The sequence below is a fragment of the Microvirga flavescens genome (assembly GCF_003290125.1).
GTDB lineage: Bacteria > Pseudomonadota > Alphaproteobacteria > Rhizobiales > Beijerinckiaceae > Microvirga > Microvirga flavescens.
Genome location: NZ_QMKH01000001.1, coordinates 970,790 through 1,062,711, shown reverse-complemented (window position 1 = coordinate 1,062,711; position 91,922 = coordinate 970,790). Strand labels below are relative to the sequence as shown.

89 protein-coding genes, 2 tRNA genes and 1 rRNA gene (1 of these 92 cut by a window edge) are annotated in these 91,922 nt (G+C 61.3%); 44 read left to right on the top strand and 48 right to left on the bottom strand.

Features of this window, described 5'->3' with window-relative positions; genetic code table 11:
• Window positions 1–72, bottom strand: a 16S ribosomal RNA gene (locus DQW91_RS04800); the annotation flags it as partial.
• Between the two features lie 685 nt (window positions 73–757).
• Between DQW91_RS04800 and DQW91_RS04795 the strand changes: the two genes are divergently transcribed.
• Window positions 758–2,812, top strand: coding sequence for a M23 family metallopeptidase (locus DQW91_RS04795; RefSeq protein ID WP_112662359.1), 2,055 nt, complete (start codon window positions 758–760; stop codon window positions 2,810–2,812).
• A 16-nt stretch (window positions 2,813–2,828) separates the two neighbouring features.
• Window positions 2,829–3,746 carry an AEC family transporter gene (locus tag DQW91_RS04790; protein WP_112662358.1) on the top strand — a complete coding sequence of 306 codons (918 nt, stop codon included), beginning with the start codon at window positions 2,829–2,831 and terminating at the stop codon, window positions 3,744–3,746.
• A 51-nt stretch (window positions 3,747–3,797) separates the two neighbouring features.
• On the opposite strand, the gene gluQRS is transcribed toward DQW91_RS04790, so the two are convergent.
• The gene (gene gluQRS, locus DQW91_RS04785) at window positions 3,798–4,676 is read right to left on the bottom strand and encodes a tRNA glutamyl-Q(34) synthetase GluQRS (protein ID WP_112662476.1); all 879 of its coding nucleotides are present in this window, start codon (window positions 4,674–4,676) and stop codon (window positions 3,798–3,800) included.
• A gap of 110 nt (window positions 4,677–4,786) precedes the next feature.
• Here gluQRS and DQW91_RS04780 point away from each other — a divergent pair, with 110 nt between their 5' ends.
• Window positions 4,787–5,464 carry an alpha/beta hydrolase gene (locus DQW91_RS04780; RefSeq protein ID WP_112662357.1) on the top strand — a complete coding sequence of 226 codons (678 nt, stop codon included), beginning with the start codon at window positions 4,787–4,789 and terminating at the stop codon, window positions 5,462–5,464.
• 2 nt (window positions 5,465–5,466) lie between these two features.
• Here the strand turns inward: DQW91_RS04780 and DQW91_RS04775 are convergent, their stop codons facing one another.
• Together DQW91_RS04775 and DQW91_RS04770 are read right to left on the bottom strand one after the other, a co-directional pair.
• The gene (locus DQW91_RS04775; protein ID WP_112662356.1) at window positions 5,467–6,231 is read right to left on the bottom strand and encodes an HpcH/HpaI aldolase family protein; all 765 of its coding nucleotides are present in this window, start codon (window positions 6,229–6,231) and stop codon (window positions 5,467–5,469) included.
• Window positions 6,232–6,242: 11 nt separating this feature from the next.
• Window positions 6,243–6,566 carry a DUF1476 domain-containing protein gene (locus DQW91_RS04770; protein ID WP_112662355.1) on the bottom strand — a complete coding sequence of 108 codons (324 nt, stop codon included), beginning with the start codon at window positions 6,564–6,566 and terminating at the stop codon, window positions 6,243–6,245.
• Between the two features lie 231 nt (window positions 6,567–6,797).
• Here DQW91_RS04770 and purC point away from each other — a divergent pair, with 231 nt between their 5' ends.
• From purC to DQW91_RS04730, 8 genes are all read left to right on the top strand, one after another.
• The gene (gene purC / locus DQW91_RS04765; RefSeq protein WP_112662354.1) at window positions 6,798–7,592 is read left to right on the top strand and encodes a phosphoribosylaminoimidazolesuccinocarboxamide synthase; all 795 of its coding nucleotides are present in this window, start codon (window positions 6,798–6,800) and stop codon (window positions 7,590–7,592) included.
• Window positions 7,593–7,751: 159 nt separating this feature from the next.
• Entirely contained in the window at window positions 7,752–8,252 is a 501-nt protein-coding gene (locus DQW91_RS04760; protein WP_112662353.1) for a hypothetical protein, read from the top strand.
• 76 nt (window positions 8,253–8,328) lie between these two features.
• Window positions 8,329–8,568 (top strand): phosphoribosylformylglycinamidine synthase subunit PurS, encoded by a 240-nt coding sequence (purS, locus tag DQW91_RS04755; protein ID WP_112662352.1) that lies wholly within the window; start codon window positions 8,329–8,331, stop codon window positions 8,566–8,568.
• A gap of 78 nt (window positions 8,569–8,646) precedes the next feature.
• A complete protein-coding gene (gene purQ, locus DQW91_RS04750; protein ID WP_112662351.1) occupies window positions 8,647–9,345 on the top strand; it encodes a phosphoribosylformylglycinamidine synthase subunit PurQ in 699 nt (232 codons plus the stop codon).
• Between the two features lie 25 nt (window positions 9,346–9,370).
• Window positions 9,371–11,581, top strand: a complete 2,211-nt coding sequence (gene purL, locus DQW91_RS04745; protein WP_112662350.1) for a phosphoribosylformylglycinamidine synthase subunit PurL — start codon at window positions 9,371–9,373, stop codon at window positions 11,579–11,581.
• 18 nt (window positions 11,582–11,599) lie between these two features.
• On the top strand, window positions 11,600–11,839 hold the full coding sequence (locus DQW91_RS04740) for a BolA family protein (RefSeq protein WP_112662349.1): 240 nt from the start codon (window positions 11,600–11,602) through the stop codon (window positions 11,837–11,839).
• Between the two features lie 44 nt (window positions 11,840–11,883).
• Window positions 11,884–12,219: a Grx4 family monothiol glutaredoxin gene (grxD, locus tag DQW91_RS04735; protein WP_112662348.1), complete on the top strand. Its 336-nt coding sequence runs from the start codon at window positions 11,884–11,886 to the stop codon at window positions 12,217–12,219.
• Window positions 12,220–12,380: 161 nt separating this feature from the next.
• Window positions 12,381–12,710 (top strand): hypothetical protein, encoded by a 330-nt coding sequence (locus DQW91_RS04730; RefSeq protein WP_112662347.1) that lies wholly within the window; start codon window positions 12,381–12,383, stop codon window positions 12,708–12,710.
• Window positions 12,711–12,716: 6 nt separating this feature from the next.
• On the opposite strand, the gene tlpA is transcribed toward DQW91_RS04730, so the two are convergent.
• Window positions 12,717–13,397 carry a thiol:disulfide interchange protein TlpA gene (gene tlpA, locus DQW91_RS04725; RefSeq protein ID WP_425373360.1) on the bottom strand — a complete coding sequence of 227 codons (681 nt, stop codon included), beginning with the start codon at window positions 13,395–13,397 and terminating at the stop codon, window positions 12,717–12,719.
• 131 nt (window positions 13,398–13,528) lie between these two features.
• The gene (locus tag DQW91_RS04720; protein ID WP_112662346.1) at window positions 13,529–15,742 is read right to left on the bottom strand and encodes a calcium-binding protein; all 2,214 of its coding nucleotides are present in this window, start codon (window positions 15,740–15,742) and stop codon (window positions 13,529–13,531) included.
• Between the two features lie 167 nt (window positions 15,743–15,909).
• On the opposite strand from DQW91_RS04720, the gene DQW91_RS04715 reads away from it, so the two are divergent.
• Together DQW91_RS04715 and lysA are read left to right on the top strand one after the other, a co-directional pair.
• Entirely contained in the window at window positions 15,910–16,158 is a 249-nt protein-coding gene (locus tag DQW91_RS04715; protein WP_112662345.1) for a lipoprotein, read from the top strand.
• A 21-nt stretch (window positions 16,159–16,179) separates the two neighbouring features.
• Window positions 16,180–17,448, top strand: coding sequence for a diaminopimelate decarboxylase (gene lysA / locus DQW91_RS04710; protein ID WP_112662344.1), 1,269 nt, complete (start codon window positions 16,180–16,182; stop codon window positions 17,446–17,448).
• Window positions 17,449–17,521: 73 nt separating this feature from the next.
• Here lysA and DQW91_RS16545 read toward each other — a convergent pair whose 3' ends face one another.
• A complete protein-coding gene (locus DQW91_RS16545; RefSeq protein WP_157961342.1) occupies window positions 17,522–19,336 on the bottom strand; it encodes a calcium-binding protein in 1,815 nt (604 codons plus the stop codon).
• A gap of 299 nt (window positions 19,337–19,635) precedes the next feature.
• Here DQW91_RS16545 and DQW91_RS04700 point away from each other — a divergent pair, with 299 nt between their 5' ends.
• The 8 genes from DQW91_RS04700 to DQW91_RS04665 all read left to right on the top strand — a co-directional run bounded on the left by DQW91_RS04700 (window position 19,636) and on the right by DQW91_RS04665 (window position 27,358).
• Entirely contained in the window at window positions 19,636–22,143 is a 2,508-nt protein-coding gene (locus DQW91_RS04700) for a TIGR02302 family protein (protein WP_112662343.1), read from the top strand.
• Between the two features lie 77 nt (window positions 22,144–22,220).
• Window positions 22,221–22,412 (top strand): twin transmembrane helix small protein, encoded by a 192-nt coding sequence (locus DQW91_RS04695; RefSeq protein WP_112662342.1) that lies wholly within the window; start codon window positions 22,221–22,223, stop codon window positions 22,410–22,412.
• A gap of 122 nt (window positions 22,413–22,534) precedes the next feature.
• Window positions 22,535–23,146, top strand: coding sequence for an acyloxyacyl hydrolase (locus tag DQW91_RS04690; RefSeq protein WP_112662341.1), 612 nt, complete (start codon window positions 22,535–22,537; stop codon window positions 23,144–23,146).
• A 109-nt stretch (window positions 23,147–23,255) separates the two neighbouring features.
• Entirely contained in the window at window positions 23,256–23,831 is a 576-nt protein-coding gene (locus tag DQW91_RS04685) for a cob(I)yrinic acid a,c-diamide adenosyltransferase (RefSeq protein WP_112662340.1), read from the top strand.
• A gap of 8 nt (window positions 23,832–23,839) precedes the next feature.
• Window positions 23,840–24,547, top strand: coding sequence for a rhomboid family intramembrane serine protease (locus DQW91_RS04680; RefSeq protein WP_112662339.1), 708 nt, complete (start codon window positions 23,840–23,842; stop codon window positions 24,545–24,547).
• Between the two features lie 135 nt (window positions 24,548–24,682).
• Window positions 24,683–25,432, top strand: a complete 750-nt coding sequence (locus DQW91_RS04675; RefSeq protein WP_112662338.1) for an electron transfer flavoprotein subunit beta/FixA family protein — start codon at window positions 24,683–24,685, stop codon at window positions 25,430–25,432.
• A 15-nt stretch (window positions 25,433–25,447) separates the two neighbouring features.
• A complete protein-coding gene (locus tag DQW91_RS04670) occupies window positions 25,448–26,392 on the top strand; it encodes an electron transfer flavoprotein subunit alpha/FixB family protein (RefSeq protein WP_112662337.1) in 945 nt (314 codons plus the stop codon).
• 84 nt (window positions 26,393–26,476) lie between these two features.
• Complete coding sequence (locus DQW91_RS04665; RefSeq protein ID WP_112662336.1) at window positions 26,477–27,358, top strand: 3-hydroxybutyryl-CoA dehydrogenase; 882 nt, start codon at window positions 26,477–26,479, stop codon at window positions 27,356–27,358.
• 23 nt (window positions 27,359–27,381) lie between these two features.
• Here the strand turns inward: DQW91_RS04665 and DQW91_RS04660 are convergent, their stop codons facing one another.
• Window positions 27,382–28,218, bottom strand: coding sequence for a universal stress protein (locus DQW91_RS04660; RefSeq protein ID WP_112662335.1), 837 nt, complete (start codon window positions 28,216–28,218; stop codon window positions 27,382–27,384).
• A gap of 77 nt (window positions 28,219–28,295) precedes the next feature.
• Between DQW91_RS04660 and DQW91_RS04655 the strand changes: the two genes are divergently transcribed.
• Both DQW91_RS04655 and DQW91_RS04650 read left to right on the top strand, forming a co-directional pair.
• Complete coding sequence (locus tag DQW91_RS04655; protein ID WP_245410891.1) at window positions 28,296–29,333, top strand: TerC family protein; 1,038 nt, start codon at window positions 28,296–28,298, stop codon at window positions 29,331–29,333.
• Between the two features lie 98 nt (window positions 29,334–29,431).
• Window positions 29,432–30,418 carry a c-type cytochrome gene (locus tag DQW91_RS04650; RefSeq protein WP_112662334.1) on the top strand — a complete coding sequence of 329 codons (987 nt, stop codon included), beginning with the start codon at window positions 29,432–29,434 and terminating at the stop codon, window positions 30,416–30,418.
• A 6-nt stretch (window positions 30,419–30,424) separates the two neighbouring features.
• Here DQW91_RS04650 and DQW91_RS04645 read toward each other — a convergent pair whose 3' ends face one another.
• A complete protein-coding gene (locus DQW91_RS04645) occupies window positions 30,425–30,922 on the bottom strand; it encodes a DedA family protein (protein WP_112662472.1) in 498 nt (165 codons plus the stop codon).
• A gap of 202 nt (window positions 30,923–31,124) precedes the next feature.
• Between DQW91_RS04645 and DQW91_RS04640 the strand changes: the two genes are divergently transcribed.
• Window positions 31,125–31,694, top strand: a complete 570-nt coding sequence (locus DQW91_RS04640; RefSeq protein ID WP_112662333.1) for an HNH endonuclease — start codon at window positions 31,125–31,127, stop codon at window positions 31,692–31,694.
• Between the two features lie 43 nt (window positions 31,695–31,737).
• On the opposite strand, the gene DQW91_RS04635 is transcribed toward DQW91_RS04640, so the two are convergent.
• Window positions 31,738–32,223, bottom strand: coding sequence for a disulfide bond formation protein B (locus tag DQW91_RS04635; RefSeq protein ID WP_112662332.1), 486 nt, complete (start codon window positions 32,221–32,223; stop codon window positions 31,738–31,740).
• 125 nt (window positions 32,224–32,348) lie between these two features.
• Window positions 32,349–32,930 (bottom strand): YqaA family protein, encoded by a 582-nt coding sequence (locus tag DQW91_RS04630; protein WP_112662331.1) that lies wholly within the window; start codon window positions 32,928–32,930, stop codon window positions 32,349–32,351.
• A 135-nt stretch (window positions 32,931–33,065) separates the two neighbouring features.
• Here DQW91_RS04630 and DQW91_RS04625 point away from each other — a divergent pair.
• A tRNA-Leu gene (locus DQW91_RS04625) sits at window positions 33,066–33,150 on the top strand.
• A gap of 50 nt (window positions 33,151–33,200) precedes the next feature.
• Here the strand turns inward: DQW91_RS04625 and DQW91_RS04620 are convergent.
• A complete protein-coding gene (locus tag DQW91_RS04620) occupies window positions 33,201–34,028 on the bottom strand; it encodes a nickel-binding protein (RefSeq protein ID WP_112662330.1) in 828 nt (275 codons plus the stop codon).
• Window positions 34,029–34,103: 75 nt separating this feature from the next.
• On the opposite strand from DQW91_RS04620, the gene DQW91_RS04615 reads away from it, so the two are divergent.
• Both DQW91_RS04615 and DQW91_RS04610 read left to right on the top strand, forming a co-directional pair.
• Window positions 34,104–34,745, top strand: coding sequence for a hypothetical protein (locus tag DQW91_RS04615; protein ID WP_157961341.1), 642 nt, complete (start codon window positions 34,104–34,106; stop codon window positions 34,743–34,745).
• A 55-nt stretch (window positions 34,746–34,800) separates the two neighbouring features.
• Entirely contained in the window at window positions 34,801–35,094 is a 294-nt protein-coding gene (locus DQW91_RS04610) for a helix-turn-helix domain-containing protein (RefSeq protein WP_112662328.1), read from the top strand.
• Between the two features lie 3 nt (window positions 35,095–35,097).
• Here the strand turns inward: DQW91_RS04610 and DQW91_RS04605 are convergent, their stop codons facing one another.
• The 7 genes from DQW91_RS04605 to DQW91_RS04575 all read right to left on the bottom strand — a co-directional run bounded on the left by DQW91_RS04605 (window position 35,098) and on the right by DQW91_RS04575 (window position 41,450).
• On the bottom strand, window positions 35,098–35,634 hold the full coding sequence (locus DQW91_RS04605) for an RNA pyrophosphohydrolase (protein ID WP_112662327.1): 537 nt from the start codon (window positions 35,632–35,634) through the stop codon (window positions 35,098–35,100).
• 236 nt (window positions 35,635–35,870) lie between these two features.
• Window positions 35,871–37,217, bottom strand: coding sequence for a S41 family peptidase (locus tag DQW91_RS04600; RefSeq protein WP_112662326.1), 1,347 nt, complete (start codon window positions 37,215–37,217; stop codon window positions 35,871–35,873).
• Window positions 37,217–38,566, bottom strand: coding sequence for a murein hydrolase activator EnvC family protein (locus DQW91_RS04595; RefSeq protein WP_112662325.1), 1,350 nt, complete (start codon window positions 38,564–38,566; stop codon window positions 37,217–37,219). The genes DQW91_RS04600 and DQW91_RS04595 overlap by 1 nt, the downstream gene beginning before the upstream one ends.
• Before the next feature lie 3 nt (window positions 38,567–38,569).
• Window positions 38,570–39,064 carry a 23S rRNA (pseudouridine(1915)-N(3))-methyltransferase RlmH gene (gene rlmH / locus DQW91_RS04590; RefSeq protein ID WP_112662324.1) on the bottom strand — a complete coding sequence of 165 codons (495 nt, stop codon included), beginning with the start codon at window positions 39,062–39,064 and terminating at the stop codon, window positions 38,570–38,572.
• Window positions 39,065–39,082: 18 nt separating this feature from the next.
• The gene (gene rsfS / locus DQW91_RS04585) at window positions 39,083–39,514 is read right to left on the bottom strand and encodes a ribosome silencing factor (protein WP_425373374.1); all 432 of its coding nucleotides are present in this window, start codon (window positions 39,512–39,514) and stop codon (window positions 39,083–39,085) included.
• Window positions 39,515–39,549: 35 nt separating this feature from the next.
• Window positions 39,550–40,212, bottom strand: coding sequence for a nicotinate-nucleotide adenylyltransferase (locus tag DQW91_RS04580; RefSeq protein ID WP_112662322.1), 663 nt, complete (start codon window positions 40,210–40,212; stop codon window positions 39,550–39,552).
• Window positions 40,209–41,450, bottom strand: a complete 1,242-nt coding sequence (locus tag DQW91_RS04575; RefSeq protein ID WP_425373373.1) for a glutamate-5-semialdehyde dehydrogenase — start codon at window positions 41,448–41,450, stop codon at window positions 40,209–40,211. The genes DQW91_RS04580 and DQW91_RS04575 overlap by 4 nt, the downstream gene beginning before the upstream one ends.
• Before the next feature lie 112 nt (window positions 41,451–41,562).
• Between DQW91_RS04575 and DQW91_RS04570 the strand changes: the two genes are divergently transcribed.
• Window positions 41,563–42,351, top strand: a complete 789-nt coding sequence (locus DQW91_RS04570; protein WP_198411771.1) for a DUF72 domain-containing protein — start codon at window positions 41,563–41,565, stop codon at window positions 42,349–42,351.
• A 4-nt stretch (window positions 42,352–42,355) separates the two neighbouring features.
• Here DQW91_RS04570 and proB read toward each other — a convergent pair whose 3' ends face one another.
• The 5 genes from proB to rplU form a co-directional block, all read right to left on the bottom strand.
• A complete protein-coding gene (proB, locus tag DQW91_RS04565) occupies window positions 42,356–43,471 on the bottom strand; it encodes a glutamate 5-kinase (RefSeq protein ID WP_112662319.1) in 1,116 nt (371 codons plus the stop codon).
• On the bottom strand, window positions 43,468–44,502 hold the full coding sequence (gene obgE, locus DQW91_RS04560) for a GTPase ObgE (RefSeq protein WP_112662318.1): 1,035 nt from the start codon (window positions 44,500–44,502) through the stop codon (window positions 43,468–43,470). The genes proB and obgE overlap by 4 nt, the downstream gene beginning before the upstream one ends.
• An 89-nt stretch (window positions 44,503–44,591) precedes the next feature.
• Window positions 44,592–45,233, bottom strand: coding sequence for a GNAT family N-acetyltransferase (locus DQW91_RS04555; RefSeq protein ID WP_112662317.1), 642 nt, complete (start codon window positions 45,231–45,233; stop codon window positions 44,592–44,594).
• A 186-nt stretch (window positions 45,234–45,419) separates the two neighbouring features.
• On the bottom strand, window positions 45,420–45,686 hold the full coding sequence (gene rpmA / locus DQW91_RS04550; protein ID WP_112662316.1) for a 50S ribosomal protein L27: 267 nt from the start codon (window positions 45,684–45,686) through the stop codon (window positions 45,420–45,422).
• 35 nt (window positions 45,687–45,721) lie between these two features.
• Window positions 45,722–46,114 carry a 50S ribosomal protein L21 gene (rplU, locus tag DQW91_RS04545; protein ID WP_112662471.1) on the bottom strand — a complete coding sequence of 131 codons (393 nt, stop codon included), beginning with the start codon at window positions 46,112–46,114 and terminating at the stop codon, window positions 45,722–45,724.
• 285 nt (window positions 46,115–46,399) lie between these two features.
• Here rplU and DQW91_RS04540 point away from each other — a divergent pair.
• Together DQW91_RS04540 and DQW91_RS04535 are read left to right on the top strand one after the other, a co-directional pair.
• Window positions 46,400–46,489 (top strand) — tRNA-Ser (locus DQW91_RS04540).
• A 116-nt stretch (window positions 46,490–46,605) separates the two neighbouring features.
• The gene (locus DQW91_RS04535; protein WP_112662315.1) at window positions 46,606–46,902 is read left to right on the top strand and encodes a hypothetical protein; all 297 of its coding nucleotides are present in this window, start codon (window positions 46,606–46,608) and stop codon (window positions 46,900–46,902) included.
• Between the two features lie 318 nt (window positions 46,903–47,220).
• On the opposite strand, the gene DQW91_RS04530 is transcribed toward DQW91_RS04535, so the two are convergent.
• The 6 genes from DQW91_RS04530 to DQW91_RS04495 all read right to left on the bottom strand — a co-directional run bounded on the left by DQW91_RS04530 (window position 47,221) and on the right by DQW91_RS04495 (window position 59,557).
• Window positions 47,221–47,580: a hypothetical protein gene (locus DQW91_RS04530; protein WP_157961340.1), complete on the bottom strand. Its 360-nt coding sequence runs from the start codon at window positions 47,578–47,580 to the stop codon at window positions 47,221–47,223.
• Between the two features lie 488 nt (window positions 47,581–48,068).
• On the bottom strand, window positions 48,069–48,386 hold the full coding sequence (locus DQW91_RS04520) for a hypothetical protein (RefSeq protein ID WP_198411770.1): 318 nt from the start codon (window positions 48,384–48,386) through the stop codon (window positions 48,069–48,071).
• A gap of 527 nt (window positions 48,387–48,913) precedes the next feature.
• The gene (locus tag DQW91_RS04510) at window positions 48,914–54,874 is read right to left on the bottom strand and encodes a DUF3320 domain-containing protein (RefSeq protein WP_112662312.1); all 5,961 of its coding nucleotides are present in this window, start codon (window positions 54,872–54,874) and stop codon (window positions 48,914–48,916) included.
• Window positions 54,875–55,752: 878 nt separating this feature from the next.
• Window positions 55,753–57,957 (bottom strand): amylo-alpha-1,6-glucosidase, encoded by a 2,205-nt coding sequence (locus tag DQW91_RS04505; protein WP_112662311.1) that lies wholly within the window; start codon window positions 57,955–57,957, stop codon window positions 55,753–55,755.
• Complete coding sequence (locus tag DQW91_RS04500) at window positions 57,944–59,026, bottom strand: glycosyltransferase family 4 protein (RefSeq protein WP_112662310.1); 1,083 nt, start codon at window positions 59,024–59,026, stop codon at window positions 57,944–57,946. Before DQW91_RS04500 ends, DQW91_RS04505 begins: the two co-directional genes overlap by 14 nt.
• A gap of 378 nt (window positions 59,027–59,404) precedes the next feature.
• The gene (locus tag DQW91_RS04495; RefSeq protein ID WP_112662309.1) at window positions 59,405–59,557 is read right to left on the bottom strand and encodes a DUF3309 family protein; all 153 of its coding nucleotides are present in this window, start codon (window positions 59,555–59,557) and stop codon (window positions 59,405–59,407) included.
• A gap of 257 nt (window positions 59,558–59,814) precedes the next feature.
• Between DQW91_RS04495 and DQW91_RS04490 the strand changes: the two genes are divergently transcribed.
• From DQW91_RS04490 to DQW91_RS04475, 4 genes are all read left to right on the top strand, one after another.
• Complete coding sequence (locus DQW91_RS04490; RefSeq protein ID WP_198411769.1) at window positions 59,815–60,792, top strand: PhnA-like protein; 978 nt, start codon at window positions 59,815–59,817, stop codon at window positions 60,790–60,792.
• A 28-nt stretch (window positions 60,793–60,820) separates the two neighbouring features.
• Entirely contained in the window at window positions 60,821–61,099 is a 279-nt protein-coding gene (locus tag DQW91_RS17335; RefSeq protein WP_425373372.1) for an inorganic diphosphatase, read from the top strand.
• A 29-nt stretch (window positions 61,100–61,128) separates the two neighbouring features.
• A complete protein-coding gene (locus DQW91_RS04480; protein ID WP_112662307.1) occupies window positions 61,129–61,368 on the top strand; it encodes a hypothetical protein in 240 nt (79 codons plus the stop codon).
• 102 nt (window positions 61,369–61,470) lie between these two features.
• The gene (locus DQW91_RS04475) at window positions 61,471–62,091 is read left to right on the top strand and encodes an alpha/beta hydrolase (RefSeq protein ID WP_112662306.1); all 621 of its coding nucleotides are present in this window, start codon (window positions 61,471–61,473) and stop codon (window positions 62,089–62,091) included.
• Between the two features lie 22 nt (window positions 62,092–62,113).
• On the opposite strand, the gene DQW91_RS04470 is transcribed toward DQW91_RS04475, so the two are convergent.
• The 14 genes from DQW91_RS04470 to hmgA all read right to left on the bottom strand — a co-directional run bounded on the left by DQW91_RS04470 (window position 62,114) and on the right by hmgA (window position 80,347).
• The gene (locus tag DQW91_RS04470; RefSeq protein ID WP_198411768.1) at window positions 62,114–62,743 is read right to left on the bottom strand and encodes a helix-turn-helix domain-containing protein; all 630 of its coding nucleotides are present in this window, start codon (window positions 62,741–62,743) and stop codon (window positions 62,114–62,116) included.
• Between the two features lie 74 nt (window positions 62,744–62,817).
• Entirely contained in the window at window positions 62,818–63,795 is a 978-nt protein-coding gene (locus DQW91_RS04465) for a succinylglutamate desuccinylase/aspartoacylase family protein (protein WP_112662304.1), read from the bottom strand.
• 38 nt (window positions 63,796–63,833) lie between these two features.
• On the bottom strand, window positions 63,834–64,769 hold the full coding sequence (locus DQW91_RS04460) for a succinylglutamate desuccinylase/aspartoacylase family protein (RefSeq protein WP_245410907.1): 936 nt from the start codon (window positions 64,767–64,769) through the stop codon (window positions 63,834–63,836).
• Between the two features lie 47 nt (window positions 64,770–64,816).
• Complete coding sequence (locus DQW91_RS04455) at window positions 64,817–65,926, bottom strand: ABC transporter ATP-binding protein (RefSeq protein WP_112662302.1); 1,110 nt, start codon at window positions 65,924–65,926, stop codon at window positions 64,817–64,819.
• Window positions 65,923–66,975, bottom strand: a complete 1,053-nt coding sequence (locus DQW91_RS04450) for an ABC transporter ATP-binding protein (protein ID WP_112662301.1) — start codon at window positions 66,973–66,975, stop codon at window positions 65,923–65,925. The genes DQW91_RS04455 and DQW91_RS04450 overlap by 4 nt, the downstream gene beginning before the upstream one ends.
• 10 nt (window positions 66,976–66,985) lie before the next feature.
• Entirely contained in the window at window positions 66,986–67,870 is an 885-nt protein-coding gene (locus DQW91_RS04445) for an ABC transporter permease (RefSeq protein ID WP_112662300.1), read from the bottom strand.
• 19 nt (window positions 67,871–67,889) lie between these two features.
• Window positions 67,890–68,807, bottom strand: a complete 918-nt coding sequence (locus tag DQW91_RS04440) for an ABC transporter permease (RefSeq protein ID WP_112662299.1) — start codon at window positions 68,805–68,807, stop codon at window positions 67,890–67,892.
• A 77-nt stretch (window positions 68,808–68,884) separates the two neighbouring features.
• Complete coding sequence (locus tag DQW91_RS04435; protein ID WP_157961338.1) at window positions 68,885–70,351, bottom strand: ABC transporter substrate-binding protein; 1,467 nt, start codon at window positions 70,349–70,351, stop codon at window positions 68,885–68,887.
• Between the two features lie 174 nt (window positions 70,352–70,525).
• Window positions 70,526–72,616 (bottom strand): hydantoinase/oxoprolinase family protein, encoded by a 2,091-nt coding sequence (locus DQW91_RS04430; protein ID WP_198411766.1) that lies wholly within the window; start codon window positions 72,614–72,616, stop codon window positions 70,526–70,528.
• Window positions 72,617–72,648: 32 nt separating this feature from the next.
• Window positions 72,649–74,334, bottom strand: a complete 1,686-nt coding sequence (locus tag DQW91_RS04425) for a hydantoinase B/oxoprolinase family protein (protein WP_112662296.1) — start codon at window positions 74,332–74,334, stop codon at window positions 72,649–72,651.
• A gap of 292 nt (window positions 74,335–74,626) precedes the next feature.
• A complete protein-coding gene (locus DQW91_RS04420) occupies window positions 74,627–75,418 on the bottom strand; it encodes a cupin domain-containing protein (protein ID WP_112662295.1) in 792 nt (263 codons plus the stop codon).
• Window positions 75,419–75,507: 89 nt separating this feature from the next.
• On the bottom strand, window positions 75,508–76,524 hold the full coding sequence (locus DQW91_RS04415; RefSeq protein WP_157961337.1) for a dipeptidase: 1,017 nt from the start codon (window positions 76,522–76,524) through the stop codon (window positions 75,508–75,510).
• A 289-nt stretch (window positions 76,525–76,813) separates the two neighbouring features.
• Entirely contained in the window at window positions 76,814–78,346 is a 1,533-nt protein-coding gene (locus tag DQW91_RS04410) for an ABC transporter substrate-binding protein (protein ID WP_112662293.1), read from the bottom strand.
• Window positions 78,347–78,988: 642 nt separating this feature from the next.
• Window positions 78,989–80,347, bottom strand: a complete 1,359-nt coding sequence (gene hmgA / locus DQW91_RS04405) for a homogentisate 1,2-dioxygenase (RefSeq protein WP_112662470.1) — start codon at window positions 80,345–80,347, stop codon at window positions 78,989–78,991.
• A gap of 56 nt (window positions 80,348–80,403) precedes the next feature.
• On the opposite strand from hmgA, the gene DQW91_RS04400 reads away from it, so the two are divergent.
• From DQW91_RS04400 to DQW91_RS04370, 7 genes are all read left to right on the top strand, one after another.
• Window positions 80,404–80,844, top strand: coding sequence for a MarR family winged helix-turn-helix transcriptional regulator (locus tag DQW91_RS04400; protein WP_342633205.1), 441 nt, complete (start codon window positions 80,404–80,406; stop codon window positions 80,842–80,844).
• A gap of 54 nt (window positions 80,845–80,898) precedes the next feature.
• Window positions 80,899–81,300: a VOC family protein gene (locus DQW91_RS04395; RefSeq protein WP_112662292.1), complete on the top strand. Its 402-nt coding sequence runs from the start codon at window positions 80,899–80,901 to the stop codon at window positions 81,298–81,300.
• Window positions 81,301–81,456: 156 nt separating this feature from the next.
• Window positions 81,457–82,554: a branched-chain amino acid aminotransferase gene (locus DQW91_RS04390; RefSeq protein ID WP_112662468.1), complete on the top strand. Its 1,098-nt coding sequence runs from the start codon at window positions 81,457–81,459 to the stop codon at window positions 82,552–82,554.
• Window positions 82,555–82,652: 98 nt separating this feature from the next.
• Window positions 82,653–83,111, top strand: a complete 459-nt coding sequence (locus tag DQW91_RS04385) for a YbhB/YbcL family Raf kinase inhibitor-like protein (RefSeq protein ID WP_112662291.1) — start codon at window positions 82,653–82,655, stop codon at window positions 83,109–83,111.
• An 82-nt stretch (window positions 83,112–83,193) separates the two neighbouring features.
• Window positions 83,194–84,000 carry a DUF72 domain-containing protein gene (locus tag DQW91_RS04380; protein ID WP_112662290.1) on the top strand — a complete coding sequence of 269 codons (807 nt, stop codon included), beginning with the start codon at window positions 83,194–83,196 and terminating at the stop codon, window positions 83,998–84,000.
• A 154-nt stretch (window positions 84,001–84,154) separates the two neighbouring features.
• Window positions 84,155–84,559: a phasin family protein gene (locus DQW91_RS04375; protein ID WP_112662289.1), complete on the top strand. Its 405-nt coding sequence runs from the start codon at window positions 84,155–84,157 to the stop codon at window positions 84,557–84,559.
• Window positions 84,560–84,697: 138 nt separating this feature from the next.
• A complete protein-coding gene (locus DQW91_RS04370) occupies window positions 84,698–85,747 on the top strand; it encodes an Ldh family oxidoreductase (RefSeq protein ID WP_245410888.1) in 1,050 nt (349 codons plus the stop codon).
• A 43-nt stretch (window positions 85,748–85,790) separates the two neighbouring features.
• Here the strand turns inward: DQW91_RS04370 and DQW91_RS04365 are convergent, their stop codons facing one another.
• Window positions 85,791–87,554, bottom strand: a complete 1,764-nt coding sequence (locus DQW91_RS04365; protein WP_112662288.1) for a glycoside hydrolase family 113 — start codon at window positions 87,552–87,554, stop codon at window positions 85,791–85,793.
• A 176-nt stretch (window positions 87,555–87,730) separates the two neighbouring features.
• On the opposite strand from DQW91_RS04365, the gene DQW91_RS04360 reads away from it, so the two are divergent.
• Window positions 87,731–88,177, top strand: coding sequence for an OsmC family protein (locus DQW91_RS04360; protein ID WP_112662287.1), 447 nt, complete (start codon window positions 87,731–87,733; stop codon window positions 88,175–88,177).
• A gap of 6 nt (window positions 88,178–88,183) precedes the next feature.
• On the opposite strand, the gene DQW91_RS04355 is transcribed toward DQW91_RS04360, so the two are convergent.
• The 3 genes from DQW91_RS04355 to DQW91_RS04345 are packed head-to-tail and all read right to left on the bottom strand — an operon-like array spanning window position 88,184 to window position 90,716.
• Window positions 88,184–88,951: an ABC transporter ATP-binding protein gene (locus tag DQW91_RS04355; protein ID WP_112662286.1), complete on the bottom strand. Its 768-nt coding sequence runs from the start codon at window positions 88,949–88,951 to the stop codon at window positions 88,184–88,186.
• Window positions 88,939–89,682: an ABC transporter permease gene (locus tag DQW91_RS04350; RefSeq protein ID WP_112662285.1), complete on the bottom strand. Its 744-nt coding sequence runs from the start codon at window positions 89,680–89,682 to the stop codon at window positions 88,939–88,941. Before DQW91_RS04350 ends, DQW91_RS04355 begins: the two co-directional genes overlap by 13 nt.
• 8 nt (window positions 89,683–89,690) lie before the next feature.
• Window positions 89,691–90,716 (bottom strand): ABC transporter substrate-binding protein, encoded by a 1,026-nt coding sequence (locus DQW91_RS04345; protein ID WP_112662466.1) that lies wholly within the window; start codon window positions 90,714–90,716, stop codon window positions 89,691–89,693.
• Window positions 90,717–90,884: 168 nt separating this feature from the next.
• Between DQW91_RS04345 and DQW91_RS04340 the strand changes: the two genes are divergently transcribed.
• Window positions 90,885–91,352, top strand: coding sequence for an Lrp/AsnC family transcriptional regulator (locus tag DQW91_RS04340; RefSeq protein ID WP_112662284.1), 468 nt, complete (start codon window positions 90,885–90,887; stop codon window positions 91,350–91,352).
• 64 nt (window positions 91,353–91,416) lie between these two features.
• A protein-coding gene (locus DQW91_RS04335) for an MBL fold metallo-hydrolase RNA specificity domain-containing protein (protein WP_112662465.1) crosses the window boundary here: on the top strand, window positions 91,417–91,922 show its beginning. The gene runs 1,090 nt beyond the window's last position; 506 of the gene's 1,596 nt are visible here — the first part of the coding sequence; the start codon lies at window positions 91,417–91,419; its stop codon lies off the right edge, out of view.

Below are 91,922 nucleotides of genomic sequence, written 5' to 3'. Positions count from 1 at the left end.
GGGGCGTTCGACTTGCATGTGTTAAGCCTGCCGCCAGCGTTCGTTCTGAGCCAGGATCAAACTCTCAAGTTGAAGAATTTGATCTCGACTTTGTCACTACGTATTGACGGAGTCTACTTCCGGCGTTTCCGCCGATAGTGAGCTCCAAAACGTAAGACTGTCGAAGTCTTTCTCGATTGCCAAACTGACAATCCGCAAGGACCTCGCCGTCTACGTTTCTCTTTCTTTCTTCACTTGTCAAAGAGCAGGTGCCGGTGGACCAGACTTTCGTCCGGCTCGGCGATGGGCGGCGTTACTAACTGCACCATCCGATCTAGTCAACACCCTTTTCAGAAATTTTCTGAACCGGTTTTTCGACCCCCATCCGAAGATGAGTTCTTCAACAGAACAAGCTATCTTTCCCGACCGAGGTCGGGCGAAACAGCCCGGCATTTCTGAGAAGCGTTTGGCGCCGGTCGCGTCAGCGGCGGCGTCGATGGGCGGGTTATAGGTCGAACCCTTTTCACCTGTCAACGACCTTCATGAAGTTTTTTTGACTCAATCGGCGCTTTTTCCCCTCACCCGCGCGCTCCGCCTTGATCCACAAGACTTTCCCCGTATGCCTCACTCCGGTCACAGTCACGGTTGAAGCAGAGCCGGCCTGTGGAGAGCGAGCACTACCTTAAGGCCAGCTCTCCCTTTGGCCCCCTGCCCTGTGCGCGGCGCACTTATCCGTGCTAAAGCGCATCGCCTGAATGAAACATAGTCGCCTGAAGAGATGAGCCAAACGCCCCCCCACGATTCCAGCCGAGCAAGGCGTCGCAAGACGTCTGCGGCCAAGCATGCCGCGGCTGGCATCGACCTTGGGCACGAGCCGCCTCTGAACCCGACCGGCGGGGACGAGCCGGATATCGACCGGCGCGAGATCAACCTGCGCTGGCTCAGCGCCTCCATTCTCACTGGGGTGACCGGCGCGGTGCTGATCGGCGCCTCCATCCACATCGCGCTTGAAAGCGAGATGATGTTCGTCGCGCCGCCTGAGCGGGCGATCCTGAAATCCGCACGCGGCTCCAACACCGAAGATCGCACGGCCAACGTTGCCCGCAAGGCCGACAAGCTGATCCGCGCCGAGACCTCGACGGCGGCCAAGCAGAACTTCAAGGCGCCGATGACGATCCGTACCGGCGATCGCGAGGCGATCAAGGTCCGGCATTTCGTCCGCGTGGCGACCAACCTGGCCCTCACCACGGGCACCTACGCCACGGATATTCCGCCCTTCAATCCTTTGCGCCTCTTCGCCGAGGACAATGGCGACAAGAACAACGGGGATAGGAACGCCCTCGACGCCGCGCCAGCCGATGTGGCCGATGCCGATGTCTCGGTGCTGCGCTCCGACCTGACCATCATCCCCATCGAGGCCAGTGCTCCCACGTTGAACGATGACGACGTCATCGCGATTCTCGAGGAGGAGCGGCGGATGTCCTCGGACGCCCAGCGCCGCCCCACCGTGCCGATGCCCGCGCAGCAGATGTTGCTGCGCACCCTGCGTCAGCCGGACGGCCTCGGCGAGGCCTTAGGGTATGCGCGGATCGTCGACGCTCCGTTCAGCTCCATCGAAGTGCGCATGGTTCCCGAGAACGTCACGAACCTTACGAAGACCGAGGTCAAGACTTCGACCCCACTCGTCGAGGAACGGGAATTGTCCCTGAAGAAGGGCGAGACCCTCGAATCGAGCCTGCGCGCCTATGGTGCGAACCCGGACCAGATCGCGGCGATCAGCGCCGCGCTCGCGACGCGGGTGAAGGTCGCTGCCCTGCCCGAGGGCGAGCGCATCCGCATTCTCATCGCGCCAGGCCTCCGGCTCGGCGACACCCGCCAGATCGCCCGCGTGATCCTGATCGGCGAACGCGGCACGGAGGCCATCGCCGCCGCGAACGACCGGGGCCTGTTCGTCTCGGTCGCTCCCCCGCAGGACGAGACCCAGCCCCAGGTCGCGCAGCAGGAGGAGGACGACGAGGAAGACGATGGCCGCGGCGTGCGCCTCTATGAGAGCCTTTACGAAACCGCGCTGAAGAACGACCTGCCCCGGCAGACGGTGGACGAACTGGTGCGGATCTTCGGGTACGACGTCGATTTCCAGCGCCGCGTCTCCCCAGGCGACACGTTCGAGATCTTCTTTGGCACGGACGACGAAAACAGCAGCGCCACGCCGGAAGTGCTCTATGCCGCGCTGACAGTCGGCGGCGAAGCGAGACGGGTCTATCGCTACCAAGGCGATGACGGCATGGTCGATTTCTTCGACGAGGCCGGACGTTCCCTCAAGAAGTTCCTGCTGCGCAAACCTATCGCGGAGGGCATCCTGCGCTCCGGCTTCGGCACGCGCTTCCACCCGATTCTCGGCTACAGCCGCCCGCACACGGGCGTCGACTGGGCCAACAAGATCGGAACGCCGATCCTTTCCGCCGGTAACGGCACCGTCATCAAGGCCGGTTGGGAATCGGGCTATGGCCGCCGCGTCGAGGTTCAGCACGCCAACGGCTACGTGACCGCCTACAACCACATGTCAAACTTCGGCAAAGCCATCGCGCCGGGGGCGAAGGTGAAGCAGGGCCAGATCGTCGGCTACCTCGGCAATACCGGCCTTTCCACCGGGCCTCACCTGCACTACGAGGTCATCATCAACGGACACTTCGTCGATCCGATGAAGATCCGCCTGCCTCGCGGGCGTGAGCTCGAAGGGCGTGGCATGAACGAATTCAAGCGCCAGCGCGAGCAGATCGACGATCTTCTCGGCCGCGCCACCGCCACAACCAACGTTGCCCAACGAGGCTGACCGGTACCAGAAGCCCATGCTCGACTCCCTTGCGATCGTCCTGCCGATCTTCGGTCTGATCGGGATCGGCTATGTGGCGAGCCGCCTGGATTATGTCTCGCACCGGGTCGGCGACGGCCTGTCGGAATTCGTCTTCTCCCTCGCCCTGCCCTGCCTGATCTTCAAAACCCTCGTGACGGCGGAGATTCCGGCAGTCCAGCCGTGGGGCTACTGGATTTCCTACTTCGTCGGCGTCGCCGTCGTCTGGGGCATCGCGGCCATTATCGCCAAGCGCGTTTATGGCCTGGGCGGTATCTCGCAGGTGGTGGCGGGCTTTTCCGCAGGCCAGGCTAACACCGTGTTCGTCGGCGTGCCGATGATCCTCAAGGCCTATGGCAACGAGGGCGCCGTGCCGTTGTTTCTCCTGCTCGCCATCCACCTGCCGATCACGATGACATTGGCGACGGTGCTCGCGGAAGGCCGGGGCACCTCGCCGCTCAGGCTCATTCGCCGCCTGCTCACGCACCCCATTGTCGTCGGCATCCTGGCCGGAAGCGCCTTCCGGCCCGTCGCTTCTTTCGTGCCCGAACCGCTTTGGCATGTGGTGGATCTTCTCGGCAGCGCGGCCATCCCTTGCGCGCTCATTTCGATGGGAATCGCCCTGCGCCGCTACGGGCTGGGAACCGGATGGCAGCTTCCGACGATCATCGCCGGGCTGAAGGTGGTCGTTCATCCGCTGATCGTGCTCATCCTGACGACACGGGTCTTCAGCATGCCGCCGGCCTGGTCGGGCGTGGCGGTGCTGTTCGCCTGCTGCCCGTCCGGCATCAACGCCTATCTTTTCGCGGAACGCTACGACGAGGGCGTGCCCATCGCCTCGGCGGCGATCACGCTCTCCACGCTCTTCGCCATCGCGACGACTGTGATCTGGCTTCAGGTGCTCGGCGTCGGTTGAGCATTATTTGCCGCATGATCCGGGCGAACAACCGGTGTCCACTTCTTCTGATCATGCTCTGAACCCGAGGCGGGCACGAATCGCCTCGGCGGAGACGCCTTGCTCCCGCAATTCGGCGAGGGATTGCGATCCCCGGCTCTTGGCGAGCTTGTCCCCTGCCGGATCCTCCACCAGCCCGTGATGGTGGTAGAGCGGCGTCGGCAGGCCAAGGAGACGTCGCAGCAGGATATGGAGGTCGGTGGCGGCCTCGAGATCCTGCCCGCGCACCACATGGGTAACGCCCTGCAGCGCATCGTCCACGACGACCGACAGGTGATAGCTCGTCGGCGTTTCCTTGCGCACGATGATCGCATCGCCCCACCGTTCGGGATGCGCCGCGACCTGTTCCTCCCGGCCTTCGCCATCGAACCGGCGATAGAGGTGAGGGCCGGGGGCGAGGCTGAGAGCGGCCTGCATGTCGAGCCGCCAGGCGTGATCCTCTCCGGCGGCGATGCGCTCTTGAGCGTCCTCGGGGGCGCAGGCACGACAGTGGCGCGGATAGAGCGGCGCGCCGTCGGGATCGCGCGGCCACGGCTTTCCGCTCGCGGCCTCGTTTTGCGCCACGGCTTCGAGAATCGCCTTGCGGGAGCAGAAGCAGGGATAAAGCAGGCCCATCGCCCGCAGCTTGTCGGCGGCGGCGCGATAATCCTCGAAATGCTCGGACTGGCGACGCACCGGCTCCTCCCAGGTGAGGCCGAGCCAGGCGAGATCCTCATAGATCGCCTGCTCGAATTCCGGCCGACAGCGGGTGAGGTCGATGTCTTCGATCCTCAGGAGGAACCGCCCGCCGAAGCGCGCGGCGATGTCCTGGTTCAGCAAGGCCGAATAGGCGTGGCCGAGATGCAGCCGCCCGTTGGGGCTCGGCGCGAATCGAAAGACCGGGCGCGTCATGCCGAGCGGCTCCACTCCTCATTCGAGGCTTGACCGGAGAAGAACGGCGCGCTTGATCTGCGCGGGTCAGGGGCGCGCCGCGCCTTCCTTATATAAAGCAGGTTCTTCCCATGGTTGCGCTCGACGGCCCCCGCATCGCCCCGAAATCCGGACAAGCGAAGCAATTGGTGGTGTTCCTGCACGGACGCGGCGCGAACGGGGATGACCTGATCGAGCTTGGCTATCAATGGCAGGGCCTCCTGCCGGATGCCGCCTTCGCCGCGCCCGACGCGTCTCTCCCTTGCGAGGGTGCGCCGATGGGGCGGGAATGGTTTCCTCTCACCTTCCGCGATCCGACCGAGCTTTGGCGCGGCGTGCAGGAGGCGGCGCCTGCTCTCAACGCTTTTCTCGATGCCGAACTCGCACGCTACGGTCTCGACGATACGAAGCTTGCCCTCGTCGGCTTCAGCCAGGGCACGATGATGGCCCTGCATGTGGGCCTGCGACGTGCGACAGCCCCCGCCGGAATTCTCGGCTTTTCGGGGCTCCTGGTGCTCCAGGCGGACAAGGGACCGGAGAGTCTCAAGGAACAGGTGAAGACCAAGCCGCCGATTCTGCTCACGCATGGCGACCGGGACGAGATTTTGCCCATCGAGATGTTCTTCTTCTCGAAGGAAACCTTGGCCGCGGCGGAAATTCCCTGCCAATGGCATCTTTCCGCCGGGGTCGGCCACGGCATCGATGCGGGAGCCCTCCACCATGGCGGGCTCTTCCTCACCCAATCCTTCGGGCTGCCCTATCCGCAATAGAATCAGCCTCGCGCCGCCTTCAGGGCAGCCTCGGCGCCCATGCGGAGCAGCCCGGCATCGGTGCCGATGGAGATAAGGTGGAACCCTTTCCGGGCCCATTCGGCGGCCTTTTCGCCTGACGCGGCGTAGATGGCGGCGACCTTACCCGCCGCCTTTGTCCGGTTCAGCACATGGGCGATGGCTTCCTCCACCTCGCGCCCCTCGGGATCGAGGGCCGCACCGCCCGACAGGGCGATGGAAAGGTCCGACGGGCCGATGAACACTCCGTCGATGCCGGGCTCGGCCAAAATCTCATCCACCACGGCGAGGGCTTCGCGGGTTTCCACCATCGCGAGCGCGGAGGAGAGGCCGTTGGCCTTGCGGAAGTAATCGTCCGCCCCAAGGCCGGAGAAGGTGAGCGCGCCGTGCGGCCCCCAGCTGCGCGACCCGATGGGGGGATATTTCATGAAGCTCGCGAAGAGGCGGGCATCCTCGAGAGAGTTGATCATCGGCGCGATGACCCCCGCGACGCCCGCATCGAGAAAGCGCGAGGCGGTGGCGAAATCGCCGACCGGAATCCGCGCGATGGCGGGCTTTCCCGCCGCGACGATGCCCGGAATCGCCCGCACGGCGGCGGCGAAGTCGATCGCCCCGTGCTGCAGGTCGAGCACGATGGCGTCGAAGGCCTCTCGGGCGAGAACGGCCGAATTGCTCGGCTCAGGGAGACCGCACCACGCGGCAAACGCTGCGCGCCCGCTTCTGGCGCGCTCGGAAAGAAAGGAACTCATGGAAAACCGCCTTAACGCCCCGTCTTCATGTCTTCGATAGACTGAGCCATGAATTCCTGCAATTTCAGCCGCAGCTGGGATTCGTCGGCCGACTTGCCCGCAGCCTCGAGGTCACCCTTGACCTTGCGCAGCACGTCCCCGTCGCCCGCTTCCTCGAAATCGGCCAGAATCACGCTCTTGGCATAGGCGTCCGCCTCATCCCCGGTTTTGCCGAGCAGGCCTGCCACCCACAGACCCATGAGCCTGTTGCGCCGCGCGGTGGCCTTGAACCGCAATTCCTCATCGATGGCGAATTTCTTCTCGAAGGCCTCTTCGCGCTTGTCGAACTCGGTCATGAACTGCTCCTCCCTTTGTTGGTGCTTACCGCGATATAAGGGCGCGCCCCGCCTGCCGCCAAGGATGGGCCTTGAAAATAAACCCTGGCGACCTGATTTCAGCGGCATGAGCTTCACATGCCTGCGTTGTGCTTGTCCGAGGGATCGGATAGGTTGCGCTTCAAGCCGGAGGGCGGTCCGCCCGCCTCTCCTGCGAGCCGCGGATCTGCATGACTATCAGGGAGCCGCGGCATGGATTTCCTCAAACCACGGTACACGCTGATGAATCGCCGCCGTCGCATTTACGAAGGCAAGGCGAAGGTCCTCTATGAGGGACCGGAGCCGGGAACTCTCGTCCAGCACTTCAAGGATGACGCTACCGCCTTCAATGCCAAGAAACACGAAGTGATCGACGGCAAAGGCGTCCTGAACAACCGGATTTCGGAATTTGTCTTCCAGAATCTGAACGACATCGGCGTCCCGACCCACTTCATCCGCCGCCTCAACATGCGCGAGCAGCTGATCCGCGAGGTCGAGATCATCCCGCTCGAGGTCGTGGTTCGCAATGTGGCCGCCGGGTCGCTCTCGACCCGCCTCGGCATCGAGGAAGGCACGCAGCTCCCGCGCTCGATCATCGAATTCTATTACAAGAACGACGCCTTGAACGACCCGATGGTCTCGGAAGAGCACATCACCGCCTTCGGCTGGGCGACGCCGCAGGAGATCGACGACATCATGGCGCTCGCCATCCGCGTCAACGATTTCCTCTCCGGCCTCTTCCTTGGCGTCGGCATCCGTCTCGTCGACTTCAAGATGGAAACCGGCCGCCTGTGGGAAGGCGAGATGATGCGGATCGTCGTCGCCGACGAGATCTCCCCGGATTCCTGCCGCCTGTGGGACATCAAGTCCAAGGACAAGCTGGACAAGGACCGCTTCCGCCGCGACATGGGCGGCCTCGTGGAAGCCTACTCGGAAGTGGCCCGCCGCCTCGGCATCCTCTCCGAGAACGAGAACCCAGCCATGCCCGGCCCGCGCCTCGTGCAGTAAGGCGCTTCCCGCATCCCGAATCAATCAAGCCCGGCCCCGCGCCGGGCTTTTTCGTTAGAGCCACCCTTCACCTCTCCCCGGCGGGGAGAGGTCGAGCGAAGCGAGGGTGAGGGGCCCGGCCCCATCGACGACGGGCGAACTTTGCCGCATAGAAACGTCATGCCGGTTCTTCGCCTGTCCGCCCTTATCCTCCTGATCGCCTTGAGCGGCTGTTCCTACATCCCTCGCAACGTCGCCGGGGTGCCCGAACATGCGCCGTGGTTCTCTATTCCGCTCAAGCCCCTGATCGCCGAGGAGCGGGGCGAGCCGGAGGCGATTTCAGCCTGCGAGGAATGCGGCGCGGGAATGGTCGCGGGTGTCCTGCGCCTCCACGGAAAGGATGCGGACGAGGCCGAGGCGGCGTTGCGAAACCCACAAGCTCTCGCGAAAGCCCTTATCCGGCAAAAAGGAAAAGTGAAGGTCATCGCCTCAGCACGACGCCTTGAGGACGGCGCAAGCCGCGGCTTTGTGCTCTCGCTCGCCCGCGCTGATGCCGTAAAGCCACCGGTCTGGGGGGCGGCCCTTGCCCGCCGGGAGGGGGAGAGCTTGCACGTTTTCCTCGTCATCGGCCCCAGCGAGAGCGAGGTGGAAGCCGCCGTGCGTAGAATTGCCGGGGCCTGAGCGTCAGAATCATTGTCTCCGGCGGCCAATGCCTTTATGGCGTTGGCTGAAATCCCAACCGGCCCGGATCAGACCCATGAAAGCTCGCGTCACCGTCACCCTCAAGAACGGCGTTCTCGACCCGCAGGGCAAAGCCATCGAGGGAGCCCTGCAATCCCTCGGCGTCGACGGCATCGGCAGTGTGCGTCAGGGCAAGGTGTTCGACATCGAACTGAACACCACCGACAAGGCGAAGGCTGAAGCGTCGCTGAAGGCAGCCTGCGAAAAGCTTCTCGCGAATACGGTGATCGAGAACTACAAGATCGACCTGATCTGAACCGTCATGCCCGGACCCGATCCGGGCATCTTTGTTTCATGCGCCGAGAAGGCGCCATGACGAGAGAAGGATGAGCTTATGAAATCCGCTGTCATCGTCTTTCCCGGCACCAATCGCGACGGCGATGCGGTGCGCGCGCTCAAATCGGTGGGCTCGCAGGTCGAAAAAGTCTGGCACGCGGAAACGGCTCTGCCGTCCGGCACCGATCTCGTGGTGCTGGGTGGCGGCTTTTCTTATGGCGACTACTTGCGCTGCGGCGCGATTGCCGGGCGCGCGCCGATCATGGACGCGGTGCGCGCGCATGCGGCGCGCGGCGGCCTGGTGCTCGGTATCTGCAACGGATTTCAGATCCTATGCGAATCGGGGCTTCTTCCCGGCATCCTGATGCGCAACGCCAACCTGAAATTCATCTGCCACCGTCAGTTCCTGAAGGTGGAGCGCAACGACACCGCTTTCACGAAGGCCTACGCCAAGGGGCAGGCCATCGACGTCTGTGTTGCGCATGGCGAGGGCAACTACACCGCCGATGGCGAGACGCTGAAGCGGATCGAAGGCGAGGGACTCGTCGCCTTCCGCTACAGCGACGCGCACGGGCATGTGACGCCGGATGCGAACCGCAACGGTTCCATGAATTCCATCGCGGGCATCTATTCCGACAAGCTCAACGTGCTCGGCATGATGCCTCATCCGGAAAACCTGATCGAAGACCTGATAGGCGGCACCGACGGGCGCGGCCTGTTCGAGAGCCTGATGACGTTCACCGCGAAAGCGGCTTGATCCCTTTTCCAAACGCGAGACACCGATGATCCGCAACGACGTCGCCATCACCCCGGAACTCGTCAAGGAGCATGGCCTCAAGCCCGATGAATACGAGCGCTTCGTCGCTCTCATCGGCAGGACGCCGACGCTGACCGAGCTCGGCATCGTCTCGGCCATGTGGAACGAGCACTGCTCCTACAAATCCTCGCGCATCCATCTGCGCGGCCTGCCGACGAAAGCGCCGTGGGTCATTCAAGGACCGGGCGAGAACGCGGGCGTCATCGATATCGGCGACGGGCAGGCTTGCATCTTCAAGATGGAGAGCCACAACCACCCCTCCTACATCGAACCCTATCAGGGCGCGGCGACCGGCGTCGGCGGCATTCTGCGCGACGTGTTCACGATGGGCGCGCGGCCCATCGCGTCCCTGAACTTCCTGTGCTTCGGCGAGCCATCGCACCCGAAGACGCAGCACCTCGTGTCGGGCGTCGTTTCGGGCATTGGCGGCTACGGCAATTCCTTCGGCGTGCCGACGGTGGGCGGCAGCGTCAACTTCCATGCGCGCTACAACGGCAACATCCTCGTCAACGCGATGGCTGTCGGCCTCGCGCGCACGGATGAGATTTTCTACGCCACGGCCACCGGCGTCGGAAACCCGATCGTCTATCTCGGCTCCAAGACCGGCCGCGACGGCATCCACGGCGCGACGATGGCCTCCGCCGAGTTCGACGACGCATCGGAGGAAAAGCGCCCGACCGTGCAGGTGGGCGACCCCTTCGCGGAAAAGCTGCTGCTCGAAGCCTGCCTCGAACTCATGAAGTCCGGCGCGGTGATCGCGATTCAGGACATGGGCGCTGCGGGTCTCACCAGTTCCGCCGTCGAAATGGGCGCGAAGGGCAACCTCGGCATCGAGCTCGATCTCGACAAGGTGCCCTGCCGCGAAGAAGGTATGACCGCCTACGAGATGATGCTTTCCGAGAGCCAGGAGCGCATGCTCATGGTGCTCAAGCCCGGCATGGAAAAGCAGGCGGAAGCCATCTTCCACAAATGGGGCCTCGATTTCGCGATCATCGGCAAGACCACGGACACGCTTCGCTTCGTCATCAAGCACCAGGGCGAGGCGAAGGCCGATCTGCCGATCAAGGAACTCGGCGACGAAGCTCCGCTTTATGACCGCCCGCACGTGGCGAGCCCGAAGCAGCCCGTCATCGCGGCCGACAGCGTGAAGGCTCCCGTTTCCGACGTCGAGGCTCTGCTCAAGCTCGCCGGCTCGCCCGACCAGTGCTCGAAGCGCTGGGTGTGGGAGCAATACGACCACCTCATCCTCGGCAACACCGTGCAGGTGCCGGGGGGCGACGCCGCCATCGTGCGCATCGAGGACGGGCCGAAGGGCCTCGCGCTCACCACCGACGTCACGCCGCGCTATTGCGAGGCCGATCCTTTCGAGGGTGGCAAGCAGGCGGTGGCCGAAGCCTGGCGCAACATCACCGCCGTTGGCGGATTGCCCCTCGCCATCACCGACAACCTGAATTTCGCCAGCCCCGAGCGGCCTGAGGCAATGGGCCAGCTCGTCGGCTGCCTGAAAGGCATCGGCGAAGCCTGCCGCACCCTCGATTTCCCCGTCGTGTCGGGCAATGTCTCGCTCTACAATGAGACCAACGGCCAGGGCATTCTGCCGACGCCCGCCATTGGCGGCGTGGGTGTCGTTGCCGATGTCTCGGTGCACGCCAGCATCGCCCTGAAACGGGCCGAGGACGTGCTGATCCTGATCGGCGAGACGAACGGTTGGCTCGGCCAGTCGATTTATCTTCGCGACGTCTGCGGGCGCGAGGAAGGCGCTCCGCCACCGGTCGATCTCGCCGCCGAAAAGCGCAACGGCGATTTCGTGCGCCAGCTCATCCGCTCCGGCCAGGTCGACACCGTGCACGATTGCTCGGACGGCGGCATCGCGCTCGGCGTCGCTGAAATGACGATGGCACGCGGCATCGGCGCGATCATCGGCTATGCGCCGGACAACATTCCGCGCCACGCCTTCCTCTTCGGCGAGGATCAGGGCCGCTATGTGATCGCGGTCGATCCGGATGAGGCTGCCGATATTCTCTATGAAGCCACAGCCCTCGGCATTCCCGCCGTCACTCTGGGCCTCACGGGCGGCGATTCATTGATTCTGCCGGGCGAGCAGGCCATATCGGTGAAAGATCTGAAGGCGGCCCACGAGAACTGGCTGCCGAACTACATGGCCGGCAAGGCCTGAACGGGGAAAGAAGCGCACATGGCGATGGATGCAGGCGAAATCGAGAGCATGATCCGCGAGGCTCTCCCCGACGCGAAGATCGAGATCAAGGACCTGGCGGGCGACGGCAACCACTATGCCGCCACCGTCGTCTCCTCCGCCTTCGCGGGCAAGAACCGGGTGCAGCAGCATCAGATGGTCTATGCCGCGCTCAAGGGAAACATGGGCGGCGTGTTGCACGCTCTTGCGCTCACGACGCTGACGCCCGACAATCATTGACAGGAACCCCGGCGCCTTGACCGCCGGGATGAAGGAGACCTCTTATGACCGACGCCCGTCAGGTGATCGACAACGAAGTGAAGTCCAACGACGTCGTGCTCTTCATGAAGGGCACCCCCCAGTTCCCCATGTGTGGGTTCTCGGGCCAGGTGGTCCAGATCCTGGGCTATCTCGGCGTGTCCTATAAGGGCATCAACGTGCTTGAGGACGAGGGCATCCGCCAGAGCATCAAGGACTATTCCAACTGGCCAACGATTCCGCAGCTCTACGTGAAGGGCGAGTTCATCGGCGGCTGTGACATCACCCGCGAGATGTTCCAGACGGGCGAGCTGCAGCAGCTCTTCGCGGACAAGGGCATCGCGGTCAAGCAATCGGCCTGATCTGCAATTCCGATTTTCAGGATTTTTCAGGAACGGGGCGAGAGCCCTGTTTTTGTTTTTTTGTCGCATTCCGCAACACACCCGCCTTCCGCCACAATCGTCCTGTTCGAATGGGCGCAAAGACAAGCCCGATAGCGAGCGGATGACGGGGGTTTCCTGAAATGGATGACACTGGAACGAACATCCTTGCCTTCACGCATGGCAGGAAGAGAAACGCTTCGGCGCTCTCCGAAAACCTCATCGAAACCGTTTATGCGGCGGGCTCGATTGCCGTGCCCGCGGACGATCTGGCGACAAAGACGGCGGCCGTCATGCTGCAGGCTCTCGGCTTCATCGTCATCGACGCAGTCCGCACCGACGGCACTCTGCAGCATCTGAAGCGCGGCGAGACGCGCGAGGCTATGCAGAGGCCCTGGCGTCTTTCCAAGCCCGCCTTTTCAGGAGAGGCCGGCGTTCCCGACGCCGACGGAGCGTTCAAGAAGCTCGTCTAAGTCAGCCTAGGAACGCCCGAGGGCGGCGCGGATGAAGGCGAGCGCATCCGGCGAATGCCATTCGGCGGGCCCTTTCAGCAGCGCGATCTCGCAGCCCGAGCCATCCACCAGAACGGTCGTCGGCAGGCCGACGACGTGGCCCGACTTCTGCAGGGTCTGAAGCACCTTGCCCGACGGGTCGGCGTAATAGGCGAGGTTATGGATACCGTTTTCCTGCAACCACGCCTTCGGCTTGTCGGGATTGCGCGTGTCCACGTTGATGGCCACGACCTCGAAGTCGCCAGCCCCGAGTTCGGCCTGAAGCTTGTCGAGGGCGGGCATCTCCTCCCGGCAGGGCACGCACCAGGTCGCCCAGAGATTGACGAGAACCGCCTTGCCCTTGAAATCCGACAGCGCCTTCGGCTGGCCCGCCGCATCGGTGAAGGCGAGCGCAGGTGGTGTCTTGGACGTCTGCGGGATGGTGAGCGCCGCAAGGCTTCCCTTCGCGAGAGGGCGCACCCGCTCCAGCGCGGCCTCGGACGCGCGGCACTCCTGCGCTCCGGCGAGAAACGGGCGCGAGGGCAGACCGTAAAAAACGGCGGCTCCCAGGACGCACAGGCCGGCGAGACCGGCGATCCAGACGCCCCAACGGGGCTTTTTTTGCTCAATCGCGTTCGACATGCCGCCGATGTCGCGCGTTTCAGGCAAGACCTCAAGCCCCTAAAGCGGTCCGCCTCGTACACGACTTGGCGAGGAACCTCGGCCATCCCGCAGGCCAACAAAAAACCTCGCCGCTTGCGGCGGCGAGGTTATCGACTTCGATCGAGCAATGAGCCCACTCAGACGATGAAGAAATCCTTCTCGGAAATCGTGGTGAGCTTCTTCGGCAAAGTCGCGATCAGGATGGCGGCCTTCTTCCCCGTTCCGTCCTCGTCGTAATAGAGGTTGCCCTTCTTGACGTCGAAAATGATGCGGTCGCTTGCATCGTGCGCCTTGGTGCCGATCCAGAACGCGTCCTTCGAGAGCTGCAGCGGCTTCTTCTCGGTACCCTTCTTTCCGAGCTTGGTGAAGATCGCGTTCTCAAGCCAGATGCCGTCGTCCTTCACGTTGAAATCGGCAAGGGACTTCACATTGGCCTTCGACTTGTTCAGCGGCGCATCGAGAACAAAAATGTCCTTGCCTTTGCCACCCTTGAGAACGTCCTTCCCGAGGCCGCCATAGAGCTTGTCGTTGCCGTTACCTCCGACAATCTGGTTGGCGAGTTCGTTGCCGCGCAGCGTCAGCGCCGTCGATCCCTGGCCCGTGAGATTCTCCACATTCGCCGACAGCGTATAGCTCGTGATCGTGAGGATCGTATCGATGCCCGCCCCGAAATTCTCGGAGACGATATCGCCGGCATTGTCGACGGAATAAGTATCGTCGCCGAAGCCGCCAGCCATCAGATCCGCGCCGCCCTTGCCGTCGATGATGTTCGCCAGTTCGTTGCCGGTGATCGTGTTGGCGCCGGCGTTGCCTGTCAGCCGGACCGCTGCCGAACCGCTTTTCGCGGTCAAGGCTTCGATGTTGTCCTGGAGCGTGAAATCGAAGGACGCGACGACCGTATCATACCCCTCATTCGCCCGTTCGACGATCGTGTCGGCTGAATCGACCTCATAGGTGTCGTTGCCAAGACCGCCCTCGAGATGGTCCGCGCCGGCGCCGCCGTCGAGCCGGTCATCACCGAGCTCGCCATAGAGCGTGTCGTTTCCGGACTGTCCCAGGAGATAGTCGTTGCCCTTCTTGCCGGAGATGATGTCGTCATAAATGCTGCCGACGAGGTTGTTGTCGCCATCGGTGCCCGAGATCGGCCCGCCGAGGCGGTAATCGTAGATATGATAATAGATCTCGCCCGTATCTCCGGTGGGCTCGCCCTCCCCATCGAGGTTGGCATCGACCTGGTCCCAGGCCACGATGATGCGCCCGTCCAGCATCTTTACCAGGGCCGTGCCCGGGCGCTCGATCTTGTCGCCGCCGGTCGTGCTGGCGAGGAAGTCGTCCCCCCGCCGCGTCAGGTCGCCCTTGAATTCAGCGAGGTAGACATTTTCCTGCGTCTTTCCGCTATCAAGCACCTTCCTGCTGACATAGCTGACCAGGAAGCCGCCGTTGAGAGCGATGACGGAGGGTGCATATTCGTCGCCCTCCTCAATGCCGTTGACAAGGATGGCACCGCTCCCGGAGGGCGACCCGTCGGCATTGAAAACCATCGCCTTGATGCAGCTGCCGCTCGCATCGCCGCTCGTCTCCGTCCAGACGGCGACCAGCCGGCCGTCCTCGAGGGTCGTCAGGCTGACCTTGGAACCGCTTTTGATCCGGTTCGTCAGGGCGCTGTGACCGGGGGTCTCGTTCACGCCGGTCGCCGTATAGATCTTGTAATCGAGCGTGCTTCCCTCGTTGTAGAAAACGGCGAACTTGCCGCCGGGCAGCGCCAGCCCCATCGCATTGTCCCCCCCGCCAGCAGCGTGGAAGCCCGGCCTCGGCTCCCCGGTGGGACTGAAGACCCCCGCCACGACGGACCCCGCGCCAATATCCGTGTAGAAAACCACGAAGTCGCCGTTGCTTAAGGCGATAATCGAGGGATTGGAAAAATTGATCGAAGGGCCGGGAGTGGCAGAAGCGATGACGATTTCATCATCCACCCTTCCGTTTCGGTTCAGGTCGATGATGTTGCCGTTCGGATCGAAGATGCTGCCCCGAATGCTCGAAGAACCATCCGTGTTCTTTTGTTCCCAGGTCACGATGAAGTTGCCGTCGGCGAGCATCGTCACGGCCGGCTTGGTACGGACGGCGCCGGCATCTTCCTCCGGAACAGGGATCGTGATGGAGGCGGCATCCCTGCGGACACCGCCAGCATAGAAGAGCTGAACCTTGATCTGCGAGGTTCCCGAGCTTTCGTCAGCCCAGACGCCCACATACTCGCCCGTGAGGAGAGCCTGGATCTTCACGCCGATCTGCCTGCTGCCGGGAGCGTCCGGGTTGAAGGCCATCTCGTGGCCGTAGGGAATGGGAGTGCTCATAAGAATCCTCTGATGGGCTGAAGGGGGCTGCTTGCAAAAACGATATATTATCGCAAAGATCTTGCACCCCCTCCAAATGGAGAGCCCTCAAGATCGGGCCTGACATTTTCCCCCCTCGCCTCGCCCTTCGCTTCCCGCTATGGTGCGGCCACTTTCGGAGTGTCTTGATGTTGCCTGACCTGCCTTTTCTCCGCGTTGCCCTTATCGCGGGAGCCGTTGCCCTGACCCTGACTGCCTGCGGCCGCCGTGGTGCGCCCGAGGCTCCGCCGGACCCGTCCGCGCCGAAGGCTCAGCAGACCACCCAGGAAAGCGACGACGAAAGCGTGCTGCCCTCGCCCGTCGGCACGCCCAAACACAACCCCAAACGCGGCTACACGATTCCGAAATCGCAGTTCATTCTCGATCCGATCCTGTAATCGTCGCCGACGGCCCGTCTCATGCACCACTTTGCCTACCGGAACGGCGTCATGCACGCCGAGGATGTCGATGTTCGGCGGATCGCGCAGCAGATCGGCACGCCGTTCTACTGCTATTCCAGCGCCACGCTGGAGCGGCACTACCGTGTGCTGACGGAAGCGTTCGCCGATACGGACGCTCTTGTCTGCTACGCCATGAAGGCGAATTCCAACCAGGCTGTGCTGGCGACCCTCGCGCGCCTCGGGGCCGGCATGGACATCGTTTCGGAGGGCGAATTGCGCCGGGCCCTCGCCGCTGGCGTGCCGGGTGAGCGGATCGTGTTCTCCGGCGTCGGCAAGACGAAGTCGGAAATGGCTCTGGCGCTCGACAGCGGTATTCTGTGCTTCAACGTGGAATCGGAGCCCGAGCTCGAAGCTCTCTCCGAAGTCGCTCTTTCGAAAGGCGTGCGCGCGCCGGTCTCGATCCGCATCAACCCGGATGTGGACGCCAAGACGCACAAGAAGATCTCGACTGGAAAGTCAGAGAACAAGTTCGGCATTCCCATTGCCCGCGCCCGCGAGGTCTACGCCCACGCGGCGAGGCTGAAGGGACTGCAGGTCACCGGCGTCGACATGCACATCGGCAGCCAGATCACGGATCTTTCGCCCTTCGACAACGCAACGGCGCTTCTCGCGGAACTCGCGCGCGATCTGATGGCGGATGGTCACAAGCTCCATCACATCGATCTCGGCGGCGGCCTCGGCGTGCCTTACCGGGAAGACAACGAGCCCCCGCCGGATCCGCAGGCCTACGCGGACATCGTCAAGCGCCACACGCGCGGTCTCGGCCTGAAGCTCGTTTTCGAAATGGGCCGCCTCATCGCCGGCAACGCGGGCGTTCTCGTCACGCAGGTGATCTATGTGAAGGAAGGCGCGGACCGAACCTTCGTCATCGTCGACGCGGCGATGAACGATCTGATCCGCCCGACGCTCTATGACGCGCATCACGACATCAAGCCCGTCATCGAACCCGGCCGCAACGCGACCCACATCGTCGCCGATGTGGTCGGCCCCGTTTGCGAAACGGGCGATTACCTGGCGCTCGCGCGCGACATGCCCGCCGTGAAGGCCGGCGACCTCCTCGTCGTCATGACCGCCGGCGCGTATGGCGCCGTGCAGGCGACGACCTACAACACGCGCCGTCTTGTTCCGGAAGTTCTGGTGAAAGGTGGAGAGCACGCGGTGGTCAGGCCGCGCCAGACTTACGAGGAGCTGATCGGCCTCGATCGGTTGCCGGGCTGGCTCACCTGAGATTCAAGACGCCTCGCAATGGTGCTACAAAAAACCCCGGCAAATCCTTGCCGGGGTTTTTGCGTTCTCACACTCAGGCGAAGATGAGAAAGTCCTTGTAGGTTATCGTGCTGACCTTGACCTTCTCGAGGGTCGCGATCTCGACAGCGGCCTTCTTGCCCGTACCGTCAACGTCGTAAAGAACCTTGCCTTTCTTGGTGACGATGATGCGATCGTCCGCATCATGCGCCTTGTCGCCGATCCAGAAAGCGTTCTTCTTCAACGTGCCGACCTTGCCGACTTTGGTGAAGATGGTGCGCGAGAGGGCGATGGTATCGTCCTTCGCGTTGAAGTCCTTGATGACATCGACATTCAGCTTCTTGACCGGCCTGGTGTCGAACACGAACGTGTCCTTGCCCTTGCCGCCGGTGAGCACGTCGTTACCGGTGCCGCCGGAAATCCGGTTGGCGCCGGAATTACCGATGATCGTGTCGTTCATGTTGGCGCCGCCAAGCGTCAGCGGCGCGGTTCCAGCCGCCGCCTTGAGAATCTCGACTTGCGTGTCGTTGCCGAGGGACGCGCTGTAGCCGACGATGATCGTATCGCGGCCGCCGCCGGCGGTCTCAATGATCGCGTCACCCGGCGTCATGTAGAACACATCGTCGCCATTGCCACCGACCAATGTGTCCATGCCGTCGCCGCCGTCGAGCGTGTCGCTGCCGTCACCGCCGATGATCGAATCGTTGCCGCCAAGACCCATGAGATAGTCGTTGCCGGCCAGCCCATCCATGTCGTCGTCATTCTGCGTGCCGGCGTGCGTGTCGGCCCCACCCGTGCCCGTCCAGAGGGGAACCGGATTGAACACTTCGGTGAAGAACTTGGACCCTTCGTAAGGCGACGCGTATTCCCAAGCGACAGCGAAGGATCCACCGGCGAGCGGAACGATGGAGGCGTCCATCTGGTCGCCCGAGGTGTTCGCGCCGACCGATGTCAGACCGACCAGAGGCTGACCGTCCGCCGTGTAGGTCGCGGCATAGACGTTCTTGTCGCCGTAGGAATCGGTGGTGACGAGAAGCGCCAGAGTTCCATCCGATAGCTGCGAGATCTTCGTATCGAGAATCGTGCCGGCCGGTTTGGCGAAAGTGAGAACGCTGCCACTCTTACTATGGCTGGCGTCGAAGAACTGCGCGTTGATGACGGCGGTGCCCGCATTCACGTCCTGCCAGGTCACGACGAACTTTCCGCCGGCGAGAGCAGTGACCGCGTGGTGAACATTCGCATCGGTCGCCACGCGATCGATGATGGTGAACCCCAAAGCCGTTTCAACCTGAAGATCACCCGCAGCGTTCGCGTAGATCAGAACCTGCTCGTTGTTCGTCAGGATCGTCGATGCGTGATGCACATCGTCGGGAGAGAGCAGACCGTCGTCCACAGTTGTCGTGACTGTGTGATATCCATACCAGGCCTGATTGGGGGAGTCAGTCATCTCCCGCGTTCCCTGGTACACGATGGAATAACCGCCGTCGTCCAGGGCATAAACCTTGGGAGTTTTTTCGGAAATCAGGCCGGCCCAATCAACGGTCTCCACGGTGCCGCCTGTAAAGCTCGCGTCGAGAACAAGCTTCTTGATCTGTCCGCCCTGCATCCAGGTGACGATGGACTTGCCGGCATCGATTCCCTTCAGCGCGGCAACGCTGACGTCGCTGAAGGAGGCCGTCGCATCCGAGACAATCGTGAGCTGGCCGCCCTTCTTCGACCCGTCGGCATTGAAGACCTGGCCGTAGATGGCGCCTCCATCAGCAGGCGAGGTGGTGCTCCAAACTGCAAGATAAGTGCCGTCTGCCAGCTTGGTCATGCTGCCGTTGTCGGCGAACATGCTGAATGTCGCGCCCCTTGATAGCCTCGCCATGAAATCACCTTTGGAATGACAAGAAACGATATTACGTACCAAGTTGGATTTATTAATCCTCCTCCTCCTTCAGAGCAAGCGCAGGCCGGAGGACATGAACCTGCGGTTCTGAACAACTTCGCGCTCGCACACGGAACTTTCGGGAGCATTCAGCCATGTCTCCCGAGTGCCGCGTTGACAGAGATTTGATCGGCAGACTTTGCTCCCTCATCCGGGCCTTCCGTGTTAGCGTTGGTTCCGGAGGGCTGTTTTTTGGAGACGCGCCCCGCGGAAAGTCAGCGCGGCAGGAGTTGTACGGCATGACCGAAGGCCCAGGGCCGATCCCCGAGCAAGGTCATCTTCAAGAGCGGCTTGAAGGCCTTGTCCTGCGCGCACGCCTGGCCCTGTGGTGGGAAAAAGCCTGGCCCGCCCTGTGGCTGCCGCTCGCCGTGATCGGCGTCTTTCTCACCGTCTCCTGGCTCGGCCTGTGGTTTGAGGTGACGCCGCTCGTTCGCATGCTCGGCGTCGGGCTGTTCGGACTTGCGCTTCTCGCCTCGTTCTGGCGGCTGCTCCGATTGCATCGGGCGCGGCGGGCGGAGGCGCTTGACCGGCTCGACCGGGATTCCGGCCTGCCGCACGGCCCTGCGCGCGCCCTCGACGATCACCTTGCCACAGGAACGGACGATCCCGGAACGGCGGCTCTGTGGGAATTGCACCGCAAGCGCGCCGCGGCGGCGCTTGATCGCCTTCGTGTCGCCGCCCCCCGCCCCGACATGCCCCGGCGCGATCGCCTGGCTTTGCGCGCGGCGGGCCTTTTGACTGTTGCCGCCAGCGCCTTCGTCGCCGGGCCCGAGATCGGTGAGAGGCTGAAAGCCGCGTTCGACTGGCGCGCGCCCAGCCCGCGCAGCACCGCTTTCCGGGTCGATGGGTGGATCGACCCGCCGCTCTACACGCGCCTGCCGCCGCTGATGATCGACCTGTCGCAGGGCGAGCAACGCCTCCGCGCACCGGTGAGATCGACCATCGTCATTCGAATCGCGGGCGACGGCGAAGCCACCGTCAAACCCGAGCGCGGTCTCACCCCGCTGCCGGAAACCGCGACGAGGCGTCAGGATTTGCGCGAGCAGCGTTTCACGCTTGACGGCGGCGCCGAACTCTCCGTGAAAACGGGCTTTTCTCATGCGATGCGCCTCATCGTGGAAGCGGTGCCTGACAGCCCCCCGGAGATTGCCTTTACGGGACAGCCCGAGGTCAACGCCCGCGGCACGTTCACCCTCGCCTATAAGGGCAAGGATGATTACGGAATTTCTTCCATCGAAGGCCTTGTCGAAAAGGCGGACATAAAGGGCCGCTCGCTCGTGCCGGCTCCGCAGATCACCCTGTCGCTCCCGGCGCCGGATGGCACAGAAACCCGCTCCGTCGTCGATCTGACGGAGCACCCCTGGGCCGGCGCGCGCGTGAAGCTGAAGCTGCGCGTGAAGGATGATGCCGGCCAGGAAGCGACGAGCGAGGCCATCGAGTTCAGGCTGCCGCAGCGTGCCTTCAGCAATCCGCTCGCCAAGGCCCTGGTGGAGCAGCGCAGCCTGCTCGTTCTCGCGCCCGATGACCGCAGGCGGGTTCAGACCGCGCTCGATACCCTGTTGATCGCACCCGATGTCTACACGCCGCAATGGGGCGTCTTCATCGGCCTGCGCACCGCAGCACAACGTCTGCGACGGGCAAGGACCGATGCGGAACTGATCGACATCGCCGACTGGCTCTGGACGATGGCGGTACAGATCGAGGACGGCAATTTGAGCGAAGCGGAACGCGACCTTCGCGCCGCGCAGGACCAATTGCGCGAGGCCATCGAGCGCGGCGCGCCCGATGAGGAGATCAACCGCCTGACCCAGCAACTGCGTCAGGCGATGGATAAATTCCTGCGCGAGTTCGCCCAGCGCCTGCAGCAGCAGGATCCGAAAGCGCAGCAGAACCAGCGCGTGCCAGACCGCATCATCACGCAGAACGATCTCAACCGCATGCTGCGCCAGATGCAGGAGGCCATGCGGCGCGGCGACATGGCCGAGGCGCAGCGCCTGCTCGACCAGTTGCGCAACATTCTCGAAAACCTGCAGATGGTGCGGCCCGACAGCCGCATGACCGATCCCCTCGGGCGGGAAATGAACCAGGCCATGCGGAATCTGGAGGACATGGCGCGCGAGCAGCAGCAATTGCGCGACGACACTTTCCAGGGCGGGCAGAACCGTCGCATGCGCCAGGGAGAGCGCAACCGCCAGCAGCAGGGTCAGGAGAACGAGGACGGCGATCCGATGCAAGGGTTCTCGCAGCGCCAGCAGGCTCTGCGCGACAGGCTTCAGGATTTGCAGAACCGGATGCGCGGTCTTGGCATGGAACCCGAGGACGGCCTCGGCGATGCCGAACAGGCAATGCGGGACGCCGAGAGCGCGATGGGGCAGGGCCAGGACGGCGAGGCGGTGGAAGCCCAGGGCCGCGCCCTCGAAGGCCTGCGGCGCGGCATGCAGGGCATGGCGCAGCAGATGCAGCCGGGCCAGGGCAACGATCAGGGCAACGACCAGGCCGGCGATCAGGGCGAGGACGGCAACGGCAACCCGTCTGGCCGCCGATCCGGAGGGCAGGCGGACAATCTCGACCCGTTGGCACGCCCCTGGCGGGAACGGGGCGAGTCTCCTGACGGCAGGCCGATCCCGGGGCTCGGGCGCGGCGGTAACGCGGCGCGGATTCTGGACGAATTACGCCGTAAACTGGGCGACCCGAACCGGCCGCAGGAAGAGCTGAACTACTTCGAGCGTTTGCTGCGACGCAATTAACCTATATCGAAAGTTTTCGAACGGTGAGTCGCGTACCTTGCGCGCCCGCCCTGTCGCCTGCGTCCAAGGATCTCGCCATGAGCAGCTTCTCGAACATCCTCGTTTCCGTCGCTATCGCCAGCGTCGCCATCGTGCTGCTTCTGGGGCTTATCAACATGATGCGGGGCGGCAGCCCGAACCGCTCGCAGCAGCTCATGCGCCTGCGCATTCTCCTGCAATTCACAGCCATCGTGATCATCATGGCCGTGCTCTGGTGGCGTGCGGCCTAAAGGTCACGCTGACCTCATATTGACACGCTCCCGCCATCGTTCTTTAAAGGTGCCGCTTATGGATAACCGTTCCTTAACGTGAGCGGGTCCATGAATTCATTCTTTAACACCGAAGGGAAGCGATGCGCCCCAGCACGATCACAGGCCTGAGCCTTTTGATTGCGTTGGTCGGAGCGTCCGGTGCCGTTGCGGCAGATGCCAAGCGGACACAGGCGCCCCCGGCGGAGCCGACCGCCGTCATCGCCCCCACGTCGAGCTTCGTTTCCGAGTTGCGCTTCGGCCTTTCCGCCGAAGATCCTTGGGGACCGGAAGGTCGCAATACCTCCGCGAACCTGACCGGCGAAATCCTCTTCGCCAAGCCCTTCACGGCCTCCGATCTGTTCACGAGCTATTTCGTGCCGCGCCCGCATGTGGGCGGCAGCGTGAATTTCCAGGGCTATACCAACTTCGCCTATGCCGGCCTGACCTGGACGGTGGACATTACTCCCAGCTTCTTCGTGGAAGGCAGCCTGGGCGGCGCGGTCCATAATGGCGACCGCAACCACTTCTATACCCCGCCGGATCGGTCCGCCCTCGGCTGTTCGCCGCTGTTCCGCGAATCCGGCTCGGTCGGCGTGCGGCTCGCGGCTAACTGGAGCCTGATGGCGACCGTCGAGCACCTCTCGAACGGCGGCTCCTGCGCCGACAACAGGGGCCTGACGAATATCGGCGCGCGGGTCGGTTATTCTTTCTAGCGCTTCGAAGCGCGATCTGACGCCCCGTCTATCCTGCCCAATTTGCCACGGCGGCTGCGGCAGGCGAATATCCAGCCGTTCCTGAAAAACTGTAACTCACCGGTCGCTCATGGTCGTTCTCAACCGCATCTACACCCGCACCGGCGATGACGGCACCACCGCGCTCGCCGCCGGCGGACGTCGCTCGAAATACGATTTGCGCATCGAGGCCTTCGGCACTGTCGACGAGACGAATGCCTGCATCGGCATGGTTCGTCTGCACACCGAAGGCCACAGCCTCGATGAGATGCTGGCGCGCATCCAGAACGATCTGTTCGACCTCGGTTGCGACCTCGCGACCGTCGAGACGGACAAGCCGCTTCCCTACACGCCCCTGCGCATCAGCGAAGGCCAGGTGGAGCGGCTGGAACGCGAGATCGACCTTCTGAACGCGGAGCTGGCCCCTTTACGCTCCTTCGTGCTGCCCGGCGGCACGGCGGCGGCCGCCACCCTTCATCTCGCGCGCACGGTCTGCCGCCGCGCCGAGCGCCGAGTGGTGGAACTCGCCGACCGGCCTGACGAGGAGATCTCCGCAGCAGCGGTGAAATATCTCAACCGCCTTTCCGACTTCCTGTTTGTCGCGTCGCGTTCCATCAACGACAACGGCGCGCTCGACGTTCTGTGGGTGCCCGGGCAGAACCTCTGAGGCGGACCATGTTCCTGCCCCTGCATGACGGCGTTCCGCTCAAGAACATGAAGACCCCGGCGGCGACCCGCCTGACGATCGGCGCGTGCGTGGCCATCTATCTCTTCACGCGCTTCGGACCGCTTGGGGCGGATGCGATGGCGGCGGGGCTCGGGCTCCTGCCCTCCGTGTTCTTCGGCAATGAATTTCTGCCCGAGGGCTATCCTTTTCTGCCGGTGCCGCTCACGCCCGTCACCAGCATCTTCGTGCATGTCTCGTTGCTTCATCTTGTCGGGAACATGCTGTTCCTGTGGGTCTTCGGCGACAATGTAGAAGATGCGATGGGGCATGTGCGCTTTCTCGTCTTCTTCATCGCATGTGGAACGGCGGCGGCCCTCGTCCACGCCTACACGAACCCCGATTCCAGCCGCCCGCTGATCGGCGCTTCGGGCGGCGTCTCGGGCGTCGTCGCGGCCTATCTCATTCTCTATCCGCGCGTGCGGATCTGGGCCCTGTTCTGGGTCGGCATTCCCCTTCACGTTCCGGCTTTCTGGGCCATCGGCTTCTGGATCGCGCTCCAGGCCGGCTCCGCTTTCTTCGGAAGCGACGACGGCGTGGGGTGGTTCGCGCATCTCGGCGGCTTCGCGGCGGGAGCATTTCTGGTCCCCTTCATGAGGTATCGTCATGACCCTATTCTCGCACGCTTAGAAGCTCACAAAATCAGTGCCTTACGCTGAGAAGAATCGCGCTCTTCGCGTTGACAATCGATAGCCGCCCGCTACGGTCCCCAGCATCCAGACGCCAATCCAAATGGAGGGGTGGGACCCGTCCCGATTTCTCTCCGGATAAGGTCTTTTCAACGAGGACATCCCATGAAGCTTCTTGTGCCTGTGAAGCGTGTCGTTGACTACAACGTGAATATCCGCGTGAAGAGTGACGGATCCGGCGTTGAACTGGCCAACGTCAAGATGTCGATGAACCCCTTCGACGAGATCGCGGTTGAAGAGGCGGTCCGCCTGAAGGAACAGGGCAAGGTGAGCGAGATCGTCGCCGTTTCGGTGGGCCCGGCGCAGGCCGGCGAGACGATCCGCACGGCACTCGCGATGGGCGCGGATCGCGGCATTCTCGTGAAGACGGATGCACCGGTCGAGCCGCTGGCGGTCGCCAAGATCCTTAAAAAACTCGTCGAGCAGGAGAAGCCGGATCTCGTGATCCTCGGCAAGCAGGCCATCGACGACGACTCGAACCAGACCGGCCAGATGCTGGCGGCCCTCCTCGGCTGGCCGCAGGGCACCTTCGCGTTCAAGGTCAATGTCGGCGAGGGCACCATCGACGTGACCCGCGAGGTCGATGGCGGCCTGCAGACGGTGGGGCTGAAGCTTCCCGCCATCGTCACGACGGACCTGCGCCTCAACGAGCCGCGCTATGCCTCGCTTCCCAACATCATGAAGGCGAAGAAGAAGCCGCTCGACGAGACGAGCCCCGAGGCGCTTGGCGTCGACGTGACGCCGCGCCTGAAGGTTCTGAAGACAACTGAGCCCGGCGGCCGCAAGGCGGGCGTGAAGGTCGCCTCGGTGGCCGAACTCGTGAACAAGCTCAAGACCGAAGCCGGCGTGCTTTAAGGGGAGGATCTTTCGATGACGACGCTTCTCATTGCCGAGCACGACAACGCTCACCTCAAGGATGCGACCCACAAGGCGCTGTCCGCCGCCGCCGCTCTCGGCGCGCCGGTGCATGTGCTGGTGGCGGGCGCAAACGCCAAGGCCGCGGCGGATGCCGCCGCAAAGCTCTCCGGCGTCGAGAAGGTGCTTCTCGCCGACAATGCTGCCTACGCGCATCAGCTCGCCGAGCCGCTCGCGGCGCTGATCGTGTCGCTGGCCGGGCCCTATGACGCCATCGTCGCGCCGGCGACCACCACGGGCAAGAACGTGCTGCCGCGCGTCGCGGCTCTCCTCGACGTGATGCAGATCTCCGACATCACCAAGGTCGTCTCGTCCGATACCTTCGAGCGGCCGATCTACGCGGGCAACGCCATCCAGACCGTGCAGGCGGGCGATGCCAAGAAGGTCATCACCGTGCGCACCGCCGCCTTCCCGGCGGCTTCCGAGGGCGGCTCCGCCGCCATCGAGAGCGTGAACGCGGCGGCCGATCCCGGCATTTCCAGCTTCAAGGGCGAGGAGATCGCAAAGTCTGACCGCCCGGAACTGACCTCGGCCAAGATCATCATCTCGGGCGGGCGCTCGCTGGGTTCTGCGGAAAACTTCGCCAAGTACATCGAGCCGATTGCCGACAAGCTCGGCGCGGCGATGGGCGCCTCGCGCGCGGCGGTGGACGCGGGTTATGCGCCCAACGACTGGCAGGTCGGCCAGACCGGCAAGGTCGTCGCACCCGCCCTCTACATCGCAGTCGGAATTTCCGGCGCCATCCAGCACCTGGCCGGCATGAAGGACTCCAAAGTCATCGTCGCCATCAACAAGGACGAGGAGGCCCCGATCTTCCAGATTGCCGATTACGGCCTTGTGGGTGACCTTTTCACAATCCTGCCTGAACTTCAGGAGGAGTTGACCAAAGCCGGTCGTTGAGGTCAGGAATAAGAGCTAACAATGAACCGGGCGGGCCTCCCGCCCGTATTGCACTCAGAAGAAGATCGTTGGGGCGATAGGCAGATGGCCATCGAGATTAAAACCGTTGGCGTGATTGGCGCCGGTCAGATGGGCAGCGGCATTGCTCATGTGTGCTCGCTCGCGGGCATCGATGTGCGCCTGAACGATCTCTCGGAAGAGCGGATCAAGACGGGCCTTGCCACCATCAACGGCAATATGGCGCGCCAGGTCTCGAAAGGGACCATCACGGAAAGCCAGCGGCAAGCGGCGCTCGCCCGCATCCTCCCGGCCCTGAGCTATGAAGATCTTGGGGTCTGCGACCTCGTGGTCGAGGCCGCCACGGAGAACGAGGAGGTGAAGCGCAAGATCTTCACCGCGCTTTGCCCCGCGCTGCCGCCCGAGACGATGGTGGCGACCAACACGTCCTCGATCTCGATCACCCGGCTCGCCTCGTCGACGGACCGTCCCGAGCGATTCATCGGCATCCATTTCATGAACCCGGTGCCGGTCATGCAACTCGTGGAGCTGATCCGCGGCATCGCGACGGAAGACCCCACTTACGAATCCGCCAAGGAGTTCATCGGCAAGCTCAACAAGACGGCGACAGTCTCCGAGGATTTCCCGGCCTTCATCGTCAACCGCATCCTTCTGCCGATGATCAACGAGGCTATCTACACCCTCTACGAGGGCGTCGGATCGGTGGAGGCCATCGACACTGCCATGCGGCTCGGCGCGAACCACCCGATGGGCCCGCTCCAGCTTGCCGACTTCATCGGCCTCGATACCTGCCTGTCGATCATGCAGGTTCTGCACGAGGGCCTGGCGGATTCGAAGTACCGCCCCTGCCCGCTTCTGGTGAAATACGTCGAGGCCGGCTGGCTTGGCCGCAAGGCCAAGCGCGGTTTCTACGATTACCGAGGCGAAAAGCCCGTCCCGACCCGATAGGGCGGACGGGCTCGACAACTCCCTCAATAGGTGAGGAAGAGGGGGACCGGGCTTGCCCCCAGCATCGTCTCCGTCACGCCACCGAGTACGATCTGGCGCACGCGTGAATGGACGAAGGCGCCCATCACGATCATGTCCGCCCGAATCAGGCTTGCCTGGTTCCGGATCGTCTCGCCCGCATCGCCGCCTGCCGCAGCCAGATCCTTGACCGAACAATTGACCCCGTGCCGGGCGAGATGCGGTGCCAGGTCACTGCCCTGAACGGATTTAGACAGGTCCTTTTCCCCTGTGACGGACAGGATCTCCACATTTTCCGCCGCCTTGAGGAAGGGCAGCGCATCGTTCACCGCACGCACGGCGCGGGCGCTGCCGTCCCAGGCGATGAGAATCGTCCTGGCCTTGAATTCGTTAACTCCGGCCGGAACGACGATGACCGGGCGACCGCTGTTGAACAGGGTCTCCTCCAGAAGTCCTCGCTCCAGGCTCCAGCTGTTCAGCTCCGCGTCGACGATGGACAGATCGTGCACCCGCGCACGCCGCGTGAAGGAGGCCGTCAGGGCGGCATACGGTTCCTGAAGCACTTCGCCCGTGCACAGCACGCCTGCCGACACCGCGTCCTTCCGCGCCTCATCGACGGCGTTCTCGGCCAACTCGCGCAGGCGGTTGTTCTCAGCCGCGACCAATCCCGCCGCCACGCCGCTGACAAAAGCATGGGTGATCACCACTTTCGGGGAGAGTGCGCAGACCGAGGCATGAGCCTTGGCTTCCCGTGCGAGGGAGAGGCCGTAACGAAGTGCGTGTGAGGCCGGGGTCCCCTCCTGCCGGAAGCCGATGAGAACGTTCTTGAGGTTATCGATCATGACGCCATGCTCCTTGTCACGCTCGATATAAGAACGTGGGTGCGAATTCCCAACGCCTGGGGCCACAAGAAATGGCGATGGAAACGATCCGCGCGGAGAAAGTGGCGGCACCCATGCCGCCCGAATTCCTGACGGGGGACTGGCTCGGCCGCCCGCTCTGGATGTGGCTGACGTTTCACGCGATCCTCGCCGGCGTGCTGGCCTTCGACCGACTGATCCTGCGCCGGGGACCGGCGCACGAGATTGGGGTGCGGGAGAGCCTCGTCTTCTCCAGTTACTACATCACCCTGGGTCTGCTCTTCGGCGGCTGGGTCTGGATCGGGCTCGGCGCGCAGGCCGGCAAGGAATACCTCACAGGCTTCCTGCTCGAGAAATCGCTGTCCATGGACAATGTGTTCGTGATGGCGCTGATCTTCCGCTTCTTCGGTATTCCGGGGGCCTTACAATATCGCGTCCTCTTCTGGGGCATTCTCGCGGTCATCGTGCTGCGCGGTCTCATGATCGCTGTTGGCGCGGCGCTCGTATCGCGGTTCGGATGGATGCTCGACATCTTCGCTGCGTTCCTGATCTTCACCGGGATCAAAATGATCTTCACCGTGGAGCGGGCCTACGACGTCGCTACAAACCCCATCATCGGTTTCATGCGTCGCCGTTTCCGCATCACCGACAGCCTCCACGGCGAGCACTTCGCGGTGTGGTTGCCGAATTCCGCGACCGGCCGGCGAGCCTTATGGCTGACGCCGCTCGCGCTCGCCCTGGTCCTCATCGAAATCTCGGACGTGATCTTTGCGATCGATTCTGTGCCGGCGATCTTCGCCATCACCACCGACACCTTCATCGTCTACACCTCGAACATATTCGCCGTGCTCGGCCTGCGCGCCCTGTATTTCGCTCTCGCCGCCATGGTGGAGCGGTTCCGCTATCTGAAATATGCCCTCGTGGGCATCCTCATCTTCATCGGTGCCAAGGTCTTTGCAGCCGATCTATTGGGCATCCCCAAGATCCCGCCAGGCGTGTCCCTCGCGGTCACTCTTGGCCTGATCGCGGCGGGGATCGGGTTCAGTCTCTGGAAGACCCGCAGAGACAACCAACACCGGCGACCTTCCAGGCCGTAGAACAGGTCTCTCCAAACTGAAGCGTGACGGGAGACCTCGACAGCGGGACCATTTTCCGCTCAAGCTAATGACGTAAGGTAATATTCGGAGCATGCGCGATGAGAAACGGGTCAACGGCTCCCGCTGCCCTTTTGGCTGCCGCCCTTGTGGGCTTCGCCACTCTCTCCTTGGCGCAGGCGCCTTCTCCGATCGACACCTCCTGGAGCATCCCGGAAGTCGAAGACCTGCCGAACGATCCCCAAAGCAACCTCATTCGGCGTGGGCGCGATCTCATCGTCAACACCTATGCCACCATCGGCCCGCAGGCCGCCGACCCGGCCCAGCGCTATGCAGGCAACAACCTGAACTGCCGCACCTGCCATCTGGACGAAGGCCTGAAGAAACTCGGCAATCCGCTTTGGGGGCTCACCGCGCTCTATCCCCGCTACGATGCCGAGAGCGGCAGGACCATCACGCTGCCGGAGCGCGTGAATGGCTGCATGGAGCGCAGCATGAACGGCCGCCCTATGCCTCTCGACGGACCCGAGATGGAGGCGATGATGGCTTATCTCAGCTTCATCTCCAGAGGTCTGAAGCCGGGGCGCCGCCTCGACGGTTATGGCGTGGGCGCGATGGCCGAACTCGACCGGCCCGCCGACCCGCAACGCGGCGCGCCGGTCTACCGGCAGCAATGCGCCCAATGCCACGGCGTCAACGGGGAAGGCGTGCGCAAGAACCTTACCTCCAACGATCTCGGCTATGTGACGCCGCCGTTGTGGGGACCGGACACCTACAACAACGCGGCAGGGATGAACCGGCTCATCACCATCGCCAACTTCGTTCACGACAACATGCCGAACGGCACGAGCTATGAGATGCCGCGCCTCTCGGTCGAGAATTCGTGGGACGTCGCGGCCTTTGTGGTCTCGCAGGAGCGCCCGCGAAAGCCCGATCTCGACAAGGACTACCCGAACCGCCTCGAGAAGCCCGTCGATACGCCCTACGGCCCCTACGCGGACGGCTTTTCCCAGGAGCAGCATACTTATGGCCCCTTCGCGCCGATCCGCGCGGCCATCGCACGGCTGAAGGCGGCGCAGAAGCCTTGAGGGGGCTCAGAGGAAGCGCCGGAAGAGATCCGTGAAGAAGTAGGGGCCAAAGCTCCATAGCCCCGCCCACAGGGCCGCGCCGAGGGCGTTCGCCGTCACGAAGTGAAGCCAGGGCATTCTCAGGGCCCCGGCGACGAGCCCGTTGAGCTGCCGCAGCAGCACGACGAACCGTGCGAAGAGCACGACGAAGAAGCCCCTCTCAGCGAATTCACCCTCGACCCGGGCAAGTCGTTCAGGGCTCAAACCTAAGCGCGGTCCGTATCGTTCGAGCAGGGGACGCCCCCCGAAATGGCCGATGAGGTAGCCGGTGCTGTCCCCCAAAACCGCCGCGCTCCAGGCCGCCAGAAACACATGGGCAATGGAAAGATCGCCCTTGGCGGCCACAAACGCGCATGTCACCAGCGCGCTTTCCCCCGGAAGCGGCGCGCCGAAGGATTCGAAATAGAGAATGATGAACAGCGCGGCGACGCCGTAGATCGCGATGGCGTGCTCGATGGAGGCCAGACCGTGCTGGAAAAGGGCCATCGCGGCTTCCTGTCAGGGTTGCGGCCAGTATTCACGCCGCCCTTTCACGGCGTCAACTTCCCCGGTCTCAATTGCCTTGTGGGTGCGGCATAGACGACAAAGGAATTGAGCTTCACAACAGCGTCACAGTGCTTGTAGACTCTTCTCACGGGATACGACTCTTCTCCCCTGAGGAGGTGATGTGACGATACACGTCCAGCCTGTCGTGAAACCGGATGCTTGTCCGGCCCTCGTCCTCAATGCCGATTACCGGCCCTTGAGCTACTACCCTTTGTCCATCTGGTCCTGGCAGGATGCGATCAAGGCGGTGTTTCTGGACCGGGTGAACATCGTCTCCGAGTATGACAAGATCGTCCGAAGTCCGAGCTTCGAGATCCGCCTGCCCTCGGTGATTTCGCTCAAGACCTACGTCAAGCCGACCCGGAACCCCGCCTTCACCCGGTTCAACGTCTTTCTCCGCGACCGCTTCAGCTGCCAATATTGCGGCGATCACAACGACCTGACCTTCGACCATGTGATCCCACGGTCCAAGGGCGGGCAGACGACCTGGGAAAACGTGGTCGCCGCCTGCGCCCCCTGCAATCTCAGAAAAGCCGACCGCATGCCCCGCGAGGCCGAGATGTGGCCCCGGCAAAGCCCCTTCGCCCCGACCTTGCAGGACCTGCATTCCAACGGCAGGCTCTTCCCGCCGAACTACCTGCACGAGAGCTGGCTCGATTATCTCTATTGGGACAGCGAACTCGAGCCGTAGGCCTTCAATTTCCTTTATTGCCGCATGATCCGGGCAAACGACATCATGCTTTGGACCGCGCGCCAAGAGCCGCGAGAGCCGCAAGCCCCAGCGAGATCAGAACGTTCCACCCCGCGAGCGAGAGGCCGAGGAAACGCCAAGCCGCCGAGGTACAGCTGACCACGCGGGTCTTCTGCAACTGGTTGAGGAAATCCCCCACATTGCCCGCGCCCGCCCCGGAGCCGCCGCCGCAATCGCTCGGGCCCATGAAGAGGCCCCACTCGACACCGGCGTGATACGCCCCGAGCCCCGCACTGACGACAAAGACAAGGGCAAGCAGCCACAACCCCGCGCGCCGCAGCGGCGGCGGCACGAAGGCGGTCACCAGCGCCAGCGGGATGCCGAGATAGTAAGGATCACGCTGCATCAGGCAGAGCTTGCAGGGTTGATAGCCCAATCCGTATTGAAAAACATACGCGCCGCCGATGGTGGCCGCCGCGCCGAGAGCGATGGCCAAAGCCGTCCGCCGCATCGTGATTGGACGTTTCATTCCGTCATTCCCTTGCTTCCCGGCAGCGCCCGCCCCGGCGAACCGGTGTCCACTTCGCCGGATCATGCTTTTGCCTACCGCATGATCTTTTCGGCGAACCGGTGTCCACTTCGCCGGATCATGCTTTAGAACAAATACCGGAACGCGACGAAGCCACCGACGATCACGATCACGGCACCGGCCGCCACGAGGTTGAAGTGCCGGTCGATGATGCCCTTGATGGAGGGGCCGAACCGGCTCATCAGCACGGCGACCGCGAAGAACCGCGCGCCCCGCGTCAGGATCGACAGCACGACGAACCAGAACAGGTTGTATTCGGCAAAGCCCGACGTGATGGTGACGAGCTTGTAGGGGATCGGCGTCAGGCCTTTGAGCAAGATGATCCAGTGGCCGTACTCGGCATAGGAATGCCGGAAGGACTCCGCCCCCTCGGTCAGCCCATAGAGCTGGAACAGCCAGGTGCCGAGCGATTCATAGAGCACCGCGCCGATGAGGTACCCGAGAAGCCCGCCGACGACCGACGCCACCGTGCAGATCGCCGCGTAGAACCAGGCCCGGTCGGGTCGCGCCAGCATCATCGGCACCAGCATCACATCCGGCGGCACGGGGAAGAACGAGCTCTCCGCGAAGGAGACGGCGGCCAGCGCATAGGGCGCGGAGGGCTTGGCGGAGAGGGACAGGGTCCAGTCGTAAAGGCGTCGAAGCATGAAAGACCAGGGGTGTCGAACGGCTCAAAGGTAGGCCGCCGCCCTTTGAGCACAAGCAGCGCCCAAAGGCGAGCGCCATCTCGCCCACCCCGCATTGACCCGCCCTCCTCCCGATGCTACTCGGCAGATCACAGAGCCCCTGTGGCGGAATTGGTAGACGCGCTCGACTCAAAATCGAGTTCCGCAAGGAGTGCTGGTTCGATCCCGGCCAGGGGCACCATTCACCCGCTTCTCGGAAGCGGTGAAGGGCAAGCGACAAAGCGCTGAGCGTTAGCCTGAAACATCTGCGCGCCATTCATATTCAAACGCTTGAACCGGCTGGTGAAAGCCCTTCAGGTTTTTCAAGCCCAGGTCCACGAAGTCATAGCCATTCCCGCACTCATCCCGGATTCGCGCTGTCACCAGAATTTGGTCTGAGCCGGCTGCGCTGCACATTCGCGAGGCGCACTGGACGGTCGAGCCGAACAGGTCGTGGCTGTCCTCCACCGGCTCGCCGCAATCCAATCCGATGCGGACATGGATCGGCTCGGCGCTTGCCCGGTTGTAGCGCTCGAACGAGCTCTGGATCGCTTTGGCGCATTCCACTGCTGCCACGGTCGATTCAAACGAGGCCATGATGCCGTCGCCGAGATGCTTGACCTCACGCCCGTCATGCCGCGCAAGCGCCCGGCGGATCAGGGCATCGTGCGCCCGCACGAGTTCAGTTGACGCCACATCGCCGAGCCGGGCCGTCATCTCCGTCGATTCAACGATATCGGTGAACATGATCGACCGATGCCCTGGCTCAGGCATGACAGTCTCGGACGGGTGGGAGGATTGCGGATCGCTGATGCGGCCCAAAAACGCTTCGACCGCCGACAGCGCAACTTGAATGACTTCACCGGCGACATGCCCATGCGCATCGTGGTGGACTCGCTGCGCCGTTTCCTGATCGGGCGCATCGATGAGGCAGAACGCCGTTCCTCGCTCTTCGTCGAACCAGTAGGTCAGGAACTTCACCCCATAGCCATCCTGGATGGACAAGTCTTTCAGATGAGCCTCCGCGACTTCGGTCGCGCTCGTGCCCTTCATGTCATGTCGATCTAAAAAGAGAGGCATCGTACTCTCCATTCATGGGCGCGATCAGACACCTCGCTTCCCCAGTGCTCACGGAGACTTCCTGCCTTTCTTAACGTGCGGCGGAGAAAATCGTGCCGGAAAGGCGCTGATGCAGGGTTCAATTCCCACCACGCATCAATCGTGATACATTATTATGCAATGAGTGTTCTGGATGCCCTCCCGCTGAACCTGCGTTACTCGCAAGCGATCCCACACATTTCGCCGCGGCTGGCTGGTTTTGGCAGCTTCCACATCGAGACGCAGAAGCTGCTCCTGGGCGATCTTGTCATCATGCTGTCCTTCTACAGTGGAACGACGCAAAGGCTTGGCCTGTCCGACAAGGATGCTGAACAGTTGATCTTGCTGCTCCATGAGGCCGCAGAAGTTGCGGAGAAAGCACCGCGCACACCTCATCCTGCAGCGACCTGGAAAGACCCAACATTGATGGATCGAGGAAAGGCTCTTCTCATCAGGCTCGCCTATCTCTTCTTTCCGGATGTTCTCTTCAACGCTGAATGCCCGACGGGTTTTCGAAACGGGAAGTTTTACGTGCAGATCGAGCGGGACTATTTCGGGCGCGTTCGTCTCGCACTGCTTTTCCAATCGGCGATATTCATGATCCCCAAGATCACTTTCTCGCCAGGCATCATCGAACTGATGATCGGCTGCCTGACGGAAGCCCGCGCAGCGATTGGAAGACAGGCTGAGGAGCACTGACAATCCACCTCGCGCTCCCTCTGGCAAAGCTTCCACCGCGCCATATCTCACCGGCATGGCTCTCGTTTCCGCACAATGCCGCGCCGCGCGCGCGTTGTTGAACTGGTCTCAGGACGATCTGGCGCGTTTTGCTCGCGTTACGCTCGACACACTAGCCGCTTTCGAGGACGGCGAGGCCATCCCCCATGCTGGCGAGCGCGCGCTTGCGGCAGCGCTGACGGCGGCGGGAATTGTCTTCATCGACGACGGTGCGATTTCCGATCTCGGCGGGGTCGGCGTTCGCTTGCGGGATGGCGCGCTCGATGAAGGGCTGCGGCCCGAGGAGCTTTCGAGCGAGAACGACGATTGAAGCTCAATCCACCTTCGTGGCGAGATCGCCGAAAGCGGAGACCACATTCTCATAGACCTGCCGCTTGAACGGAATGATCAGCTCCGGCAGGCGCGCCATCTCTTCCCACCGCCATTCATCGAATTCTGGCTTGTGGTGGCCACCGCCCGGCTGGTGGATGTTGATTTCGCTTTCATTGCCCTCGAAGCGGAAGGCGAACCAACGCTGCATCTGGCCGCGATAGCGCCCGCGCCAGGCGCGGCCGGCGACCATCGAGGGTAGGTCGTAGGAATACCAATCCGGCGCTTCCGCGATGAGGCTGACCGAGCGAACGCTGGTTTCCTCGTAGAGTTCGCGCACGGCCGCGTCATAGGGGTTCTCACCCGGGTCGATGCCTCCTTGCGGCATCTGCCAGGCGTAGCCGTCCGCCACGTGTTCCGGTCCACCCTCGGAGCGGCGGCGTCCAACGAAAACGAGGCCGTCCTTGTTGAGCAGCATGACACCGACGCAGGCGCGGTAAGGCAAATCCGACAATTTCCGCGATCCTTTGGTGTTCGGCATCGGCTCAGAACCTCTCATGACATGCAGCCAAGGGAATACATCCCTTTATTCCGTGATTCTCAATGCCCCTGCCCTGCGGGCAAGTGCAAAGGTGACGCTGCGACACTGCCGCGTTACTGCGCCTGACACAAGCTTCGCGATGGGCGCTTTCATGCAGAACGGCCCGCGCTCCGTTCCGGGAACGCGGGCCGTTCAAAGCTTTGTCTTACGGTCGGGCGAAAAGCCGCCCGGAGCCGTCAGTTGGCGGTGCTGGGTGTCGCCGGAGCAGCAGCATTGCCGCCCGTGGTGTTGGCCGCGCCCTTGCGCTCACCGCGCAGGAACTCGTAGGCCGCGATGAGCTGTTTGTCCTTGGTCACATCCGGCGGGACATAGGCCGAGGAACCGCCGCGCTCTTCGTTGGCGGCGCCGTTGGTCAGGTGGCCGCGCAGGCCCGCCTCACCCTTGGTTTCGTCCTTGCCCTTCAATTCGTCCGGAATCTCCTGCAGCACCTCGACATCGGGATCGATGCCCTTGGCCTGGATGGAGCGGCCGGACGGCGTGTAGTAGCGCGCCGTCGTCAGGCGCACCGCGCCGTTGCCGGCGAGCGGGATGATGGTCTGCACCGAGCCCTTGCCGAAGGAGCGCGTGCCCATGACGGTAGCGCGCTTCTGATCCTGCAACGCGCCGGCCACGATCTCGGACGCCGAGGCGGAGCCGCCGTTGATGAGGACGACGAGGGGCTTGCCCTTCGTCAGATCGCCACCCTTGGCGTTGAAGCGCTGCGTGTCTTCCGGGTTACGGCTGCGGGTCGAGACGATCTCGCCACGCTCCAGGAACGCATCGGACACCAGGATGGCTTGGTCGAGCAGGCCGCCCGGATTGTTGCGAAGATCGACCACGAAGCCCTTCAGCTTGTCGGCGCCGATATCGGTCGTCAGCTTCTCGATGCCGGCGCGCAGGCCCTCGTAGGTCTGCTCGTTGAACTGGGTGACGCGCAGGACGCCGATGTCGCCCTCCTGGCGGGCGCGCACGGCACGGACCTTGATGGTCTCGCGGGTCAGCTTGACCTCGATCGGGTCCTTCTGGCCCTTGCGCTGGATCTTGATCGTCACGGAGGAGTTCACCGGGCCGCGCATCTTGTCGACAGCCTGGTTGAGATCGAGCCCCTGGACGTTCTCGCCGTTGATCTGGACGATGACGTCATTCGCCATGATTCCGGCACGGGAGGCTGGCGTGTCGTCGATAGGGGTGACGACCTTCACGAGACCGTCCTCCATCGTGACTTCGATGCCAAGGCCGCCGAACTCGCCGCGCGTCTGTACCTGCATGTCACGGAAGCTCTTGGCGTCCATGTAGCTGGAATGCGGATCGAGCGAGGTGAGCATGCCGTTGATGGCGGATTCGACGAGCTTGGGCTCATCCGGCTTCTCGACATAGTCGGTGCGGATCTTCTCGAAGACGTCGCCGAACAGGCTGAGTTGCCGATAGGTATCGGCGGAGGCGGCAATCGCGCTCGTGCTCGACAGAAGATCGGCCTGCGACACCAGCGTCGCGCTGCCAGCACCGAAGGCGGCACCGATGAGAAGAAGAGACAGTTTGCGCATTACCCGCGAACCTTTTCGCTTTGCGATTTCGCCCACCACGGACCGGGATCGATCGACCCTCCATCTTTCCTGAACTCTACATAGAGAACCGGATCGTTGGATTCGATAGCGCCCGCCGCCGGAGAAACGAGTGAAGTCTGACCCATGATTGCGACAGGCTCTCCGGCGAGGACGAATTGACCGACCTCGACATTGATCTGATCCATGCCGGCCAGAAGCATATAATATCCCCCGCCGCCATTGATTATCAAGAGTCGTCCGTAGGACCTGAACGGGCCCGCGAAGGCCACCCACCCATCCGCCGGTGAAACTACGGCAGCTTTAGGGCGGGTTGAGATCGAAATGCCGCGCGTCGTTCCGCCATAGCCGTCGGAAGCGCCGAATTCCTTGGAAACATCGCCGCCCACAGGCCTCAAGAGTTGTCCTTTCGCCTCCGCAAAAGGAACCTTTGGCACAAGGCGCGCGGGATCGCGGAAGGCGGCCTGCGCGAATCTTTCGCGGGTCTCGCGCGCCTGCGCCTCGGCGGCCTTGCGCGCCTCATCCGCGGCGCGCTGCGCGCCTGCGATTTCGCGCTCCATGCGGTCGATCAATTCTTTGAGAGTGCCGGCCTGCCGCGCAAGCTCGGCCGCCTTGTCGCGCTCGGAGCCGATGTTGCGCTCGACCTCGCCGATGCGGCCCTGGCGCGCATCGACAAGCGCGGCCAGGCGCTGCTGCTCGCCGGTCAGCGCCTGCAACTCGCCTTCCAGCGCCGTCCTGTCGGTGGCGATGGCCTCCTTCAGCCGCACCAGCTCCGCGAGATCGCCCGCAAGGGCCTCCGCCTCGGCGCGAAGCTCGGGCAGGACCGCGCCGAGCAGGATCGACGCGCGTACCGCCTCCAGCATGTCCTCCGGCTGCACCAGCACGGCGGGCGGCGGGCGGCGGCCCATGCGTTGAAGGGCCGCGAAAACCTCGACAATGATGCCGCGCCGGCTCTCCAGCGACCGGCGGATCGCGGCTTCGCTGGAATTCAGCGTCTGAAGCCGCCGCTCCAGGGCCGCGATCCGATCCTCGGTGGAACGGACCCGGCTCGCCGTGTCGATGAGTGCGGCGTTGAGCTTGGCGCGGTCGGTTCTGATTTCGGCGACCTCGGCCTCGAGGCGCTTGCGCGCCTCGGCATTGGCCGTCATCGCCGCTTCGAGGGTCTTCAGGTCCTGCTCGCGCCGGGCCTTCTCCTCCGCCGCCTCCATGGCCTTGCGGGCCGGATCGTCCGGCGGCGCAACGGTTTGCTGCGCGACGGCAAAGCCAATCGCTGAGGCCGTCAGAAGGACGGCGAAGGTGCAAACCTTGGAGATGCGAGCCAAGCGGGCCATCCGTCAGGAATCGTCGTGTCCGACGCGATGATAAGGGTGTCCGGCAAGGATTGTCAGGGCTCTGTAGAGCTGCTCGGCGACAAGCGCCCGCACGATCTGGTGCGGCAAGGTCAGCGCTCCGAAGGAGACCACGAGATCAGCCCTCTGGCGCACCTTCGGATCGAGCCCGTCCGGCCCGCCGATGATGCAGGCGATGCCGCTGCGCCCTTCGTCCCGCCAATGCCGGACCTTTTCGGCGAAAGCTTCGCTCGTCGGGCTCTTGCCGCGCTCGTCGAAGACGATGAGGACGGCCCCTCCGGCCTTGTCGAGAAGTGCGGCCGCTTCCTCCGCGCGCCGGTCGTCATCCCGCCGCGCGCGACTCTCGGGCAATTCGATCAGATCGAATACAGCAAGGCCTTGAGCCTTGCCCATGCCTTCGATCCGCTGCCGATAGCGTTCGACGAGTTCCCGCTCGGGGCCACTCTTCAGGCGGCCCACGGCCAGAAGACTCAAACGCAACGCTAAACCTCCCGAAGATCAGGCCTGCGGGCGGTCGGCGCTCCACATCTTCTCGAGGTTGTAGAAACCACGCACCTCGGGACGGAAGATGTGAACGAGAACGTCGCCGGCATCGATCAGGACCCAGTCGCACGCCGGCATGCCCTCGACGCGCGCATTACCGAACCCCTTGTCCTTGAGGTCCTGCAGAATGCGATCGGCGATGGCGCCAACATGGCGGTTGGAGCGGCCCGACGTGACGATCATGGTGTCGGCGAGCGAGGTTTTGCCGGCCAGGTCGATCTCGACCGTGTTCTCGGCTTTCATATCCTCGAGCGAAGCCAGGATGGCTGCCCGGATATCCTCTTCCTTCGGAGCCACCGCTCCGGAGGGAGGGGGAAGCGGATTAAGATCCGCCTCACGCGGAATTGGACGGTTCAGATTCAAGCCCTTTCCATCGGCAACCACCAATGTGCCGTGTCGGTAAGATAATGCGGAAAGGCCCCTCATTTCAACGTCTGCGTTGGTGGCAATTTCACCCCGGCCCGGCGAAGCTCCGTGGAGGAGAGGAATGAGCGCGGCCCGTGAAGGTAGGTCCAAGCGGGCGCGGGCAAGCCGGCTAAGGCTCGCGCCTCGCTTTCCGCGAGGCGATAAGGGGCAAGCGCCACGGCGGCGCGCGAGCCGATGGCCCTCAGGGTCCAGCCGGGCCGGTCGATGACCGCGAGGGGCATAAGGCTGGAAATACCTTCCCAGCCGCGCCAGCGGTGGAAACTCGCCAGGTTGTCCGCCCCCATGATCCACACGAAATCGACACCCGGACAGCGCCGCCTGAGATAGGACAGCGTGTCGACGGTGTAGCGGGAGCCGATTTCCTCCTCGAAGGCGGTCACGTCGATGCGCGGATGACGGGCAAGATCCTCGGCGGCGGCAACGCGCATGGCGGTGGTCGCGAGTTCGCCCGTGTCTTTGAGCGGATTGCCGGGGGTGACGATCCACCACACCCGGTCGAGCCCAAGGCGCTTCAACGCCATGAGGCTGACGAGACGATGTCCCGCATGAGGCGGGTTGAACGAACCGCCATAAAGCCCGATGCGCATGCCTGGAGCCGCCCGCGGCAGGCGCGCGAGCCCGGAAGGCTGGAGGCGGAACCGCGAGGTGGAATGGCTCAAGGGCGTGTCTGCCCCGCGCCGCGCACGCGATATTTGAACGAGGTCAGCTGCTCCACGCCGACCGGCCCGCGCGCGTGCATGCGGCCCGTCGCGATGCCGATCTCCGCGCCGAAGCCGAACTCGCCGCCATCGGCGAACTGCGTCGAGGCATTGTGCAGCACGATGGCCGAGTCGACCTCATTGAGAAATCTCTCTGCGGCCTCGGCATCGTCCGTCACGATGGAATCAGTGTGATGGGAGCCGTAGGCCGCGATGTGGGACAGCGCGCCCTCAAGCCCATCGACCACGCGGGCCGAGATGATGGCGTCGAGATATTCCGTGCGCCAATCCTCCTCCGTCGCGGGCGTGACGCGCGGATCGGCGGCAAGCGTCGCCGCATCGCCGCGCACGGCACAACCGGCATCGAGCAGCATCGTCACCAGAGGCTTCAAATGCGTTGCGGCGCAAGCCTTGTCGACGAGGAGCGTTTCGGCTGAACCGCAGACGCCCGTGCGGCGCATCTTGGCGTTCAGCACGATTTGCTTCGCCATGTCGAGATCGGCCTTCGCATGCACATAGACATGGTTGAGGCCTTCCAGATGCGCGAAGACCGGCACGCGCGCCTCTTCCTGCACCCGCGCCACAAGATTCTTGCCACCGCGCGGCACGATGACATCGAGAGTGCCGTCGAGGCCGGACAACATGGCGCCCACCGCCGTGCGGTCGCGCGTCGGCACGAGGCGAATGGCGTCGGCGGGAAGCCCAGCTTCCTCGAGCCCCGCGCTCATCGCCTCGGCAATGGCGAGCGAGGTGCGGAAGCTCTCCGAACCCGCTCGCAGGATCGCGGCATTGCCCGCCTTGAGGCAGAGCGCGCCGGCATCCGCCGTCACGTTCGGGCGGCTTTCGAAAATCACGCCGATGACGCCAAGCGGCGTCGCCACGCGCTCGATGACAAGGCCGTTCGGGCGCTCGAACCGCGCCAGCACCCGCCCGACGGGATCGGACAAGTCGGCGATACTCTCGATGGCTTTGGCGATGTCCTCCAGCCGCTGCGGGTTGAGCGTCAGGCGGTCGATGAAAGAGGCCACCTGCCCTTTGGCCCGCGCAGCGGAAAGGTCCTCGGCATTGGCGGCGAGAATCGCACCGGCCCGGTTGCGGATCTGCGCCGCCATGGCGCGCAGGGCCGCGTTCTTCTGCTCCGGCGAGGCCAAGGCGATGCGCTGCGAGGCTGTTCTCGCGCAGCGGCCAAGCTCCTGCATCAGGGCCGGAACATCGACATGCTCGCCCGAAGCCGCCTCCACGGCGTTGTACCGGTCGGCGGAAGCCCGCCCGCTCGCAATCTGGGTGTCGTCCATGTCTTTGACTTCGCCTATGTCCAAGCCTCGCGGATCGTCCGCGCCAAAGTCCCGTTCCAGTGTTCCGCCGCGGGAAGCCGAGCTTCGCATCGGCACCTCGGGCTGGCACTATAGCGCTTGGCGCGGCCCCTTCTATCCGAAGGGGCTCGCGCCGAAGAATTTCCTGTCGTTCTACGTTGAACATTTCAACACGACCGAAATCAACAATTCGTTTTACCGCATGCCGACGGAAAATGCGGTGCGAACCTGGCACGAGGCGGCCCCGGAGGGCTTTCTCTTCGCCTGGAAGGCCTCACGCATCATCACCCATCTCAAGCGCCTCAAGGATGTCGGTGAAAACATCGCCTTCGTGTTCGAGCGTATGAACGGGCTCGGCTCCGCCTTCGGCCCGGTACTGTTCCAACTGCCGCCAAGCATGGCGGCAAAGCCCGAGTATCTCGAGCGGCTGGCGCGCTGCCTCGGCGAGATCCCGCGCGGACGGCGCTGCACCTTCGAATTCCGCCATGCCAGTTGGTTCGAGGAAAAGGCGCTCGACATCCTGCGCGCGCACAACGTGGCGCTCTGCCTCTCCGATCACGCCGCCGCACCGACGCCCTGGATCGTGACCGCCGATTTCGTCTATCTGCGCTGCCACGGCAAGCAAGGCCCCTATGAAGGGCTCTACGGACGCAAGACGCTGCAGAGCTGGGCACCCGCAATCCGCCAATGGCGCGAGGAGGGCCGCGACGTCTTCGTCTATTTCGACAACGACTATAAGAGCGCGGCCCCGAAGGATGCGCAGACGCTGATCGCGCTAACCGGCTGATCTGTCAGTCAACGAGCGCCATATCGTCCCGATGCACCATCTCGCTGCGACCGTGATAGCCGAGGATCGCTTCGATCTCGCTGCTCGGACGACCGATGATGCGGGAGGCATCATCGGCATCGTAAGCCACGAGCCCGCGCCCGAGCACCCGTGTCTCGTCGCGGATCATCACCGCATCGCCCCGCGCAAACGATCCTTCGACGCGCCGCACGCCGACTGGCAGAAGACTTGCGCCACCACGCAAAGCTTTCGCCGCGCCCTGATCCACATAGAGCGTGCCGCGCGGCTCGAGTGCACCGGCGATCCATGTCTTGCGCGCCGTCGCGGGATTGGACGGCGTGAGGAACCATGTGCAGCGCCCGCCATCCTGCACGCGGCGCAGCGGGTTCTTCGCGCGCCCGTCGGCGATGATCATGTGCGTGCCGCCGGATGTCGCGATCTTGCCCGCCTCGATCTTCGTGCGCATGCCGCCGCGCGAAAGCTCAGAGGCCGGACCGCCCGCCATCGCATCGATCTCAGGTGTGATGCGCTCGACGAGCGGAATGTGCTTCGCGTTGGGATCGGAATTCGGCGGTGCGGTGTAGAGACCGTCGATATCGGAGAACAGCACAAGCAGGTCCGCGCCGATCATCGTCGCCACACGCGCCGCGAGACGGTCGTTGTCGCCGTAGCGGATTTCGCTCGTCGCAACCGTGTCGTTCTCGTTGACGATGGGCACCGCGCGCATGTCGAGCAGCTTCAACGTGGTCGCGCGGGCGTTGAGGTAACGGCGGCGCTCTTCCGTATCCGCGAGCGTCACCAGAATCTGCCCGGCGGTCATGTCGTGATGAGCCAGAACCTCGGCCCATGTACGCGCCAGCGCGATCTGCCCGACAGCTGCCGCCGCCTGACTCTCTTCAAGCTTCAACGGACCCGGCGGAAGCCCCAGCACCGTGCGGCCCATCGCGATGGCGCCGGACGAGACTACGAGAACATCCGCGCCACGCGCGTGCAGATCCGCGATGTCCTCGGCCAGGGCCGCAAGCCACGCATGATTCAAGCGCCCGCGCGCGCGGTCCACGAGCAGGGACGAGCCGACCTTGAGGACGATGCGACGGAACTGGCGCAGATCCGGCATCATGGATGCCACTCTTCCTCGGCCTCGGACGGAGCTTCCTCGACCTTCGCGGTATCGATGACCTGCAGCAGCGCCTGCAGCACCTCCTGCACGCCCTGGCCTGACGCCGCCGAAATCACATAAGGCGTGCGCTTGGCCGCGCGCTTCAGTTGCGCGAGGCGTTCTTTCAGCGTCTCCTCGTCGAGCGCATCGGCCTTCGAGAGCGCGACGATCTCGGGCTTCTCGGCGAGTCCGTGACCATAGGCCTCCAATTCACCGCGCACGGTCTTGTAGACCTTGCCCGCATGTTCGTTGGTCGCATCCACGAGATGCAGCAGCACGCGGCAGCGCTCCACATGACCGAGGAACCGGTCGCCGAGGCCCGCGCCTTCCGACGCGCCTTCGATCAGGCCCGGAATATCGGCGAGCACGAATTCGCGATTATAGGCGCGCACCACACCAAGCCCCGGATGGAGCGTCGTGAACGGATAATCGGCGATTTTGGGTTTCGCTGCGCTCACGGTGGCGAGGAACGTGGACTTGCCCGCGTTCGGCAGGCCGACGAGGCCCGCATCCGCAATGAGCTTCAGCCGCAGGATGATCCAGCGCTCCTGACCCTCCTGCCCCGGATTGGCGCGGCGCGGGGCGCGGTTGGTGGAGGTGGTGAAATAGGCATTGCCGAAGCCGCCGTTGCCGCCACGGGCGAGCAGGATCTTCTGGCCGACCTTGGTGAGGTCCGCGATGACGGTCTCACCGTCCTCGTCCAGGATCTGCGTGCCTTCCGGGACTTTGAGCACCATATCCGTGCCCTTCCCGCCGGCGCGGTTCTTGCCCATGCCGTGCTCGCCCTTCTTGGCCTTGAAGTGCTGCTGGTAACGGTAATCGATGAGGGTGTTCAGCCCCTCGACGCATTCCGCCCACACGTCACCACCGCGTCCGCCGTCGCCCCCATCCGGGCCGCCGAACTCGATGAACTTTTCGCGGCGGAACGAGACGCAGCCTGCGCCACCGTCGCCCGAGCGGATATAGATCTTGGCTTGATCGAGAAATTTCATAGCCTGTTCCCTTTACGGGACAAGGCGTGCGGGAGCAACGCGGGGAGATGGGGAAAAGCGCCCCCGGACGAACCGGGAGCGCCTTGTCGTTAACAGGCGAGCGGCAGGTCGGCCGCCTCGGCCACGTCCGGCTCGCGCACGAGGCCGGTGTGGCTCCAGGTCTTCAGGCTCTCCCAGGCCCGCCGGTCGAGGCGGAAATGGTCGACCGGAAACAAGCCGCCCCGCGCGTGGAACGTCATGAGGCCCGAGCCTTGGAAGGCGAAGCCGCACTTTTCCAGAACGCGGCGCGAGGCCGGGTTGATCACGCGCGCAGCCGAGGTGAGCTCATTTCCGTCAGTATAGGCGAAGAACGCGTCGATGAGCGCCCGTGCGGCCTCGGTCGCGTAACCCTCGCTCCAGTGCGGCGTGCCGAGCCAGTAACCGAGAAAGGGGCTGCCATCCTCCGGATTGGTGCTGATGCCGACCATGCCGATGACACTGTTGGGCTTACCCTTCAACGTGATGGCGAGGTCGAGCCCGTCCCCATTTGCGTTCGCCTGCCTCGCGTGAAACACGAACCGCTCGGCGTCTTCCTGCGCGTATGGATGCGGAATTCGCGTCGTCATATCCGCGACCGTTTTCTCACCGGCAAGGCGTACGATGGCTTGGGCGTCGGCAAGGCGGGGCCAGCGCAGCCAAAGGCGGCGTGTTTCCAGGCGGAAAACATCGTCACGGGTGAGGTCGGGAAACATGGTCTTGCTCCGATCCAGATTGGGCCGTCTTTCAGGGGCCCGGAAATGCGAAGGGGAGGTGGTATCCCACCTCCCCTGGCATTTTTTGGATCTGGAGCTCGGCCGTTTTAAGGGCCTGTCGGGAGCTTTGGATCCGCCGGGTTCGGTGTGATACCGGCGGGAGCTCCTTCGCTTTGCTCTCGCCGTTTACTCTGCAGCCTCTTGGGCCGGAATGACCGATACGAACGCTCGGCCTTGTTTCGTAAGGAATCGGACTCGGCCATTGGCCGTGGCAAAGAGCGTATGATCCTTGCCCATGCCGACATTGGCACCGGCATGCCACTTCGTTCCGCGCTGGCGGATGATGATGTTGCCGGCAACGACCTGTTGATCGCCGAACTTCTTGACGCCCAGACGACGGCCGTCGGAATCGCGACCGTTGCGAGACGAACCGCCTGCTTTTTTGTGAGCCATGGGTCTACTCCCGTGTTCTGTGTCAGAGCCGTCGCTTATTCAGCGGAGGCCGGCGCAGCTTCTTCAGCCGCAGCCTTGGTGGTCTTCTTAGCCGCAGCCTTCTTGGGCTTCGCGCCACCGGCGAGGATCTCGGTGATCCGAACGACGGTGTAATCCTGGCGATGCCCGCGCTTGCGGCGCGAATTCTGGCGGCGACGCTTCTTGAAAGCGATAACCTTGTCACCGCGGGTGTGCTTCACCACCTCGCCGGCCACGGTCACGCCCTCGACGAGGGGGGCGCCCACCTGGGTGCTGCCGTCATTGGTGACCATGAGAACCTGGTCGAACGTGACGGCGGTGCCAGGCTCGCCCGCGAGCGTGGCGACGGTGATGACGTCGTTGGCGGCAACGCGATACTGCTTGCCGCCGGTCTTGATCACTGCGAACATCTTCATTCCTCGTGTTCAAACCCAACTCTCCGCGGGAAACCCGCAGGGTCGGCTTTTTGGCAGTTTCCGGCTTCATTCCACGGAGGCCCGAAGGCCGCCGCAACGAAACACGCGGACACAAAGGCCCGCGCGTACAGAGCGCTTCTCTAGGGGAACGTTCCCGCCCTTGTCAACCAAGAACCCTGCGAAAACCCGACAAAAACCCGCCTCGGGGTGCTTGAAGCGGAGTAAGACGCATGATATCCACCCCGCCTCAACCAGCGGGGCTTTGGCCCTTCGCGACCCGGAGAGGTGGCAGAGTGGTTGAATGCACCGCACTCGAAATGCGGCATACGGGCAACCGTATCGGGAGTTCGAATCTCCCCCTCTCCGCCATTTAACTCTATAATTTCATTATGATTTCTTAGAGTTTGACCGGGGCCGCCGAGACATCCAAAACAGCCCAATAGATCAGTCCGTCACACTGGTGCCACAACGACGGGCGATCGACTATGGCGACGATCCGCAAACGCTATTCTTCCTGGCAGGTGCAAGTGCGCCGCCAAGGCTTCCCTCTCTTCGTCAAGACCTTCTCATCTCATGCCGATGCCACCGCTTGGGCAAGGGACAAAGAACGAGCCATTGATCGAGATGAACTGACACCAAGTCATAGAGACTTGAGGCAAATCACCATTCACGACCTACTTTGTCGTTATGAGAAAGAGATTACGGCCAAAAAGAGGGGAAAAGACCGAGAGCAATTCAAGCTGCGCCTTCTGCAATCCCACAACCTTGCAGTCGAGATCTGACCAGCGGATTTCGAACAAGTAAGCGTCCGGATCGGCGGCCTCAAAGCGCCAAGCTCTCCAACGTCGGAACGCGACGGTCCATAACTCACTTTGGCGCTCCGAATCAGCTTTTTCCGGAAAGCCTTGAGACAATTCACAAACTCCACCCGGCATGGATCTTCCGGATTTGTCCTTACCTCAAGTGCGAAAGTCTCAATATAGGCTTGAACTGCATCGGAAGAGATGTGAGCGAGAGCATTGCCAAGCGGTATCTGCAGTGACGAGAAGTTCGAAGGATATCGCCCAAAGGCGGTCATCCAAGCCTTCCATGTAGTCGGGTCAGGCGACCTTACACATGAGGCCCGTGACATGGTCGGCCATCTCTTCCGATAGCATGAATCCAGTAGGTTGACGATAAACTGAAAGGAACACTGCAGCGAACTCAACGAATGAATTTTCGGAGATAAGCGCAAGCTTGAAGCGTTGCTCCATTGAAACCAAGCCAATGACTTGCATGGCAACAATGGCCTGTCGCAGATTGCGCAAAGCCCCACCCAGAGGTAAGAGATCATATCGTGCCAACAGCCTGATGGTCGCTATGACCTCAGAAGACGGTTGACTGACAGCTTCGAGCCGCGGCCAGAGCATGGCAATTTGAGGCCAATCCTGCGCAGATTCTGCTTCGATGAAGCGCACCACGAGCTCTCGTTCCCAGATAGGGACATGAGATACGTCCATACCGACGAAATTGGATCGCAAGCCCGCGAGTATGGATACCAGTTCGGAAAGCAGCGCCTTGTTGTCACTTATCTCAGGCGACAATGCGTCAATGAGATCACTATCTCCGACCAAAGCTGGAGATGACGATCAAGGCCGCCATGAGACGGCTGCGCGATGGATTGCTCTCGAGTGACGAAGAAGCAAGGGTCGCGCGAAGCCAGCGAAAGAGTGCGACCAAGCGCAACGAAGGTTGGCCGCTGTTTTCAGCCGACCGGCGAACCGATATCACTAATTCACTGATACCTTCCTGGAGGGCGGCGTAGGCAATTTCTTGGCGTTCAGCTTCATCAGTTTCTGCCGGTAAGCCCCTTTTACGTAGAACCTCCTCGGCGAGCTGTAGCGGGCTGATTTCTTCGCCGGGAGCGATAGTAGCATCAAGGGCACGGCGATCTGATTGAGGTACTTCGTCACGGCCGTTTCCAAATCAGATGCTGCGGTTCATCAAGATGATTCCATAACTCAAGAAAAGCGTCGGCAATGAGCTGTCCATCTCCAACGCGCTGCAGCATATGGTGCTTTTTGCCAAGGCTGTTGACGGAAGTGCCAAGAGACCACGCCAGTGATCCCTCGCTAGTCTGAGGAAAGATCAAAAAGCGGTCGTGAAAGTCCCAGCCACGCGCACCGAAGCAACCCCGAAACTCCAGCTCCAATCCCCGAAAGTTACTGTTTGCGTTGCTAAATGCCTCTCGTTGTCGTGAACACATGCAATGGGCGAACGGCTCCATGCCCCTCTTTTTGAAGAGCCTTCCACCCGAGGGAACCGGTGTCTAGTACCGCGATAAAGTTGTCTCCTGCGCTGATGCACAATCAGAATGATAGAAACCCGGACTTTCTGATGGGGCCTCGCCGAGCGCCACGCGAAATGAGACTGCCAAACCACGTGGACTTTACCGACTTTGGTGAATGGTAAGGCCCGAGCTTGCCAATCGAGCTGTGTGACGGCAATTTCAGCTTAACAAGACGTTCAGCGGGTATTTGCCGGCGATACATCGCATCTGTGGAAAGCCGGCGGTCAACGCATCTCGGCAAGTGTTTGGCGCCGTACCTCCGATACAGGGGTCTGGGTGTCGAAGGTGTCTCCCGCAAGTAGGGTCGTCGACGCACCCTGCACTCGTGCATGCTCGCCAAGCCTATCGATCGCTGCGCGCCGCACCTCGCGCAGCTTGGCGGATAGATCGTCCGAGAACTACACGAAGCACTTACCCAGATGCAGGTCGCTCGAATCTATGAATCGGAAGGTCATCAAGAATTTCTATTCTGCCCTGCCATGTGACGCGCGCGCAATTGCCTCGTCCAGCCTTGTGCGCGCGGTCGCGGCAAGCCGCTCGACGCCCAGAAGTCGGGCCATGCCACGAGCCGGATCTGGCATGTCGAGTAGATCAGGATTGTCGATGACGACCGATGCGAGCTCGGCAAGGGGAATGTCGGCAATTGCACGCCGCGACTCTTCATTCGCAGAAGGGCGGTAGCTCAGCACATCCACTATGTGCCCCTTCTTCCATACGAAAACCCCGCTGGATTCGCTCGTCGTATCGTAGCTGCGCAGGTGGAGGTCGATCCTCTCGCGAATGCGGCCGCCTGTTCGCAACCAGCCGTGCGCTCGCGCGACACGTTGCGCCAGCACGTCGGCTGGCAGAGGGCTCTCTGCGTCCATCACGATCTCAATCATCTCCCTAAGCGTATCGCTATAGACGAACTCGTAAAAGAGATCTGGCTCTGCCTTGAACATCGAAAGATCGGTCACGCGATATCCAAAATTGCTGGCCGGCGTGGGCTCTACTGCAGGAGGAGACGTCAGAGAGATAACTGGTGCGTCCGAAACTGAGAAGTCAGACGACGAAACGAGTTCGGCTTCGTCCGCAGTTGGTGGCGGCGTGACGTCGATTGCCGACGGCAAATCCTCATCTCGAATTTCCTCGATCCCCTCGACCTCGTGCCCCAAGTCCCAATGCGTTTCGGCCGCTGCTTCCTCCACCGCCCGCCGCTCACGACTGGACTGGAGCAACGCTTCAAGGTTTTCGTGCAGCCGTTCGGAACAGCCCTTGGCATCGAACCACCATTCCGTCGACCAGACCCGGAGTATGTTCCACCCTAACCCTCGCAGAACCTGTTCGCGTACCTTGTCGCGGTCACGCGCGGTCGCCGACCCATGATAGGTCGCGCCGTCGCACTCAACGCCCGCCAGATAGGCACCTGCGAGGTCCGGATGCCGGACACCGAGATCGATGCGGAAACCGGAGATGCCAACCTGCGGCACGACCATCCATCCGCGCCGCTCCAGTTGCGACGCGACCGCTTCCTCAAAAGGAGAATCGAATCCGCCGACAGAGCCGCGGTCCTCGGCGGGCAGCGCAATCGCGCCGCGCTCTGCATAGTCGAGAAAGACTTTGAGGTGATTGACCGCAAGCGCCTTCGTCCGACTCGGGTCGATCTGATCGGCTGTAAATCCTGAGAAGACGATCAGTTCCTGCCTTGCGCGAGTCACGGCCACGTTGAGCCGCCGTTCGCCGCCATCGCGGTTCAATGCGCCGAAGTCCATGGTCAGTTTCCCTGCCATGTCCTTCCAGAAGGTGATCGAGAACAGAATCACGTCCCGCTCGTCGCCTTGCACGTTTTCCAGGTTCTTCACGATAGTCGGCTCGACCCGCGCTTCGGCGAAGAACCATTCGAGTTCCGGCTTCTCCCTCCGTGCCGAGTCGAGCAGGTCCAGGATCAGCGACTGTTGCTGCGCATTGAAGGTGATAATGCCGAGTGTCGGGCGTTCCCGCTCCGTCATCTTCAGCCAGCGTTCCATGCGGGCCACCGCCTCGGCAACCACAGCTTCCGCCTCGATGCGGTTGGTCCGGCTCTTGCCGCGATCGTAGATGCCGCCCGGAACCTTGTGTAGGCTGACCGCCCGGTCCTCGACCGCCGGCGATGGGAAGGTCACCAGACGATTCTGGTAGTAGTGATGGTTGGAGAAGGCTATCAGGGACTCACTACGGCTGCGATAGTGCCACCTCAGGTCGCGCACCGGGATACCCGACGCTCTCGCCTCGTCTAGGATACTCTCCAGATCCTTCTCGTGATCGGCGACATCGTCCTCGTCCTCGTCCTCGTTGCGGCCGAAGAAGTTTGTCGGCGGCAGCTGCTTCGGATCGCCGACGATGATTGTCTGTCGTCCGCGGGCAATCGCGCCGACCGCGTCCCAGGTCGTGATCTGCGAGGCTTCGTCAAAGATCACTACATCGAACAGCGCCTGGTTCGGCGGCAGGTATTGGGCGATAGACAGAGGCGACATCAGCATGCAGGGCGCGAGCTTTGGGAAGGCCTGCGGCATCTTATCGATCATGTCGCGGATCGACTGGCTCGGCCTCTGCAGTTCCATCTGGTGGCGAAGAAGTCCCAGCTCGGAGTTTCGTGGAACACCCGTCACGGCAGGGAGCCCGTGGGCCACCGCGCTGATGACGCGACGAGTCGCATGCGTCCGCACCATGTCGTCGATCTCGCGAAACTCCTTGATGGCATTCTCGTGCTGGAAGCGTCTGAATGCTCTCAGGATCGGATCGGCGTCCAGAACCTTGGGCAACCACCAGCGGGCATATGCCAGCCGGAATACCGAGCGTGTCTCACCGGGAGCGGCCGTCCGGGCTTCCAGTGCTTCAACCAGCGGTCCGAGCCCATTGTGGACAGCGCGTCGTCGGACGCCGCACCAAGCGGACCAGTTGCGCAGAAGATTGCGCGCCTCGGCAAGGCCCGTCATCTGCTCGACGATCCCTCGCAGGCTCACCTGCGAACTGAGCTCCCTGCCGGCAACCTCGGAGAATCGTTTTCTGGCCGCATCCATGCCCTGCATCGCCGCGAGGAATTTGGTACCGACATGCCGCAGTTGATCATCCGGATTTCCGCGTAGGCAGGGTGCGACGGCCTGGAGCATGGGCCGGATTTCTTCCGGGCTTAGTCCGGGCAGTCGCAATGCGTCGCGAAGCGCGCTGGCGAGGTCGAGTATTTCCGCAGCCACAGCGGTGTCAGTCGCGAGACCTTGCACTGGTAATGGCTTGCCGGCGAGCAAGTTGCTGTCGATGCTTGCCAGACATTCCTTCATGCGACGCAAAGGAGGCAGGTCGCGAGCTGGATCGCCATTGCCCTTGCTCGCATAGCCTTGCAACAGCTTCTTAATCTTCCGCTTACCCAGGATCGATTTCGGCCAGAAAGATGCCTCGGCATCTCGCCACTGGCGCTCCAGGGTTTCTGCGTCGATGTCGCGCACAGCGCTCTCCGGGTAGGCTGCCGCCGCGCTTCCTTCTGCTTGCCGGTACTCTTTGATCGAACGGCTCAAATCCGCAAGAGCGCCACTCATCTGTGCGAAATCCCGATCAAAAGTCACGGAGATGTCACGCCCCCTGCTGCGATGCAGCCCAGTCGCGAGCGTCGAAAGCGCCGCCAGTTGGTCGAAGGAGTTGTCGTCCGGTTGAACGCGACCAAGACAGGTCAGGTAGGCGGAGGCGGCTTCCTGCAGAATTTCTGCGGCATTGTGCAAAGACTGTGCCGTGGCGATCAATGTATCTTGCCAGCCGGAAGACCAGTCTTGTGCGTCGACAAGATCAAGAGCGGGATGTCGCTCGACAGACGCGAAGACCAATCCGGCTTCCGCCGCCATGTCCTCCAGCGCCTGTAGGGTCGCCGCGTCGTGAGCATCACGCTCAGCCCATGAAAAATCGGGAGCTGGCGTGTCGCTGGCCTTCAGTGCGATGCCGAGTGCTAGGTACGGTGTCCAGCCGTTCGTATAGCGCCTGTGCAAGGCATCGACATAGGCATTCAACTGGTCGCGGTGAATCCTGAGCCGCTCGTTAACAGCCACCCATTCCGAGGCGTCGATGCCGTTCCCGTGTTCCCAAGCTGCCTTAAGTTGCCCGAGGAAATGCTTTCGATCTGCCTTGTTAGAATGTAGTTCTATGCACTGATTGCCAAGACCGTGCTCGCGAAGGCGCCGGTAGACGACGTCGAGCGCTGCTGTCTTCTCGGCGACAAAAAGCACTGTCCTTCCTTTCGCAAGGCAATTCGCGATCATGTTGGCGATGGTCTGGCTCTTGCCTGTCCCTGGCGGCCCGACAATAACGAAATCCTGGCCCTCAGCAGCGGCAAGGCTCGCCGCAGTCTGGGATGAATCAGCCGGAAGCAGGGAGATGATGTCAGATGGTGCGTAGGTACGATCGAGCTCGCGCTCGTCTCGGAATGACGGCGATCCTTCACCTTGGGTAAACGATTGTTCCGGCGTGTCGATCAAATGACGCACGACCCGGTTCTGGCGGAGTGCATCGGTCCGCTCGACCAAGTCCTTCCACATTAGGAACTTTGCGAAGGAAAAGGTCGAAAGAGCGGTTTCGTCTATCACCTCCATGCCCGGAACTTCGCGAACCGCGCTCCGCATGGCCGCGAGTAGTTGCGGAACGTCAACGCCATTGTCGTCAACCGGCAGGTCGCCCGAGAACTGCGGCAGCTTGAGATCGAAATCACGCTCCAGAAACTGCAGCAAGGTGGCGTTGAAACGCGGCTCGTCCTCATGGAACCGTATGGTGAAGCGCGAACTGGCGCTGCGGCGCTCCAGGCGCACCGGCACGAGGAGGAGAGGCGCACGGTAACTGCGTTCGTCCTCAGGCTTCTTCTTCCACCGTAGGAAGCCCACGGCCAGGAACAGCGTGTTGGCGCCACCTTCAGCAAAGTCGTTGCGCACCTGCCTGTGGAGGTCGATGAGCCGTGATTCGAGCTGTTTGGCATCAAGCGGCGAGGGAAGCTCGTCGCGAAGCAGAGCCTCCGCCGCAAAGGTCCGCTGGATATCGCGGCCGTGCACATCGCGGTACAGCGCCGCGTCCCGTTCGCCGAGCGGATTCTGCTCCGGCAGCGAGATGACGCGAATCGCAGCACCTCCCGCAAGCCGGTCCTCCAAATAGGCGATGTCGGTACACAAGAATGGGATGGTTTTCTTCGAGTCCGGGAAGTTCAGGAGCCGGTTGCGCAGCGTCAAGTCGAGAAGCTTCTTCTGCCACCGGCTGATCCGATCCGCCGCAGTGGTCGGTTTTTCCTCAACCATCTCCTTAGGGAAATCGCCAAGTGACGGTGGCGCAGGCAGTGGAAGGTCCGCAACGGGCTGCGGTTCGTCCTCCGGCATCGACCTTCGAAGCGGTTCATGTGAAGCCAGAGGTGTGATGCCGCCACTACGCGCACGGCGCACATCGATGGCGGCGACGAAGGCCTGCGCTTCTTCTTCGGCGAGACGCCGGTCGAGCGCGCGCTGCGCTGCCTCCATCGTCATAGCGGGGCGATGCGTCACTCCAGTGGTCTCAAAGACGATCAACTCTCGGGAGGCAAGTGCCTTGCGTACCTCTATCTGGTCTGTCTCGATCGCGCTGCCGAATGTGCGCTTTACCAACCAGACGCCCGCAGCAGCATGCCCGTTGAACATAAGAATAACGGGATGCAGACCCGCTGCTTCCAGCGCGGCAGTAAAAAGAAGTGTGGTGTCGAGGCAGGTCGCCAGCAATTCCTCGGCGATCGTCCCAGGCCTTCTGATCTTCTGCCCACGACTTTCAAAGCTAGCCGGGGGCTCTGCATAGTGGAGGCCCATAGAAACGATGGCTGAGTAGATCGCGGCAGCCAGCATGAAGACGCGCTTCGGATCCTGCGACTGATAGCCATCGAGCCCCAAGGGATGACCGTGGGCAGTCAGGCGCTCGGCGGCCTTTCTCAACAGCGACGAGACCGCCGGATCGTTCGGCATCACAAAGGCCGGCAGCAATTGCGCCATATCGGCAACACCACCCCATTCATCCCGGGCAAGGAGCCGCACTGCGTGACGATGCTCGTCAAGGATCTCGGAACCGGCGATGAGTCGAAGTGTGATCTCGCCTCGCTCTGCCTCGTTAAGCCCCGCCAGATAGCCAGCATCGAGTTCGACCTTCCGATCGCCGAGCGGGAGGTGATCGCCGGGAATGACGCGATCAATCGTCCACGTCTTAGGGCGCAGGAAAGCGGGAGTAGATGAGAGTTCTAATCGAAGCGCCTGCACCTCGCGGTCCGATTGGTTTTCGACGCCTATGCTCCGAAGCACGGGGATAGCGTTCTGGTAGGAAGCATAGGTAAAGCTGGATGCAATATCGGCAAAGATCTTCGGTGACCGCAGTTTCTCGACCGCTGTCGTATCAATCGCTAAATGTTGTTGATCGTGCGGTGCCATCGGCGCCCTCCCCCACCGCACACTATCGCTACTTTATATGAACGCGAAAGTTGTAATTTTCTCAGGGGCAATAGTTCCTGAAGGTAAAGCGCCTCTCCCTCGGGGGCGATTTCCGTCGCGGCCCTCTAGCGGGCCGACAATGTTAAAATGCTGCACCGCACATTGTGTTTATATAGTCCTAATTCAGAAGGCTATCCAATACGTTCCTCTCATTGCCTAAGAGTAGATCATACAATTTCATCTTTAGAAGAACTCGCACTGGATCGGATCGGTGCCCTCGTTAAGCTCGTTCACCGTGCCCGGAATGTATTACGTCCCACCATCGGCGAACTCGACCCGGTGTTGAGTTGTCGCCTTCTGATTGAAGTTCTTGCGCTGTCGTCCGCCACCCTGGCGCCCTCCCTGTTCCTAGGTTCCGGGTCCGCAATGAGGCACCCCGCGAGGGGCTCAAACTCAGAACCCTGTTCTCCCACATAGCTTCCCTGTTTAGCAAAAATCTTCCCTGTTTATCTTGCGCAGCCCTAACAGCATAAGCCGCTGATATTGTTGTGAAATACAGCAGTTAGGCCTGTTTGAAGCCAAGCCAGTTAGGCGAACTTCCCAGTATTTTCGCTGAAAACAGGGAACACGACTGGAGACAGGTTCGCGGGTGACTGCCTCCACCGCCAAAAATTATGTCTAATTTTCTGAAATTAAACGATAATTTCAATCGCTCTGGTCTACGGCCCCAACAAGGGGCCTATCAGAGTACTCCCGTTGGCAAGCGGGTCGAAGGTCCTCTGCCCGCCGGATGCATTTTTCCCTGCTAGATGAATAAGGGCGTTTCCTCGGCACGCGCCAAGTTGGCGCCACACGTGCCGAAAAACGCGAAATCCCGGCTATGCCTCCACTTTCAAGCCGACGTCGCCCCTGCGCGTAATGACAGAAAGCGCTGCGGACGCGCCGACGCGTTGGACTTTCACGTCGAGCGCTCCGCCGGCGATCGATAGTCCCCGCAGCGTCAGCTCGTCGAGAAAGTCCGGCAGGAAAGGCCGATCGAAAACGACGTGACGTTCCTCGACATCGAAGCCGAGACCAAGAGATGCCTGCAACAGGGCGAGCGGAGCCGCCGCTGCCCATGCCTGGGGAGAACAGGCTACGGGATAGGAGACTGGTCCCTGGCAGCGCTGTCGCGAGAACCCGCAAAACAATTCCGGGATGCGTCTCAAATCGAAATAGATGGAGGCTCGGAACAGGCCCTCGAAAATCCGGGCCGTCTCGGCGCGGAAGCCGTAGCGCCTCAGTCCCAGAGCAATCAATGCATTGTCATGTGGCCAGACCGAGCCATTGTGATAGCTCATGGGATTGAAGCGGGCCTCCCCGATACCGAGCGTCCGGACGCCCCAACCGGAGAACGAGGTGTTGGCCATCAGAGTGTCCACGACTGCGCCGGCTCGCTCGGGAAATGCGATACCGGCAAAAAGCGCGTGCCCGGCATTGGACGTTCGCACCCGGCAAGGCCGCTTTTCGCCGTCAAGGGCAAGAACATACGTTCCGAGTGCCGGATCGAAGAATGCGGCGTCAAACGCCGTGCGCAAGGCATCGGCTCGGGCATCGCATCCGGCAGCTTCGGAAACGCTGCCCAATGCTCGCGCCAACGTGGCTCCGGCACGCCATGCCGCATAAGCATAAGCTTGTACTTCGACGAGGGCGATCGGGCCTTGCGCAAGGCGACCATCCGCATGGAAGACGGAGTCGTGACTATCCTTCCAACCTTGGTTCACAAGGCCGTCGCCTCGGCGTCGACCGTACTCGACAAAACCGTCTCCGTCCCGATCGCCGTAATCCTTCAGCCAGCCGAGCGCCGCTTTGACAGCCGGCCATAGCATCCGGGCCGTTTCGATATCGCCACTGCGCTCGAGATAGGCTCCGGCCAGCATCACGAACAGCGGAGTTGAGTCCACGCTGCCGTAGTAGCGCCGGAACGGCACCTCCCCAAGCTCCGCCATTTCACCGAAGCGAACCTCGTGGAGAATCTTCCCCGGTTCGGCATCGGCTTCAGGATCAAGCACCTGTGCCTGATTTCTCGCCAGGTGAAGAAGGACGCCACGGGCGATCGATGAATCCACCCACAGAGTCTCGAATGCAGTGATCAGGGCGTCGCGTCCAAATACGGTGCTGAACCAGGGCACCCCGGCGTAAGGATAAGCTCCCTCAGGCGTATCCGTGACCAGAATAGCCAGATCGCCTATCGCCCGTCCAATCCCCTCATTGAAGTGCTGGTTCGATGACACGACAGCTGCGGCCCGAGCGAAGCGAGCGCGAAGATCGGACCGGGATCTTTTTAGTGCGGAGCGAAAGGAAAGACGGGGGCTGAGACCAGGCTGCCTTCCGTCGCAGCGAATTTCCATGAAGACGGTGAAGGTTTCCCCCGGCGCGAGATCGATCCGGTACAACCCTCTGTCAGCGGCGAGTTCAGTCGGCGGCGGCTCGAAGGCGAGCGAGGTTCGGCGAATTTCGTCGTCGAGGCCCGTATAGGCGAGATGAACCCTGTCGTGCTCGACCACAGGCGTTGCGCGTGTCCCGCGGCGGAGCCTCTTTTCTCCCCGCACTTCGAAAAGATCCGCGAAATCCGCATCGAATTTGAGGGCGATGTCGAAGCTGTGCCGTACCACATCGAAATTGCGAACCAAGAGGCTCTCGTGACAAGCTGATCGATAAAGAAAACGCGAGCGGCGGATGTGGATCAGGTCATGAAGCACTTCATTCGATCCCTCCCGAGCGGGAAGATCGGGATTTGTCAGGTCGCAGGTCAGCGTCGCGTTGTCGTCCCGAACAGTGGAGCTGAGCAGAAGCGGACGCACTCCTTCGATCGTCAGGATGAAGCGGGAAAGATGCCGCGTATCGCGGTGAAACAGACCGTGGTGGCCAGACAACCCGGGAACGGCATCGCCATGGGCGTCGAAGACGGCAAAGGTATCGTCATGCTTCAACGTCCGCGGCGTCGTTTCGATCTGGGATGCTGCGGCCGAGATGACGTAGTCCGGTTCCTCAGATTTTTGAGGAACCAGTTTGATGACAGCAGCTGCGTCAGAGTGCGGCATTACGACTTCCGTTGACAACCTTGAGCTCGGGCTTCAGCGGTGCAGGCGCGGCGAGATTCTCATAGATCGCCGCATAATCGCGCGCCATACGTTCCGCCGTGAAGCGTTTCTCGAAGATGCGCCGAATGGTGGCACGATCAAGGCGATCAAGATCGCTCACACGCGAGACGGCCTCCCCGACGGAAGAGACAATGTAGCCTGTAACGCCATTATCCAGAACTTCCGGAACGGACCCGCACGCAAAAGCGATAACCGGTGTTCCGCAGGACATGGCCTCGATCATGACGAGACCGAATGGCTCCGGCCAATCGATCGGAAAGAGCAAAGCTTTCGCTCCGCCGAGGAAACTCGCCTTCTCGCGCTCGTTAATCTCACCGATAAATTCGACACCTGGGGTCGCTTTGATCATTGGGGAGATCACATCCTCCCAATAGCCGACGTCCGCACGGTCCACCTTGGCGGCAATCTTCAACGGAAGACCGGCGCGCGCGGCAATTTCGATGGCACGATCCGGTCGCTTTTCTGGCGAAATGCGTCCGAGAAAAGCCAGATAACCTTCTGGCTTCGGATTGAACGGTAAAAGATTGATTGGAAGTCCGTGATGAACCGTTGCAACCCAATTCACCGGCGGCATGGGCAAGCGCTGATGATCCGAGATCGAGACGAGAGGATATTCCACGAAAGCCGAGTAGAGGCGGTCGGCTGCCGGCAGATCGACGCGTCCATGCAGAGTCGTCAGACAGCGATGGGCCGTTTTCCGAAGCACAGGATACGGCAACGCCTCAAGGTGGTTATGAATCACGTCGAATTCGTTCGCGCGCTGGCGAACGTTCTCCAGCATGAGGAGGTGGTAGATCAAGGGGTCTACCGGACCCGCCGACAACCTCAAGCCCGTCTCGCACACAGATGAAAGTTGCGCGGACGTCCGGGAATCTCCACTCGCGAACAACGTCACTTCATGACCGGCGCGAACCAGCTCTTCTGTAAGGTATGAGACAATACGCTCCGTTCCGCCATAGTAGCGTGGTGGAACGCTTTCGATGAGGGGCGCGATCTGGGCAATACGCATGACACTCTCCTCGCGAGTCACCGAAGGTGGAATATCGCCTTCAACGGACAAAAGTCGGTTTCTGACTCGGCATTACTGGCGACGCAGTGCTCACTTACCGTTCGACCCGTCCTAATCCACGAGTCTGTGACAACAAGTGGCGAAAATTCGGCCATGAACGTTGGCGAAGAGGAATTCTCAGGTTCATTGAGTTAGTGGCTGGAGCATTGACCAATCTGTCTCATCCCCTTCCCCTTCGCCCGGCGGGTTTACGATGGCCGTCGCCATCGTGCCGCCACTGTCAAGAAAGTGGAATTCAGCTGCTACGCCCAATTCGTTCCGTCTTATCGACTGCAATGAGGAACGCTGAAGAAATTGCGACACTGGAACGGCGGCGTTTCAAATGCGGCCCAGCAGAAGCAACACGAGAAGAACGATTAGCACCACACCCAGGATACCGCTCGGACCATAGCCCCAATTCTGGCTGTGCGGCCAACGAGGAATCGCGCCTATCAGGAGAAGAATCAAAATGACGAGGAGGATAGTGACCATGACCGGACCCCATGCAGACCGCATCAAGTGCGCAAAACTACCATTTTTAGGGTGAGCCTGCCATCAATGTTATGAGCCTTGTCTCGCCGCCATTCATTTTCGGCTCGCCTCAGGCCTCTTGCGAATTCAGCTCATCGCAACTGAAGCATAGAGGAAAGATAAAACTTCCCTCGCCAAGATTGTCGTTCGGGAGGCGCTCTGGAACACGATGAGAACCCGGACGTTTTTCCGCTGATTCTTTTCTGAAGGAGGCAGTCATGGTTGATCGCCCGGTCGCATCTCCCTCCGAAGACAGCCGTACAATCCTTCTCAACAGAGTGGCATGGGGTGCCGTTTTTGCTGGCGTGGTTTTGGCTCTCGTCACTCAGCTCATTCTCAACATGATCGGACTGGGAATCGGAGTTTCGACCCTCAATCCAACGGCAGGCGCGAATGCAAACCCATCCCCGATGTCCCTGTCCATCGGCGCCGGATTGTGGTTCGTGCTCTCCGGTGTCGTCGCTGCTTTCGCAGGCGGTTACGCCGCCGGAAGGCTTGCTGGGAAGCCGAAGCAATCAACAGGGGGCTGGCATGGGCTAACAACATGGGCCCTGACGACCCTGATCGTGTTCTATCTTCTGACCTCTGCCGCAAGCAGTCTTGCTGGAAGCGCATATGGAACGCTTGCAGACGTCGTTGGCGGCGTCGGTCGAGCCATGGGGCCAACCGCGCAAACCGCCATACAGGCGGCGGCGCCATCGCTGTCGCGGAGTGTCGACCCCTTCCTTGCAATCGAGAACCAAATCCGCGGCGTCGCGGTGGGCAACGATCCAGCCGCGCTAAGGGATGCCGCTGTGACAGCCGTTCGCGATTTTCTGTCGGGTGATCCGGCACAAGCTCAAGCTGTCCGCGATCGTGCTACTTTAGCTCTCGCCCGTGTGCAAAGCATCCCAGAGGACCAAGCACGAGCACGGGTTCAACAGTTTGAACAGGAGTACCGCCAAGCCGTCGACCGGGCCGCGTTGCAAGCGAGACAAGCGGCCGACGCGGCCGCGAGGGGTGTTTCGCGCGCGGCCTTGTTCGGTTCGTTTGCTTTGCTTCTGGGGGCGCTGGCAAGTTGGCTCGGAGGCCGCGCCGGTACGGTGTATTCAACCCCATCCTCCCGCAGCGTGGAGTTTGAAGTGACCCGGGAAGTGTTTGAGCAACCTCACGGATTCTCGACAACTCCTCTTGGCGAGCCGGTCCGGCGCCCTTAGGGAGCGCCCGCGATGAGGGAAAAGCCCCATCTCCTTAACAATCTGCGACCGTTCCACGGAGGAGCGAAACGATCGTCTTATGGCGGTCGCGACACACGCTCACAACCATATGGCTACGCGATCTTTTCGGGATCTACGCCCTGGTCTCGTCGATGAGATCGAAGCATTCTTCAAACTATACAACAAGTTTTCCCAGAAACGGTTTCGCTCCATCGCGCGTCGGGGGCCGAAGCAAGCTCTCAACCTCATTGAAAATGGGATGAAGTTATATCAGCGGGCAGGAGGAGAGATCGAAGGGAAGAAGTAGTAGGCTCAACGGGAGGGATAGATAGCATCATGAATCGAATAGGTCACTTTGGCCCGGATCAAATTCAGATCCTGCAACAAGCCTATCATCAGGCACTTCACGAACTCACCGAGGAGACTTCTGACCACGTAGTCCCAGCGCGCCAAGTGCGGCGCCTGCTGGCACGTCTCATCATCGAAGCGGCGGGTAAAGGACAGAGCGACCCTCAGGTCCTTTCGGAAACTGCGCTGAAGGTGCTTGAGTCAGAACATCTCCCCAAGGGAGAATAGTGTCGTCAATTTTTTTAGGCCATTCGTGGTCGAGGATCACATTCGACGCTTCGCCTTTCGCGAGACGCTGGACTTCGACTGGACGATATCGGGAGACAAGACGTGAACCGCTCGCTCATCATCTTTCTGCACGGAGTCGGTAGCCGGGGTGCGGATCTCGCGCCGATCGGCGGTCTCTGGCGGCAGACGTTGCCGTCGACGGATTTCGCTGCGCCGGATGCACCGTTCATGTTCGACCAAGGCGGCCCGGGCCGGCAGTGGTTCAGCGTTCGTGGCGTCACCGAGGCCAACCGTCCAGAGCGTGTGGCGCAGGCCCGCGCGGCCTTCGATGCGACCATTGCCGCGATCGTTGCCGAGCATGGACTGACAGACCATCCCGAGCGGATTGCGCTGATCGGCTTCTCGCAGGGAGCGATCATGGCGCTGGACGTTCTCGCCTCCGGTCGCTGGCCCATAGCGGCTGTCGTCGCCTTCTCGGGGCGTCTGGCCTCGCCCGAGCCGATTACGCCGTCATTGACGACGAAGACGCTGCTTGTTCACGGTTCGGCCGATCCGATCATGCCCGTGCGTGAGAGCGAACTTGCCGAAATCCGTCTTCGCGACGCCGGCGTCGCTGTGGCCCGCGGCGTCTATCCCGGCCTCGGCCATTCGATATCCGGGGAAGGTGCGGAGCTGGCATCGCACATGCTGGCCGAGACGCTGATGGAGACGAAGGCGAAATGACCGCGACCTGCACGGCTAGTGACTAGATATGCCGGTCCAGCGGGATCCTGCTCACAATCCAAAGCACCTTCGCAGGGGAGCCGGTCTTGTTTCGCACCGCATGCGGCTCGCACCCGTCGAATAGAAAGCTGTCCCCCTCAAACAAATCGCACTTCCGTCCCTTGACCTCCAGTTCCACTTCACCCTCGAGGACTAAGCCCGCCTTGTCGGAAAGGGAGCTCAGCGGGGCGTCACCCGTGGAGCCGTAAGGAGGGATATGCAGGATCATGATTTCGAGGTTCTTTGAGGTCCCTGTCGAAATAAGCTCCTTTGTAAGATGCCCCAGATCGCAAAAGGGGCGGCGATCCTTGCGGCGAATAAAGTCTGGATCGTCGTGCCGGGAAGGAACGTTCGGAAAGAGGGTGCTTACCGTGGTGCCAAGCGCGGCCTGAATCTTGGTGATCACCTTGAGAGACGGGTTGGCAATATTACGCTCGATCTGGCTGAGCGTCCCTGTAGACACACCTGCCTGCTCGGATAATTCCTTAAGGGACATGCCGCGCGCCTGTCTCAGCGTTTTGATGCGGTCGCCCGGAAACGGCGTTTGCGCAGCCCCTTCCGAGGCACTGGCGGGCCGCAACCTTTGATCGAGCTGCTCACTTTCATATGACAAGGCATTCATCCCTATAAATGTGTATTTATGACCGCTGGCAGCACAAAATCACCGCCTCAACTTTGTTGCATTATTTAGTGCGGCGCGGCCTTGAAAGCTAGATAGGCAATTTTATCACCCGTTGCAGCGGCCTGGTTCGCCTGCAACGGATAGGCGAGCAGAATCCCCGATTCCGGTGCCAGGATCCGCTCCATCTCGGTGCCCCAGATGTCCCGGAGGATTGCCAATGTATCCCCCTTCACGACCGGCTCGCCGCACGCTGCGGTGAAGGAGCAGATCCCTCCCTTGCGCGCGCTCAATGTCGTATAGTCCATGATATCTTCGAAGAAGACATCCATGGTCGTGGCCTCAACTTCGCCGGGAAGCATCTTCAGGCTCTTGAGGACATTCAGGATACCCACGACGCCCGTTCGGATCGATGTCTCGTCCAGGCGGCGGGAAAAGACAAACTCGGGAGTGATGCTGGGCTTGCCCCTGGAAACGCAATACCCTCGGAGCGTGCCCTTGTGGGCGGTCCCGGCATTGAGAATGGGATAACCGAATGCACGTGCCATCCGAATGGATGTTTCACGAACGTCCGGGTCCCCATCCTCCCCGACAATGGTGAAATGGATGGATGGCGGGTTGCAGGAATGACAGTCGATGACGTAGTCCGCGCGATCGAGCAGCTCCTGCGTGATAACGCGTGCGACCTTGTGAGATAACGTCCCGCCATCGGCCCCGGGAAACACGCGGTTCATATCCTGGAAGTCATGCGGTGTAACGCGTGTCGAGGCATGAAAGGCCCAAGGGTTGAGCTGCGGAGCGAGGATGATAGTTCCTTTGACTGCCGCGGGGTCTAGATGTTCCTGAAGCAGACGCCGGCAAATATCGATCGTGACGATCTCGATACCGTGAAGCCCACCCTCCACCAGAAGGACGGGGCCGGGCTCCCGGCCATTCACCACCGCAATCGGAATCGTTATCTCCCGGCCATCCATCCCAAACGCTACCGCCAAGGTTCCAGTTAGAGAGGCGCCGGGCGCTGCTTCGATTGATCCGATCTTAAACATGATGTTCCTGCATTCTTATTCTGCGTGGCGATGGCGGTTCAGGCTGCCTCATGTGTCTCGATCGGCACGGCTTCACCGACGATCTCGCCGGCATGCGTCGGGTAGTAATTGCAGCGGAGGGCGGCGATAAAGGCGTTATCGTGCGGAGAGCGGATCTCCTCGGTCGTCTCACCGAACATATTGATCATACGTCCGAGAAGCTGCCCCTTTGAGACGATAGTGCCCACCTTGCAGGCAGGAACGAACATGCCGCCTTCGCGATTGTGAATGAAGGTCCCATCGCTGACGATCGTATATTCCTTCTGCCTTGGAGCGGGCCCTGGAAGAATACCGACGGCTTTCATGAAGCCATCGATTGAAGTCAGATAATCCTGCAGGTTTTGGTCTGTGAAGGTTCCGCCGCCACACTCAATCGTCACGGCAGGAACGCCGAGTCGCAATGCTTCCGCCGTGACGGTCGCGCCAAGGCCATCCCTCTCCTTGGCGCGCCAGATGGTGCTGCACCCCACTTGCTTCGCCAGTTCTTTGGACCGCTGAACGACCTCGCTGCCATCATCTTTGTAGATGACGTAGAATGGCACCTCGGCACCAATGCCGCCGCTGTGCAGATCAATGATGTAATCTGCCTTTCCAATCTCGGTGCGGAGAACGGCCGCAAGCTGAAAACTATACGAACCGCCCATGCTTCCCGGAAACAGGCGATTCAGATTCTGTCCGTCGATATACGACACACGCGATCTGAAGTTGAACGAAGGCGGGTTGGCCACCGGAACGGCGATGATTGTGCCGCTCAATTCATTGACGTCGACATTCTGCATGAAGTTGATGATGGCGGCGGCGCCACCGTATTCTTCTCCATGAACACAAGCCTGAAGCCAGACTGTCGGTCCTTTTTTCCTCCCGGTTGCGATCAGAACGGGAAGATTGATCGGGGACGCATCTGCCATGCGCCCGACACGGATCTCGCCTCGCACGATCAACCCGGGTTTTCCGATCGCGGAACCTACCTGAGTGCTCATGTCTAACCCCCTGTTGCTTCGTTGTTCTGCTCATGTTGACGCGCGACCTCCTGCTGGGCCCGCATCTTCGCGCAAATGGAAAGGCGGCGTGCCGCGGCGGGAGACATATCGCTGCCCTGCGATACGGGGGACCACTCCAGATCCTCGTCAGCGCGATGACAGGCAACAAGGCGACCATCCCCAGCTGGCACAAGGGCGGGAGCCTCCACGCGGCATCGATCCGTCGCAAACCGGCATCGAGGATGAAAATGGCACCCGCTCGGTGGGTTTATCGGACTGGGAGGATCTCCCATCGGCGCGAGACGATCCGGCTTGCGGCGAGGATCCGGCTGCGGCACTGCGGCCAGGAGAGTTCGCGTGTAGGGATGCCTGGGGTCGGCAAACAGTGCTTCCTTCGGTGCTGTCTCTACGATGCGGCCCAGATACATCACCGCAACGCGGTCCGCCATGTACCGCACAACCGACAGATCATGAGAGATGAAGAGATAGGACAAGGAGAGCGACGACTGGAGATCCTTCAGCAGATTCGTGATCTGCGCCTGGATCGAGACATCGAGCGCGGAGACAGGCTCGTCGCAAACGATCAGACTCGGATTAAGCGCCAACGCCCGTGCGATGCCGATGCGTTGTCTCTGCCCTCCCGAGAATTCATGAGGGTATCGCTTGGCATGGTAGTCTGCCAAGCCGACTTGATTCATCAGTGCGGCGACGCGCGCCTTCCGCTCGGACGCATCCCCGACACCGTAGATGACCAGCGGCTCTTCCAATATTTCCCCGACCTTCATGCGCGGGTTGAGTGAGGCGAACGGATCTTGAAAGATGATCTGCATCCGGCGCCGCACGTCATGCAGGGCCCGAGCGTTGCTGCTCGTTATATCCATCCCTTCGAATTTGATGGTCCCCGAGGTGATGTTCTGCAATCGAAGGGCCAGTCGTGCGGTGGTCGACTTTCCGCATCCGCTCTCGCCGACAAGGGCGAGGGTCTCACCTCGATTTATCGTGAACGAAACCCCATCGACAGCGCGAACAAGGCTCTTCTCTCCTGAAAGGAAGCTGGAATTGGCGGGGAAGTGCTTCTTGATATCGATGACTTCCATCAGTGGCGCGTTCATTCGGCAAGCTCCCGGCAATTTTCTTCCACGGGCGCACGAATGCAGGCGACGAAATGTCCTTCCGATATTTCGCTCATCCTCGACGCTCCTTCTATTTTGCATTCCGCGATGCAGAAGTCGCACCTCGGGTGGAACCGGCATCCGGTCGGCATTCGGAAAAGCGGCGGAACGCTTCCTTTGATCGCGACAAGACGCTTTGCGTCCTCAGAAATTTTGGGAGTGCTGCCGAGCAGACCGAGCGTATAGGGGTGCTGGGGATCGTCGAAAACATCAGAGACGCTTCCCGTCTCGACAATTCGCCCCGCATACATGACAGCCATGTCGTCAGCCATTTCCGCAACAACGCCGAGATCGTGCGTGATCAAGATGATCGACATTCCGGTCTCATTTTGGAGGCTCTTCAACAATTCCAGAATCTGGGCCTGGACAGTGACGTCCAGTGCGGTTGTCGGCTCGTCTGCAATCAGAACTTCCGGCTCACAGACCAGCGCCATGGCGATCATGACTCTCTGGCGCATTCCTCCCGATAACTGGTGAGGATACTCATCAACGCGCCGCTCTGCGGCAGGTATTCCAACGCGCTTAAGCGCCTTGATCGCCCTTTCCCTGGCCACGCTAAAGGTCACGTCCTTATCGTGTGCCCGAATGGCCTCGATGATCTGGTTGCCGATTGTGAAGGCAGGGTTAAGGCTGGTCATCGGCTCCTGAAAGATCATGGCGATCCGCTTTCCGCGGATCGCCTGCATCTCGGCTTCCGGGACTCCGACGAGCATTTTTCCCTCAAAGTCGATACGACCGTCCGAAACTCTTCCGTTTCCGGGAAGCAACTGCATGATCGAAAGCGAGAGCATTGATTTTCCGCAGCCGCTCTCCCCCACGATCGCTAAGGTTTTCCCTCGCCGCAGCGATATATTCACCCCGTCGACCGCCGCGACTTCACCCGCGTCCGTCCTGAAAGTCGTACGCAATCCTGCAATCGAGAGGACGACGTCGTGTGAAACGGAGTCTGCCCGTAGCTCACTGAAGTATGGTGATGATTTTTGCGTCATGCCCGGACCTCTAGTCGTTCTTCAAATAGGGATCCATGAAGTCTCGGAGTCTGTCTCCAAGATCGTTCACGAGGAGGACGGCCAGGACGATGACGAGGCCGGGGAAGAAGGAGACGGACCACGAGAGGCCGAGATATTTCGAGCCGTCGCTGATCATGCCGCCCCACGTGGGTGTTGGCGGTTGAACGCCGAGACCGAGGAAGCTGAGAGTCGCTTCCACCAGCATCATCCGCGCCATCTCGAATGTGGCGTAGACAATGATGGATGAAAGGATATTGCGCAGAATGTGACGGAACATGATGCGCATATGACCGGCGCCTATCGAGCGAGCCGCCTCGATATATTCAAGGTCGCGGACAGAGATCACCGCTCCGCGAGTAATTCGGGCGAACTGGGGCCACGCGGATAGACCCATGACAATGATCAGGTTCGACAAGGACGGACCGATCACGGCCACGATAGCAATGACGAGAAGAACAACCGGAAAGGCGAGTTGAACATCGATTGCCCGAACGACGGCGCTGTCGACCCGGCCGCGGAAATATCCCGCCACAAGGCCTGCCGTCGTTCCAACGACTGCAGCGACGCAGACCGCAAGAACGCTTGTGATGATTGTCACCCGTGCACCGAAGATGATGCGGGAAAGGATGTCGCGCCCCAACTGGTCCGTCCCAAGAATGTATCCGGAAATTCCGCCGGGCAGGAATGACGGTGGCTTCAGCCGGCGTATGAGAGACTGCGCATAAGGGTCCTTTGGAGCCAGGAACTCGGGAAATGCCGTGCACAGCAGAAGGACGGCCAAAGCGAGAAACGGCAAGAGCGCAGACAGCTTCTTGACGATACGCCGCCTGTTCACCCCATTCGGCACAGTTGGCGACTTTGAAGTTAAAATCATGGTCTACCTCCTGATTGCTCTATTGATACCGAACCCTTGGGTCCATGAGCGCGTAAACGACATCGACCAGGATGTTCACCACGATGAAAACAATTGCGAAGAAGAAGACGACGGCCTGAACGACCGGAAAGTCGCGGGCATAGATGGCCTGAATCGCGAGGCGACCGACGCCCGGCCACGCAAAGACCGTTTCGGTCACGACAACACCACTCATCAGCGCGCCGATCTGCAGGCCGATAACGGTGATCACCGGTATGAAAGCGTTCCGCAGGGAGTGCTTCCAGACAACGATATATTCCTTGAGGCCCTTTGCGCGAGCGGTCCTTACATAGTCGCGGCGGAGTTCATCCAACATGCAGGATCTCGTTACGCGGGCAATAAGCGGGACCAATCCACTGGCGAGCGTAAGGGCCGGCAAGACAAGATTCGAAACCTCGCCGCGTCCGCCAGTCGGAAGCCACCCAAGACCAACGGCAAAGACCATGATCATCAGGATGCCAAGATAGAACGACGGAATCGCTTGGCTGACCGCGACGGCGTTTCTGATAGCTCTATCGACGAGAGAGTTACGCCGCTGAGCCGCAATGACGCCGAAGGGAATGCCGAGCAAGACGGCAAATCCAAGAGATGCGACAGCGAGCTCCGTTGTAGCCGCGAGCCGTTCGAGAACCAACGTGGATGCCGGTTCCCCGAAACGAAGCGACATTCCAAAATCACCGCGAAATGCGTTTTCACAGAAGAGAAGAAGCTGCTCCCAGATCGGCTTGTCCAATCCATGCAGGGCGCGGAATGCTGTGCGCGCCTCGTCGGAGGCATCCATCGGAAGCATCAGCTCCGTGGGATCGCCGCTCAGGCGCGTCAGCAGAAAGCAGATGATCGGAACGGCAATAAGCGTCGGAATCGTGGAGATAAGTCTGCGAATGACGTATTTAAGCATCGCGTGGCTTCTCTTTTAACTGAAAGATGGCGCTCTGGTCGCAGCAGGCGCTCGCGACCAGAGCGGAGTGCTGACATCTATTCGACGGACATGTCGTATACCGCGAACCTCTGATCGCCGCGCGGCACGAAGTTCCTGACCCGCTTGGACACCCCGTAGAGATCGTTGGCCTGATAAAGGTAGATCATGTACGCTTCGTCATGCATCAGCTTCATCGCGGCTTTATAGATGTCGTCGCGTTTCTTCTGATCGAGCTCCTGCGATCCCGCTTTGATCAATTCGTCGAGATTCTTGTCGTTGATGTAGGAGTACCGCCAGGTCGACAGATATGACGACAGCATCGCATCCGGGTCGTCTTGAGGAGCGGAGCCACGCAGCGCCATGGCGCCGAGATCCCGGTTGTTGAGCTGCGTCAGGAACTCTCCTGCTTCGAGCGTCACCATCTTGACCCGCACGCCAACCTCTCCGAGCATGCCCGCAACGGCCTCGGCAACCTCCTTGTCCTGAGCATAGCGCCCCGAGGAGAACTTGAACGTGATATCCAGGCCATCCGGATAACCTGCCTGCTTCAGCAGCTCCTTCGCCTTCTTCTGATCGAAAGGATAATCCTTGATCGCGGGATCGAACCCGAGTTGGTTCGACCGAAGAATCTGGCCGCGAAGAGGGGTTGCGATGCCCGAGAACAGGCTCTCTCGAATGGCGTCCTTGTCGACCGCGTAGTTGAACGCCTGCCTGACCAGTTTGTTGTGCTGCGGACCGGGGTCTTTATCGAGATTCGAAAAATCGATCTTGAAGATCCGGTAGCTTGGCACGGACAAAAGCGAAACCGTCGAGCGGCTCTTGATCTGCGGCGCAGACGCTACCGGGACATTGGCCGCAACGTCGTATTCTCCTGCAACGAGGCCTGCGGCGCGGGCGGTGTCGTCCGGAACCGGCTTCCATACGATCCTGTCGATACCCTTGGGAGCCTTGCCCCAGAAGCCGGGGTTGCGCTCCATGACCACCCGATCATCACGAACCCACTCTTTCAGCTTGTAAGGCCCGGTTCCGACAGGCTCCCGCCCGAATTTTTCAGGGCCGACTTCCGCCCAGTACTTCGGTGGAACAATGTAGATCTGACTCAGGAGCAGATCGATTGCCGGATACTTCTGCGAAAGTTTTATGAGAACCGTGTTGTCATCGACACGCTCAACACTCCCGATCTTTGCAGCATCTCGCGCATAGGCGGGGGTGATTGCCTTGTCCATGAAGATTTTGATGCTCTGAACAACAGCGTTCGCGTCAAGCGGCTCGCCGTTCGTAAACTTCACACCCTTCCGAACGAAGAGTTTGATCGTCGTCGGATCGACCATCTCGTATCGCTCGGCGAGGATCGGAACCGCCTTGTCGATTGCGGGATCGACCCACAACAGGGATTCAATAATGGCGTTTCCTACATTCATCTGCTCTTGCGACGTTGAAAAGTTCGGCCACAAGGACTGCGGATCGTAGCTCTGGGCGATCGTCAGCGTCGCGCTCTCCGCCGGTTTTGACAGCAAAGGCATGCCGAGCATCGATGAAAGCAGGAGACCGGCGGCAAGAGGAAGGCTCCTCGTCCGGTTACTTGTTCTACCCTTTATTTTCGCCATATCATCAAGTCCTCTGGTTTTTAGAGACGCGACAGCGCCCCGGGTTCATTGCGCCAACTCGCCAGCCGGCGAAGCTCGGTGAAATGAATTCTAAAGATCGATGAAGATGCTCCCGTATTCATCGATGCGGACATTGCCGGACGGCCCGACGACGACCGTGCACTCCCGTTCCTCGATGATCGCCGGCCCAGGAAATGCCATTTCCGGCGCCAGCAGATAACGGTCGTAGACCGGCGTGTTGACGTACTTCCTGAGCTCGGTGAAATAGACGTCCCGCGAACCTTTCTGCGCCTGCGAGAAGTCAGTTCCTGAAGAGGGAACTTTCATCAGCTGCAGATTGGGCATTCCTGCACCGACGGTCATCCTGCATGTGATGAGCTGCACGGGAAGATGGCGATGTGCGTGTCCGAACTTCTTCTCATGAACGTCGTAGAACAATTCGGAGATGCGATCCGGCGCGCCCTCTCGGATGAGCTCGGCGGGAATCGTCACCGTCACTTCATGGCCCTGGCCCTTGTGGCGCAGATCCATCTGATAGGCGATCGAGATTTCGGGAGATCCCCGTTCGATGCCGATTCCGTCGAGGATCTTCAAGCCTTCCTCGGCCATCTCCTCATAGAGATGCTCGATCTCGCTCCAGGGAGTACGATTAAGCTGAGTAACGAGAGACCGGGCGAAGTCGAATGAGACGCCGCTCGTGACAAGACCCATCGCCGAGGCCGCCCCTGCACCATTGGGAATGATGACGCCCTTCATGTGAAGCGCACGCGCCAACTCATAGGCATGAGCCGGTCCGGCACCACCAAACGCAAACAGATAGAACTTGCGCGGATCTTCACCTCTCTCCGTGATATGAACCTTCATTGCGGAGAGCATGCTTTGATTGACCACATCGAAGACACCGGCCGCGGCAGCTTCCACGGAGAGTCCCAGCGGATCCGCCACACTCGTCTTCAGCGCGTCCCTCGCTGCGTTGAGATCGAGCTTCATGGACCCGCCAAGGAAGTAGCCCGGATTCAGGTTACCCAAAACGAGATTGCTGTCCGTCACCGTCGGCAGATCGCCGCCGAGGCCATAGCAGGCGGGACCCGGTTGAGCGCTGGCGCTGTGCGGCCCGACCTTGAGAAGACCCAGTTGATCAACCCCGGCGATGCTGCCGCCTCCCGCGCCAATTTCGATGAGTTCGATCATCGGTATCTTGACCGGAATGCCGCTTCCCTTCTTGAAGCGCGCTACTCTGCCGAACTCGAAGATGTTGGACTTGGCCGCCTCGTAGTTTTTCACGACGCCGACCTTGGCGGTTGTTCCTCCCATGTCGAAGGTGACGAGGCTTGGGATGCCGAGCTGCTTCGCATAGAAAATCGCAGCAAGAACTCCTGCGGCTGGTCCGGATTCGAGCATCCGGATCGGAAATTCCTTTGCCACGCCGGCATCGGAAACGCCGCCCGACGACAGCATCATGTAGAGATCTTTTCCGTATTTCGCCGTCTTGAGAGTGTCGGTGACGACGTCGAGATATTCTTTTGTGATCGGCATCGCATACGCGTTCGCGCTCGTCGTGCTCGTTCGCTCAAACTCTCGTATTTCCGGAGCGACGGAACTCGACATGCATATGACGACGTCGGGCATCTCCCGCTTCATGATCTCAGCCGCGCGACGCTCATGCGCCGGGTTTCTGAACGCATGAATGAATGCGATCGCGACGGATTTGACGTCAATTTCCTTCAGGTGCGCGCAGAGTGAAACGATTTCCGACTCGGAGAGGGGAGTGATGACACTTCCGTCGCTTTTCAGACGCTCCCCGACCTCAAATCGCAGATCGCGGGGAATGAGCGGCGCAGGCTTCTCCATGAAAAGATCATAGAGATCGTAGCGAACCTCGCTCCCCATCTCCAGGATGTCCCTGAACCCTTGCGTCGTCACAAGCGCGGTCTTCACTCCACGACGCTCAATCAAGGCATTGGTAATGAGAGTCGTTGCATGAATGGCGACATCGAGATCGGATCCGTCGATCTCCAGACGCTCAAAAAGGAGATTGAACCCGTTTCGAACGCCGCGCGAGGGATCGTCCGGCGTCGTAAGGCACTTTTCCAAAAACATCTCACCGGATTGCTCGTCTGCAATAACGAAGTCCGTGAAGGTCCCGCCGATGTCGAAGCCGAGGCGAAGCTTGCGCGTCATTTTAGTGTTCCACATGCTTTCGGGGATCAGATTCATTGTTCGGTCGCGTGGCCATAAACATCACGCGCCGCGTCCGGGCTTATCAGTCCCAGCTTCAGGTCCTGTGCGACCTGGTCGGAGTCTCTCTCCCGTGGATCGCCGAACCCGCCGCCTCCAGGAAGGTTCAATGTGAAGTCCTGCCCCGGCATGAGTGTGAACGGATCGGGCTCGATTGAAGCGCCATCCAGAAGTAGCTCTCCCAGCCCACCGGGTTTCCCACCCAGGAGACCGTCCGCAGGAAAGCGCGTCCGGTCGGGACGGATCGTGATGCGGACGGGCAGATCGCCAGCGGGAGTTACGCGGATTGTCTGGCCAAGGCCGCCGCGGAACTGACCTGCGCCTCCCGAGTCTTGACGGAACGCCCGCTCTTTGATCAGCACGGGGCCGTTTGTTTCAATGATTTCTGCGGGTGTGACCATCGAGCAGCCAGGGAAGGCCGTCGTGGAATGCCCATCCAATCCGCGAGAGGCGCCCTGACCGCCATTCGGCAGAACATGAACGATGAATGGATGCCCATCATCGTCGTTGCAGAGGAAACGCAGCGACCAGAATGAACCGCTTGTCGCCTGCACGGCGCCCGGCGTGACTTTCGACAGCGCATCGTAGATCGCCGTGTGCGTGTGGAAGCTTGTTCTTGATCGTGCCCTGACAGCAGCGGGGAAGCGCGCATTCAAAATGCTGCCCTCAGGCGCAAAGGTCTTGATAGGGCTGAACAAGCCTTCATTGTTCGGAAGATCGGGACACAGGCTGCACTTTAGCGCGAGAAGGGAATGCGCGTGCGTGACGTTTTTAACGACATTGACCGCAGCATCCGACTTCTGCGGGCTTGATCCGGTATAATCCAGGAACATGCTGTCATCTCTAACGGAAATCTTGAGGCGTATTTCCGTGACAGACGTCACACCGTCGCACTGCGCAAACCCCTCATAGTCTCCATCGGGAATACACGAAATCGCCGCCCGCATGGCCGCTTCGGAGCGCGCCAGAATGAAGTCGGCCGCCGCGCTCATTGCCGGAAGGCCGTACTCCTTGACGAGTTCAACATAACGCTCCGCGCCAACCTTTGCGGCGCCGATGATTGCACCGACATCTCCAAGAACAAGGCGAGGGAATCGGACATTTGCCTCGATCATGCGAATAAGCTGATCGTTCGGCTTTCCGCCTTCGTAAAGTTTGCTCGGCGGAATGCGCAAACCTTCCTCGTACAGATCGCGCGCGTTCAGTTCATCCAGTCGTCCGCCAATGTCCGAGATGTGCGCCGCAGTCGCGATGAAGGCCACGATCTTCCCTTCATGGAAGACGGGCATGACGATGTAGAAGTCGGGAAGATGCCCGTGACACAGCCAGGGATCGTTCGTGATGAGGACGTCACCCTCCTTCAGAGTCTCCCGGGGGAAGACCTCGAGCATCGAGCGTGTCGCGGTGGGAAGCGAGCATGTGAAAGCCGGAACGCAAATCTGCGACTGCGCGATGGACCTTGCCTTCTCGTCGAGAAGGACAACCGCGTAATCTCGCGATTCACTGACGATCGTCGAGAAAGCCGTCCGCAAAAGGATGGTGTCGACTTCATCCATCATCGCGGTGAGGCGCCCCCATTTGATTTGATGCTCGACGACGTTCTCAGCGGAGCTGCCATCTGCAGGAGGGAGTGCTGCGCTTTCTTCCACGCGGATATCCATTGGGTCTGTCCTCGCAAATCTGTCTGGGCCGGTAGCCTCGGTGGAGAGGCGTCGCTGAATCGAAAAGTTTCATTAAATTGAAACTTACGCAAGGTGAGCTTTGCTGAAATTTACCGCAACCGGCAGAATATTAAGGCACCATTGGAGTACGGGCTGCGCCAAGGGCGGGATCAGCAGAAATCATGTTTCATCATTTAAATGAAACATCGAGACTTTGAGAGGCACTCGGCAGGAGCTTCTGCAGGACACGCAGGCCGTTTCGTCTCGTTGCCGCCCTCGGAAGGGAGGCTCGTCAGGCAGGGCCCCGAAGATCAAGGATGCAATAGATTTTGCGCAGATGCTCGCCGACGAGAAAATTGCACTCCGTGCCTTTTGGGATGAAGAGCGTCTCGCCTGGACCGTAAGTTTCGACGTTTCCCCGTTGGTCCGTTATCGATGCTTCACCTTCGAGGATATGCATCAGTTCGTATCGAGGAAACGGGCCCTTGCTGCGGTGATAGGGTCCCGTCTGCCACACACCGATCCGCCATGCTCCGGTGGCGTTTTCGAAAGCCGTTCTCGCATGAAGAACGGGCGGAGGACCAAGCAGAGGATCGGATGGATTGACCGCGATTGAGCTGAGCGGTGCAGCTCCGTCGACAACTAAAGATGGCGCAGGGCTGGTTATTCCTTGTTCATCCTGCTTGTCGAAGATCATGAAGTACTTTTTTACCGGGACATCCTGATGCCATCGGCATTCAAGGCCCTTCGGCAGGAGGAAGGATTGCCCTGCTTCGATGACTGTCCTGTCACCCGCCTTCGTTATAATGGTAACAGCCCCCTCGAGAACGATCATGAATTCGTGGACGGGGTATGGAGCCATGACACCGGTGAAAGGTGTCGACTCCCAGATGCCGACCGAAACGCCGGAAGCTTCATCTTCGTAGAAGAGTTCGCCTCTCTGCGTCGGAAGGACGTCCGCCGCCTCGTCTATGAGGACAGGATCCCAAATGGCGAGATCGGTCCCCCGAAGTCCGTTTGGTTGGAAGCGGATTGGGTTTGTCGGCATTGTTGAACCCCCGTTCAGCATATCGGCGTCCGACACTCGCTGGGCCAGAACGCTTCCCTTTTAGTTTTCGGAACTGCGAGGGACTGCCGCGAGATTCGGCGCGGCAGCCCCCATTGGATTTCTCGTTACTTCGGCCAGACGTCTCCAAGAACGCGAAGCCAGTTTCCTGACATCACCTTCTCGATTTCGCTTTCATGGAAGCCGCGCGCCCGCATCTTGTCCCAGACCGTCGGCGTCTGAGACATTGTCTGCATCCCCGTGGTCACGTGGTTTCCATATTGATACCAATCGCCGAGGACGCCGGTGATGTTCGGATAGATTCCGTTCGGCCCCCACATCGTCTCCCACTTCGCCTGATCTTCGCCATTGGCCTCTGGAAGGTCGCTCGCGTAAGCGACATGGTCGATCCCGCCCACCTTGATCAGGTGTTGCATGTGATCGATCACATCATCGAGTGAGGGCTTTACGTCCCAGCGCAAGAGCGGCGCCCATGTGACGGCGCCAATCAGGCCGCCATTCTTGGCGACAGCGCGGATCAGATCGTCAGGCTTGTTCCGCGGGCTCGGGCACAGCGCGAATGCGTTTGCGTGGCTGAAGACGAGCGGCGACTTGGCGGCCGCAATGTAGTCGGCGCTGGTCTTGTGGCCGCAGTGGGACAGATCCACCAGGATGCCGAGCTCTTCCATCGTCGCAAGCCATTGGCGACCGGCCTCGGTGATTCCCTTGTCGCCACCATTCGTAAAGGACGCGCCGTAACCAAATGCGTTCCGCTCGTTATAGGTCGGTTGAATGATCCGCATCCCGAGCGACTTGAAGCTTGCGAGAAGTTTCACATCCGGCTCGGCCATGAGCGTGTTTTGCGCTCCCAGGATGATCCCTATGACGCCTTTCTCATGTGCGGCCTTGATCTCATCGACGGTTGTCACAATCGTCGCGAGGTCGGGCATGGATTCGATAGTGTCCCGCGCCTGCTCAAGCTGGAGCAGCGCATCATGCAAACCGGCCGGCGGACGGATCGCCGTCAGATTGAGGGCGGATACCCCACCTTCTTTTGTCCGGATCAATTGCTCGCGCGTGAGACCGGCACAATTGAGCCCGTCGATGACGAGAGGTCTCGAAGATTGTGAAGCTTGGGCAGACATTGACATCCTCTTTTCAGGTACAGGTTTCTGCGGAGCGCAGAGGGTGCCGGCGACAAGAATTCCAGTGTAAGCGAGTCTCGGCTTGCCGCAGGAAGACGCGAAGATCCCTCGCCACATCCGCTGTTGCGGAGGCGACGTTCAACGATCTTCAGGTTATGGAGAGAGTGCGCTCTTTGGCCCATCGGCAGGCCGACGGATCGTCAGCCAAAGCGGCACAGTCGATCCAACACTTGCACGAAGAGTGGCAATTGCTCGCCATCCCCGTGCAAATGAGAACAAGGGCAGCAGCCTATTTCAGGGACATGCCGTAGATCGTCCACCGCTGGTCGCCTCGTGGAACAAAACCACTCACGCGGTCAGCAATGCCGTAGAGGTCGATTGCCTGGTACAGGAACAGCACCGATGCCTCATCGTGCATGATACGGCCAGCCTTACGATAGATCTCGGCGCGCTTTTCGCGATCCACTTCCTGCGCGCCCGCATCGATCAGCTTATCCAAATCTGGATTTGATACGTAAGAGTATCGCCAATCCGACCGATATTGAGACATTTGAAGATCAGGATCATCTGCCGGCGCCAGACCGACATAACCCATTGGCTGCAACTCCCGTCCGCTGAGCTGGCGCAGGAACTCGCCGGGTTCGAGCGACATCATCTTGGCGTTGATGCCAACCTCGGCAAGCATGCCGGCGACGGCTTCCGCGACTTCTCTATCCTGCGCATAGCGGCCTGTCGGGAACTTGAATGCGATCTCGAATCCTTTGGGGAAACCGGCTTCCGCGAGGAGCGCCTTGGCCTTGGCCGGGTCGTACGGATAGTCCTTTATCGCAGGGTCGAACCCGATCTGGGATTCACGCAAAAGCTGTCCATTAAGAGCTCTCGCTTCCCCACGGAAGAGTCCGTCAATGATCGCCTTCTTGTCGATCGCATAATTGATCGCCTGACGAACGCGCTTGTCGTGCAGAGGGCTCTTCTGATCCGGAAGGTTCGAAAGCCCCACTGTGAAAATCCGGTAGCTCGGAATCGAGAGCAGCTTGAGCCCCTTCTGCGACTTGACCTGATCGGACGACATGATCGGGACATTGGTGGCGATATCGAACTCGCCTGCGAGAAGCCCCGACGCCCTCACCGTATCATCGGGGATGGGCCGCCAGACGACCCGCTTGATTCCTTTCGGCGCCTCGCCCCAATAGTTCGGGTTTGCGTCCATCACGAGGCGGCTGTCGCGGACCCAGTCCTTGAGCATGAAGGGCCCTGTGCCAACAGGCTTACGCCCAAAGCCATCCGCGCCACCGACTTCGCGCCAATACGCAGGCGGCAGGATGAAGACCTGGCTGAGAACCAGGTCGAGAGCCGGATAGGGAAACTTCATGTGAACCAGGACGGTTCTATCGTCGACTTTCTCGGCCTTATCGATTGTGACTGCGTACCGGCCATAGGCGGGCGTCGTCTTTACATCCATGAAAACGTTGAAGGAGTGCACCACTGCATCGGCATTGAGCGGCTCACCATTCGTGAACTTGATGCCGGGCCGGAGTGTGATCTTCACCGTCTTTGGATCAACCAGATCATATTTCTCTGCGAGAATTGCTTCTGTCTTGTTCGTCTTGGGATCCACCCAGAACAGCGTCTCGACAATGAGATTGCCGACGTTGATCTGCTCTTGAGTCGTCGAATAGTTCGGCCACAACGACACAGGATCGAAGCCTTGTGCAATTGTCAGAGTCCCCGCCTCAAGCGCCGGTGCGGGCGTCGGTAACCAGGGTGCGAGAAGGGAAGCGGCAACAAGGGCGGTCGTGAAGTTCCGTCTGGTTATTGTCATTGAAATGGGCTCTGTCTGTTTTCAGTGTGGGGAGGACAGTCCTGGACATTTTTCGAGTGGCTAGATGACCCCAAGAACCATGCACCCGAGACGCAACGTCATCTGCAAGCATCGTCCTTGTACCGCTGTGCGCAGCGCGCCCTCCTTTCCGCTTTCACGCAGCCCTGCCGAAATCGCTCAGGCCATCGCTCCAATCAAAATGAAGGATTTCATTTTTTTAAAAAACACACAAGCTGATTTCAGCGGAGAACCCGCCCGAAAAATTCTCATTTTGAGGCGTGTTTTTAGGAAAAGTAATTATTCTTAGATAGTTAGCTGTCTTGCGCGGCAGTCAATGTTCTTCAATTGAGCGCTCGCCTTTGCTTCATTATAATGAAGCAAAGGCGGATCTTGAAACCTCAGACAAGTATAGCACGCTTCACTGAATGAAGGTCGCGTCTTAAGTTCCTGCGCGGCATCGCGCCCAAGAAAGTGAAAAACTCCGAGCTTCCGTAAGCACAAGACGCAACGGCAATACCGCAACACCCCTGACGAGATCTCTCGTCAGGGGTGTTCTTATTTGGGAGGGCAAAGGGGATCACGATCCCACACAGCCCAAGCTCTTTCCAGGCGGGATTTCGCCAACGGGTAAGATCGTTCCGCTTATCTCTTGTTCGGATTGAAGTGCTTCTGCAGCTTGTGCCCATAAGCACCGTAATCCTTCTGCAACACTTCGGTGCCGGCGGCAAAGGCAGTGACCCGCTGCGGGAAGCGCGTCTCGAACATGAAGGCCATCGTGCCCTCCAGTTTGTGAGGCTTCAACTCGACGCTGCTTGCCTTCTCGAACGCTTCCACGTCCGGCCCATGCGGCAGCATGGTGTTGTGCAGCGAAATGCCTCCGGGCACGAAGCCGCCGCCGGGCTTGGCGTCATACACGCCATAGATCAGCCCCATGAACTCGCTCATCACGTTCATGTGGTACCACGGCGGGCGGAAGGTGTTCTCCGCCACCATCCAGCGATCCGGGAAGATCACGAAGTCGATATTGGCGGTGCCGGGCGTCTCCGACGGCGAGGTCAGCACCGTGAAGATCGACGGATCGGCATGGTCGTAAAGGATCGGCCCGACCGGCGAGTAGCGGCGTAGGTCGTACTTGTAAGGCGCGTAGTTGCCGTGCCACGCCACGACATCGAGCGGCGAGTGATCCATGTCGGCGACCCAGAGCGTGCCGCACCACTTCACATACATCTTCGAAGACGCGTCCTTGTCCTCATAAGCCGCGACGGGCGTGAGGAAGTCGCGCGGGTTGGCGAGGCAGTTGGCCCCGATGGGCCCACGCTCTGGCAGCGTGAAAGCGCCGCCGTAATTCTCGCAGAGATAGCCGCGCGCCGGCCCATTCCGCAGCTCGACACGGATTTTCACGCCGCGCGGAATCACCGCGATCTCGCCGGGCTCGACGTCGATGACGCCGAACTCGGTCGAGAGGCGCAGGTCCCCCTGCTGCGGCACGAACAGCAATTCGCCATCGGCATTGTAGAAGTACTCGTCCTCCATCGAGCGGGTGACGAGATAGACATGCGATCCCATTCCCGCCTGCGTGCCGGCATCCCCCGCCGTGGTGATGGTGCGAATGCCTTCAAGGAACGACACGGATTCGTTCGGGAGCGGAATCGGATCCCAACGCATCGGCGCAATCGGCACCTCCACCTCGGGCGCGGGAGCCGTCCGCCACAGCCCGATATCCGCCTTCTTGAACTGTCCCCAATGGGTCACCGTCGGGCGAATGCGGTAGAGCCAGGACCGCTCGTTGGTTGTGCGCGGCGCAGTGAAGGGCGATCCGCTCAGCTGCTCCGCATAAAGACCGTAAGCGCACCTTTGCGGCGAGTTGCGCCCAAGGGGAAGCGCGCCGGGAAGTGCCTCTGTTTCGAAACCATTGCCGAAGCCAGACATGTAGCCGGCCTGAATGGCGCTCACGATGTCCGTCTTGGTCTGCGTGGGCGATACGGGTTCATGCACGTTCATGATCGCGACCTCCAAAAACAGTTGCATTTGTAACTGTCATTTTTGTAACTAACAACATGATGAAAAAGCTCGAGCTCGAACACTTCCTGCCATACCGGCTGAACCGCATCAGCACGGCCGTTTCACAAGAGTTCAAAGCGGTCTATGGCCGCCATCACGATCTGACCGTTCCCGAGTGGCGTGTGCTCGCGACCCTGGGACAGTTCGAGGAAATGAGCGCGAAGGACATCGGGCGGCATTCGTCGATGCACAAGACGAAGGTGAGCCGCGCCGCCAAGGCTCTGGAAGAACGGCGCTGGCTGAAGCGGCGAGAGAGCCCGCTGGACCGCCGCGAGGAGATCCTGAGCCTGACCTCCCTTGGCCGCCGCACCTATGCCGATATCATTCCGCGCGCCGTAGCTTTTGAGGAGCGTATTCTCAAAATGCTTGGGCCGGACGCCCGTGCGCTTCTTGCCGCGCTCGACCGGCTTGAGGAGAACCTCACACCGGCTGAATGAGGCATGCGTCTCAGCCAGCTGACATAATGCGGAAAAACGGGGGAAATCGGTCTAATGCAGAGTATTGCGCATGTCGCGCTTGTGGTTCGCGACTACGACGAAGCCATCGACTTTTATGTCAACCGTCTGCGGTTCGAACTGGTCGAGGACACATATCAACCGGAACAGGACAAGCGCTGGGTCGTGGTTCGCCCTCCTGGCGATGGAACGACATCGCTGCTTCTGGCGCGCGCGGCCACCCCTCAGCAGGAACCGTTTATCGGCAATCAGGCGGGTGGCCGCATCTTCCTGTTCCTTCGAACAGACGACTTTCATCGGGATTACGCTGCTATGGTCGAGGTTGGCATCAGGTTCGTGCGCGAGCCGAAACTGGCCCCCTACGGCATCGTCGCCGTGTTCGAGGACCTGTACGGCAATCTATGGGATCTCATTCAATTCACGGACGGCCGTAGGTGAACGCCGAGATACCAGAGACTTTAGTCATCGCCGCTTGCGGCACAGGTAGCTGACCGTCTAAAGTTCGCGCCGACAGCCGGAGCCCTGAAGTTCCGGACTGCGCCCGACGTTCCAGATCATCCGATGTCGGGCTCTTTGACCGAATCCGAGAAAACCATGTCCCAGACGACCCAGCCCCTTCACTTTGCTCGCCAACCGCACCCTTCCCCGGTCGCCCCAGAACAACGCGCCGAATTGTTGCGCAATCCGGGCTTCGGGCGGGTATTCACCGACCATATGGCGACCATCCGCTACACCGAAGGCAAGGGCTGGCATGATGCGAAGATCGAGCCGCGCGGGCCGATTCCGATGGACCCCGCCGCCGCCGTTCTGCACTACGCGCAGGAAATTTTCGAAGGGCTGAAGGCCTATCGCACCGCCGATGGCGGGGCGACGCTGTTCCGGCCGGAGGAAAATGCTCGCCGCTTCCAGAAATCCGCCGAGCGCCTGGCCATGCCGATCCTGCCAGAAGCTCTGTTCCTCGAAGCGCTCGACCAGGTCGTCAGCATCGACCGCGACTGGATTCCGGAGGGCGACGGAAGCCTTTACCTGCGGCCTTTCATGTTCGCGAACGAGGCCTTCCTTGGCGTCAGGCCATCGTCGGAATACCTGTTCATCGTCATCGCCTCGTCCGTCGGCGCCTATTTCAAGACGCAGGCCGATGCGGTTTCTGTGTGGGTCTCTGAGAACTACACGCGCGCCGCCCCCGGCGGCACGGGCGCGGCCAAGTGCGGTGGCAACTATGCCGCGAGCCTGGTGGCCCAAGCCGAAGCCAGCCGCAACGGCTGCGATCAGGTCGTGTTTCTCGACGCCGTCGAGCGGCGCTGGATCGAGGAGCTTGGTGGCATGAACGTCTTTTTCCTCTTCGAGGACGGCTCCATGACTACGCCGCCGCTCGGCGGCACGATCCTGCCGGGCATTACGCGCGCATCGGTTCTCGCTCTCGCGAAGGATAAGGGAATCACGGTTCGTGAGGAGCCTTATTCCCTCGATCAATGGCGTGCCGATGCCGCCAGCGGCCGCCTGCGGGAAGCCTTCGCCTGCGGCACCGCAGCGGTTCTGACGCCGATCGGCACGGTGAAGGGCCGCGATGGCGAATTCACGATCGGCAATGGACGCTCGGGCGCGCGGACAGAGGAATTGCGCAACACCCTCGTCGACATCCAGCGTGGCCGCGCCGCCGACCCGCACAGCTGGGTTCACAAGGTCTTCTGAGCCAAAAGCTTCAGGGCGCGCCCTTACTCGCTTGAGAAACATCAAAGGGCAGGACTTGTCCGATGTTAGTCTCCTGACGTCCAAACGGGAGGCGGCCCATGAAACTGACGAGCCCCGCATTCTCCGATGGTGATTCCATCCCCCGGCGCTACACCTGCGAGGGCGAGGATCTGTCGCCGCCCTTTGTCTGGGACGGGATCCCGGCGGGCACAGTCTCGCTACTGCTTGCCTGCGAAGATCCCGATGCGCCACGCCGGGTCTTCTGCCATTGGGTCGCTTTCAACATTCCGCCGGATCTGCCGGGCCTTGAGGAAGACGCGGCGTCCAGCGCCGGCAAGACCTTCCGGCAGGCGGTCAACGACTTCGGACACCCCGGATACAACGGCCCGTGCCCTCCGCACGGAGACAGGCCGCATCGATATCACTTCCGACTGATGGCCCTGGATCGCATGATCCCCGACCTTTCGCCCTCGGCCAAGGGCGCGGATGTCGTTGCCCAGGCGCGGCCCTACGCCACCGCCTCGGCGGGGCTGATCGGCACCTTCGCCCGGGGATGACCCGGAAGAAAAAGTTGCTACCTTCAACGGCACATTCCGCGCGATCCGCTGGCGGCGGACCAACTGCAAGAAGGGCCCATCCATGGCGCAAGGCAAAGGCGAAATCCGCATCGGCATCGGCGGCTGGACTTACGAACCCTGGCGCGGCACGTTCTATCCGCAGGGGCTCACCCAGAAGCGCGAACTGGAATATGCCAGCCGTCAGCTGACTTCGATCGAGATCAACGGCACCTATTACGGTTCGCAGAAGCCGGAAAGCTTCGCCAAATGGCACGCCGAAACGCCCGACGACTTCGTGTTTTCTCTCAAAGGGCCGCGCTTTACGACCAACCGGCGCGTTCTGGCGGAGGCTGGCAGCTCCATCGAGCGCTTTCTCACCAGCGGCGTCACGGAGCTGAAGAAAAAGCTCGGCCCGATCAACTGGCAGTTCGCACCCACCAAGAAATTCGATCCGGACGATTTCGAGAAGTTCCTCAAGCTTCTCCCGAAAAGCATCGACGGCTTGTCGCTTCGCCATGCCGTCGAAGTGCGTCACGACAGTTTCCGGACACCGGATTTCATCGCGCTCGCCCGCGACCACGGCATCGCCATCGTTCTGGCGGGAGATTCCCACTATCCGCAGATCGCAGACAACACCGCGCCGTTCGTTTATGCCCGCATCATGGGAACACGCGAGACGGAAGATCTCGGCTATTCCAATGCCGAACTCGACACCTGGGCCAAGCGCGCGCATCTCATGGCCTCAGGCAATGTACCGCAAGATCTGGAAAGCGTGGCAGCACACGAGGCCGGGAAAGAAACGCCGAAAGATGTGTTCCTGTATGTCATCAGCGGCTTCAAGATTCGCAACCCTGCCGCCGCGATCTCGCTGATCGAGCGGACGCGATAGCGTCTCATCAGCGTCGGGCGCGACAACATAAAAGAAGTCATTCGGGGACCGATCCTCCCGCCAACGCGTTACCATTGTGCTCGCCTGCCTTGCACGGGGCGCGAGCGTTCATCTTGACAACCGATGTCATTTTGCGACTCGCAGGAGGATTTTCATGACTGCGCAGAAAAGAGCCAAGAGTGCGGATTACATTCGCGGCGCGCCAGCTTCCTTCCCCACGGCAGAGAACAGCCGCGTCATGGTCGGAGCGCTGCAGGAGTGGTGGATCATGGCCGCGGCCTGGCAGCAGGAAGCCATGAATTTCGCATCGAAGCGTTTGCTGAAGGACAGCAAGACGATGCGGGATATGATGGATTGCAAGAACACCGCCGATGCGATGGAAGTTCACTCGCAGTGGATGCAGGAAACGCTTCACGATTACGCAACAGAATCGACGAAGCTTCTGGGCCTCGCTATCAAGCGCGTAACGGAAAGCGAAGCGCATCTGGCGAACGGCCATGAGAGCCCCGTTCTGCGCCGCGCAGCGCATGAGGCCGCCGCCCGCATGCCGGCCGAGTAGCGCGACCGATCCTTGTCCGTCCCCGGGAATTTCTTGACGTCGATATCGGCCGACCTTGTGCCAGGACTCTTATAAAGTCTCTTGCAAAGCGGCGCGTGCGCTGAAAAAGCAGTCGCGAGACATTTTTCGGAGTGCGCCTTGTCCGACAGACAGAGAATCGAAGAACTGCGCTTTTCCGCTTCCCTTCTGGAGGCGCGGGCGTTCGAAGCCTTGACCGGTGCAGGAGCGAACAAGGAATCGGCTCGCGCGGCAACGCGGGCGATGCTGCACGCCTCGAGCATCGGCGTCGACAGTCACGGCTTCCGGCTGACGGAATTCTACGCGGATTCGTTGAGAAGCGGGCAGATCAACGGTACGCCGTCACTCAAAATCAAGCGCACGGCGGCAGCAAGCGCGACGCTTGATGCCGATAACGGACTTGGTCACCGGGCGGCTTATGCGGGCATGGAGCTGGCCTGCGAGATCGCGCGTGAGAGCGGCGTCGGCGCGGTCGGCATCGCGCATTCCACGCATTATGGCGCGGCAGGGGCCTATGCACTCGCGGGAGCAGAGGCCGGGTTCATCGCGATCACCACAACGAATGCCGATTCCCTTGTCGCCCTTCACGGCGGCACGATCCGCTTTCACGGAACGAACCCCATCGCTGTCGCTGCGCCGGTATCAGGCTCCGCGCCCTGGCTTCTCGACATGGCGACTTCGGCGATCCCTTATAACAGAGTTCTGCTCTATCGCTCGCTGCAACGGGAGCTTCCACCCGATGTGACGGCGGATCTCGACGGTGTGCCGACGCGCAATCCCGATCTCGCGGAAATGCTCACGCCTCTCGGCGGACGTGATTTCGGTTTCAAGGGCGCGGGCCTTGCAGGTCTCGTGACGATTCTGTCGGCGATCCTGACCGGTGCGACGCCCGATCATCTCGTACCACCGATGAACCCGGAGGACGGCAACTGGCAGCGGCACGACATCGGCCATTTCTGCCTTGCCATCGACCCGGAGCGGTTTGTCCCCCGCGCGATCTATGATGCGCTCATGTCGCAATATCTGTCGGGCCTGCGCGGCTCGCCCGTCGCGCGGCCCGATGCGCCGATCCTCGCGCCCGGCGACCGCGAATGGCGCGTCAAGGAAGAGCGTGGCAGGCTGGGGATTCCCGTCGATCCCGACACGGCGAAGTTCCTCAAGCTCGTATGAAAGCGACGCGAGGGCCGCTTCATGCGGAGAAACCCTCGCACGGTCAGACGATGAAGAAGTCCTTCTCCGAGATCGTCTTCAACTTCTTCGGCAGAACTGCGATCACAACCGCGGCGCCTTTGCCATTGCCGTCAGCATCGTAAGACAGCGTGCCCTTGGTCTTGTTGTAGATGAGCCGGTCATCGGCATCATGCGCTTTCGACCCGATCCAGAATTTGCTGGCATCGAGCGCCAGCGGTTTCTTCTCCGAGCCCTTCTTGCCAAGAGCCTTGAAGATCTTGCGCGAGAGCCAGATCGTGTCGTCCTTCACCGAAAAGTCGGTGATCGTATCGACATTCGACTTCGTCCGGTCGACCTTGGTATCGAAGACGAAGATGTCCCTGCCCTTGTCGCCGCTCAAGGTGTCGGCACCGAACCCGCCGTAAATCTTGTCCTTGCCAAGGCTGCCCTTGATGACATTCGCAGAGGCATTGCCCTTGAACGTTCCCCCGGGCGCACGGGATGCTGTCAGGTTCTCAGCTTCCGCGCCGAGCGTGTAGCTGATGATTGTGTTGACGGTATCGACGCCGCCGTTGCTCGCCTCGATAACCATGTCGCCGGCGTCATCGACGAAGTAGACATCGTCGCCGTTTCCGCCGGTCATCCGGTCGGCACCGGAACCGCCGATCAGAACGTCGTGCCCGGCGCCGCCCCACAACACATCGGCACCACTCGCACCATCGAGCGTGTCGTTGTGGTAGCCGCCGTCGAGCCTGTCGCTCGCATCGGTTCCCGCGCGATTCAGCCCTGCCACATGGGCGGGGCTGCTGTAGCCCGCCGTGATGACAGCTTGAGCCGGCTTGTCCTGCGGCGTGTAATCGGTCGGAGGCAGTCCGATATCGGGCTCCGGGTGCGCGAATGTCTGGTAGCTCCACAGGAAAGCGCCATCGAGCCATTGCCCGCCATAGGTGGTCATCACCTTGAACAGCGCTTCGTAGCAATCGCGCTGTTCACCCACATCGACGACATCGCTGACGATCCAGCCGGGGCTCTTGTTCACGCCGTCATAGCTGCCATAGCCGATTTCCGTGAAGATGACCTTCTTGTTCCAAAGTTCCGACAGGTCTTTCCACGTATCGATGACGGATTTATCGCCGTAGACGTTCTTGGCCGCCCACACCGTCGATGGCTTGATCCACGAATCGACCAGTTCGTCGACGGTGGGATCGTTCTTGTCCGTCATGCTGAAATAGGCATCGACGCCGATGTAATCGAGCTTGTCCCAGAACTGGACCTCCAGCGCCTCCTCATCGGTCGCGGCATAGGTCACCGCACCGTGGAACACGCCGCGAACGGCGTTGATGATGTCGACCCACTTGTCGGTATATCGCGGGCCGCTCATGCTTTTCATTTCAGTGCCGATGACGAGCATCGCGGCACCGGCTTCCTGCGCGACCTTCGCGTATTCGACCATCATGGCCTTGTAGTTTTGGAACCAGAGGTCAGGATCGGTCGGCTCGATCAGTGCGCGCCAGACCCTGTTATCTGTTTCCACATGCGGCTTGAGAACCACGTTCAACCCGCGTGCGACATTGTCCAGAATGGCCTGTCTGACCTGTGCGAGCGTGTCGCTCTCACCCGTATTCAGCTTCATGGTGTTGCTGAACTGGTCCGCCATGAAGAAGTTCGGAATGAGGCTGATGGAGTTGGCGCCGGTCGCCTTGACCTGGTCCATGGCGGCCTGCCCACCGGACGATGCAAAATTGCCCCCCCAGTAAGACGGCAGGCTGATGCCTTCCCAGGTGAAAATCGTCTCTCCCGCGCTCATGGCTCTCCCTCGTCTCACGTTATCTGCAATGAGATATATTATGATATAATGTTAATATAAATCCCTCGGAAACTTTCGCCTGAAGGCCGCACCTGCCGCGGAATGCGCCGCGAAGGCCCTACAATCGGCCTGAGCCTTAGGCTAAAACCTCATCGAGCAGGAATTGAGGGCATCCCATGAAAGCGCGCGTGAAACTGATCGACGGCATGGCTTTTCTCGGCGAATCGGGAAGCGGGCACGGGATCGTCATGGATGGCGCGCCGGAATATGGCGGCCGCAACATCGGCATCCGCCCGATGGAGATGCTGTTGCTCGGCCTTGGCGGGTGCACGGCCTTCGATGTGGTGCAGATCCTGCGGCGTGGCCGCGAATCGGTGACCGACTGCGTGATCGACATCTCGTCAGAGCGGGCGGAGACGGATCCGAAGGTCTTCACCAAGATCCATCTCGACTATCGCGTCACAGGCCGTGACCTCTCTGCGGACAAGGTGGAGCGGGCGATCAATCTCTCGAAGGAGAAATATTGCTCCGCCTCGATCATGCTCGGCGCGACCGCCAAGATCACACATAGCTGGACGGTGGTGGACGAGGCGGCCGGAACGGAAACGCCGTCAACGGCATAAGCCCCGCTAGATCAATCCGCCGTCGCTTGCGACATCGGACGCCAGGCCGGAGCGCAGGGCTTTCGCTGCACCTGAGAGCGCGGCATCCTGCCGATGACGCGGCCTTGGGCTCTCGATGCGATGTTCGGCGATGATGCGCCCCGGCGAGCCCGACAGCACCACGACACGGTCGGCGAGGTAAGTCGCCTCGTCGATATCGTGCGTGACGAACAGCACCGTCTTTCCCGTCGCCTGCCAGACGCGCACAAGCTCGTCCTGCAAGCTCTCGCGCGTGATGGCGTCGAGCGCGGAGAAGGGCTCGTCCATCAACAGAACCTCAGGCTCCACCGCGAGCGCCCGCGCCAGCGAAACGCGCTGGCGCTGCCCGCCGGAGAGTTGATGCGGCCAACGCTGCGCGAGCGCGCCGAGGCCCACGAAATCGAGCGCGGCCTGCGCCCTGCGCTGACGCTCCTGCCGCGAGATGCGCCCGTTCTCGAGGCCGAAGCCGACATTGGAAATGACACGCCGCCACGGAAGCAGGCGCGAATCCTGAAACACCAGGGCGACAGGCCGCTTGCTCGAATCCGCCGCGATGATCCGCGCGCTGCCGGCATCTGGTGTCGCAAGCCCGGCCAGAACGCGCAGCAACGTGGATTTGCCGACGCCCGAAGGACCGACAATCGCCAGAAACTCGCCGCGCGCGACATTCAGGTTCAGGCGATCAAGCACGGTGGTGCGCTGCCCGTCCCGCTCGAAAGCAAGCGAGAGATCCTTGATCTCGATCACGCTTTCCATCGCAGAAGCCATCCTTGCAGCGCCACGAAGGCGGTATCGAGAAAGCCGTAGAGCGCGGCCATCGTGAGCATGTAGACCACCACTACATCGGTCGCGAGAAGGCTGGAGGCCTGCATCATGCGCTGACCAAGGCCGGACACGCCGAAGATCTCGGCAGCGACGACCGCCATCCAGGCCTGCCCGAGCGCGGTGCGCAGGCCCACCAGAATGCCCGGCGTCGCGGCGGGAAGAAGGATCTTCGCAAGCCGTTGCGGACCGGAGCGAAAGCCGAAAGCATCCGCGACCTCGATGAGATCGCGATCCACCGAACGGATCGCACCATGCGCGGCGAAATAGACGATCCAGAACACGCCCATCGCGATGATGAACACCGCCGCCTTGGCATCCACCCCGAACCACAAGATCGCGAACGGCACCCAAGCGAGGCCCGGAACCGGGCGCAGCACGCGTACGATCCATGCGGTGAAATGCTCGGCTCCGCGATACATGCCCGTGACGATGCCGAGCGCAATGCCGAGTGCCGCACCGACGCCGAGCCCCAGAACGTAATGCGATAGCGAACTCGCGACGGCCTGCAGCCACGCACCGCTCGCCGCTTCCTTCCAGAAGGCGGCGGGGATGGAGCTCGGCCCCGGCAGCATGGCGGGATTGACGAGGCCGAGCCTCGGCACGGCCTCCCACAACAGCAGGAACGCGACGAGGCCCGCCAGCGAAAGAAGAAGGGAACGCATAGCGGGCTTTAAGGACCCTTGGCCGCGCGCTCGAAGAACTTCGGCTCGAACAGGCCCTCGAACGGCAACTCCTTCTCGAGCGAGCCAAGCTTGACCTGGTAGGCCTGCATGACGCGGGCGGGTTCGACAATGGCGCGCGGATCGATGAGGAACTTCGTTGCCGGGGACGACAGCGCCTTGCGGATCGTCGCACTGTCGATGATGCCCTTGCCGAGCGCGGCCTCGATGGGTGCGACAGCGCGGTCCGGTGTCTTGGCGATGAGTTCGGCAGCACGCACGAGACCGTTGACGAGAGCCTGCACGGCCTCCGGGTTCTTCGTCAGAAACGCGCCGGATACCGCAACGACCGTGCCGGGCTGACCGGGAAACATCTCATCGCCGAGCGCGATCAGCTTGATCTCCGGATTGCGGCCCTGGACGATGGTGACAGCGGGCTCGCGGATCGAAGCGCCCTCGACGGCGCCGGCGAGAACCGCCTGCTGCGTCGCATCGATGCCCATCGTGACGATTTCCACATCGGCCTTGTCAGCCTTCACAACTTCCCACAGCCAGTATTGCAGCGTGGTGTTCGGCACCGAGCCTGCGGGCTGGGTCGCAAGCCGCGCGGGCTTTCCTTCGGCGGCGCGGTAGGCCTTGAAAGCCGCAGCATGTGCGGTGCCGGGCGTGAAGTACTTCGCGAGTTTCGGCGTTGCCACGAAAACGTTCTCGGCCGTCGCTGTCGCTGCCACCACGCGCACATCGACACCCTTGGAGCGCGCAACGGCCAGGGGCGCGACACCGGCCACATAGACATCGATGGTGCCGGACGCGACCGCCTGAATCATGTTCGGGCCGGATTCGAACGTGGTGAAGGAGAGTTCGACGCCCTTCTCCTTGAGCCACCCCTCCTTGTCCGCCACGAAAATCGGCGATGCGCCAATGACCGGAATGACGCCGACCCGGGCCTGCACGGCTCCTTGCGCGAAGGCCCGCGACTGGAATGACCCGGCAAGAGCGAGGGCGCCCGTACCGGCGAGAAAGCGACGACGATCCATGATTTTCATCTCCTGCCACGGCGTCACCCTGTGCGGAGAAGACGCCTGTTGACAGATTAGGAAAAGAATTTTCTATCTGAATGCAAGAGACAAAGATGAATAAGAAATTTATTCTCCATATCTGATCAAATGAAGAACTGCCCTCTCTTTTCCCGGAGAAAAAGATAAATGGATGCTATCGACATCAAGATCCTCGGCGCGCTGCAAACTGATTCCAGCATATCCATTGCCGAGCTCGCCGACCGGGTAGGGCTGTCGCAGACGCCCTGCTGGAAGCGAATCCAGCGCCTGGAGGCCACCGGCGTCATCGAGAAGCGCGTTGCGCTCGTCTCGCCGGAGAAGATCGGCCTCGGCCTAACGGTGTTCGTCTCCATAGAAACGGCGGACCATTCCGGCGCGTGGCTGGAACGGTTCGCGCAATTCGTCGCCGCCATGCCGGAGGTGATGGAGTTCTACCGTATGGCGGGCGATGTGGATTACATGCTGCGCGTCGTGGTGGCCGACATGGCCGCCTACGATCAGTTCTACAAGCGCCTCATCGACGAGATCCCGTTGAAAAACGTCACGTCGCGTTTCGCCATGCAGCGCATCAAGTCCACGACGGCCTACGCGCTTCCTGCCCCCTCGAAGGGATGAGGTTTCCCCTCGACGCCGGAGGGCATTGGTGATCTTTTAGACACCCGTGTCGTATCTGGAGTGGATCGCTTTGTCCTTACGTCTCCATTTTCACGGAGCAGCCCGCACCGTCACAGGCTCATGCTTCCTGCTTGAAACCAGCACGGCCCGCATTCTTATCGATTGCGGCATGTTCCAAGGTTCCAAATCAGAGCGGGAACTCAACTACCGGCCCTTCCCTTTCAAGCTCTCGGACATCGATGCGCTGTGCCTCACGCATGCGCATATCGACCATAGCGGCCTGATCCCCAAGCTCGTCAAAGGCGGTTTCACGGGGCCCATCTACGCGACAGCAGCCACGACGGATCTCGCTTCAGTGATGCTGCCGGATTCGGGGCATATCCAGGAGCTCGAAGTCGAGCAGTTGAACCGCCGCAACGTGCGGCGCGGGCGGCCGGAAGTGACGCCGATCTACACGGCGGAAGATGCTGTGGCCTGCCTCACGCAGTTCCGCTCGGTCCGCTACGACACCTGGCAGAACGTCGCGCCGGGCTTTCGCGCACGTTATTGGAATGCCGGTCATCTTCTCGG

Coding starts and splice junctions, on each gene's coding strand:
- DQW91_RS04795 (WP_112662359.1), top strand. CDS start 758: ATGAGCCAAACGCCCCCCCACGATTCCAGCCGAGCAAGGCGTCGCAAG.
- DQW91_RS04790 (WP_112662358.1), top strand. CDS start 2,829: ATGCTCGACTCCCTTGCGATCGTCCTGCCGATCTTCGGTCTGATCGGG.
- gluQRS (WP_112662476.1), bottom strand. CDS start 4,676: ATGACGCGCCCGGTCTTTCGATTCGCGCCGAGCCCCAACGGGCGGCTG.
- DQW91_RS04780 (WP_112662357.1), top strand. CDS start 4,787: ATGGTTGCGCTCGACGGCCCCCGCATCGCCCCGAAATCCGGACAAGCG.
- DQW91_RS04775 (WP_112662356.1), bottom strand. CDS start 6,231: ATGAGTTCCTTTCTTTCCGAGCGCGCCAGAAGCGGGCGCGCAGCGTTT.
- DQW91_RS04770 (WP_112662355.1), bottom strand. CDS start 6,566: ATGACCGAGTTCGACAAGCGCGAAGAGGCCTTCGAGAAGAAATTCGCC.
- purC (WP_112662354.1), top strand. CDS start 6,798: ATGGATTTCCTCAAACCACGGTACACGCTGATGAATCGCCGCCGTCGC.
- DQW91_RS04760 (WP_112662353.1), top strand. CDS start 7,752: ATGCCGGTTCTTCGCCTGTCCGCCCTTATCCTCCTGATCGCCTTGAGC.
- purS (WP_112662352.1), top strand. CDS start 8,329: ATGAAAGCTCGCGTCACCGTCACCCTCAAGAACGGCGTTCTCGACCCG.
- purQ (WP_112662351.1), top strand. CDS start 8,647: ATGAAATCCGCTGTCATCGTCTTTCCCGGCACCAATCGCGACGGCGAT.
- purL (WP_112662350.1), top strand. CDS start 9,371: ATGATCCGCAACGACGTCGCCATCACCCCGGAACTCGTCAAGGAGCAT.
- DQW91_RS04740 (WP_112662349.1), top strand. CDS start 11,600: ATGGCGATGGATGCAGGCGAAATCGAGAGCATGATCCGCGAGGCTCTC.
- grxD (WP_112662348.1), top strand. CDS start 11,884: ATGACCGACGCCCGTCAGGTGATCGACAACGAAGTGAAGTCCAACGAC.
- DQW91_RS04730 (WP_112662347.1), top strand. CDS start 12,381: ATGGATGACACTGGAACGAACATCCTTGCCTTCACGCATGGCAGGAAG.
- DQW91_RS04720 (WP_112662346.1), bottom strand. CDS start 15,742: ATGAGCACTCCCATTCCCTACGGCCACGAGATGGCCTTCAACCCGGAC.
- DQW91_RS04715 (WP_112662345.1), top strand. CDS start 15,910: ATGTTGCCTGACCTGCCTTTTCTCCGCGTTGCCCTTATCGCGGGAGCC.
- lysA (WP_112662344.1), top strand. CDS start 16,180: ATGCACCACTTTGCCTACCGGAACGGCGTCATGCACGCCGAGGATGTC.
- DQW91_RS16545 (WP_157961342.1), bottom strand. CDS start 19,336: ATGGCGAGGCTATCAAGGGGCGCGACATTCAGCATGTTCGCCGACAAC.
- DQW91_RS04700 (WP_112662343.1), top strand. CDS start 19,636: ATGACCGAAGGCCCAGGGCCGATCCCCGAGCAAGGTCATCTTCAAGAG.
- DQW91_RS04695 (WP_112662342.1), top strand. CDS start 22,221: ATGAGCAGCTTCTCGAACATCCTCGTTTCCGTCGCTATCGCCAGCGTC.
- DQW91_RS04690 (WP_112662341.1), top strand. CDS start 22,535: ATGCGCCCCAGCACGATCACAGGCCTGAGCCTTTTGATTGCGTTGGTC.
- DQW91_RS04685 (WP_112662340.1), top strand. CDS start 23,256: ATGGTCGTTCTCAACCGCATCTACACCCGCACCGGCGATGACGGCACC.
- DQW91_RS04680 (WP_112662339.1), top strand. CDS start 23,840: ATGTTCCTGCCCCTGCATGACGGCGTTCCGCTCAAGAACATGAAGACC.
- DQW91_RS04675 (WP_112662338.1), top strand. CDS start 24,683: ATGAAGCTTCTTGTGCCTGTGAAGCGTGTCGTTGACTACAACGTGAAT.
- DQW91_RS04670 (WP_112662337.1), top strand. CDS start 25,448: ATGACGACGCTTCTCATTGCCGAGCACGACAACGCTCACCTCAAGGAT.
- DQW91_RS04665 (WP_112662336.1), top strand. CDS start 26,477: ATGGCCATCGAGATTAAAACCGTTGGCGTGATTGGCGCCGGTCAGATG.
- DQW91_RS04660 (WP_112662335.1), bottom strand. CDS start 28,218: ATGATCGATAACCTCAAGAACGTTCTCATCGGCTTCCGGCAGGAGGGG.
- DQW91_RS04655 (WP_245410891.1), top strand. CDS start 28,296: ATGGAAACGATCCGCGCGGAGAAAGTGGCGGCACCCATGCCGCCCGAA.
- DQW91_RS04650 (WP_112662334.1), top strand. CDS start 29,432: ATGAGAAACGGGTCAACGGCTCCCGCTGCCCTTTTGGCTGCCGCCCTT.
- DQW91_RS04635 (WP_112662332.1), bottom strand. CDS start 32,223: ATGAAACGTCCAATCACGATGCGGCGGACGGCTTTGGCCATCGCTCTC.
- DQW91_RS04630 (WP_112662331.1), bottom strand. CDS start 32,930: ATGCTTCGACGCCTTTACGACTGGACCCTGTCCCTCTCCGCCAAGCCC.
- DQW91_RS04620 (WP_112662330.1), bottom strand. CDS start 34,028: ATGCCTCTCTTTTTAGATCGACATGACATGAAGGGCACGAGCGCGACC.
- DQW91_RS04610 (WP_112662328.1), top strand. CDS start 34,801: ATGGCTCTCGTTTCCGCACAATGCCGCGCCGCGCGCGCGTTGTTGAAC.
- DQW91_RS04605 (WP_112662327.1), bottom strand. CDS start 35,634: ATGCCGAACACCAAAGGATCGCGGAAATTGTCGGATTTGCCTTACCGC.
- DQW91_RS04600 (WP_112662326.1), bottom strand. CDS start 37,217: ATGCGCAAACTGTCTCTTCTTCTCATCGGTGCCGCCTTCGGTGCTGGC.
- DQW91_RS04595 (WP_112662325.1), bottom strand. CDS start 38,566: ATGGCCCGCTTGGCTCGCATCTCCAAGGTTTGCACCTTCGCCGTCCTT.
- DQW91_RS04575 (WP_425373373.1), bottom strand. CDS start 41,450: ATGCAGGAGCTTGGCCGCTGCGCGAGAACAGCCTCGCAGCGCATCGCC.
- DQW91_RS04570 (WP_198411771.1), top strand. CDS start 41,563: ATGTCCAAGCCTCGCGGATCGTCCGCGCCAAAGTCCCGTTCCAGTGTT.
- proB (WP_112662319.1), bottom strand. CDS start 43,471: ATGATGCCGGATCTGCGCCAGTTCCGTCGCATCGTCCTCAAGGTCGGC.
- obgE (WP_112662318.1), bottom strand. CDS start 44,502: ATGAAATTTCTCGATCAAGCCAAGATCTATATCCGCTCGGGCGACGGT.
- DQW91_RS04555 (WP_112662317.1), bottom strand. CDS start 45,233: ATGTTTCCCGACCTCACCCGTGACGATGTTTTCCGCCTGGAAACACGC.
- rpmA (WP_112662316.1), bottom strand. CDS start 45,686: ATGGCTCACAAAAAAGCAGGCGGTTCGTCTCGCAACGGTCGCGATTCC.
- rplU (WP_112662471.1), bottom strand. CDS start 46,114: ATGTTCGCAGTGATCAAGACCGGCGGCAAGCAGTATCGCGTTGCCGCC.
- DQW91_RS04535 (WP_112662315.1), top strand. CDS start 46,606: ATGGCGACGATCCGCAAACGCTATTCTTCCTGGCAGGTGCAAGTGCGC.
- DQW91_RS04520 (WP_198411770.1), bottom strand. CDS start 48,386: ATGGAGCCGTTCGCCCATTGCATGTGTTCACGACAACGAGAGGCATTT.
- DQW91_RS04510 (WP_112662312.1), bottom strand. CDS start 54,874: ATGGCACCGCACGATCAACAACATTTAGCGATTGATACGACAGCGGTC.
- DQW91_RS04505 (WP_112662311.1), bottom strand. CDS start 57,957: ATGCCGCACTCTGACGCAGCTGCTGTCATCAAACTGGTTCCTCAAAAA.
- DQW91_RS04500 (WP_112662310.1), bottom strand. CDS start 59,026: ATGCGTATTGCCCAGATCGCGCCCCTCATCGAAAGCGTTCCACCACGC.
- DQW91_RS04495 (WP_112662309.1), bottom strand. CDS start 59,557: ATGGTCACTATCCTCCTCGTCATTTTGATTCTTCTCCTGATAGGCGCG.
- DQW91_RS04490 (WP_198411769.1), top strand. CDS start 59,815: ATGGTTGATCGCCCGGTCGCATCTCCCTCCGAAGACAGCCGTACAATC.
- DQW91_RS04480 (WP_112662307.1), top strand. CDS start 61,129: ATGAATCGAATAGGTCACTTTGGCCCGGATCAAATTCAGATCCTGCAA.
- DQW91_RS04465 (WP_112662304.1), bottom strand. CDS start 63,795: ATGTTTAAGATCGGATCAATCGAAGCAGCGCCCGGCGCCTCTCTAACT.
- DQW91_RS04455 (WP_112662302.1), bottom strand. CDS start 65,926: ATGAACGCGCCACTGATGGAAGTCATCGATATCAAGAAGCACTTCCCC.
- DQW91_RS04450 (WP_112662301.1), bottom strand. CDS start 66,975: ATGACGCAAAAATCATCACCATACTTCAGTGAGCTACGGGCAGACTCC.
- DQW91_RS04445 (WP_112662300.1), bottom strand. CDS start 67,870: ATGATTTTAACTTCAAAGTCGCCAACTGTGCCGAATGGGGTGAACAGG.
- DQW91_RS04440 (WP_112662299.1), bottom strand. CDS start 68,807: ATGCTTAAATACGTCATTCGCAGACTTATCTCCACGATTCCGACGCTT.
- DQW91_RS04435 (WP_157961338.1), bottom strand. CDS start 70,351: ATGCCTTTGCTGTCAAAACCGGCGGAGAGCGCGACGCTGACGATCGCC.
- DQW91_RS04430 (WP_198411766.1), bottom strand. CDS start 72,616: ATGACGCGCAAGCTTCGCCTCGGCTTCGACATCGGCGGGACCTTCACG.
- DQW91_RS04425 (WP_112662296.1), bottom strand. CDS start 74,334: ATGGATATCCGCGTGGAAGAAAGCGCAGCACTCCCTCCTGCAGATGGC.
- DQW91_RS04415 (WP_157961337.1), bottom strand. CDS start 76,524: ATGTCTGCCCAAGCTTCACAATCTTCGAGACCTCTCGTCATCGACGGG.
- DQW91_RS04410 (WP_112662293.1), bottom strand. CDS start 78,346: ATGACAATAACCAGACGGAACTTCACGACCGCCCTTGTTGCCGCTTCC.
- hmgA (WP_112662470.1), bottom strand. CDS start 80,347: ATGAACGTGCATGAACCCGTATCGCCCACGCAGACCAAGACGGACATC.
- DQW91_RS04400 (WP_342633205.1), top strand. CDS start 80,404: ATGATGAAAAAGCTCGAGCTCGAACACTTCCTGCCATACCGGCTGAAC.
- DQW91_RS04395 (WP_112662292.1), top strand. CDS start 80,899: ATGCAGAGTATTGCGCATGTCGCGCTTGTGGTTCGCGACTACGACGAA.
- DQW91_RS04390 (WP_112662468.1), top strand. CDS start 81,457: ATGTCCCAGACGACCCAGCCCCTTCACTTTGCTCGCCAACCGCACCCT.
- DQW91_RS04385 (WP_112662291.1), top strand. CDS start 82,653: ATGAAACTGACGAGCCCCGCATTCTCCGATGGTGATTCCATCCCCCGG.
- DQW91_RS04380 (WP_112662290.1), top strand. CDS start 83,194: ATGGCGCAAGGCAAAGGCGAAATCCGCATCGGCATCGGCGGCTGGACT.
- DQW91_RS04375 (WP_112662289.1), top strand. CDS start 84,155: ATGACTGCGCAGAAAAGAGCCAAGAGTGCGGATTACATTCGCGGCGCG.
- DQW91_RS04365 (WP_112662288.1), bottom strand. CDS start 87,554: ATGAGCGCGGGAGAGACGATTTTCACCTGGGAAGGCATCAGCCTGCCG.
- DQW91_RS04360 (WP_112662287.1), top strand. CDS start 87,731: ATGAAAGCGCGCGTGAAACTGATCGACGGCATGGCTTTTCTCGGCGAA.
- DQW91_RS04355 (WP_112662286.1), bottom strand. CDS start 88,951: ATGGAAAGCGTGATCGAGATCAAGGATCTCTCGCTTGCTTTCGAGCGG.
- DQW91_RS04350 (WP_112662285.1), bottom strand. CDS start 89,682: ATGCGTTCCCTTCTTCTTTCGCTGGCGGGCCTCGTCGCGTTCCTGCTG.
- DQW91_RS04345 (WP_112662466.1), bottom strand. CDS start 90,716: ATGGATCGTCGTCGCTTTCTCGCCGGTACGGGCGCCCTCGCTCTTGCC.
- DQW91_RS04340 (WP_112662284.1), top strand. CDS start 90,885: ATGGATGCTATCGACATCAAGATCCTCGGCGCGCTGCAAACTGATTCC.